The sequence below is a fragment of the Mycobacterium sp. SMC-4 genome (assembly GCF_050205565.1).
GTDB lineage: Bacteria > Actinomycetota > Actinomycetes > Mycobacteriales > Mycobacteriaceae > Mycobacterium.
Genome location: NZ_JBNMQU010000010.1, coordinates 1 through 115,343, shown reverse-complemented (window position 1 = coordinate 115,343; position 115,343 = coordinate 1). Strand labels below are relative to the sequence as shown.

At 68.1% G+C, this 115,343-nt stretch carries 102 protein-coding genes, 1 tRNA gene and 1 rRNA gene (1 of these 104 running past the window's edge); 34 read left to right on the top strand and 70 right to left on the bottom strand.

Features of this window, described 5'->3' with window-relative positions:
• The 3 genes in view from ACQI46_RS18250 to secA2 are tightly spaced (at most 10 nt apart) and all read right to left on the bottom strand, a layout consistent with a single transcriptional unit that may run on beyond the window.
• A protein-coding gene (locus tag ACQI46_RS18250) for a DUF881 domain-containing protein (protein WP_427095436.1) crosses the window boundary here: on the bottom strand, positions 1–149 show its beginning. The gene continues 751 nt to the left of window position 1, outside the view; 149 of the gene's 900 nt are visible here — the first part of the coding sequence; the start codon lies at positions 147–149; its stop codon lies off the left edge, out of view.
• Positions 146–784, bottom strand: a complete 639-nt coding sequence (locus ACQI46_RS18245; protein WP_427095435.1) for a CDP-alcohol phosphatidyltransferase family protein — start codon at positions 782–784, stop codon at positions 146–148. Before ACQI46_RS18245 ends, ACQI46_RS18250 begins: the two co-directional genes overlap by 4 nt.
• 10 nt (positions 785–794) lie before the next feature.
• Entirely contained in the window at positions 795–3,167 is a 2,373-nt protein-coding gene (gene secA2, locus ACQI46_RS18240; protein WP_427095434.1) for an accessory Sec system translocase SecA2, read from the bottom strand.
• A gap of 179 nt (positions 3,168–3,346) precedes the next feature.
• On the opposite strand from secA2, the gene ACQI46_RS18235 reads away from it, so the two are divergent.
• Together ACQI46_RS18235 and ACQI46_RS18230 are read left to right on the top strand one after the other, a co-directional pair.
• Complete coding sequence (locus ACQI46_RS18235; protein WP_427095433.1) at positions 3,347–5,251, top strand: ABC transporter ATP-binding protein/permease; 1,905 nt, start codon at positions 3,347–3,349, stop codon at positions 5,249–5,251.
• A 46-nt stretch (positions 5,252–5,297) separates the two neighbouring features.
• A complete protein-coding gene (locus ACQI46_RS18230) occupies positions 5,298–7,208 on the top strand; it encodes an ABC transporter ATP-binding protein/permease (RefSeq protein ID WP_427095432.1) in 1,911 nt (636 codons plus the stop codon).
• Here ACQI46_RS18230 and ACQI46_RS18225 read toward each other — a convergent pair.
• From ACQI46_RS18225 to ACQI46_RS18215, 3 genes are read right to left on the bottom strand one after another with little or no spacing between them, the layout of a single operon-like run.
• Entirely contained in the window at positions 7,205–8,692 is a 1,488-nt protein-coding gene (locus ACQI46_RS18225; protein WP_427095558.1) for an FAD-binding protein, read from the bottom strand. The genes ACQI46_RS18230 and ACQI46_RS18225 overlap by 4 nt on opposite strands.
• A 2-nt stretch (positions 8,693–8,694) precedes the next feature.
• Positions 8,695–9,189: a VOC family protein gene (locus ACQI46_RS18220; protein WP_427095431.1), complete on the bottom strand. Its 495-nt coding sequence runs from the start codon at positions 9,187–9,189 to the stop codon at positions 8,695–8,697.
• Between the two features lie 45 nt (positions 9,190–9,234).
• Entirely contained in the window at positions 9,235–9,921 is a 687-nt protein-coding gene (locus tag ACQI46_RS18215) for a TetR/AcrR family transcriptional regulator (RefSeq protein WP_427095430.1), read from the bottom strand.
• A gap of 122 nt (positions 9,922–10,043) precedes the next feature.
• Between ACQI46_RS18215 and ACQI46_RS18210 the strand changes: the two genes are divergently transcribed.
• Complete coding sequence (locus tag ACQI46_RS18210) at positions 10,044–10,478, top strand: nitroreductase/quinone reductase family protein (protein ID WP_427095429.1); 435 nt, start codon at positions 10,044–10,046, stop codon at positions 10,476–10,478.
• On the opposite strand, the gene ACQI46_RS18205 is transcribed toward ACQI46_RS18210, so the two are convergent.
• The 5 genes from ACQI46_RS18205 to ACQI46_RS18185 all read right to left on the bottom strand — a co-directional run bounded on the left by ACQI46_RS18205 (position 10,475) and on the right by ACQI46_RS18185 (position 16,516).
• Entirely contained in the window at positions 10,475–11,137 is a 663-nt protein-coding gene (locus ACQI46_RS18205; RefSeq protein ID WP_427095557.1) for a hypothetical protein, read from the bottom strand. The genes ACQI46_RS18210 and ACQI46_RS18205 overlap by 4 nt on opposite strands.
• Positions 11,138–11,341: 204 nt before the next feature.
• Entirely contained in the window at positions 11,342–12,748 is a 1,407-nt protein-coding gene (locus ACQI46_RS18200) for an NAD(P)/FAD-dependent oxidoreductase (protein WP_427095428.1), read from the bottom strand.
• A gap of 9 nt (positions 12,749–12,757) precedes the next feature.
• Entirely contained in the window at positions 12,758–13,693 is a 936-nt protein-coding gene (locus tag ACQI46_RS18195; RefSeq protein WP_427095427.1) for a sterol desaturase family protein, read from the bottom strand.
• Between the two features lie 12 nt (positions 13,694–13,705).
• Positions 13,706–15,277: a carboxylesterase/lipase family protein gene (locus ACQI46_RS18190; protein WP_427095426.1), complete on the bottom strand. Its 1,572-nt coding sequence runs from the start codon at positions 15,275–15,277 to the stop codon at positions 13,706–13,708.
• Between the two features lie 48 nt (positions 15,278–15,325).
• Positions 15,326–16,516, bottom strand: a complete 1,191-nt coding sequence (locus ACQI46_RS18185; protein ID WP_427095425.1) for an MFS transporter — start codon at positions 16,514–16,516, stop codon at positions 15,326–15,328.
• A gap of 91 nt (positions 16,517–16,607) precedes the next feature.
• Between ACQI46_RS18185 and malQ the strand changes: the two genes are divergently transcribed.
• From malQ to ACQI46_RS18165, 4 genes are all read left to right on the top strand, one after another.
• Positions 16,608–18,755, top strand: a complete 2,148-nt coding sequence (gene malQ, locus ACQI46_RS18180; protein ID WP_427095424.1) for a 4-alpha-glucanotransferase — start codon at positions 16,608–16,610, stop codon at positions 18,753–18,755.
• Between the two features lie 83 nt (positions 18,756–18,838).
• On the top strand, positions 18,839–19,303 hold the full coding sequence (locus ACQI46_RS18175; protein ID WP_427095423.1) for a hypothetical protein: 465 nt from the start codon (positions 18,839–18,841) through the stop codon (positions 19,301–19,303).
• A 59-nt stretch (positions 19,304–19,362) separates the two neighbouring features.
• Positions 19,363–20,262, top strand: a complete 900-nt coding sequence (locus ACQI46_RS18170; RefSeq protein WP_427095422.1) for a metal-dependent hydrolase — start codon at positions 19,363–19,365, stop codon at positions 20,260–20,262.
• Positions 20,262–21,329: a PDR/VanB family oxidoreductase gene (locus ACQI46_RS18165; protein ID WP_427095421.1), complete on the top strand. Its 1,068-nt coding sequence runs from the start codon at positions 20,262–20,264 to the stop codon at positions 21,327–21,329. The genes ACQI46_RS18170 and ACQI46_RS18165 overlap by 1 nt, the downstream gene beginning before the upstream one ends.
• A gap of 1 nt (position 21,330) precedes the next feature.
• Here the strand turns inward: ACQI46_RS18165 and ACQI46_RS18160 are convergent, their stop codons facing one another.
• Genes ACQI46_RS18160 through ACQI46_RS18145 form a run of 4 tightly spaced genes read right to left on the bottom strand, consistent with a single transcriptional unit; the run spans position 21,331 to position 24,904 of the window.
• Complete coding sequence (locus tag ACQI46_RS18160; RefSeq protein WP_427095420.1) at positions 21,331–21,795, bottom strand: NUDIX domain-containing protein; 465 nt, start codon at positions 21,793–21,795, stop codon at positions 21,331–21,333.
• 1 nt (position 21,796) lies between these two features.
• Positions 21,797–23,461, bottom strand: a complete 1,665-nt coding sequence (locus ACQI46_RS18155; RefSeq protein WP_427095419.1) for a hydroxysqualene dehydroxylase — start codon at positions 23,459–23,461, stop codon at positions 21,797–21,799.
• Positions 23,458–24,024: a hypothetical protein gene (locus tag ACQI46_RS18150; protein ID WP_427095418.1), complete on the bottom strand. Its 567-nt coding sequence runs from the start codon at positions 24,022–24,024 to the stop codon at positions 23,458–23,460. The genes ACQI46_RS18155 and ACQI46_RS18150 overlap by 4 nt, the downstream gene beginning before the upstream one ends.
• A gap of 55 nt (positions 24,025–24,079) precedes the next feature.
• Positions 24,080–24,904, bottom strand: a complete 825-nt coding sequence (locus tag ACQI46_RS18145) for a nuclear transport factor 2 family protein (protein WP_427095417.1) — start codon at positions 24,902–24,904, stop codon at positions 24,080–24,082.
• A gap of 51 nt (positions 24,905–24,955) precedes the next feature.
• Between ACQI46_RS18145 and ACQI46_RS18140 the strand changes: the two genes are divergently transcribed.
• Positions 24,956–25,357, top strand: a complete 402-nt coding sequence (locus tag ACQI46_RS18140) for a hypothetical protein (RefSeq protein WP_427095416.1) — start codon at positions 24,956–24,958, stop codon at positions 25,355–25,357.
• A gap of 5 nt (positions 25,358–25,362) precedes the next feature.
• On the opposite strand, the gene ACQI46_RS18135 is transcribed toward ACQI46_RS18140, so the two are convergent.
• Positions 25,363–26,547, bottom strand: coding sequence for a cytochrome P450 (locus ACQI46_RS18135; protein ID WP_427095415.1), 1,185 nt, complete (start codon positions 26,545–26,547; stop codon positions 25,363–25,365).
• A 257-nt stretch (positions 26,548–26,804) separates the two neighbouring features.
• Here ACQI46_RS18135 and ACQI46_RS18130 point away from each other — a divergent pair, with 257 nt between their 5' ends.
• The 3 genes from ACQI46_RS18130 to ACQI46_RS18120 are packed head-to-tail and all read left to right on the top strand — an operon-like array spanning position 26,805 to position 30,459.
• On the top strand, positions 26,805–27,233 hold the full coding sequence (locus ACQI46_RS18130) for an MmpS family transport accessory protein (RefSeq protein WP_427095556.1): 429 nt from the start codon (positions 26,805–26,807) through the stop codon (positions 27,231–27,233).
• Complete coding sequence (locus tag ACQI46_RS18125; protein WP_427095414.1) at positions 27,230–30,136, top strand: RND family transporter; 2,907 nt, start codon at positions 27,230–27,232, stop codon at positions 30,134–30,136. Before ACQI46_RS18130 ends, ACQI46_RS18125 begins: the two co-directional genes overlap by 4 nt.
• Positions 30,133–30,459: a DUF732 domain-containing protein gene (locus tag ACQI46_RS18120; RefSeq protein ID WP_427095413.1), complete on the top strand. Its 327-nt coding sequence runs from the start codon at positions 30,133–30,135 to the stop codon at positions 30,457–30,459. Before ACQI46_RS18125 ends, ACQI46_RS18120 begins: the two co-directional genes overlap by 4 nt.
• A 538-nt stretch (positions 30,460–30,997) precedes the next feature.
• Here ACQI46_RS18120 and ACQI46_RS18115 read toward each other — a convergent pair.
• Both ACQI46_RS18115 and ACQI46_RS18110 read right to left on the bottom strand, forming a co-directional pair.
• On the bottom strand, positions 30,998–31,468 hold the full coding sequence (locus ACQI46_RS18115; protein ID WP_427095412.1) for a DUF5078 domain-containing protein: 471 nt from the start codon (positions 31,466–31,468) through the stop codon (positions 30,998–31,000).
• Positions 31,469–31,533: 65 nt separating this feature from the next.
• Complete coding sequence (locus ACQI46_RS18110; RefSeq protein ID WP_427095411.1) at positions 31,534–31,812, bottom strand: hypothetical protein; 279 nt, start codon at positions 31,810–31,812, stop codon at positions 31,534–31,536.
• Positions 31,813–31,986: 174 nt separating this feature from the next.
• On the opposite strand from ACQI46_RS18110, the gene ACQI46_RS18105 reads away from it, so the two are divergent.
• Positions 31,987–33,282, top strand: a complete 1,296-nt coding sequence (locus ACQI46_RS18105) for a spinster family MFS transporter (RefSeq protein WP_427095410.1) — start codon at positions 31,987–31,989, stop codon at positions 33,280–33,282.
• On the opposite strand, the gene ACQI46_RS18100 is transcribed toward ACQI46_RS18105, so the two are convergent.
• Both ACQI46_RS18100 and ACQI46_RS18095 read right to left on the bottom strand, forming a co-directional pair.
• Positions 33,267–34,442, bottom strand: a complete 1,176-nt coding sequence (locus ACQI46_RS18100) for an acyl-CoA dehydrogenase family protein (RefSeq protein ID WP_427095555.1) — start codon at positions 34,440–34,442, stop codon at positions 33,267–33,269. The two genes, ACQI46_RS18105 and ACQI46_RS18100, sit on opposite strands and share 16 nt — an antisense overlap.
• Before the next feature lie 36 nt (positions 34,443–34,478).
• On the bottom strand, positions 34,479–35,273 hold the full coding sequence (locus ACQI46_RS18095; protein ID WP_427095409.1) for a hypothetical protein: 795 nt from the start codon (positions 35,271–35,273) through the stop codon (positions 34,479–34,481).
• 127 nt (positions 35,274–35,400) lie between these two features.
• On the opposite strand from ACQI46_RS18095, the gene eat reads away from it, so the two are divergent.
• Positions 35,401–36,846: an ethanolamine permease gene (eat, locus tag ACQI46_RS18090; protein ID WP_427095408.1), complete on the top strand. Its 1,446-nt coding sequence runs from the start codon at positions 35,401–35,403 to the stop codon at positions 36,844–36,846.
• 9 nt (positions 36,847–36,855) lie between these two features.
• On the opposite strand, the gene ACQI46_RS18085 is transcribed toward eat, so the two are convergent.
• Both ACQI46_RS18085 and ACQI46_RS18080 read right to left on the bottom strand, forming a co-directional pair.
• Positions 36,856–37,512 carry a sensor domain-containing protein gene (locus ACQI46_RS18085; protein ID WP_427095407.1) on the bottom strand — a complete coding sequence of 219 codons (657 nt, stop codon included), beginning with the start codon at positions 37,510–37,512 and terminating at the stop codon, positions 36,856–36,858.
• Entirely contained in the window at positions 37,509–39,875 is a 2,367-nt protein-coding gene (locus ACQI46_RS18080) for a Tex family protein (protein WP_427095406.1), read from the bottom strand. Before ACQI46_RS18080 ends, ACQI46_RS18085 begins: the two co-directional genes overlap by 4 nt.
• A gap of 136 nt (positions 39,876–40,011) precedes the next feature.
• Here ACQI46_RS18080 and ACQI46_RS18075 point away from each other — a divergent pair, with 136 nt between their 5' ends.
• A complete protein-coding gene (locus tag ACQI46_RS18075) occupies positions 40,012–42,156 on the top strand; it encodes a catalase (protein WP_427095405.1) in 2,145 nt (714 codons plus the stop codon).
• A gap of 9 nt (positions 42,157–42,165) precedes the next feature.
• On the opposite strand, the gene ACQI46_RS18070 is transcribed toward ACQI46_RS18075, so the two are convergent.
• A complete protein-coding gene (locus tag ACQI46_RS18070) occupies positions 42,166–42,975 on the bottom strand; it encodes a SigB/SigF/SigG family RNA polymerase sigma factor (RefSeq protein ID WP_427095404.1) in 810 nt (269 codons plus the stop codon).
• A 246-nt stretch (positions 42,976–43,221) separates the two neighbouring features.
• On the opposite strand from ACQI46_RS18070, the gene ACQI46_RS18065 reads away from it, so the two are divergent.
• Complete coding sequence (locus tag ACQI46_RS18065; RefSeq protein WP_427095403.1) at positions 43,222–43,878, top strand: UdgX family uracil-DNA binding protein; 657 nt, start codon at positions 43,222–43,224, stop codon at positions 43,876–43,878.
• Between the two features lie 72 nt (positions 43,879–43,950).
• Positions 43,951–45,057, top strand: coding sequence for a hypothetical protein (locus ACQI46_RS18060; RefSeq protein ID WP_427095402.1), 1,107 nt, complete (start codon positions 43,951–43,953; stop codon positions 45,055–45,057).
• A 13-nt stretch (positions 45,058–45,070) separates the two neighbouring features.
• Here ACQI46_RS18060 and ACQI46_RS18055 read toward each other — a convergent pair whose 3' ends face one another.
• The 10 genes from ACQI46_RS18055 to ACQI46_RS18010 form a co-directional block, all read right to left on the bottom strand.
• Positions 45,071–46,930: a CheR family methyltransferase gene (locus ACQI46_RS18055; RefSeq protein WP_427095401.1), complete on the bottom strand. Its 1,860-nt coding sequence runs from the start codon at positions 46,928–46,930 to the stop codon at positions 45,071–45,073.
• 68 nt (positions 46,931–46,998) lie between these two features.
• Entirely contained in the window at positions 46,999–48,303 is a 1,305-nt protein-coding gene (locus ACQI46_RS18050; RefSeq protein WP_427095400.1) for a UDP-glucose dehydrogenase family protein, read from the bottom strand.
• Complete coding sequence (locus ACQI46_RS18045; protein ID WP_427095399.1) at positions 48,300–49,253, bottom strand: glycosyltransferase family 9 protein; 954 nt, start codon at positions 49,251–49,253, stop codon at positions 48,300–48,302. The genes ACQI46_RS18050 and ACQI46_RS18045 overlap by 4 nt, the downstream gene beginning before the upstream one ends.
• Entirely contained in the window at positions 49,244–49,957 is a 714-nt protein-coding gene (locus ACQI46_RS18040) for an SDR family oxidoreductase (protein WP_427095398.1), read from the bottom strand. Before ACQI46_RS18040 ends, ACQI46_RS18045 begins: the two co-directional genes overlap by 10 nt.
• Before the next feature lie 4 nt (positions 49,958–49,961).
• Positions 49,962–51,362: a D-glycero-beta-D-manno-heptose 1-phosphate adenylyltransferase gene (rfaE2, locus tag ACQI46_RS18035; RefSeq protein ID WP_427095397.1), complete on the bottom strand. Its 1,401-nt coding sequence runs from the start codon at positions 51,360–51,362 to the stop codon at positions 49,962–49,964.
• Positions 51,359–51,928: a D-sedoheptulose-7-phosphate isomerase gene (locus tag ACQI46_RS18030; RefSeq protein ID WP_427095396.1), complete on the bottom strand. Its 570-nt coding sequence runs from the start codon at positions 51,926–51,928 to the stop codon at positions 51,359–51,361. Before ACQI46_RS18030 ends, rfaE2 begins: the two co-directional genes overlap by 4 nt.
• Before the next feature lie 3 nt (positions 51,929–51,931).
• On the bottom strand, positions 51,932–52,951 hold the full coding sequence (locus ACQI46_RS18025; protein ID WP_427095395.1) for a glycosyltransferase family 9 protein: 1,020 nt from the start codon (positions 52,949–52,951) through the stop codon (positions 51,932–51,934).
• Complete coding sequence (locus ACQI46_RS18020) at positions 52,948–54,447, bottom strand: HAD-IIIA family hydrolase (protein ID WP_427095394.1); 1,500 nt, start codon at positions 54,445–54,447, stop codon at positions 52,948–52,950. Before ACQI46_RS18020 ends, ACQI46_RS18025 begins: the two co-directional genes overlap by 4 nt.
• Positions 54,444–56,102 (bottom strand): carbamoyltransferase family protein, encoded by a 1,659-nt coding sequence (locus ACQI46_RS18015; protein WP_427095393.1) that lies wholly within the window; start codon positions 56,100–56,102, stop codon positions 54,444–54,446. The genes ACQI46_RS18020 and ACQI46_RS18015 overlap by 4 nt, the downstream gene beginning before the upstream one ends.
• A 12-nt stretch (positions 56,103–56,114) precedes the next feature.
• Complete coding sequence (locus tag ACQI46_RS18010; RefSeq protein WP_427095392.1) at positions 56,115–57,125, bottom strand: NAD-dependent epimerase/dehydratase family protein; 1,011 nt, start codon at positions 57,123–57,125, stop codon at positions 56,115–56,117.
• Here ACQI46_RS18010 and ACQI46_RS18005 point away from each other — a divergent pair.
• Positions 57,124–58,002 (top strand): glycosyltransferase family 2 protein, encoded by an 879-nt coding sequence (locus ACQI46_RS18005; protein ID WP_427095391.1) that lies wholly within the window; start codon positions 57,124–57,126, stop codon positions 58,000–58,002. The two genes, ACQI46_RS18010 and ACQI46_RS18005, sit on opposite strands and share 2 nt — an antisense overlap.
• Before the next feature lies 1 nt (position 58,003).
• Here ACQI46_RS18005 and ACQI46_RS18000 read toward each other — a convergent pair whose 3' ends face one another.
• The 3 genes from ACQI46_RS18000 to ACQI46_RS17990 form a co-directional block, all read right to left on the bottom strand.
• Positions 58,004–59,182 (bottom strand): glycosyltransferase, encoded by a 1,179-nt coding sequence (locus ACQI46_RS18000; RefSeq protein WP_427095554.1) that lies wholly within the window; start codon positions 59,180–59,182, stop codon positions 58,004–58,006.
• Positions 59,183–59,211: 29 nt separating this feature from the next.
• Entirely contained in the window at positions 59,212–60,186 is a 975-nt protein-coding gene (locus tag ACQI46_RS17995; protein WP_427095390.1) for a glycosyltransferase, read from the bottom strand.
• A 112-nt stretch (positions 60,187–60,298) separates the two neighbouring features.
• On the bottom strand, positions 60,299–61,444 hold the full coding sequence (locus ACQI46_RS17990; protein ID WP_427095389.1) for a glycosyltransferase family 4 protein: 1,146 nt from the start codon (positions 61,442–61,444) through the stop codon (positions 60,299–60,301).
• A gap of 176 nt (positions 61,445–61,620) precedes the next feature.
• On the opposite strand from ACQI46_RS17990, the gene ACQI46_RS17985 reads away from it, so the two are divergent.
• Both ACQI46_RS17985 and ACQI46_RS17980 read left to right on the top strand, forming a co-directional pair.
• Complete coding sequence (locus tag ACQI46_RS17985) at positions 61,621–62,631, top strand: chemotaxis protein CheB (RefSeq protein ID WP_427095388.1); 1,011 nt, start codon at positions 61,621–61,623, stop codon at positions 62,629–62,631.
• Positions 62,624–63,376, top strand: a complete 753-nt coding sequence (locus ACQI46_RS17980; protein WP_427095387.1) for an STAS domain-containing protein — start codon at positions 62,624–62,626, stop codon at positions 63,374–63,376. Before ACQI46_RS17985 ends, ACQI46_RS17980 begins: the two co-directional genes overlap by 8 nt.
• Positions 63,377–63,386: 10 nt before the next feature.
• Here the strand turns inward: ACQI46_RS17980 and katG are convergent, their stop codons facing one another.
• Together katG and ACQI46_RS17970 are read right to left on the bottom strand one after the other, a co-directional pair.
• Positions 63,387–65,630 (bottom strand): catalase/peroxidase HPI, encoded by a 2,244-nt coding sequence (gene katG, locus ACQI46_RS17975; RefSeq protein WP_427095386.1) that lies wholly within the window; start codon positions 65,628–65,630, stop codon positions 63,387–63,389.
• Positions 65,631–65,678: 48 nt separating this feature from the next.
• Positions 65,679–66,122, bottom strand: coding sequence for a Fur family transcriptional regulator (locus tag ACQI46_RS17970; protein ID WP_427095553.1), 444 nt, complete (start codon positions 66,120–66,122; stop codon positions 65,679–65,681).
• 120 nt (positions 66,123–66,242) lie between these two features.
• Here ACQI46_RS17970 and ACQI46_RS17965 point away from each other — a divergent pair, with 120 nt between their 5' ends.
• The gene (locus ACQI46_RS17965; RefSeq protein WP_427095385.1) at positions 66,243–67,028 is read left to right on the top strand and encodes an SDR family NAD(P)-dependent oxidoreductase; all 786 of its coding nucleotides are present in this window, start codon (positions 66,243–66,245) and stop codon (positions 67,026–67,028) included.
• 4 nt (positions 67,029–67,032) lie between these two features.
• Here ACQI46_RS17965 and ACQI46_RS17960 read toward each other — a convergent pair whose 3' ends face one another.
• Both ACQI46_RS17960 and ACQI46_RS17955 read right to left on the bottom strand, forming a co-directional pair.
• Complete coding sequence (locus ACQI46_RS17960) at positions 67,033–68,136, bottom strand: hypothetical protein (RefSeq protein ID WP_427095384.1); 1,104 nt, start codon at positions 68,134–68,136, stop codon at positions 67,033–67,035.
• A gap of 110 nt (positions 68,137–68,246) precedes the next feature.
• Entirely contained in the window at positions 68,247–70,484 is a 2,238-nt protein-coding gene (locus ACQI46_RS17955) for an NADP-dependent isocitrate dehydrogenase (protein ID WP_427095383.1), read from the bottom strand.
• Positions 70,485–70,717: 233 nt separating this feature from the next.
• On the opposite strand from ACQI46_RS17955, the gene ACQI46_RS17950 reads away from it, so the two are divergent.
• Positions 70,718–71,539 (top strand): hypothetical protein, encoded by an 822-nt coding sequence (locus ACQI46_RS17950; protein ID WP_427095382.1) that lies wholly within the window; start codon positions 70,718–70,720, stop codon positions 71,537–71,539.
• Between the two features lie 10 nt (positions 71,540–71,549).
• Here ACQI46_RS17950 and ACQI46_RS17945 read toward each other — a convergent pair whose 3' ends face one another.
• Complete coding sequence (locus tag ACQI46_RS17945; protein ID WP_427095381.1) at positions 71,550–72,056, bottom strand: nuclear transport factor 2 family protein; 507 nt, start codon at positions 72,054–72,056, stop codon at positions 71,550–71,552.
• A 13-nt stretch (positions 72,057–72,069) separates the two neighbouring features.
• The gene (locus ACQI46_RS17940; protein WP_427095380.1) at positions 72,070–72,921 is read right to left on the bottom strand and encodes a TIGR03619 family F420-dependent LLM class oxidoreductase; all 852 of its coding nucleotides are present in this window, start codon (positions 72,919–72,921) and stop codon (positions 72,070–72,072) included.
• Between the two features lie 89 nt (positions 72,922–73,010).
• Between ACQI46_RS17940 and ACQI46_RS17935 the strand changes: the two genes are divergently transcribed.
• The gene (locus tag ACQI46_RS17935) at positions 73,011–73,667 is read left to right on the top strand and encodes a glycoside hydrolase (RefSeq protein WP_427095379.1); all 657 of its coding nucleotides are present in this window, start codon (positions 73,011–73,013) and stop codon (positions 73,665–73,667) included.
• Between the two features lie 4 nt (positions 73,668–73,671).
• Here the strand turns inward: ACQI46_RS17935 and ACQI46_RS17930 are convergent, their stop codons facing one another.
• Positions 73,672–75,681: an alkaline phosphatase family protein gene (locus ACQI46_RS17930; RefSeq protein WP_427095378.1), complete on the bottom strand. Its 2,010-nt coding sequence runs from the start codon at positions 75,679–75,681 to the stop codon at positions 73,672–73,674.
• A gap of 213 nt (positions 75,682–75,894) precedes the next feature.
• Between ACQI46_RS17930 and ACQI46_RS17925 the strand changes: the two genes are divergently transcribed.
• Positions 75,895–76,581, top strand: a complete 687-nt coding sequence (locus tag ACQI46_RS17925; RefSeq protein WP_427095377.1) for a sensor domain-containing protein — start codon at positions 75,895–75,897, stop codon at positions 76,579–76,581.
• A gap of 75 nt (positions 76,582–76,656) precedes the next feature.
• Here the strand turns inward: ACQI46_RS17925 and ACQI46_RS17920 are convergent, their stop codons facing one another.
• Positions 76,657–78,978 (bottom strand): FdhF/YdeP family oxidoreductase, encoded by a 2,322-nt coding sequence (locus tag ACQI46_RS17920; RefSeq protein ID WP_427095376.1) that lies wholly within the window; start codon positions 78,976–78,978, stop codon positions 76,657–76,659.
• A 119-nt stretch (positions 78,979–79,097) separates the two neighbouring features.
• Here ACQI46_RS17920 and ACQI46_RS17915 point away from each other — a divergent pair, with 119 nt between their 5' ends.
• The gene (locus tag ACQI46_RS17915) at positions 79,098–80,039 is read left to right on the top strand and encodes a LysR family transcriptional regulator (protein WP_427095375.1); all 942 of its coding nucleotides are present in this window, start codon (positions 79,098–79,100) and stop codon (positions 80,037–80,039) included.
• Between the two features lie 30 nt (positions 80,040–80,069).
• Positions 80,070–80,705: a GIY-YIG nuclease family protein gene (locus tag ACQI46_RS17910; protein ID WP_427095374.1), complete on the top strand. Its 636-nt coding sequence runs from the start codon at positions 80,070–80,072 to the stop codon at positions 80,703–80,705.
• A gap of 21 nt (positions 80,706–80,726) precedes the next feature.
• Here ACQI46_RS17910 and ACQI46_RS17905 read toward each other — a convergent pair whose 3' ends face one another.
• From ACQI46_RS17905 to ACQI46_RS17885, 5 genes are all read right to left on the bottom strand, one after another.
• The gene (locus ACQI46_RS17905; RefSeq protein ID WP_427095373.1) at positions 80,727–81,185 is read right to left on the bottom strand and encodes a transglycosylase family protein; all 459 of its coding nucleotides are present in this window, start codon (positions 81,183–81,185) and stop codon (positions 80,727–80,729) included.
• Between the two features lie 118 nt (positions 81,186–81,303).
• The gene (locus ACQI46_RS17900) at positions 81,304–82,800 is read right to left on the bottom strand and encodes an amidohydrolase family protein (RefSeq protein WP_427095372.1); all 1,497 of its coding nucleotides are present in this window, start codon (positions 82,798–82,800) and stop codon (positions 81,304–81,306) included.
• A 172-nt stretch (positions 82,801–82,972) separates the two neighbouring features.
• A complete protein-coding gene (locus tag ACQI46_RS17895) occupies positions 82,973–83,575 on the bottom strand; it encodes an energy-coupling factor transporter transmembrane component T family protein (protein WP_427095371.1) in 603 nt (200 codons plus the stop codon).
• Positions 83,572–84,267 carry an energy-coupling factor ABC transporter ATP-binding protein gene (locus tag ACQI46_RS17890; RefSeq protein ID WP_427095370.1) on the bottom strand — a complete coding sequence of 232 codons (696 nt, stop codon included), beginning with the start codon at positions 84,265–84,267 and terminating at the stop codon, positions 83,572–83,574. The genes ACQI46_RS17895 and ACQI46_RS17890 overlap by 4 nt, the downstream gene beginning before the upstream one ends.
• Entirely contained in the window at positions 84,260–84,874 is a 615-nt protein-coding gene (locus ACQI46_RS17885) for a biotin transporter BioY (protein WP_427095369.1), read from the bottom strand. The genes ACQI46_RS17890 and ACQI46_RS17885 overlap by 8 nt, the downstream gene beginning before the upstream one ends.
• 82 nt (positions 84,875–84,956) lie before the next feature.
• Between ACQI46_RS17885 and ACQI46_RS17880 the strand changes: the two genes are divergently transcribed.
• From ACQI46_RS17880 to ACQI46_RS17850, 7 genes are all read left to right on the top strand, one after another.
• On the top strand, positions 84,957–85,850 hold the full coding sequence (locus ACQI46_RS17880) for a lysophospholipid acyltransferase family protein (protein ID WP_427095368.1): 894 nt from the start codon (positions 84,957–84,959) through the stop codon (positions 85,848–85,850).
• 99 nt (positions 85,851–85,949) lie between these two features.
• Positions 85,950–87,536, top strand: coding sequence for a class I adenylate-forming enzyme family protein (locus tag ACQI46_RS17875; protein ID WP_427095367.1), 1,587 nt, complete (start codon positions 85,950–85,952; stop codon positions 87,534–87,536).
• A gap of 44 nt (positions 87,537–87,580) precedes the next feature.
• Positions 87,581–88,873, top strand: a complete 1,293-nt coding sequence (locus tag ACQI46_RS17870; RefSeq protein WP_427095366.1) for an MFS transporter — start codon at positions 87,581–87,583, stop codon at positions 88,871–88,873.
• Positions 88,874–89,116: 243 nt separating this feature from the next.
• On the top strand, positions 89,117–89,731 hold the full coding sequence (locus tag ACQI46_RS17865; RefSeq protein WP_427095365.1) for a hypothetical protein: 615 nt from the start codon (positions 89,117–89,119) through the stop codon (positions 89,729–89,731).
• Positions 89,732–90,904: 1,173 nt separating this feature from the next.
• Positions 90,905–91,930 carry a DNA methyltransferase gene (locus ACQI46_RS17860; RefSeq protein WP_427095364.1) on the top strand — a complete coding sequence of 342 codons (1,026 nt, stop codon included), beginning with the start codon at positions 90,905–90,907 and terminating at the stop codon, positions 91,928–91,930.
• A gap of 14 nt (positions 91,931–91,944) precedes the next feature.
• On the top strand, positions 91,945–92,994 hold the full coding sequence (locus ACQI46_RS17855; RefSeq protein ID WP_427095363.1) for a ParA family protein: 1,050 nt from the start codon (positions 91,945–91,947) through the stop codon (positions 92,992–92,994).
• 173 nt (positions 92,995–93,167) lie between these two features.
• The gene (locus tag ACQI46_RS17850) at positions 93,168–93,866 is read left to right on the top strand and encodes an SIR2 family NAD-dependent protein deacylase (protein WP_427095362.1); all 699 of its coding nucleotides are present in this window, start codon (positions 93,168–93,170) and stop codon (positions 93,864–93,866) included.
• A 354-nt stretch (positions 93,867–94,220) separates the two neighbouring features.
• Here ACQI46_RS17850 and ACQI46_RS17845 read toward each other — a convergent pair.
• Positions 94,221–94,294, bottom strand: a tRNA-Pro gene (locus ACQI46_RS17845).
• A gap of 107 nt (positions 94,295–94,401) precedes the next feature.
• Between ACQI46_RS17845 and ACQI46_RS17840 the strand changes: the two genes are divergently transcribed.
• Positions 94,402–95,886: a cryptochrome/photolyase family protein gene (locus ACQI46_RS17840; protein WP_427095361.1), complete on the top strand. Its 1,485-nt coding sequence runs from the start codon at positions 94,402–94,404 to the stop codon at positions 95,884–95,886.
• On the opposite strand, the gene ACQI46_RS17835 is transcribed toward ACQI46_RS17840, so the two are convergent.
• From ACQI46_RS17835 to ACQI46_RS17800, 8 genes are all read right to left on the bottom strand, one after another.
• Positions 95,866–96,798: a sulfite exporter TauE/SafE family protein gene (locus ACQI46_RS17835; protein WP_427095360.1), complete on the bottom strand. Its 933-nt coding sequence runs from the start codon at positions 96,796–96,798 to the stop codon at positions 95,866–95,868. The two genes, ACQI46_RS17840 and ACQI46_RS17835, sit on opposite strands and share 21 nt — an antisense overlap.
• Positions 96,799–97,012: 214 nt before the next feature.
• Entirely contained in the window at positions 97,013–97,795 is a 783-nt protein-coding gene (locus tag ACQI46_RS17830) for a sulfite exporter TauE/SafE family protein (RefSeq protein ID WP_427095359.1), read from the bottom strand.
• Between the two features lie 25 nt (positions 97,796–97,820).
• Complete coding sequence (der, locus tag ACQI46_RS17825; protein WP_427095358.1) at positions 97,821–99,236, bottom strand: ribosome biogenesis GTPase Der; 1,416 nt, start codon at positions 99,234–99,236, stop codon at positions 97,821–97,823.
• Positions 99,233–99,919 (bottom strand): (d)CMP kinase, encoded by a 687-nt coding sequence (cmk, locus tag ACQI46_RS17820; protein ID WP_427095357.1) that lies wholly within the window; start codon positions 99,917–99,919, stop codon positions 99,233–99,235. The genes der and cmk overlap by 4 nt, the downstream gene beginning before the upstream one ends.
• Positions 99,916–100,659: a pseudouridine synthase gene (locus tag ACQI46_RS17815; RefSeq protein ID WP_427095356.1), complete on the bottom strand. Its 744-nt coding sequence runs from the start codon at positions 100,657–100,659 to the stop codon at positions 99,916–99,918. The genes cmk and ACQI46_RS17815 overlap by 4 nt, the downstream gene beginning before the upstream one ends.
• Position 100,660: 1 nt before the next feature.
• Positions 100,661–101,347: an SMC-Scp complex subunit ScpB gene (gene scpB / locus ACQI46_RS17810; protein WP_427095355.1), complete on the bottom strand. Its 687-nt coding sequence runs from the start codon at positions 101,345–101,347 to the stop codon at positions 100,661–100,663.
• An 8-nt stretch (positions 101,348–101,355) separates the two neighbouring features.
• Positions 101,356–102,144: a segregation/condensation protein A gene (locus ACQI46_RS17805; RefSeq protein ID WP_427095354.1), complete on the bottom strand. Its 789-nt coding sequence runs from the start codon at positions 102,142–102,144 to the stop codon at positions 101,356–101,358.
• Positions 102,141–103,037, bottom strand: a complete 897-nt coding sequence (locus ACQI46_RS17800) for a ParA family protein (RefSeq protein WP_427095552.1) — start codon at positions 103,035–103,037, stop codon at positions 102,141–102,143. Before ACQI46_RS17800 ends, ACQI46_RS17805 begins: the two co-directional genes overlap by 4 nt.
• Before the next feature lie 99 nt (positions 103,038–103,136).
• On the opposite strand from ACQI46_RS17800, the gene ACQI46_RS17795 reads away from it, so the two are divergent.
• Positions 103,137–103,886 (top strand): O-methyltransferase, encoded by a 750-nt coding sequence (locus tag ACQI46_RS17795; RefSeq protein WP_427095353.1) that lies wholly within the window; start codon positions 103,137–103,139, stop codon positions 103,884–103,886.
• On the opposite strand, the gene xerD is transcribed toward ACQI46_RS17795, so the two are convergent.
• The 12 genes from xerD to rrf form a co-directional block, all read right to left on the bottom strand.
• The gene (xerD, locus tag ACQI46_RS17790) at positions 103,883–104,815 is read right to left on the bottom strand and encodes a site-specific tyrosine recombinase XerD (RefSeq protein ID WP_427095551.1); all 933 of its coding nucleotides are present in this window, start codon (positions 104,813–104,815) and stop codon (positions 103,883–103,885) included. The genes ACQI46_RS17795 and xerD overlap by 4 nt on opposite strands.
• A 17-nt stretch (positions 104,816–104,832) precedes the next feature.
• Complete coding sequence (locus ACQI46_RS17785) at positions 104,833–105,504, bottom strand: NUDIX domain-containing protein (protein ID WP_427095352.1); 672 nt, start codon at positions 105,502–105,504, stop codon at positions 104,833–104,835.
• Positions 105,461–107,212, bottom strand: a complete 1,752-nt coding sequence (locus tag ACQI46_RS17780; RefSeq protein WP_427095351.1) for a CTP synthase — start codon at positions 107,210–107,212, stop codon at positions 105,461–105,463. Before ACQI46_RS17780 ends, ACQI46_RS17785 begins: the two co-directional genes overlap by 44 nt.
• A gap of 157 nt (positions 107,213–107,369) precedes the next feature.
• A complete protein-coding gene (locus ACQI46_RS17775; RefSeq protein ID WP_427095350.1) occupies positions 107,370–108,311 on the bottom strand; it encodes a copper transporter in 942 nt (313 codons plus the stop codon).
• Positions 108,312–108,321: 10 nt separating this feature from the next.
• Positions 108,322–109,506 carry a putative cytokinetic ring protein SteA gene (gene steA / locus ACQI46_RS17770; protein ID WP_427095349.1) on the bottom strand — a complete coding sequence of 395 codons (1,185 nt, stop codon included), beginning with the start codon at positions 109,504–109,506 and terminating at the stop codon, positions 108,322–108,324.
• 93 nt (positions 109,507–109,599) lie between these two features.
• Positions 109,600–111,348 carry a DNA repair protein RecN gene (gene recN, locus ACQI46_RS17765; protein WP_427095550.1) on the bottom strand — a complete coding sequence of 583 codons (1,749 nt, stop codon included), beginning with the start codon at positions 111,346–111,348 and terminating at the stop codon, positions 109,600–109,602.
• A complete protein-coding gene (locus ACQI46_RS17760) occupies positions 111,348–112,271 on the bottom strand; it encodes an NAD kinase (RefSeq protein WP_427095348.1) in 924 nt (307 codons plus the stop codon). The genes recN and ACQI46_RS17760 overlap by 1 nt, the downstream gene beginning before the upstream one ends.
• On the bottom strand, positions 112,268–113,074 hold the full coding sequence (locus ACQI46_RS17755; RefSeq protein WP_427095347.1) for a TlyA family RNA methyltransferase: 807 nt from the start codon (positions 113,072–113,074) through the stop codon (positions 112,268–112,270). The genes ACQI46_RS17760 and ACQI46_RS17755 overlap by 4 nt, the downstream gene beginning before the upstream one ends.
• 5 nt (positions 113,075–113,079) lie before the next feature.
• Positions 113,080–113,235 (bottom strand): hypothetical protein, encoded by a 156-nt coding sequence (locus ACQI46_RS17750; protein ID WP_427095346.1) that lies wholly within the window; start codon positions 113,233–113,235, stop codon positions 113,080–113,082.
• A 28-nt stretch (positions 113,236–113,263) separates the two neighbouring features.
• On the bottom strand, positions 113,264–114,262 hold the full coding sequence (locus ACQI46_RS17745; RefSeq protein WP_427095345.1) for an HAD-IIA family hydrolase: 999 nt from the start codon (positions 114,260–114,262) through the stop codon (positions 113,264–113,266).
• A 1-nt stretch (position 114,263) separates the two neighbouring features.
• Entirely contained in the window at positions 114,264–115,085 is an 822-nt protein-coding gene (locus tag ACQI46_RS17740) for a tetratricopeptide repeat protein (protein WP_427095344.1), read from the bottom strand.
• Positions 115,086–115,208: 123 nt separating this feature from the next.
• Positions 115,209–115,322 (bottom strand): 5S ribosomal RNA (rrf, locus tag ACQI46_RS17735).
• Positions 115,323–115,343 lie beyond the last annotated feature (21 nt).

The window sequence follows — 115,343 nt, the reverse complement described above, 5'->3', positions numbered from 1 at the left end:
TTCGGTTCCTGGGCCGCGGCCGCGTATCCGGGGTCGAGGTGATCGGAGAGCAGGGACCGCAACAGCGACGGCACCGGGATACGGGTCGGCGCGTCGGGGCGACGGGCGGCGCGCCCCGCCTCCGTGTCGAATCCCCCCAGTGAGCTCATCGTCGGGCGCGTTCGGGAGTTCGGGCGTGCGGCAGAGTGCGCACCACCATGCCGACCTGGATCAGGTAGAGGACACCGGACCACAGGTACATGGCCAGGCCCCAGAGCACGAAGCCCCAGCCCCACGCCAGCACCACGCGGCTCCACAGCGCGTCGTACTGGCCCAGCAAGACCAGCGGCAGCCCGGACATCAGCGCGAACGTCGCGGCCTTCCCGATGTAGGTGACCGGCAGCGCGGTCAGGCCGCGGCTGCGCAGTAGCGGCAGTGTCGCCGCCAGCACCAGGTCGCGACCCAGCAGCACGCACACCAGCCACCACGGCAGCACGCCGGCCAGTGCCAGGGCGACGGGCACGGTGACCATGTAGATGCGGTCGACGAGCGGATCGAGCAGTTCGCCCAGCCGGGAGGACTGGTTGTCGAACAGCCGGGCGATTTTGCCGTCGGCCCAGTCCGAGACGCCGCTGAACATCAGGATCGCCACCGCCCACGCGTGGGCGCCGGGCAGGTCGTCGGCGCCCAGCAGCAGGTACAGGAACACCGGGACCAGCACCAGCCGGATCGCCGACAGCACGTTGGGCACCGTGAGCACCCGGTTCCCGGGCGCCGGTTCCTGGGTCGCCGATGTCTCGGCCATGCCGATGAACCTAGCGGAACACGCCGGGAAGGCTCAGCGCCGAGATCGTGTCGTCGTTGAGCGGGTTGTCGTGCACCATGTACGTCCACGTCGAGGTGGGCCGGGCGAGCTTCGAAAGGTCCACGCCCTGTTCGTCTTCGATGGACGGCGCGGTCTCGAAGGTCTGTTGGGCGGCCTCGATCGCGTCGGCGGCCAGCGACGCGAACGCGTCGACGCCCATCCGGTGGAACTCGTCGAGGGGGTTCTGCCGGCCCAGCGCGCGCAGGTGGATGCTCTCCCGGATGTCGGAGAGGTAGGCCAGATGCTCGGCCCACCCGCGGTCCAGGTGGTACAGCATGATCAACCGGCAGATCTTCTCGAGCTTCTTCTCGCCGTCGGGGGCGAGCTGCTCGAGGAGTTCGGCGTACCGGTCGGGGGCCAGCTCGGCGAGTTCGTCGCGCGCGGTCGAAGTGCGCAGAAGCGTGTTGCGCCGCTCCACGAGGATGGCGCGCTGCTGGGCGATCAGCTGGTTGTACCGCCAGGTGTTGGCGTGCACGTCGAGCAGTCGCCCCTCGGCGATGCGCTGGGCGTGCTCGAGCAGGCCGGCGGCCTTCGGGCTGACGACGCGACCGTTCTCGTCGCACTCCAGCGGCAGCTTGTTGGGTTCGAGGTGGGCGACGACGACGTCGTCCTCCCAGCTGGAGAAGAACACCGACGACCCGGGGTCGCCCTGGCGGCCCGCGCGGCCGCGCAGCTGGTTGTCGAGGCGCTCGGTGTGGTGGCGCCCGGTGCCGATGACGTGCAGGCCGCCGAGCTCAGCGACCCGCTGCTTGGCGGTGTCGTGCTCGTCGGCGTCGGAGCCGCCGAGGCGGATGTCGGTGCCGCGCCCGGCCATCTGGGTCGACACGGTGACCGCGCCGTACTTGCCGGCCTCGGCGATCACCGCAGCCTCTTCGGCGTCGTTCTTCGCGTTGAGCACCACCGCGGGCACCCCGGCCTTGACCAGGCGGCGGTGCAGGTCCTCGGATTCGGCGACGTCGCGGGTGCCGACGAGCACCGGCTGCCCGGTTTCGTGCACCTCCTTGATGTGTTCGATGACGGCGTCGTTGCGCGCGGCGGAGGTGACGTAGACGCGGTCGGCCTCGTCTTCGCGAATGTTGGGCTTGTTCGGCGGGATCGGCGACACGCCCAGCTTGTAGAACTGGCGCAGCTGTTCACCGGCGGCCAGCGCGGTGCCGGTCATGCCGCAGACCCTCGGGTACCGGTTGATCAGCGCCTGCACCGTGATGGTGTCGAGCACCTCGCCGGTCTCGGTGGTCTCGATGCCCTCCTTGGCCTCGACGGCGGCCTGCAGCCCGTCGGGCCAGCGCTGCAGTGTGGCGATCCGGCCACGCGAGGCGTTGATCAGCTGCACGGCGTTGTCGCGGACGATGTAGTGCACGTCGCGCTGCAGCAGGACGTGGGCGTGCAGCGCCACGTTGATCTCGGTCAGCGTGGTCGAGACGTGTTCCTCGGAGTACAGGTCGATGCCCAGCTTGGCTTCGATCTTCTGGGCGCCGGTCTCGGTGAGGTGCACGTTGCGGCCCTCGTTGTCGGACGCGAAGTCCCGGCCCTCGATGAGTTCGCCGACCATGCGGATGATCTCGACGCGCGGGGTCTCGCGGTGGCTGGTGCCGGCCAGCACCAGCGGCACCAGCGCTTCGTCGACGAGCACCGAGTCGGCCTCGTCGATCAGCGCGACGTCGGGGTTCGGGGAGACCAGGTCGTCGACGTCGACTACCAGCTGGTCGCGCAGCACGTCGAAGCCGATCTCGTTTACCGAGGCGTAGGTGACGTCGCAGCGGTAGGCGGCGCGGCGCTCCTCGGCGGTGGAGTCGGCGGTGATCCAGCCGACCGTCAGGCCCATCGCCTCGATGACCGGGCCGACCCATTCGGCGTCGCGGCGGGCCAGGTAGTCGTTGATCGTGATGAGGTGCACGCTGCGCCCGGCCAGCGCGTAGCCGGCCGCGGCGATCGCGCCGGAGAGCGTCTTGCCCTCGCCGGTGGCCATCTCGATGACATCGCCGGCCAGCATCCGCAGCGCGCCGAGCAGCTGCACGTCGAAGGGGCGCAGCCCAGTGGCCCGTTCGGCGGCCTCGCGCGCGATCGCGAGGAACTGCGGGATGTCGGCGGCGTCGGCCAGCGAGCCGAGATTCAGAAGGGACGCGGCCTTGGCGAGCTGTTCGTCGTCGAGGTCGGCGGCTTTGGCGTCGAACTCGGCCGACCGGCGCACCAGCTCCAGGGAGCGGGCCTGGTCCTTGTCGACCCGGGCGCCGAGCAGCTTCCAGAACGGGTTGGTCGACCGGCCGGTCGTCGGGGACTTCTTGGACGCTTTCTTGGACGTCTTCGCGGAGGTGCGTGCCACACGATCACGGTACGCGGCCCCCTCCCCGTTTCGCCGAGCGCGCATGTCTGTCCCTCGACACGCCGTCTCGCCTCGGCAGACAGCGCACACTCGTCGCGCGGGACTCCCCACCACGGCAGGCCGGCTGCGGTAGCTTCGCCGCAGGCTGATTTGCCGTCACGGGGGGAGGTCGCACACGCGTGGACACCCAGACGTTCCAGCCGTCCCTCGACTGGAGCCGCGAAGCGTTCGCGTCGGCGGCCTGGGTGGGCACGGCGTGGGCGCTGACCGCGGTCTGCCTGTTGATCGTGCTGGTGCTGATCGGACGGTTCACCGAGTGGGGCCGCCAATTCTGGCGGGTCTCCGGCGGGTACTTCACCGGGCGTCGCAGTCTGATCGTCTGGTTGTGCCTCGGGCTGCTGCTGCTGTCGGTGATCGTCTCGGTGCGCATCAACGTGCTGCTGACCTACTACGTCAATGACCTGTTCACCGCGCTGCAGGTGGCGTTCTCGGCCGGCCCCACCGAGGCCGCCCGCGACAGCGGCATCGCCGGCTTCTGGGCGACGATGCTGGTGTTCGCGGTGCTCGCCGGCTGCTTCCTGGTGCGGCTGCTGTTCGACCTGTACCTGACGCAGCGGTTCATCATGCGCTGGCGAATCTGGTTGAGCCGTCGCCTCATCGACGGCTGGCTCGACGATCAGGCGTACTTCCGCGCCCAGTTCGCCGGACGGCCCATCGACAACCCGGATCAGCGGATCCAGCAGGACGTCGACATCTTCACCACCGGCGTCGGCGGTTATCCGAACAACCCGATCTACAACTCCAGCGACACCTTGCTGTTCGGGGCTGTGCAGGCGGTGCTGTCGGTGCTGTCGTTCGGCCCGATCCTGTGGCGCCTGTCCGAACCGCTGACACTCGGCGGCGTCACCGTTCCCCACGCCCTGTTCTGGGTGGTGCTGGTCTATGTCCTGATCGCGACGATCGTGGCGTTCGTGATCGGCCGACCCCTGATCCGGCTGAGCTATCTCAACGAGCTGCGCAACGCGGCGTTCCGCTACGGGCTGGTGCGGGTCCGTGACGCCGGTGCGGCCATCGGCCTGTACCGGGGCGAACCCGCCGAACGGTCGCTGCTGCGCGGCCGGCTCGACGAGGTGATGACGAACTACCGGCACTGGCTCAACCGCATGATGCTGTTCTTCGGATGGAACGTGTCGGTGAGTCAGGCGATCAACCCGCTGCCCTGGCTGGTGCAGGCGCAGGGATTGTTCGCGCAACGCATCTCGTTCGGCGACGTGTGGCAGTCGTCGAACGCGTTCGCGGCCATCCACGAGTCGCTGTCGTTCTTCCGCAACGCCTATGACCAGTTCGCCAGCTACCGTGCGGCCATCATCCGCCTCGACGGGCTGGCCGAGCAGAACGAGCGCGCAGGCAACTTCAGCAGCGTGCACATCGCGCCGGCCGCCGGCGGCGCACTCGAGGTCGCCGGCGTCACCGTGCGCCGCCCCGACGGGTCACCGCTGGTGCACGATCTGGACCTGACGGTCAGGCCCGGTGAGGCGGTCGTGATCACCGGCGAGTCCGGGATCGGCAAGTCGGTGCTGCTGCAGAGCATCGCCGGGCTGTGGCCGTTCGCGTCCGGTCACGTCCGGCTGCCACAGGGCCGCGACGACGTGATGTTCGTCCCGCAGCTGCCCTACCTGCCCGCCGGAGACCTGCGCACCGTGGTGTCCTACCCGCAGCAGCCCGGGACCGCCGACGACACGGCGATCCAGAAGGTTCTGCTTCAGGTGGCGTTGGGACACCTGGCGATCCGGCTCAACGAGGTCAAGGACTGGGGCAACGCGTTGTCGGTAGGCGAACAGCAGCGCATCGCGTTCGCCCGGATCCTGTTGTGCCGGCCGTCTGCCGTGTTCCTCGACGAATCCACGTCGGGTCTCGACGCAGGCCTGGAATTGTTGCTGTACGAGCTGCTGCGCTCCGAACTGCCCGACGCGATCCTCGTCAGTGTCAGCCACCGCAGCAGCGTGCATCCGTTCCACAGCAGCCACCTGGAACTGGTCGGCGAGGCGGCGTGGCGACTGGAGCGACTCGCGTCGTCGCGATAGCGCCTCCGACACGCTGCGGCGCTGACGGCGCGGTACTTTGCACCGCATGGAAACGTTCACCCCGACGCTCGACTGGGGCAACGAGCTGTGGACCTCGCTGTGGTGGATCGCCCAGGGCTGGGCCTACGCCGCGGTGGCCACGATGGTCGTGCTGGTGCTCATCGTGCGGTTCACGGTGTGGGGCAAGCAGTTCTGGCGCGTCACCCGCGGCTACTTCACCGGCGCGGACAGCCTCATCGTCTGGCTGTGGCTGGCCGGGATCCTGCTGCTGGTGATCACCAGCGTGCGCCTGTCGGTGCTGTTCAGCTACCAGGGCAACGACATGATGACCAGCTTCCAGGTGATCGCCTCGGGCGTGGGCGCCGGCGACGACGCGGTGCGTGAATCGGGTGCAGACGGATTCTGGATGTCCATGGGCGTGTTCGCGGTGCTGGCCGTGATCAACGTCGCCTCGATCATGATCGACCTGCTGGTCACCCAGCGCTTCATGCTGCGGTGGCGCACCTGGCTGACCGACCAGCTGACCGGCGACTGGCTCGACGGCAAGGCCTACTACCGGTCGCGGTTCATCGACGACACCATCGACAACCCGGATCAGCGCATCCAGACCGACATCGACATCTTCACCGCCGGCGTCGGACCGCTGCCCAACACCCCGAACAACACCTCCGGGTCCACCCTGGTGTTCGGCGCGGTGTCCTCGATCGCGGCGATGATCTCGTTCACCACGATCCTGTGGAACCTGTCCGGGCCGGTGACCCTGCCGTTCGTCGGGGTCGTGCTGCCCAAGGCGATGTTCTGGATCGGCGTCGTCTACATCCTGTTCGCGACGGTCATCGCGTTCTGGATCGGCCGGCCGATCATCACGCTGTCGTTCAACAACGAGAAGTTCAACGCCGCGTTCCGGTACGCGCTGGTGCGGTTGCGCGACGCGTCGGAGGCCGTGGCGTTCTACCGCGGTGAGATCGCCGAACGCACCGGGCTGCGGCGCAGGTTCGGGCCGATCGTCGACAACTACAAGAAGTACGTGAACCGGATGGCCGGCTTCCTCGGGTGGAACCTGTCGATCACCCAGGCCCAGGAGCTCATCCCCTACCTGGTGCAGTTCTCCCGCTTCTACAACGGCGAGATCACCCTGGGCCAGCTCTCGCAGACCGCCAGCGCGTTCCGGGAGATCCTGACCGGGCTCTCGTTCTTCCGTAACGCCTACGACAACTTCGCCGGATACCGTGCCGCCATCATCCGGCTGCACGGCCTGGTCATCGCCAACGAGGAGGGCCGCGCCCTGCCGACCCTGTCCGCCCAGGACTCCCGCGGCGGACGGGTCGAACTCGACGACGTCGAGGTCCGCACCCCGGACGGTCGCCCGCTGGTCCGGCCGCTGAACCTGACGCTCGAGCCGGGCGACGCGCTGATGGTCACCGGTCCGTCAGGCAGCGGCAAGACCACGCTGCTGCGCAGCCTCGGGCAGCTGTGGCCGTACGCGTCGGGCACCCTGCGCGCGCCCGGCGAGGACAACGCGACGATGTTCCTGTCCCAGCTGCCGTACGTTCCGCTGGGTGACCTGCGCACGGTGGTCTCCTATCCCAACAGTTCCGGCGACCTCGACGACCGGATGCTGCGCCATGCGCTGAACCAGGTCGCGCTGCCGCATCTGGCCGACCGCCTGGACGAGGAGAAGGACTGGGCCAAGGTCCTCTCACCGGGTGAGCAGCAGCGCATCGCGTTCGCGCGGATCCTGCTGACCCGGCCGAAGGCGGTGTTCCTCGACGAGTCGACCTCGGCGCTCGACGAGGGCCTGGAGCTGATGCTCTACCGGCTGGTGCGCGAGACCCTGCCCGACACGATCCTGGTCAGCGTCAGCCACCGCAGCACCGTGGAGCAGCATCACACCCGCGAGTTGAAGTTGGTCGGTGACGGCCAGTGGGAGCTGGGCGCCACCGCCGGCGCACGTTAGGAACCCGCCCGCCGCGCTGCGTGATTTCCCGCCCGCCTCCCGAAGAACGACCCTTCGCCCAACTGCGTCCCGCTCGCATAACCCTTGCCGTCCTGGGCGATGTTGGACGCGCATGCCCCGGCGGCGTACAGACCGGCGACGGGCGACCCGTCTTCGCGGAGCACCTCACCGTCGACCGACACCTTCAGTCCGCCCATGGTGAACCCGGAGTACATCGCCCGGCCCAGTGACAGGTCGAACGCGGCCCACGGGCCGTTGGTCTGTGGCGCAAGGTATTCCGGCTGCTTGTGGAAGTCGGGGTCGACGCCGGCCGCGGCGTTGGCGTTGTAGCGCTCGAGCGTGGCGGCGAGGTGGCCGGCGGGGATCTCCAGCGCAGACTCCATCTCCGCGATGGTCTCCCAGCCGTCGATGAACTTGATCAGCGGCATCTCCGGCATCTGCATGTGCGCTTCGTCGACGATCAGGTACGCGATCTGGTCGGGCTGTTCGAGCACGAACGCCGAGGTGCGCGAATGGTAGGAGTCCTCGGCGACGAACCGCTGCCCCTCGGCGTTGACGATGACGCCGGTGAGCAGGATCTCCGGCGGGTACGCGGCGGCGGTGATGAACTGCTGATCCATGTGCAGCGCCACCCCGCCGGCCGAGACGCCCAGGCGGATGCCCAGCCCGTCGTCGTTGGGGTTGCCCAGGATGTAGGGGGCGACGGTGCCGTGGTGTTTGGTCTTGCGTTCCTGGCCGAGCGCGGGTGTGTACTCGGCGACCATGTCCGGGTTCATCACGAAGCCGCCCGCGGCGATGACGACGGCGCCGGCCTTGACGTGTCCGGTCTCGGTGAAGTGCTTCCAGGTCACGCCGGTGACCGCGCCGCCGTCGTCGACCACCAGCGCGGTCGCGCCGGTCTCGTACTTGATCTGCACGCCGAGTTCGGCGGCGCGCTTGAGCAGCAGATCGATCACCATGGCCGCGCCGCCCAGCTCGCCGGGCACGGGCACGGAGTGTCCGCGCGGCGCCGGTTCGGCCTGTTCGCAGAACGGCCAGACCTTCTCGTTGCCGGTGTAGGACAGCCCTTCGGTGCCCGGCGGGACGACGACCTTGCCCGGGTAGTAGCTGCGTTCGAACTCGAATCCCAACGCTTCGAGCCAGTTGAAGTGCTCGACGCTGCCTTCGCAGTAGGCGCGGATCTTGTCGTGTTCGGGGTCGCGGGACTGCGACACCAGGTACTTGTACATCTCCTCGGCCGAGTCCTCGTGCCCGGTGGCCTTCTGCACCGCGGTGCCGCCGCCGAGGTAGAAGTGTCCGCCCGCCATCGACGTGGTGCCCCCGGCCGCGGCGGCCTTCTCCAGCACCAGGACCTTCGCTCCGGCGGCGGCCGCGCTGACCGCGGCGCACCCGCCGGCGATACCGAAGCCCACCACCACGACGTCGACGTCGTCGGACCACTCCCCGACCTCGGCGGCGGGGACGGTGTCGGGGACGTTTTTCATGCTCACTTCTGCTCCTGTTTCACATGGTCGAAGAACGCGCGGATCTGCGGTGGGAGATAAGCGATTTCGAGGTACGGCACACCGGTGTGCGCGGCTGAGACGTAGGCGAACTCCATACCGCCGGGCATCGCTCCGGTGAGCACCACCTCGGCGCCGTGGCGCGCGAAGTCGGCCACCATCGCGGCCAGTGCCTCGGGGTCGGCGGCCTCGATGCAGATGTGGTGCAGGCCGGGGCCGCTGCGGTCCAGGAACTCGGTGTAGATGCTGTCTCCGGACACCGGCGCGATCAGCTCGAGTTGGGTGTCACCGGCGTAACTCAACGAGATGTCGGCGACGAAGTCGGCGGGGGCTCCGCGGTGGACGCAGCTGTCCGGACCGAAGTGCACGCCGGGCATCCGCACCCACTTCTTGGCGCCCAGCAATGCCGTCAACGTGGACTCGGTGGCGGGGAGGTCCCGCGAGACCCACGCAATCTGGACAGGTGTCTGGTCTGACATCCGTTCGAGGATATCGCCAGGGGTCTCCGGTGGCTAGAACGTGTTCTAGTTCCGCGTCAGCATGTCGAACAGAAGGGCGAGTTGGGCCTCGAAGACGTGTGCCGGCTCGGTGAAGGTGTCGGGGCCGTAGTGTCCGAACACCTCGAGATTGATCGCGCCGATCAGCGCCGCCCACAGCAGCAGCGCCTTGGCCAGCGTCGGGTCGTCGGTGGTCAGCCCGAACTCGGCGCGCAGCCCCGCGAGGTCGTCGGCCAGCGCCGGCGCGATCGCGACCGGCGCCCGGCCGGCGACCTCACCTACGTCGGCCCCGGCGTTGACCGCCGCCAGCAGCGCGCCGACCACCCGGGTGCCCGGCCCCACGGTGCGCTCGCGCGGCGCGTGATAGTCGGGCACGGGGCTGCCGTAGAGCAGCGCCCACAGTGCGGGATTGTCCAGCGCCCAGGCCCGGACGGCGTGCGCCATCGCCGCCAGGCGGTCGCGCCAGTGCGTTCCGGCGTCACGGCCGGCCTGGTCCACGGTGTCCGCCAGTTCGGTGTAGGCGTCGACGAGCAGCAGGGTCAGCAGGTCGTCGCGGCCGGCGACGTAGCGGTACACCGCCGATGACACCATTCCCAGGTCGCGGGCGATGGCGCGCAGGGACAACCCCGCAGCGCCCACGGTGGCCAGTTGGCGCCGGCCCAGCTCGATGATGCGGCGCTCGGTCCGGTCCCGGGCGTCCTGGCGTTTCCCCACCCGGCCAGTGTCACACAAACCGAGATCAGTGCTCTTGTTTTGCGCGCACTGGCGTGGCACGCTGAAAAAGTGAGCGGTGCTCTCAAAAAGCCTCTTGAACGCCTCGGTTTGGAAGGAACACGATGACCACGCGATACGACGTCCCGAGCCGCGGCGCCCGGGTCTTCAACAACGCCATCCGTAAGCTCGCCGAACACGGCATCAGCATTCAGGGCAGCACAGCGCTGCGGGTACGTGGACGCACCAGCGGTCGTCCGCACCGCGTCGTGGTGAACCTACTGACAGTCGACGGAGGCCAGTACCTGGTCTCGCCACGCGGCAACACCCAGTGGGCGCGCAACGTCCGGACCGCCGGTGTCGTCGAGGTGGGTGCGGCGCGGCGGAGTCGCCGGGCGGTCGAGGTGCCAGACGGCGCCAAGCCACCGCTGCTGGTGGCGTACCTGCGGCGGTGGTACTGGCAGGTCAAAGGCCACACGGGCGGTCTGACGCCCGATTCGACGGAGGCGGATCTGCGCGCGGCCGCCGCGTCGATCCCGCTGTTCGAGCTGGTGGATTAAGCGGCGGGCACCGTGGCCGACGCCGCCGAGATGGTGTCCTGCTGCGCCTGCTCGCGGGCGACCTGCCACGTCACCGCGGCCGGGAACGTGCCCCACGTGCTGTTGAAGATGCCGATCAGCACGGTGCGGCCGTCAGGGGTCGGCGTGTAGACCGGTCCCCCGGAGTCGCCTTTGCGGCTCACGACGCCGTTGGTCATGGTGAACCAGCCGTTGTTGACGGCTTCGATGGTGCCGCAGCTCTCGCCCGTCACGACTCCGAAGTGGCAGACCGGCATACCCTTGGCCGGCAGCACGGCCGCATCGGTGACCAGGGCCTTCCCACCGGGCAGCACGTTGTTGACGACGACCTCGGGGGCCAGGTGGATGACCTCCCAGTCGGTGATCTGGTGGTTGGTGTCGACGGTCATGCCGTTGGGCGTGTTGTCGCGGTAGACGCCCTGCGTCCCGATCACGGCGCCCTGCTTGTCGGTCACCGTGCCCGAGGCGCGGCAGTGGCCGGCGGTGTAGGCCATGCGGGTCTGCGGATCCACCCAACCGAGGGTGCACAGCACCGAGTCCTGGTGGATTTCCATCCCGGGATGCGCCACCGCGCCCGGTTGCGCGTGCGCCGGAGCGAGCGGCGACAGCAGCGCGGCCACCGGGGCCAGGGTGATCAGCAGCGCCCGCAGCCCTGCCTGGAGCCGCTGCCGCGGTGATCGATTCGACGGCCGAACAGACACAGCGCCTCCGCTCTCCACAGGTGATGAGGTCCTCGCCACGCCGCGCGGCGCGATATCGCGGGATACCCGTGCTGCGGCTGGCGTAACTGGGTCATCGCGGTCAGATAACGATGCGTTACACCTCGGCGTGTCGCGCAGGGGCCGCTAGGAGTCGAAGCCCAGACCTGCCGCATCGAGGGTGCGCAGCAGCAGGTTTCGCCGTCCGGCGTGGTGGTCGGCGCGGTTCAGCGACCAGCGGGTGGCCTGAATACCTGCGGTGGCCAGCGGCTCCGGGGGGAACGGCAGCGGTTTGCGACGCACCATCTCCAGCCGGGTGCGGGGGGTGTCTTTCCCGTCGAGCAGGTCCAGGCAGACGTCGGCGGCGAACCGTGCCGCGCCGACGCCGAGGCCGGTGAACCCGTTGACGTAGGCGACGCGGCCCTCGCGGGCCAGTCCCCAGTGCGCGCAGAAGCGCGTGTTGGTGTCGATCGCGCCGGCCCACCGGTGGCTGAAGCGGACGTCGTCGAGCTGCGGGAAGGTCAGGAAGAAGTGGGCGGCCAACCGGCGGTAGGTCTGCCGACGATCCTCGTACGCCGCGGCGACGCGCCGGCCGTAGTGGTAGACGGCGTCATATCCGCCCCAGACGATGCGGTTGTCCGCGGTCAGCCGGTAGTAGTGGAACTGGTTGGCCGAATCACTGACCCCTTGACGGCGCCGCCAGCCGATGCACGCGAGTTGGGCGTCGGTCAGCGGTGCGGTGGCCAGCACGTAGTCATAGACCGGCACGGTGTGGAACCGGTTGCGTCGCAGCAGGCTCGGAAACACATTGGTGGCCAGCACGATCTGGCGGCACGTCACCGTCGGACCGTCGGTGTGCACCTGCAGCGCAGCACCGCCGGAGACGATGCGCTTGGCGGCGGTGTGCTCGAAGACCGTCACCCCGGCCTCGCGGCACGCGCGCGCCAACTCGACGGCCAGTTTGGCCGGATGCACCAGCGCGCAGGTGTCGGGGTCGTACAGACCCGCCAGATAGGTCGGCGAGTGCACTTCCTCGCGGACCGCGCGCAGGTCGAGCAGTTGGCCCTGACCGTTGCCGGCGGCGTCGGTGAGCCACTCGACCTGGTGGGGTTCGGTGGCCACCGACAGCATGCCGGTGCGCTGCCATTCGACGTCGAGACCCAGCTCGGTCAGCTCGGCCTGCATGCCGTCGAGATTCTGCAGCCCCATGGTTTCGAGTGTCTCGATCTCGCTGGGCCAGCGGGCTTTTCCATTCTCGTAACCGTGGGTGAGGCTCGCGTCAACGAAGCCGCCGTTGCGTCCCGAGGCCGCCCAGCCGACGCGGTCGGCCTCGACGAGCACGATGCGGCGGTCCGGGTGTCGGCGGGCGGCGTGCAGCGCGCTCCACAGCCCGGTGTATCCGCCGCCGATCACCAGCAGGTCGCAGGTGAGCGGCCCGGACGGCGCCTCGAATACCGGTCGGGGAATTTCGAGCCACATCGAGCCGAACGCGCTGTCGGCCAGCGCGCGGTCGATCAGCGTCGAGTCGACCGGGTGGTCGAAAACCGTCTGCACGGACGCAGACTACGACGCTGCGCCGGATGTCGTCGGTGTTGTCGCAGGCTCGGTGCCCGGCGAGGCCGTCGACGTGGGTTGCCAGCCGGGCGGGCCGAAGACGAAGCCCAGCCGGTCGCGCAGCCGGCGCGCGGTGCGCACGTCACGCCCGATCGCGACGTACTCGTGCGTCTGCAGCTTCCAGATGTTGAAGGTGTCGACCGGTTTGGTCAGCCCGTAACGCGGCCGGAAGATCTCGGGTTGGAACGTGCCGAACAGGCGATCCCAGATGATCAGGATGCCGCCGTAGTTCTTGTCGAGGTACTCGGCGTCCATCCCGTGGTGCACGCGGTGATGCGACGGGGTGTTGAAGATGAATTCGATTGGCCGCCACAGCTTGTCGATGTGTTCGGTGTGCACCCAGAACTGATAGACCAGGCTGATCGAGAAGGCGAAGAACACCATCCACGGCGGAACACCCAACAGCGGCAACGGAAGCCACATCACGATCTCGCCGCTGTTGTTCCACTTCTGGCGCAGCGCGGTCGCGAAGTTGAAGTACTCGCTGGAGTGGTGGGCCTGGTGGGTCGCCCACACCAGCCGCACCCGGTGGGCCGTGCGGTGGTAGAGGTAGAACAACAGGTCCACCCCGACCAGCGCGATCACCCAGGTGTACCACTGCGTCGGCGACAGCTGCCACGGCGCCACATACGTGTAGAGCGCCGCATAGCCCAACAGCGCCAGGAACTTCCACGCGCTCATCGTCAGGATCGACACCAGCCCCATCGACACACTGGTCCAGGCGTCGCGGGTCAGGTAGGACCCCTTGCCCGGCCGCTCGGCCTCGGTGAGGTGTTCGAGCTTGCGTGCTGCGGTCCATTCGATGGCCAGCAGCAGCAGGAAGAACGGGATCGCGAACAGCACCGGTTCGCGCATCGCCGGCGGGAGCGCGTCGAGCAGGTCCATCGGTGTCCTCTTCTACCGGAAGCTCAGGACGTCGTCGCCCCAGGCGCGACGGACCGGGGCGTCGAGGTCGTCGACGACGCGGTCGCACTTGTCGATCACCAGGGTCGGCCGGTCGTCGGCGTCATAGGGGCGCCACTGCGGCTCGCCGGTCGGGCCCGCGGGTTCGCCGGTGCGCGCGAAGGCCGTCCAGCGCGCGCGCAGGCGCCGGGAGACCTCTTTGCCGGCTTTGAGGCCGCCGAGGGCGAAGGTCGGGTCTTTGCGTCCGGCCTTCAGGTTGCCCCAGACGTACGGCAGCTCGGTGGCGTGGGCGGCATGCAGGCGCACCGCACGCAGCAGCGGAGTGGCGAAGTCGAAGCGGTAGAGGTAGACCGGCGCCACCGCACGGTGTCCGTCGGCGAACCAGATCGACGGCATCCGGAACCCGATGTCGCTGGACACCCGCATGCCGCTGGTCTTTCCGCGGCCTCGGTAGGTGCCACGCAGTTCGTCCTCGCTGGGCAGCGGCAGCTCGGGCTGCTCGGCCGCGATCTCGGCGAACATCGCTTTGACCGACTCCGGGGTGATCGGCATCAGAGGCTGTTTCATGTACCGGAACAGCGCGGCCTCGTTCTTGTTGGTGCCGATGATCAGCGGCACCGGGTGGGTGTTGCCGGCCTGCGCGACCCGCACGGGATAGTCCGGGATGACGTCACCGTCGACGATCGGGGCGAATGCCAGCGTGCCGGGGGTGCGTACCGGGATCTCGTCGAAGACGGTGCGCGACGCGGCGACGATGGCCTGGATCGGCAGCCGGGTCAGCTCGGCGATGTCGCCGGGTGCGACGTCGAGGACCTCGAGGAACCGTTCGGCGACTCGGCGGGCGCGCTCGGAGTCGTACGACGACGTGACCGGCGGGCTCTGCGAGATCGCGGCGTCGAAGAGCCCGGCCGCGGCGGGGCTGGCCAGCAGCGTGGTGACGATGGCGCCGCCGGCGGATTCACCGAACACGGTGACCTTGCCGGGGTCGCCGCCGAAGGCGGCGATGTTGTCGCGCACCCACTGCAGCGCGGCCAGGACGTCGCGCAGTCCGACGTTGGTGGCGAACCGGTCGGTGTCGGCGCCGACGGTGGGCAGCTCGAGGAAGCCGAGCGCGCCGAGCCGGTAGTTGAGGGTGACGACGACGACGTCGCCGTCGACGGCCAGACGGCGGCCGTGATAGAGCGGCTGGCTGGCCGCGCCGAGGACGTATGCGCCGCCGTGCACCCACACCATGACCGGTTTCGCGTCACCGGCGGTGGTGCCCGGCGGAGCCCAGACGTTGACGGTCAGGAAGTCCTGTCCCTGCGGGGCGCCGAGGTCGATCGGCAGTTGTGCGTCGGTGACCTGGGGGCACACCGGGCTGACCCGGCCGGCGTCGGCCGGTTCGGTCCACGGCGTCGGAGGCTGCGGGGCCCGCCATCGCAACTCCCCTACCGGCGCGGCGGCGTACCGGACGCCTTTGAACACTCGGACGGTGCCGTCGTCGACTCCGCGTACCGGTCCGTAGGTGGTGTCGACGACCGGACGCGTGACCACCCCGCTGCGTGTCGTGGCTTCCGCGGTCATGCCGGCTCCTTGCATCGATAACTGGTACGTAACTGTACCAGCGCGGTGTCACCGCACTGGGCGAGACGCGAGGGCGCCGCCGAGGACGACGAGCACCAGGCCGGCCACCGGCACGGTCAGCAGGCCGAAGCGCAGGCTGGTCGCGTCGGCGATCACGCCGACCACCAGCGGGGCGCCCAGCAGGCTGGCCCGCATCGCCCAGCTCAGCACGGTCAGACCGGTACCCGGCCGGAGCCCGGGCAATTCGTCGGCCGCGCGCATCGCCGCCGGCACGACGGTGGCCACGCCGAGGCCGGCGGCGGCGAAACCGATGATGGTGCCCGGCACCGACGGGAACGCCAGGGCGCATCCCATGCCGAGGGCGGTGATCAGGCCGCCGCATCGGGCCACGGCGCGTTCCCCGAACCGGTCGACGAGCCGGTCTCCGGTCAGCCGCCCGATGAACATGAAGGTCACCAGCGCGACGTAGCCCATCGGCGCGACCACCGCCGCAGCGTCCAGCGTGTCACGCAGATAGATTGTGGCCCACGTGTTTCCGGCGTCCTCGACCGACAGGCCCGCCATCGCGATGCCCACGAACGCCAGCAGGAGCAGGTAGCCCTTGACTCCCACCTTGCCGCCCGCGTTGTCCTGCGCCGAGGGATGCTGCTCGTGGTCGGGCCCGTGCAGCAGGAACCGGTACGCGACAGTGGTGACCACGCAGAACACCACTGCGGCGATGCCGAGGTGCAGGTCGCGCGCCAGCCCGAACGCGATGGCTGCCGCTCCCATCAGCCCGCCCAGGACGGCGCCCAGGGCCCACACCGCATGCAGCGAGTTGATGATCGACCGGCCGTAGTCGCGTTGCAGCCGTAGGCCGTTGACGTTCTGCGCGACGTCGGTGACGGCGTCGGAAGCTCCGGCGACGAACAGGGCGGCGGCGAACAGCGCGGGGGTGGGTGCGGCCGCGGCGGCCACCAGGAACGCCGCGAGAAGGTAGGTGGTGGCCAGGGCGACCCGGGCCGATCCGAAGCGGCGGATCAGTGCGGCCGCGGTCAGCCCGGCCAGCAGTGCGCCGGCCGAGAACGCGGCCACGGTCGCACCGAAGAGCGCGTTGGACACCGCGAGGTCGTTCTTGATCTCCGGGTAGCGCGGCAGCAGGTTGGCAAACAGTGCGCCGTTGGTGAGGAAGACCGCGGCGACGGCGATACGGGCCCGGCGATTGCGCGCCTGGTCGACCTCGAGCCGTTCAGGCACCATGGCCGTCGACCCTACCGAAGCGTCGTGGTGCTGCGCCCGACGAGGATTCGCTCGAAGTTTGCGTTCGCTTCGCACAGGGCAAGATGGCGCCATGGTTGAAGATCCGCGCTCGAGGTCTCTGTCCGAGCTCGCCCGGCGTTACGGCGTGGCCACCGAGTACGAGGACTGGCGCGGTCGGGTGGTGCCGGTGCCGGAGTCGACGTTGGTGGCGGTGCTCGCGGCGCTCGAGGTGCCGGCCGCGACCGAGGACGAGCGCGCCGCGGCGTTGACGGCGCTCGACCGTTCCCATTGGGCGCGCTCGCTGCCCCCGTCGATCGTGGGTCGGGCCGGGGAGACGACGTCGTTCTGGGTGCACGTCACACACGGGGATCCGGTGACCTTGTGGCTGGCGCTGGAGGACGGCACCACCCGCAGTGGGCTGCGTCAGCTCGAAAACCACTCCGGCCCTTATGATCTCGACGGTCGCCTGATCGGTGAGGCGTCGTTCGAACTGCCCGCGGATCTGCCACCGGGGTATCACCGGCTGCACCTGCAGGTGGAGGAGTTCGAGACCAGCACGTCGGTCATCGTGACACCCGCGCGACTGGAGTTGCCCGCCCGGTTGGGCGCCGGCCGCACCTGGGGCCTGGCCACCCAGCTCTACAGCGTGCGCTCCCGGAAGTCCTGGGGCATCGGGGATCTGACCGATCTCACCGATCTGGCGGTGTGGTCGGCGGCCCGGCACGGCGCCGGTTTCGTGCTGGTCAATCCCCTGCACGCGGCGGCACCGACGGCGCCGATGGAGCCGTCGCCGTACCTGCCCACGTCGCGGCGCTTCGTCAACCCGATCTACCTGCGGGTCGAGGCCATACCCGAATACGCCGACGTGCGTCACCGCGGCCGGATCCGCAAGTCGCGGCTGACGGTGCAGTCGCGCGCGGACCGGTCGGCGCAGATCGACCGTGACCGCGCCTGGAAGGCCAAGCGTGCGGCGCTGGAGACCGTGTATCAGGTCGAGTTCTCCGCCGGCCGCCAGATCGCCTATCAGGCGTTCTGCGCACGCGAAGGCCGAAGCCTCGACGACTTCGCGACGTGGTGTGCGCTGGCCGAGCACCACGGCGCCGACTGGCACCGGTGGCCCGCAGAGCTGCAGCACCCGCGCAGCGCGGCGGTGGCCGAGTTCGCGGCCACCCACGCCGCCGAGGTGGACTTCCACCGCTGGCTGCAATGGCAGCTCGACGAACAGCTCAGTGCGGCGCAGACCCGCGCGGTCTCGGCGGGCATGGAACTGGGCATCATGGGTGACCTTGCGGTCGGGGTGGATCCCGACGGCGCCGACTCCTGGGCACTGCAGGACGTGCTCGCGCTCGGGGTCACCGCGGGCGCCCCGCCGGACGAGTTCAACCAGCTGGGTCAGGACTGGTCCCAGCCGCCGTGGCGGCCCGACCGGCTCGCCGAGCACGCCTACGAACCGTTCCGCGCGCTGGTCAACGCGGTGCTGCGGCACGCGGGCGGCGTCCGTATCGATCACATCATCGGACTGTTCCGGCTGTGGTGGATCCCCGAGGGCGCCCCGCCGACCGACGGCACCTACGTTCGGTACGACCACGAGGCGATGATCGGCATCGTGGCGCTGGAGGCGCAGCGGGCCGCCGCGGTGGTTGTCGGCGAGGATCTCGGCACCGTGGAACCGTGGGTGCGCGACTACCTGCGCGACCGCGGCGTGCTGGGCACCTCGATCCTGTGGTTCGAGAACGATCACGACGGTGACGGCAGCCCGGTGCCGGCCGAGCGGTGGCGGGAGTTCTGCCTGTCGGCGGTCACCACCCACGATCTGCCGCCGACCGCGGGATATCTGGCCGGGGAGCACGTGCGGCTGCGGGACCGGCTGGGCCTGCTGACCCGCCCGGCCGAGGAGGAACTGGCCGACGATCGCCGCCAACAGGACGCCTGGTTGGCCGAGTTGCGCCGTGTCGGCCTGCTCGGCGACGGCGCCGGTGTCGAGGAGACCGTGCTGGCGCTGCACCGCTATCTGGGCCGCACGCCGTCGCGGCTGCTGTCGCTGTCGCTTGCCGACGCCGTCGGCGAGGTACGTACCCAGAACCAACCGGGGACCACCGACGAGTACCCGAATTGGCGTGTGCCGCTCGGTGACTCGCAGGGCCGGCAGGTGCTCCTGGAGGACGTGTTCGACGACGAGGTGGCGGCCGGATTGTGCGAGGCGATGCGCAGCGCGGCGGCCCGGACGGGTCCGATGTAACGCCGGAGACGTCTGCAGCGGTTTCACATCAGACACTGCTGCGATATGTTCGCACCGCACCAGGAACAGCGAGGAGATCAGTCGTGAGAAAGCTCGTCGTGGCTAGCGGCGGACTCGTCGCCGCGGGAACCGTCGCCCTGTTCGGCGCGGGCGTCGCGGTCTCGCAGCCCGCCGATTCGCACCCGCACAACGTGCTGGGCGAACAGTACGGGCGGGCGTTGGCCATCCTGAAGAGTCAGGGCGTCAAGGCGTACTTCGGCGGCTCCACCGGCAGCGTGCTTCCGCAGTCGGCGTGCCTGGTCAGCCAGCAGAAAATCACCGGCAAGGGCCGCATGCAGCTGATGCTGGACTGCACGCAGGAGGCCGCCGACCAGATCAAGGCCATGGGCCCGACCGGCGGTCCGCGGGTCGGCGCCAACGGTGTCACGACGGTGACGCCGACGCCGATGATCCCCATCCCGGGTGCTCCCGGCGCGGGCACGCCGGTCGCGCCCGGCGTCGCCGGCAACGTGGCTCCGATCATCGCCAACACCTCGCCGCGGCCCTGACCGAAGTATCGGGGACCGCCGTTCCCACCTAAGCGGCGCGTTCGTCGTAGACTCGGTTGATGCTGCGACCCCTCCGTTTTGACCGCGAGATCGACCCGGGTCCGGTCCAGATCCAGGCACGCCGGGTTCAGTTCGACGTCGCCGGGATCCCGTTGCACTGGATTCCCGGGCACCCGGTGGCCTCCCACATGGTCAGCATGCTCAACATCGTTCTGCCGGCTGGTGAGCGGTGGTTCGTGCAGACCTTCAACGAGGCGCTGCCCCATGTCGACGATCCCAAGCTGGCCGACGACATCCGCGGGTTCATCGGCCAGGAAGCCACCCACGCCGACGTGCACGAGCAGGTGCTGCACGACTTCCTGGAGGTGCACGGCGTGAACGCGGCGCCGCTGCTTGCGCAGGTGGATCACATCTTCGGCGGGCCGCTGGCGCCGCTGGACACCTCCGATGAGCGACGCCGGATGAACCACCTGCGGGAGCGACTGTGGTTGATCGCCGCCATCGAGCACTACACCGCGGTGATGGGCGACTTCGCGTTGAACTGCCGCTGGGACGACCACGGCGCGGACCCGACGATGGTCGACCTGTTCCGCTGGCACGGCAGCGAAGAGGTCGAGCACCGCAGCGTGGCCCACGACGTCGCGGTCTACTTCGACGACAGTTACCTCAGCCGGGTCCGGGCGATGAACGTCGCGGCGACGATGCTGTTCGTGTTCTTCCAGCGCGGCACGTGGTACCTGATCAAGACCGACCCCACCGTGGACATGAACTGGTGGACGTTCAACCGGATGCGGATGCGCGACTCGAAGCTCGGGCTGCTGCCGCACTTCCGGCATCTGTTCGGCTCCAGCACGCTGTCGTACTTCCGCCGCGACTACTCGCCGGAGGATCTGGGTTCCACCGCTCAGGCGGTGGCCTACCTGGCGGCCTCCCCCGCGGCCCGCGCCGCGCATCTGTGATGCAGCAGTACCCGACGCGCAGCGTGACGGTCCGCCTGGCCGGTGTGGCGCTGTCCGGGATGCTGGCCGCGACGTCGGCGCTGCGGCGGCCCCGCACACCGGGCCGCGCGCCGGTCGACGTCCACGCGCTGACCGTCACGGGGCGTCGGGTGGTGGCCCGCGACCAGGACGTGGTCGAGTTGACGCTGGCCGCCGCCGATGGTGCGCCGTTGCCGCGCTGGTATCCCGGGTCGCATCTGGACATCCACCTGCCCAGCGGTCGGATCCGTCAGTACTCGCTGTGCGGCGACCCGCAGACAACCGACACGTACCGGATCGCGGTGCGCCGCATCCCCGCCGGCGGCGGCGGATCGATCGAGGTGCACGATCTACCGGTGGGTGCCGTCGTGCACACGCACGGGCCACGGAACGCGTTTCCGTTGACGGTTCCCGGATTCGGCTCCCCGACGCGGCGGCTGCGGTTCATCGCCGGCGGCATCGGCATCACACCGATCCTGCCGATGCTCGCGTGCGCGCAGCAGTGGGGTGTCGACTGGTCGATGGTCTACACCGGCCGCTCGACAGACAGCCTGCCCTACGTCGAGGAGGTCGCCGCGTTCGGCGACGCCGTCACGGTGCGCACCGACGACCGTCACGGCGTTCCGAGCGCCGGCGAGTTGCTCGGCGACTGCGCGTCCGGCACCGCGGTTTACGCGTGCGGTCCGGCGCCGATGCTGACCGCGGTGCGGGCCGCGCTGGCCGGCCGCGACGACGTGGAGTTGCACTTCGAGCGCTTCGCGGCGGCGCCGGTGGTCGACGGCCACCGGTTCGACGTCACGGTCGCCTCCACCGGCCAGACCGTACCGGTGGACGCCGACGAGACGCTGCTGGCTGCGTTGCGCAAATCCGGTGTGGCCGCGCCGTATTCGTGCCAGCAAGGGTTCTGCGGAACGTGTCGGACCCGGGTGCTCGCCGGAGACGTCGACCACCGGGACACGCTGCTCTCCGATCCCGAGCGCGCTGCCGGTCAGATGCTGACGTGCGTGTCGCGTGCGGCGGAGGGTTCGGCGCTGACCCTGGACCTGTGAGCTAGCTTTCCAGCGCGCTGCGCAGACGGTCCAGCAGCGGACGTTGCCCCTTGAGCAATTTGGTCCGCGCGGTCGCCATGTCACACCACGCAACCCGGTCGATCTCCGGGAACTCGGTGAATTTCCCTGAGCCCCTGGGCCATTCGAGGGTGAACGTGTTGCTGTAGGTGCCGTCGAGATCGAGGTCGCCGCGCACCGCGAACGCGGTGATGATCTTGCCGCTGGGCTGACGCAGCGTTCCGAGATCGATCCTGGGTCCGGCCGGCGCAGGCTTGCCGAGTTCCTCTTCGAACTCGCGTTGCGCCACCGTCCACGGGTCGTCGCCCTCGTCGTACTCCCCCTTCGGGATCGACCACGCCGCCTCGTCTTTGCGGGCCCAGAACGGACCGCCGGGGTGGCCGATCAACACCTCCAGCACGCCGTCGACATCCCGGAACAGCAGCAGTCCGGCGCTGAGCTTGGGCACGTCAGGCCAACCGCAGCGCGCGTGCCAGCCGGCTGCCCCCGGGTAGCGCCGTCATCGCGGTGCGCACCGGTCGTTGCAGCTCCCAGGCCACTTTGTCCAGCGCGCGCAGCGGCGCCAACGCGGCCGGCTCGTGCAGCGGCCGCACCTCGCAGCGCGTTGCCGTCGACCCGACGCGGTCGAGAAGGGCGTTGACCGCTCGGCGGGCGGCCTCGTTGGCGGATTCCATCGTGGCCAGGTCGGTGTGGGTGCGCACGTAGTCGGCGGCCAGGACCAGGTTCGGGATCGCGGTGCGCGCGTCGGGTCGGTCGCGCCAGGAGTTCACGGTGTTGACCAGCAGCGGCTCGGAATTGGTGACCTGTCCGGGAGCCGGGAAACCGATTGCGGGATCGAGGAATCGGTGCAACACGTTCTCGGCTTTCAGCGAGCCGTCATCGATGTGGTCGGTGAGCTGATTCCACACTTCGTCGAGGATCTGCTCTTCGGTGCATTGCCGGGCCGTCAGCCCGGTGCGGCGGCTGGGGGTGTCCCAGTCGGAGATGTCCACCGACAAGATGCCGTCCACGTGGCCGTCACCGCGTTGTTCGAGGTCGACGTCGGGCCAGAACTGGGCCTGGGAGATCGCGGTCAGCGCCCATTCCGAGTCGATGAAGATCGCGTGCCCGCGTTGCAGCGGCACGTCCTTGTTCAGGTAGTAGAGCGCGCCGTTCATCCAGCCGTAGTGGAGGTTGCGCACGCCCTGCAGGCGCGGTTCGGCGCGCAGCAGCTCCGGGGTCAGCAGGCGGGCCAGCTTCTCGCCCGGAAGCGCCGACACGTACAACTCCGCGACCACGGGCTCGTCGCGTCCGAGCATCCGCACTCCGGTGACTTCGCCGTTCGCACAGAGGATCTCGGTCACCGTGCTGTACGGCACGAACTTCACGTCGAGATCGGCGAGGCGGTCCACCCAGGGGTCGATCCACACCTCGCTGGTGGGTCCGTCGAGCACCCGGTCGATGTCGCGGCTACGTCCCATGATGTCGAGGATCAGCTGCGTGACGATCAGCCCGCCGGTGCGCGCCGACATCAACCGGCCCTGGGCGGCGACCAGGGTGCGGGTCAGGCCGTCGCCGAGGAACTTCTGGAAGTCCGCCGAGCGGTTGTCGGCGTCGCAGAAGTCCCACCAGCTGTAGGTCTCCCATTGCTCGTAGCGCCGCTCGTCGCACGAGCACAGCAGGGTCAGCAGCCGCTCGGACAGCGACGCCAGTTCCCACGGCGCGATCTTGATCTGCGTGCCGAAGTCCCACAAGAACTGCAGCAGGACGGCGATGTCGCTGAGTGCGTCGGGGCGCTGGGCCGGGGCGATGAGCTCGTTGCGGCCGTCGGCGCGGGCCATCAGGATGCCGGTCGCCGGGACGAGGTGGTCGGCCACGGTGCCCTCGGGGCGCGGGATGCGTGACATCGTGTCGATGACGTGCCAGTAGAAGCCCGGGAAGAAGCGGAATCCGTGTTCGCCGGGCAGGTTCTTGCGGCCCTGCGTGCCCGATCCGGGCACATCCATCGACCGGGCCTTGCCGCCGAACTCGCCCAGGGCTTCGTACACCGTGACCGCGAACCCGCGCTCGGCGAGTTCCTGGGCGGCGGTCAGGCCGCCGATCCCGCCGCCGAGCACCGCGACCGTATGCGTCAAATCCCCGTCCAAGTCTCGTCGAGCTGCTGGGCGACGTCGATGACCTTCGCCTTCTGCGACGCCGGGCTGTCGATCTCGCCGGCGACGTGCAGGGCGATGAAGCGTTTGACCTCGGCGTCGATTCCGCCGATGACACGCACGACTTCGGCGCGCAGCGTCTTGGACGTGACGTGGATGGTGATGTCGGACGGGCGCGGCTTCTCGACGTCGAGGATCAGCAGCAGCGGCTGCGCGGCGCGTGCGGTGGCCTTGAGGTCGATTTCCCCGAAGACCATGAACTTCGGTTTGTCGATGCGCAGGTCCACCACCATGTCGATCTCCAGCGGGATGCGGATCGAGAAGGTGATCAGCTCGCCGAGGGTGCGACTGACCCGCGGCTGCTGGATGCGCACCTTGGCCGTCACCTTGGCCAACTTGCCCGGCCCCTGGGCGATGGGGCCCATTTCGAAGGCGTCTCCGGCGATCTCGCCGATGGCGTTGCCGACGCGCTCCTCGTTGACGGCGACCTCGAAGAACCGACGGCCGAATTCCTCGTAGGACACGTAGTGCGCAGAGTTGTCCATGGTGTCCTCAGCTTTGCACGGCCACTGCCCCGACCGCGACAACGCGGCCGATGGGTCACGTCTCGTCGGTGAACCAGCACAGCCGCGACAATGCGGTGCGCTCGTGGCCCACCCGGCCCCGCACGTCGCCGAAGACCACCCCGGAGTGGCCGGCGCGTTCGACGCGGGCGGCCACCGACCGTCCCGAGCTGATCTGCTTGTCCCACTGCGCTCCGGACATCTCTGCCGTGAGTTCCGACGCCGTCAGCGGCTCGGAGTCGCCGCGAACCAGCGTCGTCGAGGCGGTGGCGCGATGCACCCCGACTTCGTCGCCGGTGCACGCGGCGTCGAGGAAACCCGCGAACAGTTTCCTGCCGGCGGCGCCGAGACTGAAGAAGCCGCCGGCGAATCCGAGGCTGCCGACGACCCCCTGGTTGGCCAGCATCGTGCGGCCGAGCGCCGCCCCGACCGGCAGCGCGGCCAGTCCGGTGCGGACGAACTGCCCGACCATCGCGGGCAGTTCCCAGAATGCGCGCAGCGCCGCGATCCGCAGGGCGCCGTCGACGGCACGCAGGTCGTAGCGGATGAACACCGGCACCTGCAGGGTCAGCGCCGACGACATCGTGATCTGCAGCGTCAGGTCGCGCACCACGGTGGTGCCGGAGACGATGTCGACGTGCGGCTGGAAGTCGACCGTGCGCGGTCCGATGAACGTGTCGTAGAACCGGGCGATCGCGGTGTGGCCGCGGTGCGGTGTGGAGCCGACGGGATCCTCGACGACGCCGTCGTCGGTGAACAGGCCGATCCAGCCGTCGCGGTCGTGGGCGTGGGCGGCGGTCAGCGACCGTCGGGCTGCGGTCAGCACGTCGTCCCGGGTGAACGCCATATCGTTGCCTACCACTTGCGGCTCCGGCAGTCGACTCTGTCGGCTGCGACGGGCACACTGGAGGTCATGAGCAGCAACAACGGGCCGTTCGGATTCGACCCAGAGGATTTCGACCGTGTCGTCCGCGAGGCCGGTGAGGGGCTGCGCGAGGTTCTCGACGGTCTCGGCCGATTCATGTCCACCCCGGCCGAGCGGTCGGGATGGTCGGCGTTGTTCGACGAGTTCGCGCGCCCGTCGGGTCGGCGTGCCGAGCCGCCGACCACCGGCGACACCGGTGACGGGGTGTGGGCCATCTACACCGTCGACGACGCCGGTGGCGCGCACATCGAGCAGGTCTACCCGACCGAGCTGGATGCGTTGCGGGCCAACAAGAACAACACCGACCCGAACCGACGCGTGCGGTTCCTGCCGTACGGCATCGCCGTCAGCGTGCTGGACACGGCATCCGAGCCGGGCACCGAGGACTGAGAACCTCAGTTCACCACGATGCGCAGGTGCTCCCAGCCGCGGACGGTGGAGGTCGGTGCCAGGCGTGCGGTGTCGTAGTCGATGTCCCATTCGGGCCAGCGGTTGAGCAGTTCGTCGAGGGCTACCCGACCTTCGAGGCGGGCCAGGTTCGCGCCCAGGCAGTAATGCAGACCCTTGCCGAAGGTGAGGTGGCTGATGTTGTCGCGGTGGATGTCGAAGGTGTCCGGGTCGCGGTAGCGGCGCTCGTCGCGGTTGGCCGCGCCGAACAGTAGGAGGATGGCGCTGCCGGCCGGCACCGTCTGACCGTAGGCCTCGAAGTCGCGGGCCACCCAGCGCGCGACGTGCGGGCCGGTCGGTTCGAAGCGCAGCGTCTCGTCGATCGCACGCAGCAGCAACGACCTGTCCTCGACGACCTCGCGGCGCTGGTCGGGATGCTCGGCGAGGACTTTGGCCAGCCAGCCGATCAGCCTGCCGGTGGTCTCGTTTCCGGCGCCGGCCACCACCTGGGTGTAGTGCAGCACTTCCTTACGGGTGAGCTTGCGGTGCACCCCCTGCTCGTCGGTGAACTCGACGTTGAGCAGTGCTGTCATCAAATCGTCAGAAGGATTGGCGGCCCGCCATTCCACGTAGTCGGCGTAGATGCGGCCGTCGGCGATCTTGTCGGGATCGGCCACCTTCATCGGGGCGCCGGGTTTCGTGCGCAGGTTCGCGTCGTTGGCGTCGCGCACCGACACCTGTTCGGACTCGGGGATGCCCAGCAGCATGCCGATCACCCGCATCGGCATCATCGCGGCCAGCTCGGCGATGATGTCGAACCCGTCGGAGCCGACGAGCGGGTCCAGGCAGTTGACGCAGTACCGGCGGATCTGGTCTTCGATCTCGGCCATCCGCCGCGGGGTGAAGACCCGCGACATCAGCCCGCGGAGCAGCGTGTGTGCCGGTGGGTCCTCGAACATCATCACGCCCTTGGGCATGTCGAAGTCGGATTTGACCAGTTCCAGGATGTCGCTGCGACTGTTGGAGAAGGTGTTCCAGTCCATCAGCGCCTTCTCCACGTCGGCGTGACGCGACAGCGCCCAGAAGTCGTAGCGCTCGTTGTAATACAACGGGGCCTGGTCACGCAGCTGGGCGTAGACGGGATACGGATCGGCGACAATGCTGATGTCGTAAGGGTCGTAATAGACGGGCATCGGGTCGCACGCTCCTCCCCCGCGGCGATTTGTGCGATCGCACAGCATCAGGTTTCGTATGTCTAGCAGCGGGGTTCGTTCGCGGTCAAGGGTCGGTGAGTGATCTGGACCCCGCGTGACTGACTCGAGTTAGCAACGCCACAATGACTTGAGCTAATCTGTCGCCGAGTGAGAAGTTATACCGGCTAAGTTACGATCATTCGAACAATCGATAAGAAGCAGAGGTGGCTGCGGGGCATGTGCCGGGATCTGACGTCATGATCGCCGTCCTCAAAAAGGTGTGGCTTCCGCTGCTGATCGTGGTCGTCGTGGTGATCGCCGGTCTCACGGTCTCGCGTATCCGCACCTTCTTCGGTTCCGAGGGCATCATCGAAACGCCGCGGAACTTCGCCGACCTCCCAGAGCCGTTCGACCCGAAGGTGATCCGTTACGAGGTCTCCGGAAACGGGTCCTATGCGGACGTCAACTACCTCGACCTCGAAGCGAAACCGCAACGTATCGACGGGGTGGCCATTCCGTGGTCACTGACGCTGAGCACCACCGAACCGTCGGCCGCGCCCAACCTGGTCGCCCAAGGCGACGGCGGTTCCATCACGTGCCGCATCTTCGTCGATGACGAGTTGAAGGACGAGAGGACCAGTAACGGCGTGAACGCCCAGACCTTCTGCTTCGTGAAGAACGCATGAGCACTCACCTCAGCGACGCGCCGACCGACGCGTTCCCGCCCGGTCGGCCCCTGCACCGCCCGCTGATCCCCCGTCTGATCCGGACGTTCGCGGTCCCGATCATCCTCATCTGGATCGGCGTGATGGCGTTCCTCAACGTCAGCGTCCCGCAGCTCGAGGCGGTCGGCGAGGCGCGTGCGGTGTCGATGAGCCCCGACGACGCGCCGTCCCTGATCTCGATGAAGAAGGTCGGCGAGCTGTTCGAGGAGGGTGACTCCGACAGCTCGGTGATGATCATCTTCGAAGGCGAACAACCGCTGGGCGACGAAGCCCACGCCTGGTACGACGAGCTCGTCGATCGGCTCGAGGCCGACCCTCGCCACGTCCAGTCGGTGCAGGACTTCTGGAGCGATCCACTCACCGCCGCCGGCTCCCAGAGCAACGACGGCAAAGCCGCCTACGTGCAGGTCAAGCTCGCCGGCAACCAGGGTGAGACCCTGGCCAACGAATCGGTGGAAGCCGTCCAGGACATCGTCGGCAGCCTCGAACCACCGCCGGGCGTCAAGGCGTGGGTCACCGGGCCGGCAGCGCTGGCCGCCGACCAGCACATCGCCAGCGACCGCAGCATGCGGCTCATCGAGGCCGCGACCTTCACCGTCATCATCGTCATGCTGCTGCTGGTGTACCGATCGTTCGTGACGGTGCTGATCACGCTCGTCATGGTCGTGCTCTCCCTGCTGTCCGCGCGCGGCGTCGTCGCGTTCCTGGGCTGGCACGACATCATCGGGCTGTCACTGTTCGCGACGAACCTGTTGGTGACCTTGGCAATCGCCGCGGCGACCGACTACGCGATCTTCCTGATAGGCCGATATCAGGAAGCCCGGTCCATGGGCGAGGACAAAGAGAGCGCCTACTACACGATGTTCCACGGCACCGCGCACGTGGTGCTGGGCTCGGGTCTGACCATCGCGGGCGCGACCTTCTGTCTGAGCTTCACCAGGCTGCCGTATTTCCAGACGTTGGGTGTGCCCCTGGCCATCGGCATGTTCGTCGTGGTGATGGCCGGTGTGGTCCTGATGGTCGCCATGATCAGCGTCGCGACCCGCTTCGGGAAACTGCTGGAACCCAAGCGCGCCATGCGTATCCGCGGCTGGCGCAAGGTGGGCGCCGCCGTGGTGCGGTGGCCCGGGCCGATCCTGGTCGCCACCATCGCGTTGTCCCTGGTCGGTCTGCTGACCCTGCCGGGTTACGAGACCAACTACAACGACCGGAAGTACCTGCCTGCGGACCTGCCGGCCAACGTCGGGTACGCGGTCGCCGACGAACACTTCGACCAGGCACGCATGAACCCCGAGCTGCTGATGATCGAGAGCGACCACGATCTGCGCAACTCGGCGGACTTCCTGGTGATCGACAAGATCGCCAAGGCGCTCTTCCGCGTCGAGGGCATCGCCCGGGTGCAGGCGATCACCCGCCCCGACGGCAAGCCGATCAAACACACGTCGATCCCGTTCCAGATGAGCATGCAGAGCACCACTCAGCGGCTCAACGAGAAGTACATGCAGGACCGCATGGCCGACATGCTGGTGCAGGCCGACGAGATGGCCGAAACCATCAAGACCATGGAGAAGATGTCGCGGTTGACCACCGAGATGTCGGAGATCACCCACAGCATGGTGACCAAGATGGAGGGCATGGTCGTCGACATCGAGGACCTGCGCGACAGCATCGCCAACTTCGACGACTTCTTCCGGCCGATCCGCAACTACTTCTACTGGGAACCGCACTGCTACAACATCCCGGTGTGCTGGGCGATCCGCTCGGTGTTCGACACGCTCGACGGCATCAACGTGATGACCGATGACATCAAGGCGATCCTGCCCGACATGAAGCGGCTGGACACGTTGATGCCGCAGATGGTCGCGCTCATGCCCGAGATGATCGAGACGATGAAGACCATGCGCACGATGATGCTGACGATGTATCAGTCGCAGAAGGGCATGCAGGACCAGATGGCGGCGATGTCGGAGGATGCCGACGCCATGGGCGAGGCGTTCGACGACTCGATGAACGACGACTCGTTCTATCTGCCGCCGGAGATCTTCGACAACAAGGACTTCCAGCGCGGGCTGGAGCAGTTCCTGTCCCCCGACGGTCACGCGGTGCGGTTCATCATCTCCCATGAGGGCGATCCGCTCAGTCAGGACGGCATCGACCGCATCGACGCGGTCAAGACCGCGGCCAAGGAAGCGATCAAGGGCACTCCGCTCGAGGGCTCAAAGGTGTACATGGGCGGTTCGGCGTCGGTCTACAAGGACATGCAGGACGGCAACAACTACGACCTGTTGATCGCCGGGATCGCCGCGCTGGCACTGATTTTCATCATCATGTTGATCCTCACGCGAGCGATCGTCGCGGCCGCGGTGATCGTCGGCACGGTGGTGATCTCGCTGGGCGCGTCGTTCGGCCTGTCGGTGTTGTTCTGGCAGCACATCCTGGGCCAGCCGCTGCACTGGATGGTCTTGGCCATGGCGGTGATCATCCTGTTGGCCGTGGGTGCCGACTACAACCTGTTGTTGGTCTCTCGACTCAAAGAGGAGATACACGCCGGCATCGGCACCGGCATCATCCGCGCGATGGGCGGCAGTGGTTCGGTGGTGACGGCGGCCGGGTTGGTGTTCGCGTTCACCATGATGTCGATGGCGGTCAGTGAGCTGACCGTGATCGGACAGGTCGGCACCACGATCGGTCTGGGCCTGTTGTTCGACACCTTGGTGATCCGAGCGTTCATGACGCCCTCGATCGCCGCGCTGCTGGGCCCGTGGTTCTGGTGGCCGCAACGGGTACGCACTCGACCAGTGCCCTCGCCGTGGCCGAGACCCGGTGGGCTGCAATCTGATCCGTCAGAAGGAGTGAGAACATGAGGCGCACACTGATCGGTGTGGCGACGGTCGCGATGGGTCTGGTGTTCGCCGCGCCTGCGGCGGCCGACCCGGACACCGCGTTCACCAACGAGCTGAACACCTACGGCATCTACGGGCAGAAGGACTACAACGCCTGGATCGGCAAGATCACGTGCAAGCGGATCGCCACCGGCGTCGACGCCGATGCGTTCGAGGCAGCCGAATTCGTGCACAACCAGCTGGAGAACGGCAGCTCCACCGAGCAGGCGTGGAAGTTCCTCGCGGCGGGTCTGCGGACCTACTGCCCGGACAAGCTGCCGGTGCTCGACCAGGCACGCCGGTAGATCTCACGACCACCTGAAAGACCACCTCCCGCCGCGGCGGGAGGTGGTCTTTTCGTTCACGTGCCGAACCCGGGTTCGTGCGGGGCGCCGACACCGGCCGACGCGCGAACCCCACGTGTCACACATATCGGCCTTTTGCAGCGTCTCTCTCGCACTTTCCCTGAAAAAGTCGGATATGTGCGACGGGAGTTAACTGACGACGCCCCGGGCCCCGGCCGCGGTCCGTCCCCGGGCCGCGGTCCGTTCCCGACCCGCGGTCCGGCCCCACTTACGCCGGACCAACACCGGCCGACGCGCGAACCCCACGTGTCACACATATCGGCCTTTTGCAGCGTCTCTCTCGCACTTTCCCTGAAAAACGTGGATATGTGCGACAGGAGTTACTCGCCGATACACCACGCGCTCCGGCACCCGCGGCGCAGACCTCACGGGTAACAGAAATCCACCTTTTGCAGCGTTCTACTCGAACGTTCCCTGCAAAAGGTGGATCAGTGGGACAGAAGTTATCCGGTGACAGCAGTCATCAGTGGGACCGCAGCTACCGCGCGACGGGCCAGTGCCACACGGACATGTCTCCGCGCGGGTAGTTCATGCAGACGTCGGTGGCGTGGGCGACGACGCCCTTGTTGTTGAAGAAGAGCTTGGCCCAGTTGCCCCAGCGCGTTGCGACCTGCTCGTAGAAGACGTTGGTAGCGGTGTTCTCCGAATACTGGCGGCGGCCAACGGGATCCAGCGAGAAGAACCAGTGGATCCGGTCGAACGCCATCTGCTGCACATCGGCGGGCCGGTTGCTGCGGTCGATCATGTACCGCTCGAAGTACACCGGGCTGGTGTCGCGCGCTGCGGCCATGTACTGCTCGACGTCGCAGGTGGTGTGGATGATCCGGCGCGGGATCGGATAGTCGTCGGTGGAGTCGGCCATGGCCGGACCGGCCAGCGTCAGGCTGACGGCGGTGGCGCCGAGAATCCCCAGACCCGCCCGTGCGACGCGACTGATCAGTCCGGTCATCGTTACTCCTGCTTCATCGTGCGGTTGGGTCCGCAGAGATTGTATAGCCCAGCTAGACACGTGATCTAGCCGCCGCCGGTGACAGGGTTCGAGGTCAGCGAGATCCAACCGCCGTTGATCCACACGCCCCACCGTCCACCCCAGGCAGAGTTCCACACCACGGGCTGGCCGATCCAGGTCTCGGCCGGCTTCGGCGGCGCCCACGCCGGCGGCGGTTCGCCGTGGACGGGTGGCGGCGGCGGAGCAGGCTGTGCGCTCGCGATCGCGCCGGCGCCGAACAGCATGGCCGCCGCCAGTCCCCCTGCGGCGGCAGCGGCAGACAGCACGGTCTTGGTCGAGGTCATCAGGTCACCTTCGGTCGATACGGCGTCAGGATGATTAGCATAGTTAACCACCAGCGCTTGCGCTGAAACCGGGTTCGTCGTGCCGACGCCACGACATGTCGGTTCACCGCCACATCCGCACGCCTCCATGACATTCTGAGTGCCGTCTGTAACGCCGGATCACGAGGAGCAGCGATGGTGGCACCGCCCCCGGTACTGGCCGACGAGACCCATCCGCCGCGCCGGGCCTGGGCGGCGGTGTCGGTGCTCGCCGTCGTCGGCACGCTGAACTACGCCGACCGCTTTCTGCCCGCCGTACTCGCCGAGCCGATCCGCCAGGACCTCGACCTGTCGGACACCGCGCTGGGCATCATCAACGGGTTCGGCTTCCTCGCCGTGTACGCGCTGGTCGGCATCCCGATCGCGCGGATCTCCGATCGGGGCGCGTACGGGCTGGTGGTGTCGGGCTGCCTGTCGCTGTGGGGTGTGATGACGATGCTCGGCGGGGCGGTGCAATCGGGCTTCCAGCTGGCGCTGACCCGGGTGGGTGTGGCGATCGGCGAGGCGGGCTCCACCCCGGCCGCCCACGCCTACGTCGCGCGCAACTTCGCACCCGAGCGGCGCGCCGCGCCGCTGGCAGTGATCACCCTGTCCATTCCGCTGGCCAGCGCGGCGAGCCTCATCGGCGGTGGCCTGCTGGCTCAGGCCCTGGGGTGGCGGACGGCGTTCGTCGTCATGGGCGCGATCAGCGTCGCCGTCGTGCCGATCGTGCTGGCCGTGGTCGGGCGCCGCCAGACGCCGCGGGTCGACGCCGCGGCGGGCGCCCCGGCGGGCGGTGGCTGGTGGCATGTCCTGCGTAAGCCGAGCTACCTGGCGATCGTGTCGGGTGCGGCGTGCATCTCGGTCGCCGGGTACGCGTTGACGACGTTCGCGCCGGCGTTCCTGATGCGCGGCCGCGGCATGTCCCTCGGCGACGTCGGGCTGTACTACGGGCTGGCCAGCGGCATCACCGGAATCTTGGGTCTGCTGATCGTCGGCCGCGTCGCCGACCGGCTCAGTGCGCGCGACCCCCGCTGGCTGCTGTGGTTGGTGGCGCTGATGACCGCCGTCCTTCTACCGTTTTCGACGTTGGGGTTGCTGGTCGGCAACAGCGCCGCGGCGGTGACGTTCATCGCGTTGAGCTACGTGGTCGGCACCGCCTATATGGCGCCGTCGATCGCGGCGATCCAGCGGCTCGTGCCGCCCGAGCAGCGGGCCACGGCGTCGGCGGTGTTCCTGTTCTTCAGCGCCGTCCTGGGCTCGCTGGGACCGTTGGTCACCGGGATGATCAGCGACGCGCTGCGCGACAGCGTGGGCGTCATGTCGCTGGGCCGGGCGCTGCTGTGCGTGGTCCCGGTGATGCACCTGGCGGCGGTCGGCTGCTATCTGCTGGCCAGCCGCCGCTTCCTCGGCGAGGTCGTCGAAGCCGAGGCGTCTCAGAGACCGAACTGATCGTCGACGATCCCGAGCCACACCTGCGCCGCGTCGATAGCCACCTTCTCGCTGATGAACGCGTGCTGGGTGCCGGTGTAGAGGTCGCGGAACGCCCGCTCGAGGCGGCTGCCCTCGCGGATCGCGCTCGTGCCGGCGACCAGGTGCGCCCACTCGGCGCACGCCCGCGCGGTGTCGGTGGCGAACACCGCAGCCACGCGCATGTCGGCCCGCATGGTCGGCGTCAGCTCGGCGCCGCCGGCCACCGTGGTCTCCGCGGCGCCGAACGTGTCCAGCACCAGCAGGCGCGCCGCCCGCCACGCCGCGACGTGGTGCGCCAGCCCCTTCTGGAAGGTGGGACGGGTGGCCAGTGCGGCCATGTCGCTCATCCGGTATTTGGTCGCGGCGAGCTCGCTGACGTCGTCGAGCATGCTCTTGGCGACCCCCAACGCCCACGCCGCGTGTCCGGCGGCGGTGACCGGCATCATGCCCATCCGGGTGGCGGCCGAACTCCCCCGGTACGGCCGGCGGGTGAACAGCGGGAACGTGCGACGGTGTGGCACGAACACGTCCTCGATCGCGTAGTCGTAGGATCCCGTGCCCTTCAGGCCCTGCACGTGCCAGCCGTCCCGGAACCCGACCTCGGTCCGCGGCACCACCGCGACCTGCATGTCCGGCACGCCCTCGGCGACCCAGCGCATCTGGCCGTCGTCCATCGGAAAGAAGCCCGCCGCAACGTATTCCGCGTGCCCGGTCCCGGAGCCGAAGCTCCATGACCCGGTCAGCCGATATCCGCCGTCGACGGCGACGCCCTGGCCGTTGGGGAAGAACTGGCCGCCCATCGTGACGCGGTTGTCGTTCGCGGTGAAGACCTCGGCGAATCCGTCGTCGGGCAGATAGCTGGCGGCGGCGAACGAGGACGGCATGTTGGCGATGCCGATCCACCCGAAAGAGCCGTCCTGCCAAGCCATCTCGATCCAGGTTTCGATCATCTCGGCGAACGACGGCTCGACACCGCCCGCGGCGACCGGATTGAACGCCGTCATCAATCCCGTCGACCACATCGCGTCGACGACGGCCGCTGTCAGCGTTCGGTCGTGCTCCGATTCGGATGCCTGCGCGGCGACCAGCGGACGCAGCCGACGGGCGGATTCGACGACGTCACGGGCCGACGCGGCCACCTCGGGTGCGGCGCTCACCCCACGACGGTAAGCGTTTCAGGGCAGCGCAGTGAACATGTTCGACAGATCTGTCATCGGCAGTCCCGGCAGCGGCCCGGCCAGCGTCGGCGTACCGCTCAGATGCTGCTCGGCCACCGGCGCCACCGGCGCCACCGGCGCCACCGCAGCCACCGGCGCCACCGGAACAGCGACCGGCGCGGGCGCGGGCGCGGCCGCGGTGTACACCGGCGGCGAGGCGACCTTGCGCGGCGTCGCCGGTGTCACGAATTTGCGCGTCACCGTGGCCGCCTGCGGCGACGGGGCGGGCACGCTCACCCATCCCGAGTCGGCCACCGTGGCGGGCGCGGCAGCGACCGCGCGGGCGTCTTGCGGGACCGAGCCGGTCACCAGGAAGAGCACCGAAAGCACCGCCGCGGCAACGGCACCCGCCAGTGTCGCCATGACGCGGCGGCCTCGACCGCCGCTGCCGGACGCCTGCGCGCAGTCCGGGGCGGGCCGGCACAGTGCGGCGCCGGCCGCGGCCCGCAGGCTTGGGGGGAAGGACTCCCCCGCGGTGAGCGCGTCGGCCTGATCGATCCGTTCCACGCAGCGGAATCCCGCGCGCTGCAACCGGGCGACGACGTCGTCGGTCACCTGGCCGGTCACCCTGACCGCGTCGATGGCCACCCCGTCGGCGGCGGCGATGGACTGGGCGCTGCGCGCGGCGGCGACGGGGCTCGCTGAGGTTCGCGCGAGCAGTGCGTCGTGGTCGAGCAGAGCCTGCTCGCCCTCGTCGACGAGCGCCCACACCACCTCATCGGAGGTCAGGTGAAGCCCCAGCACCACGCCCACGGCAGCTCCTTCCGTCGTCCGAACGGTGTGTGCGATCTATCGGACCGCCGACACGGGCCGTTACAACCCGCGACCCGATGCCGGTTCCGTAGTGTGCTGCTCACACCGTCGAACGGAGTCGTATGTCATGAGTACCGACCGTCGCACAGACCATAAGGCCCGCGGGTTCGAAGCGCATCGCGAGTCGGAGGCATACCTCGAAAAGCGGCAACTCAAGACCGGAAGCGCCGGGTGGGTGCTGCTGGCCGCGCTCGGCGTCGGCTACGTCATCTCCGGCGACTACTCGGGCTGGAACTTCGGGTTGGCCGAAGGCGGCTTCGGCGGGTTGGCCATCGCGGCGGTGGTGATCGCCTGCATGTATCTGGCGCTGGTGTTGGGCATGGCCGAACTGTCCTCGGCGTTGCCCGCCGCCGGCGGTGGCTACACGTTCGCGCGTCGCGCGCTGGGTCCGTGGGGCGGTTTCGCGACCGGCACCGCGATCCTGATCGAGTACGCGATCGCGCCGGCCGCCATCGCGACCTTCATCGGCGCCTACGTGGAATCGTTGGGGCTCTTCGGGATCAAAGACGGCTGGTGGGTGTACCTGGTCGCGTACGCCATCTTCATCGGCATCCACCTGTCCGGCGTCGGTGAGGCGCTGAAGGTGATGTTCGTGATCACCGCGATCGCGTTGGTCGGTCTGGTGATCTTCGCGATCGCCGCGGTCGGCGAGTTCGACGCGGCCAACTTGACCGACATCGCCGTCACGGACGCCGCGGGCGCGTCGTCGCTGTTGCCGTTCGGTGTCCTCGGGGTGTGGGCGGCCCTGCCGTTCGCGATCTGGTTCTTTCTGGCGGTCGAGGGTGTGCCGCTGGCCGCCGAAGAGGCCGACGATCCGAAGCGCAATGTCCCGCGCGGCATCATCGCCGCGATGGCGGTGCTGCTCGTCACGTGTGTGACGGTGCTGGTGTTGACCACGGGCGCCGGTGGGGCGGCGGCGATGTCGGAGTCGGGCAACCCGCTCGTCGAGGCGCTCGGCGACGGAACCTGGGCCAAGGTGGTCAACTACATCGGTCTGGCCGGGCTGATCGCCAGCTTCTTCTCGATCATCTACGCGTATTCGCGGCAGTTGTTCGCGCTGTCGCGGGCCGGCTATCTGCCGACCGCGCTGTCGGTGACCAACCGGCGTAAGGCGCCGACGCTGGCACTGATCATCCCGGGCATCATCGGTTTCGCGCTGTCGCTGACCGGGCAGGGCGACCTGCTGCTGAACATGGCGGTGTTCGGCGCGGCGCTGAGCTACGTGTTGATGATGGTCAGCCACATCGTGCTGCGAGTGCGGGAACCGGAGATGCCGCGGCCCTACCGCACCCCGGGGGGTGTCGCCACGACCGGTTTCGCGCTGGTGGTCGCCGTGCTGGCGGTGATCGCGACGTTCTTGGTCAATCCGATCGCCGCGGGCATGTGCCTGGCCGTGTTCGCCGCGTTCATGCTGTATTTCGGCGTCTACAGCCGGCACCACCTGGTCGCGAACTCCCCCGACGAGGAGTTCGCGGCGCTGGCGGCCGCGGAGGAAGATCTGCGCCGAAGCTAGGCCTTGACGCTAGGCCGTGGTGTTGGCCAGCGCCTCGATGCGCCGGCGGGCCTCCTCGGCAAGCGACGCGATGTCGAAGCCGCCGGCCGCTCCGCACGTGGTGATCTCGATGGCCGCGTTGTGGGCGGCGACCAACGCGTTGTCGCAGTTCCAATCAACGGCCCGCAACGTCCACAGCAGCCTGTCCTCGGGTGAGGGGTCCGGGCCGGGGGCGGCGGTGAACTCGTAGGTGCGGCCCCGCATCGTGGTCACGGTCAGCGGCGTGCCCGCGCAGGCGGTCAGCACTTCGCGAGTCGCGGCCAGGGCGGCGTTCGGGTCGTATTCGGAGCGGTAGACCGCGACCATCTCTTCGACGTACACCGTACCGTCGGGCGTGGTCCAGTGACCGCCGTCGGTGGCCATGGGCCGATGGTCGTGCAGGAACGGCGGGTCAACTTCGCGGGCCAGGCCGGCGCAGTGCGGCGGCTCCACGGTGACGAACAGGTTGCCGTCGCCCTCTTCGACTTTCGGTCCCAGAAGGTCGGCGACCTGCAGCGTGGAGATCGGGGCGGCCAGCGTTTCGGGGCGCGGCGACGGATTGTCCGCGGTGCGGGTGCAGGCGGCGAGCAGCGCCACCGTGCCGACCGCGGCCATCACCGCGGTCCGCCGGCGCGCTGTCGCCGTCACCGTCCGAAGCCTGCGTCCCGCAGTGCCTGCGCCATGGCGCCGGTCGGCTTGCTGGTTTCGCGGCCGCGACCCTGGCCGCCCCGGGTGGGTTGCTTGCCTTGTCGCTGCGGACCGGGACGTTGCTGTTGCTTCGGTCGTCGCGAACCGCCGCCCGCTGGTTCGTCGCCCAGCCGCAGACTCAGCCCGATGCGTTGGCGCTCGACGTCGACGTCGACGACCTTGACCCGCACCACCTGTCCGGACCGCACCACCTCGTGCGGATCCGAGACGAACCGGTCGGACATCGCCGAGACGTGGACCAGCCCGTCCTGGTGGACGCCGATGTCGACGAACGCGCCGAACGCGGCCACGTTGGTGACCACTCCTTCCAGCACCATGCCCGGCTTCAGGTCGGACACCTTCTCCACGCCCGCGGCGAACGTGGCGGTGGTGAACGCCGGGCGCGGGTCGCGGCCGGGTTTCTCGAGTTCGGCCAGGATGTCGGTCACGGTGGGGACGCCGAACCGCTCGTCGGCGAACTCGCCGGGCTTGAGGCCCCTCAGCAGTCGCTGGTTGCCGATGATCTCGGCGAGCGTGACCCCGGCGCGGTCGAGGATCCGCCGCACCACGGGATAGGCCTCTGGATGCACCCCGGAGCCGTCGAGCGGGTCCTCGCCGTCACGGATCCGCAGGAAGCCGGCGCACTGCTCGAACGCTTTGGGCCCCAGGCGTGGGACGTCGAGCAGCGCGCGCCGGCTGGTGAACCGGCCTGTCTTGTCCCGGTGCGCCACGATGGCCTCGGCCAACGATTCGCTGATGCCGGAGACCCGGGCCAGCAGCGGCACCGACGCGGTGTTGAGGTCGACGCCCACGGCGTTCACCGCGTCCTCGACCACCGCGCCCAGGCTGCGGGTCAGCAGTGTCGGGGCCACGTCGTGCTGGTACTGGCCGACGCCGATGGACTTGGGTTCGATCTTGACCAGCTCGGCGAGCGGGTCCTGTAGGCGCCGGGCGATCGAGACCGCGCCGCGCAGCGTCACGTCGAGGTCGGGCAGTTCGTGGGCGGCGTAGGCCGACGCCGAGTACACCGAGGCGCCGGCTTCGCTGACCATCGCCTTGGTGGGGGCGCGGCCGCCGGCGGTGCGGATGTCGGTGATCAGTTCGGTGGCCAGCGCGTCGGTTTCCCGCGACGCGGTGCCGTTCCCGACCGCGATCAGCTCGACGCCGTGGCGGGCCACCAGCGCGGCGAGCACCGCCTTGGCGGCGTCCCACTGCTTCTGGGGTTGGTGCGGGTAGATGGTGGCGGTGTCGACCACCTTGCCGGTGCCGTCGACGACGGCCACCTTCACACCGGTGCGGAAGCCGGGGTCCAGACCCAGCGTCGTGCGGTTGCCCGCCGGCGACGCCAGCAGCAGGTCTTTGAGGTTGCGGGCGAACACCGTCACCGCGTCCTGCTCGGCGCGCATCTTCAGGCGCACCCGGGCGTCCACCGACGCCGACACCGACAGCCGGGTGCGCCACGCGAACCCGACGGTGGCCGCCAACCACGGGGTCGCCGCGCCGTGGGCTGTCAGGTCGACGCCGAGCGCGTCGGCGATCATGGCCTGGTAGCGGGCGTCGTCGCCGGGGTCGATGGACAGCGCGAGCACCTGCTCCTTCTCCCCGCGCAGGACCGCCAGCACCCGGTGCGACGGCATGCTCGCCAGCGGCTCGGAGAAGTCGAAGTAGTCGCGGAACTTCTGTGCGGCGGCACTGGCCGCAACGGCTTCGGTCGCCGGACGCGTGCGCACCTCGCCCTGCTCCCAGAGCCGTTCGCGCAGCGCGCCGACGAGCTCCGCGTCCTCGGCGGCGCGTTCGACCAGGATGTGCCGGGCGCCGTCCAGAGCGGCGGCGGTGTCCGGGACGTCCTCGGTGACGAAGGTGGCCGCGGCGGTTTCGGGCGTCACCGTCGGGTCGGTGAGCAGCTGTTCGGCCAGCGGCTCGAGCCCGGCTTCCTTGGCGATCTGGGCCTTGGTCCGGCGCTTCGGTTTGTAGGGCAGGTAGATGTCCTCGACGCGGGCCTTGGTGTCGGCGGCGGCCAGCGCGGCGGCCAGTTCCTCGGTGAGCTTGCCCTGCTCCTTGATCGAGGCCAGCACCGCGGCGCGGCGGTCGTCGAGTTCGCGCAGATAGCCCAGCCGCTCCTCGAGCAGACGCAGCTGGCCGTCGTCGAGGCTGCCGGTGACCTCTTTGCGGTAGCGCGCGATGAACGGCACGGTGGCCCCCTCGTCGAGCAACCGCACAGCAGCGGCGACCTGGCGTTCGGCTACGTCCAGTTCCTCAGCGAGACGGGCGTTTACGCTCTTGACGACGATGGGCCCGGGGGCCGTGGCAGCGCTCGAATTCACGCGCAGGACCCTACCGAACCGGTCGGACAGTTCCGGGTCGGACACGGCGCGATCTGTCGCCGACGTTTACCGCGCGCCGTACCGGGGGTACGGACAGGCACCCCCGAAACCGAGACGTCCCAGCCTGGAGGCCCCTATGCCCGCCGCCCGTCGACCGAAGCAGTCCGCGCCCGCCGCCGTAAGCGCCACCGGATCGGTGAAAGGCGCTGTGGCGCAGGACGATCCACGTAGTCAGCAGGGGCGGTACCTGACCACCGCGCAGGGTGTGCGCATCCCTGACACCGACCACTCGCTCAAGGCGGGTCTGCGGGGCCCGACGCTGATGGAGGACTTCCATCTGCGCGAGAAGATCACCCACTTCGACCACGAACGTATCCCCGAGCGGGTGGTGCACGCGCGCGGCGCGGCCGCGCACGGCGTCTTCGAGGCCTACGGCAACGCCTCGAAGTTCACCAAGGCCGCGTTCCTGGCGACCAAGGGCAAGCAGACCGACGTGTTCTGCCGGTTCTCCACCGTCCTGGGTTCGCGCGGTTCGGCCGACACGGTGCGCGACACCCGTGGGTTCGCCGTGAAGTTCTACACCGACGAGGGCAACTTCGACCTGGTCGGCAACAACATCCCGGTGTTCTTCATCCAGGACGGCATCAAGTTCCCCGATGTCGTACACGCCGCCAAGCCGCACCCGGACCTCGAGATCCCGCAGGCCCAGTCCGCCCATGACACCTTCTGGGACTTCGTGTCGCTGCACACCGAAGCCACCCACCACGTCATGTGGAACATGAGCGATCGCGGCATTCCCCGGTCGTACCGCACCATGGAGGGGTTCGGGGTCCACACGTTCCGGCTGGTCAATGCCAAGGGTCAGACCAGCTTGGTGAAGTTCCACTGGAAGCCGGTGGCCGGTGTGCACTCGCAGGTCTGGGAGGAAGCCCAGATCACCGCGGGTTGTGATCCGGACTTCCATCGCCGGGACATGGCCGACGGCATCGAGTCCGGTGCGCCGCTGGAGTACGAGCTCGGCGTGCAGGTCATGCCCGACGACGGCACCGAGTCCTACCAGGGCATCGACCTGCTGGACCCGACGAAGATCGTTCCCGAGGAAATGGTGCCGGTGCAGCTGATCGGCAAGCTGACCCTCGACCGCAACCCGACCAACTTCTTCGCCGAGACCGAGCAGGTGGCGTTCCACACCGGCAACCTGGTCCCGGGTATCGAGGTCACCAACGACCCGCTGATGCAGGTGCGGTTGTTCTCCTACCTCGACACCCAGTTGCTGCGCCTGGGTGGACCGAACTTCACCCAGCTGCCGATCAACCGTCCGCACTGCCCGGTCAACGACATGTTCCGCGACGGCATGCACCAGACCGCGGTGCACGCGGGGCAGGCCCCGTACCGGCCCAACAGCATCGACGGTGGGGAACCCGTGGTCGCCGACGAGGACGAGGGCGCCTACGTGCCGACGCCGCGACCGGTGCAGGGCGAGGTGCAACGGGGCAAGCCCGCGTCGTTCGACGATCATTTCACGCAGCCGGCGATGTTCTACCGGTCGTTGACCGAGGTCGAGAAGGCCCACATCGTCGAGGCGTTCACCTTCGAGCTCGGGAAGTGCTACGAGCAGGGCATCAAGGAACGCCAGTTGCGGGTGCTCGCCAACGTCGACTCCGACCTGTGCGAAAAGGTCGCCGCCGGCCTGGGCCTGCCCGCGCCGAAGGGCAACCCGCCGGCCGACGTGTTCGTCTCCCCCGCGTTGTCTCAGGTGGTGACCACACCGGGTCCGGTCGCGGGCCGGAAGGTGGCCGTGGTCGCCGACGACTCGGCCGACCTGGCCGGGCTCGCGAAGCTGGCCAAGGCGCTCGACAAGCTGGGCGCCAAGGCCATGGTGCTGGCGCCGGTCGGTGGGCAGCTGAAGTCCGGGCGGCGCACGGTCACGGTGGATCGCACGTTCACCACGGCCCGCTCCATCGAGTTCGACGCGGTCGTCATCGCCGACGGAGCCCTCGGTGACAAGGTCGACGTGAAGCTCGCGGTGCTGCTGCACGAGATGTACCGGCACTGCAAGCCGATCGGCGCCTGGGGCGACGGCCGCAAGGTGCTCGAGAGCGTCGACATCCCGATCGACGGACCGGGTGTGCTGACCGCGGGTGACGCGTCGAGCGCCTTCAGCGCCGAGCTGGTGGCTGCGTTGGGTCTGCACCGGGTGTGGGACCGCACCGACGAGGTGGTGGCCTCGGAGGTGCCGCCGGTGCGTCCGGCCCCGCGGCGGAGGGGGAAGCGCAAGTAGCGGCCGGTCTCAGGCGACGCGGGCGCGGGGGCGATCGAGCATGCCGTCGCGCAGCCGCTGCAGCGACTGGGTCAACAGCCGCGACACATGCATCTGGGAGATGCCCATGCGCTGGGCGATCTCCGACTGGGTCAGCGACTCGAAGAAGCGCATGATCACGATGCGGTACTCGCGTTCGGGCAGCGACTCCATCTGCACTCGCAGCGCGTCCCGGTCCTCGATGAAATCGATGTCCGGGTCGCAGCACCCGAGCCGGTCGACCAGCGTCGGCGCGCTGTCGTCGTCGCGGGAGGAACTCTCGTCGATGGATTTCGCCTTGAATCCTGCTGCGGCGGTGAGCGTTTCGACCACGTCGTTGCGGTCGACGCCGAGCGCCTCGGCCAGTTCGCTGGCGGTGGGCGCGCGGCCCAGCTCGTGCGTCAACTCGTTGGTCAGCGGTCCGAGCGACGGGTAGAGGTCCTTGAGCCGGCGCGGCACGTTCACCGACCAGCTGAAGTCCCGGAAGTAGCGTTTGACCTCACCGAGCATGGTGGGGATCGCGAACGACAGGAACTCGGTGCCGGCGCACGGGTCGAAGCGGTTCACCGCGTTCACCAGACCGACGCGGGCCACCTGGACCAGGTCGTCGTGCGCCTCTCCGCGCCTGTCGTAACGACGTGCGATGCGTTCGGCCAGCGGGAGGCACTCCTCGATGATCCGATTGCGTAGTCGCGCTCGTTCGGCGGAGCACTCCCGAAGGGTGTGCAATTGGACGAACGCCGTCCGTAACCACGCCAGATCGGGATCGTTGGCGCCGGTCGGGGCTTTGACGAGATCCATGGCGGCCTCCTGACCCGCCCGCCGAGAAGCGGGCGACATGAAGCGGGTACCTGGTTCGCAGCGAGGCGGCATCAGTGCTGTACTGCCCACGCCGGAGGGCGATGGAAAACCCTTGTCCCTCCAGTATGTCGAGCCGGCTCTGTGGCGCTCGCCAGACGGGGAACTCTTCGCAAAACGGCTCTTGCGGCACCGACTTTTCGTTATCCGGCTGTGGTGCCAGCGCCCGCGGCGGGGTAACCCCGGTGTGTGCCGACCACCACGACCACCGCCGCCGACTTCCTCCCGCCCAGCCTCGATATCGGCGACCTGGCGGCAGCGGCGCAGGCATGCCGGGGCTGCTCTCTGTACGAGAACGCCACGCAGGCGGTGTTCGGCTCCGGCTCGTCCGCCGCACGAATGATGTTCGTCGGGGAACAGCCCGGCGACAGCGAGGACCGCGCCGGCGAACCGTTCGTGGGTCCCGCGGGCCGGCTGCTGGACAAAGCCCTCGCCGATGCCGATGTGCAGCGCGCGCCGATCTACGTCACCAACGCGGTCAAGCACTTCAAGTTCGTTCCGGCCGAGCGCGGGTCACGCCGGATCCACAAGACCCCGAGTCGCACCGAGGTGGTTTCGTGTCGGCCGTGGTTGTTCGCGGAGCTGAGGGCCGTCGGGCCGGAGGTGGTCGTCCTGCTCGGCGCCACCGCGGCCAAATCGCTGCTCGGCAGCTCGTTCAAGCTGACCGCCCACCGCGGCGAGGTGCTGCAGTTGCCGGCGCAGGACCGTCCCGACGGTGTCGACCCGCAGGTGGTGGCCACCATCCATCCGTCCGCGGTGCTGCGTGGTCCCAGCGATGCACGCCACGACGCGTACGTCTCGCTGGTCGACGATCTGCGGTTCGCGGCCGCGCTGCTGCAGAACTGAGCAACGTTTCGGTCGGGCTGGTACGGGCACTCCGTGACCAGACAGCAGAACCCGCACCCGTGAAGGATGGTCATGCAGCCGACGCGTTTTCGTCCCCTCGTAGAGGTCGAGGGGCCGTTCGTCTCCGTGTACGTCGACGACTCACAGAACACCGCCGACGCCGACAAACAGACCGAGTTGCGGTGGCGCGCCGTCGCCGACGAGTTGAGTGCGCAGGGCGTCGATGAGTCGCTCGTCGAGGTGGTGCGGCAAGGCTTGTCCGAGGGCCCCCAGACCGTCGGGCGGGGCGGTAAGGCCGTGGTTGCCACGCCCCAGGGCGTCCATCTGGTCGAACGCCTGATCCGCGCACCGGAAACCCCGACGGCGAGGGTGTCGGCCTTCCCGTATCTGGTGCCGTTGGTGATCCACGGAGTCGACGACCCGCCGTTTTTGACGGTGGTCGTCGACCATGCCGGTGTCGATGTCGGGGTGCACCGCAACGGCACGGTCACCAACGTCACCGTCGACGGTGACGCCTACCCGATCCACAAGGCGACCGGTGCCGAAGATCCCGGTTACGGCGACCCGCAGCGAACCGCCGACGGCGCGCGCATGAAGAACATCCAGGAAGCCGCCGATGCGGTCACCAAGATGTTCGACGACGAGCGACCTCAGCTGGTCTTCGTCGTCGGCGAGGTCCGCTCCCGCGCCGACCTGCTGGGCCAACTTCCCGAGCGGGTGACCGAGTGCGTCGTGGAGATCAACGCCGGGGCGCGCGGAAGCGTCGACGACGAGGCCTTGAGCCACGACATCGACACCCATCTGCGGCTGCGCCGGGTCGACGTGATGGACGAAGCCGTGCAGCGGTTCCAGGCCGAACTGCAGCGGGAATCCGGGTTGGCCACCGAGGGGTTGGCCGGCGTATGTGCCGCACTGCGCGAGGGGGCGGTCGAGACGTTGCTGATCGGCGAGATCGGGGACGCCACGGTGCTGGTCGCGGAGTCCCCGGTGACGGTGGCGCCCACCCCGGAGGTGATGTCCGAGTTGGGCGGCGGGCAAGCCCGCACCGTGCGCGCCGACGAGGCGCTGCCGCTGGCGGCGATCAGCATCGACGCGAACCTGGTGGCGGTGGACGATCGCTTGTCGCCCCGTGACGGTGTCGCTGCGATCCTGCGCTACGCGCCGCGGCAGCCCGCCTGAGTGCCCGATCCGCTCAGGCGAGCACCTCCATCAACAGCAGCGCACCGTTGACCGACCCGTCGGCGGCCCGAAAAGCCGTGCAGATCAGTCTGATTCGCGCAGTGCGCCCCCGCCGGTTGACCGCTTCGATGACCGCCTCGTCGGTCATGTCCGCGTCGACGAACACCCGGCCGATCAGCGGCTTGACCGCCTCGGTGGGCAGCCCGATGTCCAGACTGGTCAGCGTGGAGCCGACCACCTCCGCAGACCGCAGGCCCCACAGTTCTTCACATCCGCGATTCCACACGACCACGCGCATCTGACGATCCACCACCATCAGGCCCAGCCGGATCGAGCTGGTCATCGACTGCATGAACGCGGTGGCCTCGTCCAGCTCGAGGCTGCGCTCCCGCAGCGCGTCGTTGATGGTGTGCAGCTCGTCGTTGGTGGACTGCAGCTCCTCGTTCATCGTTTCGAGTTCTTCGTTGGTGGACTGCAGTTCCTCATTGGTGGTTTCGAGTTCCTCCACCGTGGATTGCAGTTCTTCGTTCGTCGTCTCGAGTTCTTCGTTGGTGGACTGCAGCTCTTCGTAGGCGGATTCGAGTTGGCTGTTGGTGTGCACGATCTTGTCGATCAGTGCGCGGGTCGAGGTGACGTCGAAGAACACCACCGAGGTGCCGAGCAACGCGTTGTCGCCGTCGACAAGAGGGTTCACATGGACCTCGAACCAGATCGGGTCGAACCCGGGCCGCTGCCATTGCACATCCTGGATGCGCGCTGAGCGTCGTTCGACCCGGGCTTGCTCGAGGTAGCTCCGCAGCTCGACGGGCCGGTAGGACACGTCGAGGTCGCGCAGCAGCCGCCCGATGTCGCGGGCGGACAACCCGAATGTGGCCTCGGCCTGCTCGTTGATCAGCGTCACGGTGTCCTCGCCGGTGACCACGATCTGGGCCACCGGACTGGCGCGGAAGGCGAGATCGCGAATGGAGTTCACGCCCGAGACGTCGCTGAGCCGTTCTCCCAGGGGGGCGGTCACGGGCCGTTCGGGGGTTTCGACCGCACCGCTGACCTTGCGAAAGATGCGGTACTTCAGATTCATCGGCGTGAACCGATCGCTGTGACTCAGCAGCATTTCGGCATGCCCGAGGAACAACACTCCGCGCGGCGCCAACGCGAAGTGCAGCCGGCCCAACACGCTGCGCTGGGTATCGGCGTTGAGGTACATGAGCGTGTTGCGGCAGACCAGCAGATCCACCCGCGAGATCGGCGCATCCTTGACCAGGTCGTTGCGCCCGAAGATGACGGCCCGGCGGAGATCTTTGCGGAACACGTATCTGCCGTTGACCGGATCGAAGTAGCGGTCCGCCAGTTCCGCGGGCATCGATTCGATCGCCTTGGGGTCGTAGGAGGCCGCGCGTGCCTCGCTGAGCGCATCTTCGTCCACGTCGGTGGCGTAGATCTTGACCCGCTGACGGAATTCCTCGGCACCGAGTGCTTCGGCGAGGATCATCGCGAGCGTGAAAGGTTCCTGACCGGAGGCGCAGCCGGCGCTCCACACCCGGATCGGGTCGGTCGGGCTGCGCTCGGCCAGCAGCGCGGGAACCACTTCTTCGCGGATGTGATCCCACGCCTCGGCGTCCCGGAAGAAGCTCGTGACGTTGATCAGGATGGTGTTGAACAGCGTCGAGAACTCGTCGGCGGACGCCTGCAGAGTGTCGAGATACTCCTCGAACGTCGCATGGTCCAGCTGGTCCATGCGGTGGCGCACCCGCCGCATCAGCGAGGCGCGCTTGTATCCCGTGAAATCGAAGCCGCGGGAGTCGCGGACATACCGCAAGAGCGCCTCGAAGGCTTGCGCCTCCCTGTCGGTGTTGTCGTTCACGCGATCGCCCATCCGCTGATGATTTTCAAAAGCACCCTGAACCTACAAGGCGACGCAGGGTGGCGGGCGGGACCGCGCTGCTAGTAGCCGTCGACGCGGCCGTTGCCCAGATAGTGCAGGCCCGCGGCGGTCACCGAACGGGAGTCCAGCACGTTGCGGGTGTCGGCGACGACGGCGCTGGGCGCCTGCTCGGCGATCAGGGACCAGTCGAGGCCGGCGAACTGTGGCCACTCGGTGAGCACGACGATGGCGTCGGCGGACTTGGCGGCCCGGTACGGGTCGTCCACGGCGGTGACCCGGGCGTCGTGCAACACCTGGGCGTCGATGGCCGGCAGCTGGGGGTCGTAGCCACACACCTGGGCGCCCTGCGCGGCCAGGTGTGCACACACTGTCAACGCCGGTGAGTCCCGGGTGTCGCTGGTGGCGGCCTTGAACGTCAGCCCGAAAACGGTGATGCGCGCGTCGCGCAGATCGCAGGTCATCGCCCGGGTCAGCGCCGCGGTCAGTCGCGGTGCCTGCGTGGCGTTGGTGGCGCGCGCGGCCTGCACCTCGGCCAGCTCGACGCCGCAGGATCGTGCCGAATAAAGAAGCGCAGCAGTGTCTTTCGGTAGGCACGACCCGCCCCAGCCCGGTCCGGGCTTCAGGAAGCCGTCGCCGATCCGTTGATCGGCGCCCATACATGCGGTCACATCTCCGATGTCGGCGCCCAGCCGCTGACACAGCTGCGCCAGCGAGTTGACGTAGGACAGCTTGACGGCCAGGAACGCGTTGCTGGCGTATTTGGCCATCTCCGCGCTTTCGGGGGTCATCCGAAGCACGGGCCCGACGGCGCCGCCGTACGCGGCGCACACCAGGTCGGCGTCCGCGTCGCGGTCGGCGCCGATGACGACGCGGTCGGGATGGTTGAAGTCGGCGATCGCCCGGCCCTCACGCAGGAACTCCGGGCTCGACACCACGCCGATTCCGAAGGGGCGCAACGCTTCGGCCACCCGCCGCGTGGTGCCGACCGGCACTGTCGATTTCACCGCCACCACGGCTCCCGGGCGAAGCACCGCGGCCAGAGTGGTGACAACAGCATCGAGAGCGCGCAGGTCCGCCGCGCCGTCCGGCCCGCTGGGCGTCGATACGCACACGAAGACCACGTCCCGGTCGGCCAGCGTGCGGTGATCGGCCGAGAACCGCAGTCCCCCTCGGTCGACCGCGTCGGCGAGAAGTTCGGGCAGGCCGGCCTCGTCGATGATGGGCACGCCCGCCTGCAGCCGGGCGACTTTGTGCTCGTCGACGTCGACGGCGACGGTGTCGTGTCCGCGGGCGGCCAGACAGACGGCGGTCGTCAGGCCGACGTAGCCGACTCCGACCACCCCGACACGCATCGCCGCGCTCATGCGCACCACGCCAACGCATGGTCGGCCGCGCTGAGCACGTCGCTCACCGTGATCTGCAGCAGTCCCGGGTCGGGCTGCTGCGCGTGCGGGTCGCCGCGGTCACCGGCCCACAGCGCGACGTGGCGACCGTCGCCGCGCGGACCCCACAGCTGCGGCGGGGTCGGACCGAACAGCACCACCGACGGTGTCCCGGTCGCGGTGGCGACGTGCCCGACCCCGGTGTCACCACAGACGACCAGCCGGCTGTCGGCGATCAGCGCCACCAGAGCGAGCAGGTCCGATGACGGCGGCCAGACCGCCGATTCCGGTAGCCCGGCCTGTTGCACCACCGCGCGCACCAGGTCCGCTTCGTCGGCCGCCCCGGTCACGACCACCCGGGCGCCGTGCCGCGCCAGCGTCGCCGCGACTTTCGCGTAGCGGGGCGCGGGCCACCGGCGCGCGGGCGCGGCTGCACCGGGATGGATCACGACGACATCCGAGTGGTCCGGGTAACCCGCGGGCCGATCCACCCGCAGATCATCTGCGCGGCAGGAAATCCCGGCCCAGTGCAGCAGTGCGCACCACCGGTCGACCTCGTGGGCGTCGCTGCGCCACTGCGGTCCGGCCAGCTCGGGGTACGCGTCGTGGCGGTGGGTCAGCAAGCGGTGCGGGCGCAGACCCAGCAGCGCGGCGATGCTCTGCGGGCCGCGACCGTGGAGGTTGACCGCGACCGCCGGTGGTTCCGGCAGGCCGCGGATCTGAACCAGTCCGGGGGTGTCGACGACGTCGTCGACGACACCGGTGTGCAGGGCGAGGTCACGGTAGCGGCATGGGGCGGCGAGCAGCAGCCGCGACGACGGGAAGTGCCGTCGCAGCCCGCGCAACGCCGGCACCGCGGTGAGCAGGTCGCCGAGACCCAGCGCCCGCAGCACGACCACCGACGCCGGATCGCCGGCATCCCTTACGGCCATGACGATTCCGTGGAAGCGCACACCACGAGCTCCCGGATCTCGCAGCCGGGAGGCTGGGACAGCGCGAACAACACAGTGGCGGCGACGTCGGCGGGCTGGTTGAGCTTGGCGTCCGGCGGCGGCTTGTACTGCTCGGTGCGGCCGTCGAAGAACGCGGTGTGCATGCCGCCCGGGATCAGCAACGTCACGCCGATGTCCCCGGCGAGTTCGGCGGCCAACGCGCGCGTGAAGCCGACGACGCCGAACTTCGAGGCGCAGTAGGCCGTGGCGTCGCTGACGGCTTTGATGCCGAGGGTCGATGCCACGGTCACGATCCGGCTGCGTCCGCGCTGCAGGAACGGCAGCGCAGACCTGACGACCGCGGCGGTGCCGAGCAGGTTGACCACGATCACCTGCTCCCATTCCTTGGCGGGCACGTCCTGCAGGGTGCCGCACGAATCGATGCCGGCCGCGGTGAACACCCCGTCGATGCGACCGCCGACCTGCTCGGCCAGGGCTCCGACGGCGGCGTCGACGGCCTCGGTGTCGGCGAGGTCGACGCGGACGTGGGCGACGCCGTCCGCGGGGGCGGCACGGTCGAGGACCAGCGGCGTGCCCCCTTGGGCGCGAACGGCTTCCACGACGGCCGCGCCGAGTCCGGATGCGCCGCCGCTGATCAGGACGGCACCGGCTCCGGAGTTCGTGGTGGTGGACGTTTCGGTCATGAGGTCACCTTTCCGTGGTGGGGTGGGATCGCGCCGCGGCGATCAGGGCGGAGGTGGAATAGCCGGCGACGGTGGGCACGATGACGACCTCGCCCCCGTGGCGTCTGACCACCGCGGCTTCGGGCAGGTCGTCGGCGCGGTAGTCGCCGCCCTTGACCCAGATGTCCGGCCGCAGGTCCTCCAGCAGCCGTTCCGGGGTCGCGTCGTCGAAGATCGCGACCGCGTCGACGCATGCCAGTGCGGCCAGAACCCGGGCTCGGTCGGGCGCGGCCATCACCGGCCGTCCGGAACCCTTCAGAGCGCGCACCGAATCGTCGGAGTTGATGCAGACGATCAGTGCGTCACCCAATTGGCGGGCGGTCCGCAACAATCGGATGTGCCCGGTGTGCAGGAGGTCGAAACAGCCACCGGTGGCCACGACGGTACGGCCGGCCGCGCGCAGCCGCTCGGCCAGGGCGGCGGCATCGGTGGCTGATGCCCCGATGGGATCGACTGTCGCGGAGTCGGTTTCGACATCGACCACAGGTGTCGACACCCCGGCCGCGCCGCCGGCTGCGACGAATCGGGCGGCGGCGTCGACCGCGGCGGTCACGGCGGCTGCCGGCTCTGCACCCGCACCGAGCGCTGCGGCCACCGCGACGGCGAACCGGTCGCCGGCGCCGCACGCGTCGTCGCGCGTGGATCCGCGCACCGCGAGTTCCGGTGTGCCGACATGGATCCGGCGGCCGTCGGCGGAGAAGATCCGCGCGCCGCGGGCACCCATGGTGACGCACACGTGGCGCGCCTGCCAGAGTCCGGGCAGCTCCTCTGCGGGGCCGCCTCCGCAGAACTGTTGGGCCTCGGCCTCGTTCGGTGTCACCACGGTGGCGCCGGGGACCGGTGCCGCACCGCGCGGATGCGGATCCCATACGATCGGCACCCGGTCGACCAGCCCGCTCAGTGTCTCGCGGACCGCTGGCAGCGCGGTCACTCCCCCGCCGTAGTCGGCGACGCAGATGGCGCGCGCGCGACTCAGTTCCCGCTGCGCCTCGACGGGCAGCGGCCCGGCGGTGGGCACGGCGGCTCCGCGGTCGATGCGCAGCACCGACTGTCCGCGCGCCCGCACCCGGGTCTTGGTGACGGTGGCGCCGCGCATCGGCAGCGGCACCAGGTGCACACCGGCCGACCGGAGGAGCTCGCCGAGCTGCCGGCCGGCCGTGTCGTCGACGATTCCACAGATCAGCACCACCGACTCGTCGGTGCGTGCGGCCAGCAGTGCGGCCAGTCCCGCGCCGCCGGGGCGGTGCCAGGTGCGCTCGACGTCGACCACCGGGACGGGCGCCTCCGGGCTCAGCCGGGTGGCGGTGCCTTCGATGTCGACGTCGAGGATCGCGTCGCCGACGATCACCAGGGGTGCGGCGCTCACGAGGCCACCGGTCCCAGCACGCGCTGGTCGAGCGCCATGCACAGGGCATGCACCAGGAGCAGGTGCACCTCCTGCACCGTGGCCGTGGTGGGTGCGTCGACACAGACCGCGTCGTCGCACATGGCGGCCAGCGGATTGGGCGCCGGACCGGTCAGGGCCCAGGTCGTCAGACCGATCTCGTGGGCGGCCTTGACCGCGGTCAGCACGTTGTGGCTGCTGCCGCTGGTCGACAAAGCCACCAGCACATCGTCTTTGCGTCCGTGGGCCCGCACGCCGCGGGAGAAGATCTCGTCACCGCCGTAGTCGTTGACCACCGCGGTCAGTGCCGAGGTGTCGGCGTGCAGCGCGATGGCCGACAGCGGTTGCCGTTCGTCTCTGAACCGGCCGACCAGCTCGGCGGTGAGATGCTGGGCTTCTGCGGCGCTGCCGCCGTTGCCGCACGCCAGCAACCGCCCACCACCGGTCAGCACGCCGGCCAGGTGCCGGCCCCAGGCGTCGATCCGGTCGATGTGGCCGCGGGTCCGGCCCACGGCACCGATGAGGTCGTCGAAGTGCGCGGCGATCATGAGCTACCTCTTCTGTCGATACGCATGCACTGCGGACAGCAGCGCGGTGTCGGTGATGTCGTCCAGGCAGGTGTGGCGGTTCAGCGGGCACACCCGTGCTCGCGTGGCACGGCAGGGCGCGTCCTGGTCGCCGAGGATGGTCGTCGGTACGCCGTAGGGCGCCCATTGGGACGCCGGCACCACGGGGGCGAACAGTGACACCACCGGGGCGCCGACGGCGGCCGCCAGGTGCGCGGTGCCGGTGTTGGGTGCGATCACGACCTGCGCGGCAGCCAGGACCGCGGCGAGTTCGGCCAAGGTGGTGCGTCCGCCGAGGTCCACCGCTGCGTCACCGGCCACCATGCGCGTCAACTCCAGCTCCCCCGGACCGCCGGTCACGACGACCCGGAACCCGTTGTGCGCCAACATCTCCACCATCGCCGTGCTGCGTTGCGGGCTGGGTTGACGGGCCGGTACCGCGGCGCCGGGATGGAAGACGACGTAGGCGGGGTCATCGATCAGCTCGCCGATTCGGGCCGGCAGCGCGGGGATGCCGGTGACCTGCAGGGTGCCGGTGTCATGGTCCGGGAGCGCGCAGCCGGCGGCCTCGGCCAGGGACAGCGCGCGCTCCGGTTCCGGTACGCCGTCGGCGACATGGTGGCGCAGATCCAGCAGGCTGCCCGGGTAGTCGACGCTGATCGCGCCGACCCAGCCGATGTCGGCCATGCGGCACAACAGCGCCAGCGGCAGTGGCGACTGGTGGAACGAGGTGAAGATGTACGCCCGCTCCGGTGCGGTGTCGCGCAGCTGCTTGATCAGTCCTTCGGCGTGCGCGGCGGTCAGGTCCGGGGAGTCGAAATCGACCCAGGGCGCCTGCCATTCGATGATCTCGTCGACACCGGGCAGCAGCTCGGCCGCCGCCCGTCCCCGCGGCCCGGCCAACATGACGACGCGGTCGTGCCGGTGGGCGACCGCGCGGACGGCCGGTCCGGTGATCAGCACATCCCCGGCACTGTCGAGGCGGGCGACGAGCGCGGTGCTCATCGGCTGTCCTCGAGCACGACGTCGACGGCTGCGGTCAAGGTCGGCGCGACCGCGGCGCGCGGGTGAGCGTGGGCGTCGGTGATCTCTTCGACTCGGGTGCGGGCGGTGGGCACCAGGATTGCCCTCGCCCCGGCGGCCAGTGCCGCGGCCACGTCGCCTCCGGTGTCACCGATCAGCACGCACCGGTGCGGCGGCACTCCGAGTTCGGCCGCGGCGGCCAGCACCATTCCCGGCGCGGGTTTGCGGCAGGAGCAGCCGTCGTCCTCGCCGTGCAGGCAGATCTGCCAGCTGTGGAACGGGCCGAGCTGACCGGTCACCTCGGCATTGACCTCGCTGAGTTGTTCGGGACTGATCAGACCGCGCGCGACACCGGACTGGTTGGTCACCACGGCCAGCAGCAGGCCGCGTTCCCGGAGTCGGTCCAGTGCGTGGCGGGCGCCGGGCATCGGGACCACGCCGCGCGGATCGTTCAGGTAGGGACCGTCGACGATCAGGGTGTCGTCGCGGTCGAGGAGCACTGCCAGCAGGGGTTCGGCGTGCGCGTGCCGGTGCTGCCATTCGCCGGCGATCCGGTGCGCCACGGCCACGGGCGGGATGGCGATGCTGGTGGCGGTCATCCGCGCGGCCTCGGGCAGAGTGCGCGGACCGGCGAGGAACCGCTGCACCGCGAACTGGGTGGTCAATCCCGCCCAGAGCAGTCCCGCGAGGAGCGCTGGGCGGCGCCGCCGGCCGAGGGCCGCGCCGATCGCCACGGCCGCGGCGGCTGTGGCGGCAGCGTGTGCGGGCAGGCGGCCGCGGCCTTCGCCGATGCGGTGGCGCCACTGCGGGCCGAACTTGCGTCGCATCAGCGCGTTGTCGCGGTTGCCCACCTGCACGCGGATCGATGTGCGCCAGGTCGCCGGCGCGACCGGGTGCATGCTGGTGCGGGTGCCGTCGACGATCCGGCGCCCGGTGGACACTATGCGCAGCGCGATGTCGCTGTCTTCCCGGTAGGCACGGGGAAATCGTTCGTCGAAGCCACCGACGGCCACCAGCACGTCGCGCCGGTAGGCCATGTCGGCGGTGATCCACTTCGCGTCGGCGAGCCGCATCGTCCGCCGCTCGTCGTCGGTGGCGGCCCGATCCGCGTCGTCGCGCGGCACCTGCAGCCGGCCTTGTGAGCCGGCGGCCTCGGCGAGGTCGGCGGCCTGGAGATCGGTGTGCAGCGCGGCCAGCCAGCCGGGGCCGGGGAGGACGTCGTCGTCGAGGAAGCAGATCCACCGCGTGTCGGCGGCCCGCCAGCCGGTGTTGCGCGCCGCCGCTGGTCCGCGGCCGCCGCTTTCGAGCACTTTGACCGGCAGCCCGGACGGCAACGTCAGCGGTGCGGGCTCGGCACGGTCGTCGACGACGATGACCTGCGCCGGGCGGGGACCTTCCTGTGTCTGCAGTGCGATCAGCAAGTGCTGCAGGGATTTTCGTCCGACCGTCGGGATCACGATGGTGGCGTCGGTGGTCATCGGCGCCTCCGCAGGACATACGGGCCCAGCACGAGCATGTCGATCGGGGCGCTGCCGAAACACTCCAGCGCGTCGGCGGGGCTGTCGACCATCGGCCGGCCCGCGGTGTTGAAGCTGGTGTTGACCAGTACCGGCACCCCGGTGCGGGCCGCGAAGTGTTCGATCGTCGCGTGCAGCAGCGGCTGGTCGGGGCCGACGGTCTGCACGCGCGCGGTGCCGTCGACGTGGGTGACGGCGGGAATCCGGTCCCGCCACGCGTCTGCGACATCGTGAACGAACAGCATGTAGGGGCTGGGCAGCGGTCCGCGTTCGAAGATCTCGGCGGCCCGCTCGGCCAGCACCATGGGTGCGACGGGCCGGAACTGCTCGCGGCCTTTGACGTCGTTGAGCCGTTCCAGGTTCTCGGTGCGCCGCGGATCGGCCAGCAGTGAGCGTCCCCCCAGCGCGCGGGGACCGAATTCCGACCGACCCTGGAACCATCCGATGAGCTGGTTGTCGGCCAGCGCATCGCCGACGGTGCGGGCCAGGTCGTCGGGACGCTCGTAGCGCAGTGCGGCCCGGTCGAGGGTCGCGGCGATCTGCTCGTCGGTGAACCCGCGGCCCAGCTGAGCCGACGGCATCGGCGCGATCGGCTCGCCTTCGTCGGCGGCGATGGCCAGCGCGGCGCCCAACGCCGTTCCCGAGTCTCCGGCGGCGGGCTGCACCCAGATGCGGTCGAAGCCGCTCTCGGCGTGCAGCCGGGTGTTGGCCACACAGTTGAGCGCCACTCCCCCGGCCAGACACAGATTGGGGCCGTCGACCCGCTCGCGCAGCCATGCCACCAGGTCGAGCAGCACTTCCTCGACGACCTGCTGGACGCTGCACGCAAGGTCGGCGTGCACGGGTTCGGGCCGGGCCAGGGCGCCGGCCTGGTCCGAGCGCGCGGGCTCGCGCACCGGCGCGAAGTCGGTCCAGATGATCGGTTCGGTGCGGAACCCGCCGTCGGAGGTGGCGTGGACCCGCTCCCTGAGCGCCTCGATGAAGCGAGGTTGTCCGTAGGAGCCCATCGCCATCACCTTGTACTCGTCGCTGGACCGGGTGAACCCCAGGTGTTCGGTCAGACTCTCGTAGAGCAAGCCGAGTGAGTGCGGAAGTGCCTGGCTGGCAAGGACATCCAGCTTGTGGTCGCGATAGGCACCGGACAGCATCGACGTGCGCTCACCTCGGCCGTCGACGACCAGCACAGCGGTGTCGGGGTGCGGTGAGGCCAGCGCGGTCGATGCGGCGTGGGCCACGTGGTGCCGCACATGGCGCACCACCGCGGGGTCCAGCCCGGGCAACGCGGTGGCCAGGAAGTGCGGGGCCCGCTGCGCGTACAGCGTGCGCAGGTACTCCCAGTTGCGGTCCAGCCCCTCGGTCTGCCCGGTGTCGTCTTCCATCACCGTCGGGTCGTAGGAGTAACCGACGGCGTCGAGCTCGGCCGGGGAGATCCCGGCTTCCGACAGACACCACTTCGCCGCGGCCACCGGGAGTTCCCAGGTGGAGAACGGCACCGCCTGCTTGCCGTGTTTGCGCCGGGAGAACCGTTCCTCTTCGGCGGCGGCGACGGTCTGACCGTCGATCACCAGAGCGGCCGCGGGGTCATGGAAAACTGCGTTGATACCAAGGATTTTCATGCTGTTCCCCGTTCAGGTGGCTCGGGCGCTCGACACGGGCGCGGCGACGGCGGACACAGTGCGGAACCAGTCGAGGGTGGTGGACAGCCCGTCGAGGTAACCGACCTGGGGTGCCCACCCCAAGGCGTCGCGCGCCGTGGTGATGTCGGGGCACCTGCGTTTCGGGTCGTCGGTGACCGCGGGCTCGTGGTGGATCGGAACATCGGAGCCGCTGAGGTTACGGATGGTCTCGGCGATGGTCAGCACGGGCAGTTCCACGGGGTTGCCGATGTTCACCGGCCCGGCGAAATCGCTTCGCGCCAGCGCGATCAGCCCGGCCACGGTGTCGTCGACGTAACACAGCGAGCGGGTCTGACGGCCGTCGCCGGCCACGGTCAGCGCCCGCCCGGTCAGCGCCTGCAGGCAGAACGTCGGGACCGCCCGTCCGTCGTCCGGACGCATTCCGGGACCGTAGGTGTTGAAGATCCGCGCTACCCCGATGTTGGTGCCACGTTCCCGATGGTAGGCGAACGCGAGAGCTTCGGCGTAGCGCTTCGCCTCGTCGTAGACACTGCGGGGTCCGATGGGATTGACGTTGCCCCAATAGGTTTCGCGCTGCGGATGTTCGAGGGGGTCGCCGTAGACCTCGCTGGTGGAGGCCAGCACGATCCGGGCGTTGCAGCGCTGGGCGACGTCCAGGGCGACCGCTGTGCCGAGAGCCCCGGCGCGCAGCGTGGCCAACGGCAGCCGCAGGTAGTCCACCGGAGAGGCCGGTGACGCCAGATGGAAGACGGTGTCGAAATCCACGTCGCGCCACGCCGCCGGGAGCGGCTCGGTGATGTCGTGGTTCACGAAATGCACACTGGGCAGCGGATCGGTGAGCCGCACCGCGCTGGTCGACAGGTTGTCCACACACACCACATCGGCGCCGGATTCGGCCAACCGGGCACACAGGTGCCGGCCGATGAACCCTTCCCCGCCGGTCACCAGGACTCGTCGGAGACGCGTTTGGTCGCCGGGAACGCGGGTAGCTTCGCTTCCCATGATCCCGGGCTCACGCACATCGTTCGTCATCGCCAGCCGTAACCGGTCGACAGAACTGGCCGAGGTGCTGCGGCGGTTGCTCGACACGACGGATTCTCCGATCATCCTGGTGGACAACAATTCCGACGACGACTCGGTGGCCATGGCCAAGAAGGTGGCGGCGGACGACGGGGCTCGGCTGACAGTGGTCGAGCTGGACGACAATCTGGGCGCTGTCGGCCGCAATGTCGGCGTGGCACAGGCGCAGACACCGTACGTGGCGTTCTGTGACGACGACTCGTGGTGGGAATCCGGCGCGATCACAGCCGCCGAGGAGATCTTCGACGCATATCCCTCGGTGGCGGTGCTGTCCGGTCGAACGGTGGTGTATCCCGACATGCGTGACGATCCGATCGTCGAGCAACTCGCCGATTCGTCCTTGGGCTGGGATCCGGCGCTGCCGGGCCCGTCCATCCTCGGCTTCCTGGCGTGCTCGGCGATGGTCCGCAAGTCGGCGTTCGAGGCCGTCGGCGGCTTCAGCCCGATCCTGCACTTCCGCGGAGAAGAAGCACTGCTGGCCTGGGATCTGGCCGCCGACAATTGGGACCTGTGCTTCTGCGAGCGATTGGTGGCATACCACCGGCCCTCGACCCGGCGCGGCACCACCGCAGCCCAGGATGCCCGGTCGCTGCGGAACGCGGTGCTCAGCACCTGGTTGCGGCGCCCCCTGGGCCACTGCGCCCGGGCCGCCAGGGACTTGGTGCGCGCCGCGGTGCGCGACCGCGAGCACGCCGCGGCGCTCGGCCAAGCGCTGCGCGCACTTCCCGCGGTGATCGCCGAGCGACGCCGGCTACCCGCCGAGACGGAACGTGCGCTGCGGGCCCTCGAGACTGGTTGAGTCACAACGCATCCCCCGACACGCGGCGGTAGACGGCGATGGTGTCCTCGGCCACCCGCTGCCAGGAATAGCGGTCCTGCACCCGGCGGCGGCCGGCGCGGCCCCACACGGCACGCAGATGGGTGTTCGCCAGGATGGGTCTGATCGCCTCGGCGCACCTGCGTGGATCGCGCGGCGGGATCAGCCGTCCGGTTACTTCGTCGACGACGGTGTCGAGCATGCCGCCGACGGCCGATGCGACGACGGGCACGCCGCAGGACATGGCTTCCAACGGGACGATGCCGAAAGGCTCGTACCAGGGCATCGCGGCGACCACGTCGGCCGAGCGCAGCAGCATCGGCATCTCGTCGCGCGCGATCGCGCCATAGAGGTGTACCCGGTCGGCAACGCCACACTCGGCGGCCACGCGCTGCAGGCGCTGGGCTTCGGGCTCGGCGTCCAGCTCGGACTTGTCTGGCCCGCCGACGATCACCAGTTCGGCACCGGGCAGATGCGGCATCGCGCCGATGACGGTGTCGAATCCCTTGCGGCGCACCAGTCGTCCCACGGAGACGATGCGCTGCGGCGTGCCGCGGGTGGCGGCCGGACCGCGGTCGCAGAACTCGTCGGGGTCGACGCCACAGGGCACCACCGACATCGACGATTCGCGCCGCCCCATGCGGGTGAGTTCGGCGATCTCGTCGGTGCAGGTGGCGGCCACCCAGTCGACGCTGCGGGCCAGGTGCGTCTCCAACCGGATGCGTTCGTCAGGGCTGGTGTCGTCACGTCCTTGATGACGGCGTTTGACCACGCCGAGCGCATGGAATGTCTGCACGGTCGGGATGCCGTGGCGGCGCGCGGCGGTCAGGGTCGCCAGACCGGACATCCAGAAATGCGCGTGCGCCACGTCCGGTCGCCATTGCTGCCACTGCGCGGCCAGGAAGGTGCCGAATGCGTCCATGTACTGCAGGAGTTCGTCTTTGGGCAGCGGCTCGGGTGGGCCGGCCGGTACGTGCACCACCGCGTAGCCGTGCTCGGTGTCCACCCGGTCGAGCAGGTCGACGTCGTCGCGCCGGGTGTAGACCACCACCTCGTGCCCGGCGGCTGCGAGCGCGGCCGACAGTTCGGCCACCGCCACGTTCTGCCCGCCGGCGTCCACACCGCCGAGATGAGCCAGCGGGCTTGCGTGTTCCGACACCATCGCGACCTTGAGCTGCGGGTATGTGGAGCTCACTGGCACACCTCCTCGAGGAACTCATCCCAATCACCGAGGAATCGCTCCAGCCCGTAGTGCGCCAGAACGAATTCCCGTGCTGCCTTTCCTGCGATCTCGGCGGCCCCGGGGTCTCTGACGAATCGTTCGAGCGCCTCGCCCAACTCGGCGATGTCCGCGCTGACGACACCGGCGTCCGGTGGCACCGCCAGCGGGGCCATGGTCGAGGCCACCGCCACAGCAGGCATGCCGGCGCCCATCGCCTCGAGCAGCGACAGGCCCAGCGAGGTCCAGCGGGGGGTGTGCAGATAGACGCGTCGGCGGGTGACCTCCTCGAGCACTGCCGCGCCGGACACGTCCCCGTGGCCCCGGACCCGGTCGCCGAATCTGGGATCCTCCCCGAGGCGATCGGTGCCCATGCCCCACACGTCGATCGGGGCGTATCGGCTCAGCGGCGCCAGCAGGTCTGCGCCGACGGTGCGCCATCGCCGCACCGGCTCATTGATCATGGTGGCGGCCGCGGGCACTTCGGGCCGGTAGCGCATACCGCGATCAGGCACCCCGTGGTCGATGACCCGGTTCGGGGCCGATCCGTTGTCCCACATCAGGGCGTTGAACGCGGTGACATGTACCAGCGGGATGTCGTCCCGCCCGGCGAGTGGGTGGACGCTGTCGACCGCGGACGGCCGGGGTGCGTTGTGCTCGACGTAGACCGCGAGAACGTCCGATCCAGGACGGGCCAAGTGTTTGCTGACGAGGTCGATCTCATGCGGGCGCTGGAGGACGACCACGTCGACGTCCTCGCCGCCCAACGCGTCGAGCGGCACTTCACGCGCATTTGGCCAGTGCCGTCCGGCCAAGCCGCGGCCGTCGGCGTCGCGGGCGCCGTTGACCGGCACAAGATAGTCGTTCTCACCGGCGACGAACGACTCGGTCCACGAGCCGTGGACGTGCCAGATGAGGATCGACCGACGCTTCCCGGGTGAGGGCATGCGGCGCGAAATACCCTTAAGAGAATTCGACAAACACTTCTCGGGAGAAATCTTCAGATACTCAACGACGCAGGTGGCAGCCTTTTCTGAAGTGTTTGCCAGACCGTCGGTATCAGTGAGTCAGTGCGCTGCCGGAACGCTGCCGGGCCGACTGATAGACCACTTCGGCGTCGGTGGCGATGCGATCCCAGCAGTAGCGTGATCGCACCCTGGCGCGACCGGCCAGACCCATCCCCTGGCGCAGAACAGCCTGCCCGAGCAGGGAACGTACGGCTCTGCCCAGCGCCTCGGTGCTGCCCGGCGGGACCAGCACACCGGTCACATCGGCGACGACCGCGTCTCGGGCCCCGCCACTCTCGACGGCGACCACCGCCGTACCCGCCGCCATTCCCCGCAGCGCCAAGGTTGCGTGCGGATCGTGCGCGGTCGGGCAGACGACGACATCGGCCGACCGCAGGTGAGCCGACAGCTCCGGCCCGGCGCCCGAGGTGACGACCCGGATACGGGAACTGATCCCGAGTCGTTCGGCGACTCCATGGAGTCGTCGCAAATCTGTGGGGTCGGCCCCCGTCATGCTGACCATGACCAGCTCGGCGGTCGGCAGGGACCGTAGGGCGGTGATGACGCGGTCGACGCTGCTGCGGCTCGAGAAATCCTCTGTCAGGGACACCACCTGTTGGCGGGCGCCGGCTGAGGTAGGCCGCATCTCGACGACGCCGGCCTCGTCGATGTCGATGCCCGGGGGCAGCACCGAGGCTCGCGGCCGTGGGCATCCCATCCGGATCACCTCGAGCATGTCGTCGGTGCACGAGGTGGTCACCACCGTGGCGCTCTTGGCCAACAGCGCTTCGATGTTCCTGCGGCTGTCGGATGCGGGGGTAGACGCTGACTGTGCAGCGGTGTCGGCCAATCCGTGGTAGCTCTGCACGATCGGGATGTGCGTTCGACGGGCAGCCAGGAGTGCTGCCATTCCATAGGTCCAGCCGTGGCAGTGCACGATGTCCGGTGTCGCCCGCTGCCATCTGTCCGCCAGAAAGCGGCCGATTTCGCTGATCGTCGGGCCGATCATCTCGGGTTCCTGGGGAACGGCGCCCTCGCCGAAGATCGGGACGACGTCGAAACCACCTGCAGCGCTCGGGCATGAGGGTGCAGAAGCGGTGATCACCTCGACGTCGTGCCCTCGATCGGCCAGGACAGCCGCCAACCTGGAGAGGTCGAAGCGGCCGTCGAACAAGTTGCCGATGAGAGCCAGTTTCATTGCATCCCTTCAAGACCGAAAATATCGTGACGCCAGTTGTTGGGAGTCCAAAAGTGCAACTTGCGAAACGGAATACGGAACACCGTTCGTTTGAGGGGCCACATCATTCGTTTTCTGGCTCGATGGCGGCCTGCTCGCCGGCATAAGTCGTCATAATTGCGGGTAGTTTGGGTCCGATGAGTAGTACGGTGAGTCGTCGCGCCCTCGGCGTGGTGGCGGTCGGCGGTTCGGCCGGTGGCGTGGAGGCGCTGTCGAAGGTTGCGGCCGGGCTGCCCGAGGATCTCCCCTATGCCGTGTTGATGGCTCTGCATCTGCCTTCGGCAGGGCCCAGTGTGCTCGCCCAGATCATCGACCGGCGCGGCCCGCTGCGGGCGGTCGCGGCCGAGGACGGCACCGCCCTGGAACCAGGCCACATCTACGTGGCGGTGCCGGGCCGTCATTTGTTGACGCAGGACCATCAGATCGTGCTGTCGCAGGGCCCCACCGAGAACGGGCACAGGCCGGCTCTCAATGCGATGTTCCGTTCTGTCGCAGTCGCTTTCGGGTCCCGCGCGATCGGGGTGCTGTTGTCCGGTGTTCTCGACGACGGTGTGCTGGGATTGGCTGCCATCCGTGCACGAGGTGGCATCACGTTGTGCCAAACCCCTTCAGACGCCGCGTTTCCGGCGATGCCCCGTCATGCACTCCAAGCAGGCGTGGTGGATCACACCGCCACCGCGGACGAAATGGGCGCGCTGGTGGCAAAACTGTGCGAACGCGACCACGACGTCCTGGGTCACCCGCCTGACCACTACATGGAGTTGGAAAACCGGATCGCGATGGCCGACCAGCTCACCACCGACATCGATACCGAAAACCTCGGACCCGCCGCGGGGTTCACCTGCCCCGACTGCAACGGATCACTGCATGAGGTCGCTGACGGACGCTATCGCTGCCAGGTAGGTCATGCGTGGAGCGCCGACGCGCTGCTCTCGTCGTGCGACAGTGAGGTGCAACGCGCCCTGTGGGTGGCCGTTCGCAGTCTGCACGAGAAGTCGCGACTCGCGCATCTCCTTGCCTCCAAGGCTGCTTCCGCCCCGGTGCGGGACCGCTACATCGCCCTGGCCGAAGAAACCGACAAGGCCGTGGTGGTACTGCGGGAACGGCTTGCGGTGTCGGAAGACCAATCCTCTCCCAGCGATGCGTGACGGCGGCATTGTCAGCGTCGAGGCGCGACACGAACACGAACGAATCTTGTTGGAGATCAGCGGAACGCTGGACAGTACGACCTACCGCCACGTCCGCGACAGCGTCATCAAGGCGGCGTTGGAGGAGCCGGACGTCGTGATGGTCGACGTCACCGGTCTCGACGCGCCCAGCACGTCGGCCTGGACCGTCTTCGCCAGCGCACGGTGGCATGTCAGCACGTGGCCCGATGTTCCGGTGCTGTTGATCTGCCGGGACGCCGACCGACGGGCGAGCATCGCGCGCAGCGCGGTCACGCGGTACGTCCCGATCTATGCAGCCACGCCGTCACGGTCCGAGATCGCCGTCAGCCGGCGAGACCTCCGTCGGCGGGCCCGCGCCGAACTGCCGGCCGATTTCGCGAGTCTGCGGCAGGCGCGGCAACTGATCTCGGACTGGTTGGCGGCCTGGGACCGGTCGGAGATGGCGCTCACCGCGTCCACCGTGGCGACCATTCTCATCGAGAACGTCCTCGACCACACGACCAGTGACCCGGCGCTGGCCGTGGAAGCCAAAGGCGACACCATCACCGTCGCCGTCAGAGACGACAACCCTCTTCCGGCGGTACGGCACGAGGACCCAGGGTCCGGCGCCCACACCGTTTCCGGCCTGGCCATCATCACGGCGCTGAGCCGCGCGTGGGGTAACACCCCGACAGCAGACGGGAAAACGGTGTGGGCGCTCCTAGGATCTGAGAATCACCTGTAGGAGCAGGTGATTACCGCAGGTCGAACCGGTCGTTGTTCATCACCTTCACCCAGGCAGCGACGAAGTCCTCGATGAACTTGCCCTTGCTGTCGTCCTGGGCGTAGACCTCGGCGATGCCACGCAGCACCGAGTTGGAGCCGAACACCAGGTCGTTGGCCGTGGCCGTCCACCGAATCTCACCGGTGACGCGGTCGCGACCCTCGTACACGTTCTCCTGGTTCTCCGACGGCTTCCACTGCGTCCGCATGTCGAGCAGGTTGACGAAGAAGTCGTTGCTCAACACGCCCGGATTGGCCGTGAAGACGCCGTGCTTGCTGCTGCCGTGGTTGACGTTGAGCACCCGCAGACCGCCGAGCAGCGCCGTCATCTCCGGAGCGGTGAGGTCGAGCAGGTAGGCCCGCTCCACCAGCTGCTGCTCCAGCGGATTCTTCTCGCCGGGGCGGAAGAAGTTGCGGAAGCCGTCCACCCGCGGTTCGAGCACCGCGAACGACTCGACGTCGGTCTGCTCCTGCGAAGCATCGGTGCGCCCCGGGACGAAGTGCACGTCGATCTCGTAACCCGCGTCGCGGGCAGCCTTCTCGACGGCGGCCGAACCACCCAGCACGATGATGTCGGCCAGCGACACCTTCTTGCCACCGGTGGCCGAGGCGTTGAACTCCTGCTGAACGCGCTCGAGCACGGGCAGCACCTTGTCCAGCTCGGCCGGCTCGTTGGCCTCCCAGCTCTTCTGCGGCTCCAGCCGGACGCGGGCACCGTTGGCGCCACCGCGCTTGTCGGTGCCGCGGTAGCTGCCGGCCGACGCCCATGCCGTCTTGATCAGCTGCTGCAGCGTCAGACCCGAGTCGAGCAGCGTGCTCTTGAGCGAGGCGATGTCGGACTCGTCGATGAGCTCGTGGTCCACCGGCGGCACCGGGTCCTGCCACAGCTGCGGCTCGGCGATCCACGGACCGAGGTAGCGGCTGATCGGCCCCATGTCGCGGTGCATCAGCTTGTACCACGCCTTCGCGAAGGCCTGGTCCATCTCCTCGGGATGATCCAGCCAGCGCCGGGTGATCTGACCGTAGATCGGATCCTCACGCAGGGCCACGTCGGTGACCAGCATGGTGGGCTTGCGCGGCGGGCCGCCGAAGGGATCCGGGATGGTCGCCTCGGCGTCCTTGGCCTCGAACTGCCAGGCGCCGGCGGGGCTCTTGGTCAGCTCCCACTCGTTGCCGTACAGGTTCTGCAGGAAGGCGTTGCTCCACTCCGAGTTCGTGCCGGTCCAGATGACCTCCAGACCACTGGTGACGGTGTCGTTGCCGTTGCCGGAACCGAACGGGCACTTCCAGCCGAGGCCCTGGTCCTCGATCGGGGCCCCTTCGGGCTCGGGTCCGACGTTCACGTCGGCGGCGCCGTGGGTCTTGCCCAGGGTGTGCCCACCGACGATCAGAGCAGCGGTCTCCTCGTCGTTCATCGCCATGCGGCCGAAGGTCTCGCGGATGTCGCGGGCCGCGGCCAACGGATCCGGCTTGCCTTCGGGGCCTTCGGGATTGACGTAGATCAGACCCATCGTGGTGGCACCGAAGGGCTCGGCGAGCTGGCGCTCACCTTCGTTGGTGCCGCCGTAGCGCTTGTCGGTGCCCAGCCAGGTGTCCTCCTGGCCCCACAGCATCTCCTCGGGCTCCCAGATGTCCTCGCGGCCGAACGCGAAGCCCATGGTCTGGAAGCCGGACTGCTCGAGCGCGGCGTTGCCGGCGTAAGCGATCAGGTCGGCCCAGGAGATCTTGTTGCCGTACTTCTGCTTGATCGGCCACAACAGGCGGCGGGCCTTGTCGAGGTTGGCGTTGTCGGGCCAGCTGTTCAGCGGGGCGAAGCGCTGCGAGCCCTGCCCGGCGCCGCCGCGACCGTCGAAGATGCGGTAGGTGCCGGCGGCGTGCCAGCTCATCCGGACGAACAGGCCGGCGTAGTTGCCGTAGTCGGCCGGCCACCAGTCCTGCGAGGTCCGGATGAGTTCGATGACGTCGCGCTTGAACGCCTCGACGTCGAGCTTGGCGAACTCTTCGGCGTAGTTGAAGTCCGGGCCGAGCGGATTGCCCTTCTCGTTCTGCTTGTGCAGCACCGACACGTCGACCTGCTCGGGCCACCAGTCCCGGTTGGTCAGCGGCGCATGCGACTTCGGCTTCGGCGAATCGATCGCCGGGTTCTCGCTCTCGCTGTTGCTGGCAGTCTTGCTGTCAGCGTGCGGCGGGCGAGCATCGGACGTATCAGATGACACAGTGTTCCCTTCCTGATCCATACATTCGGTAAATGATGGGGCTGTTGATCACGGATGTGATCGGGACAATCGAGTTGCCGTGCAAGTGGGGCAGAACCCCCAGTAGATGACCTCTGCTTCGTCCACGTCGAAACCGAGGTCATCCGATGCCGTCAGGCAGGGGGCATCACCGATCGCGCAGTCCACGTCGGCGATGACCCCACAGGACCGACACACCATGTGGTGGTGGTTGTCCCCGACCCGGGTCTCATACCGGGCCACCGAACCTGCCGGTTGTATCCGTCGAACCAAACCCGTTGCGGCCAATGCATTGAGCGCGTCGTAGACCGTTTGACGGGAGATGTCGGGCTGCACCTCGCGGGCAGCCCGGATGATGAGCTCGGTGTCAGCGTGCGGATGCGTTTCGACCGCCTGCAGTACCGCCATCCTCGGGCGGGTGACGCGCAGAGCAGCCGAGCGCAGAGCGTCCGCGTAGTTGGAATCTTCGGCCATCTTCTCGATCTTGGCCTCTTTTCTGGATGGGATCAAGTTTTTCCCGAAAATCGGTTGCATGTCGTCGAACACATGCAGGTCGCGTCGTTTCCGACCGGCGTGCGGGGGTATGCGCCCGGCATGACTGACGCACAGCTCGCCCTCGTGACGGGTGCCTCCAGCGGCATCGGCCTCGAGCTGGCGCGACTTCTTGCCCGCAACGGTTACGACGTGGTGGTGGCCGCCGAGGACGACGGGATCCACCAGGTGCCCGATCTGCTGGCCGAATTTGGACGCGACGTCCAGCCCGTTCAGGTCGATCTGCGCACCGCGGTCGGCGTCGAGAAGCTGTTCCACCACGCCACCGAGAGCGGTCGGCCGCTGGCCGTTGCCGCGTTGAACGCCGGGGTCGGTCGTGGCGACATGTTCCTCAAGTCAGAACTGCAGGACGACCTCGACATCATCGATCTCAACGTGCGCTCGACGATGCACCTGGCCAAGCTCGTCCTCCGCGACATGGCCAACCGGGGCACCGGCAAGGTGCTGTTCACCTCGTCGGTCGCGTCGATGATGCCGGGGTCCTATCAGACCGTCTACAACGCGTCGAAGTCGTTCGTGCAGTCGTTCGCGAAGGCGCTGCAGGACGAGCTGCGCAACAGTGCGATCACGGTGACCCTGCTACTGCCGGGGCCCACCGACACCGACTTTTTCGCGCGCGCGAAAATGCTCAACACACCCGTCGGGAAGATGAGCAAGGACGACCCGGCCGAGGTGGCGCGTCAGGGCTTCGATGCGCTGATGCGCGGTGACAAGCAGGTGGTCGCCGGTTCGCTCAGCTCGAAGATGATCGGGACCGTGTCGCGGGTGCTGCCCGACTCGGTCAAAGCCGCGGGCAGCCGGCTGATCTCGGCGCCGCTGGGACGCTGAGCCGTCAGGGCAGCGCGCCCAGGAATCCGCTCAGGGGACCTGGCGCGGGCGCCGGCACCGCGGGTGCCACCGGAGCCACCGGGGCGGGTACGACCGCCGGTCCCGGCACGGGTCCGGGGCCGCTCAGATGCGTCTGCCCGGTGTGCACACCGGCGGTGACGGGCGCCGCTTCGGCCGGGGCCAACGGCGCGATTGCTGCGGGCAGGGTCTCCTCCGAGACCGCGGCGACGTGCGGCGTGTTCACCGGTACCGACCAGGTCTGGGCCGGGGACGCTTCGACCACCGAATCGTCGAGCGACGCCGACTCGGCCACCGACTCCTCGAGCGACGCCGACTCAGCCACCGGTACGGATTCCGCGACCGGGACCGACTCCGGGATCGGCGCCACCTCGGGCTGCACGGCGGCCGCCACCGTGTCCGGGAGGACCGCCACCGGGGGCGGAACCGGAACGGGCGCCGCTTCGGGTGGGGACTGAGCCGGATGTGCCGACTCGGCGGCGGCCCCGACAGGGTCGGGTCCGGGAGCCATCGACGGCGTCGTGCCCACCAGTGCGTAGGCGACCAACCCGACGACCGCGGCGGCGGCCACACCGCCGGCGATCCGCACCGGGAGGCGGGAAGCCGCCGACGAGAGGGACATTCGGGCGTCGTCGACGAAACGCGACCACCGCATGCCCAAGCCGCCCGGCTCCGGAGCCGGATGAGGCACCAGCGCGGCAAGCTTCTGCAGCGGGGAATTGGTCTCGTCGGTGTACTCTGCGCGAGCCGCGCCGTAGGCCATCGCGAGGTGCGGGGCAATGTGGCGGGCCGTACGGTTGCGACCTTCGCGGGCCTGGTCCTGGGTCAATGTCTCGATCGCATCGAACCCGAACAGCCGTAGCTTGGTCCGAAGGCGGACACCGTGGTGCTGGCCGTCCGGAGTCCATGTCAGGTGCACGCGGTCGATTCGGTGCTCAGTGTGCGCGGTGAACTCCTGGACGCTGAGCGCGGCCGCCTTGGCGACCTCGTCCACCGATACGACCGGCACGACCTCCTCGGCCAGGATGACCCCGCTCGAGGTGTCCAGAAGCACCCACACCGCACTCGTTGCGGTGAGCGACAAGCCCATTACGTGCATAGCTACCCCTAGTCCACTACCAGTGATGGCTACTTATCGAAACGGTTGAGACAGATGTTACGCACGTCACCCCCTGTGACCAGCAGACTGCCGGCGGCCGGCTAACTACCCGCCCTTTCGAGCGTCTCGTTGAACGTCTTGCTGGGCCGCATGACCGCCGTGGTCTTCTCCCGGTCCGGGTAGTAGTAGCCCCCGATGTCGACCGCGTTGCCCTGCACCTCGTTGAGCTCGGCGACGATCGTCTCCTCGTTGTCGGCCAGCGATTTGGCCAGCGGCGTGAAGTACTCCGCGAGCTCGCTGTCCTCGCTCTGCTGGGCCAGCTCCTGCGCCCAGTACAGGCTCAGGTAGAACTGGCTGCCGCGGTTGTCGAGCTCTCCGGCCTTGCGCGACGGGCTCTTGTTGTTGTCGAGCAACTTGCCGATCGCCGAGTCGAGTGTCTTGCCCAGCAGCTCGGCCTTCTTGTTGCCCGACTTGCGGCCCATGTCTTCGAAGCTGGCCCCCAGCGCCAGGAACTCGCCGAGCGAATCCCACCGCAGATGGTTCTCCTCGAGCAGCTGGTGGACGTGCTTGGGCGCCGACCCGCCGGCGCCGGTCTCGTACATGCCACCGCCGGCCATCAACGGCACGATCGACAGCATCTTGGCGCTGGTGCCCAGCTCCAGGATCGGGAAGAGGTCGGTCAGATAGTCGCGCAGGATGTTGCCGGTCACCGCGATGGTGTCCTGGCCGCGGATGACCCGCTCCAGCGTGTATCGCATCGCCCACACCTGCGGCAGGATCGTGATCTCCAGGCCGTCGGTGTCCTCTTCCTTGAGGTACTGCTTGACCTTCTTGCGCAACTCGTTCTCGTGCGGACGCTCGTCGTCCAGCCAGAACACCGCGGTCATCCCCGAGGCGCGGGCGCGGGTGACCGCCAGCTTCACCCAGTCCCGGATCGCGGCGTCCTTGACGATCGGCATGCGCCAGATGTCGCCGGTCTCGACGTTCTGGCTCAGCAGCACCTCACCGCTGTCGATGTCGACGATGTCGGCGACGCCGTCCTCGGGGATCTCGAAGGTCTTGTCGTGGCTGCCGTACTCCTCGGCCTTCATCGCCATCAGCCCGACGTTGGGAACGGTGCCCATGGTCGTCGGGTCGAACTGGCCGTGGGTCTTACAGAAGTTGATGATCTCCTGATAGATGCGCGAGAACGTGGACTCCGGGTTGACCGCCTTGGTGTCCTTGGTGCGTCCGTCGGCGCCGTACATCTTGCCGCCCAGGCGGATCATCGCCGGCATCGACGCATCGACGATCACGTCGGACGGCGAGTGGAAGTTGGTGATGCCGCGGGCCGAATCGACCATCGCCAGCTCCGGGCGGGTCTCGTGGCAGCGGTGGATGTCCTCGATGATCTCGTCACGCTGCGAGGCGGGCAGCTTCTCGATCTTGTCGTAGAGGTCGCTCATGCCGTTGTTGACGTTGACGCCGAGCTCGTCGAACAGCTTCTGGTGCTTGGCGAAGGCGTCCTTGTAGAAGACCTTCACGGCGTGACCGAACACGATCGGATGGCTGACCTTCATCATGGTCGCCTTCACGTGCAGCGAGAACATCACGCCGGTCTCGTAGGCGTCCTGCATCTGCTGTTCGTAGAACTCGCACAGCGCCTTCTTGCTCATGAACATGCTGTCGATGACGTCGCCGTTCTCGAGCTTGACCTCGGGCTTGAGCACCAGCGTCTCGCCACTCTTGGTGGTCAATACCATCTTGACCTTGCGGTCCTTGTCCAGCGTCATCGACTTCTCGCCGTGGTAGAAGTCGCCTTCCTTCATCGTCGCGACGTGGGTGCGCGACGCCTGCGACCACTCCCCCATGCTGTGCGGATGCTTGCGCGCGTACTCCTTGACCGCCTTGGGTGCCCGGCGGTCCGAGTTGCCCTGGCGCAGAACGGGGTTGACCGCGCTACCGAGAACTCGGGCGTACCGGTCCTTGATTTCCTTCTCTTCGTCGGTCTTCGGATCGCCCGGGTAGTCGGGAAGGTCGTAGCCCTTGGCCCTGAGTTCCTTGATGGCCGCCAGCAGCTGCGGGACCGAGGCGCTGATGTTGGGCAGCTTGATGATGTTGGTCTCGGGCAGCTGCGTGAGCTCACCGAGCTCGGCGAGGTTGTCGGGCACCTTCTGCTCGTCGGTGAGCCGGTCGCTGAACTCGGCGAGGATGCGTGCGGCCACCGAGATGTCGGTGGACTTGACGTCGATACCGGCGGCGGAGGCGAAGGTGCGGACCACCGGAAGGAAGGCGAAGGTCGCGAGCAGCGGTGCCTCGTCGGTCAGCGTGTAGATGATGGTCGGCTGCTCATCGCTCATGTGTGCTGTCTCCCGGCTTTGGTCTGCTGGTCTGCGTCAGTTGGAAGAGCTGTGACCCTTCTGGCGCAGACTACCGAACGTGCCTTGCCCCACGGAGGGTCAGCCAGGGCTTCGAGGCCGTCACGGTGCTGTCACGGTTGGGCCAGTTTCGGCCGCATCGGCCGTTCCGGCGCTGCTGCGCGGTTACATTCACGCCGGTCGAGCGCTCGGCCCCCGGCGTAAAGGACACCGACATGCACCCCTGGAGATCGTTGACGTACTGCGCTGTGTCCGCGGCGCTGGGGCTGTCGGTCGCGGGTTGCGCCTCGCCGCCGGGCCCCGAGGCACCGGCTCGGGCCGCCGAGGTGACGGTGACGGGCTCGCCGACCGATTGGCAGGCCGCCGTGTGCCGCGACGGCTCCGATGCGCACTCCGGTACCCGGCACACGGTGCAGGGCAACTCCTGTGTGCCCGTCGACGGCGACGGGATCGTGCACTTCGATCACTTCGAGTCGGCGTCGTCGATGGACTCGGTGTTGTCGTGGACGCCGTCGCCGTACGTCGCGAAGACGATCGTCGACGGGCGCCCGATGGCCATCTGGACTCCGTCGGGTGAGGAGGCCGATCTCACGCCGCTGCAGCAGTTCGGTTTCCAGGTGGCGTCCTACCGATCGGCTGCGCTGCCGCGCCAGGTCGACGACGCACCGGCCACGGTGCCGCCGGGGCAGGTCGTCGATCTGCCGCCCAACGAGTTTGGTTATGCCGTGGTCCAGACCGTGTCCGGTGACATCCAGTGCATCGTCGAGCCCGCGTTCGTCGGATGCCAGAGCGACGGCACCGGATGGCCGCAGCACGCCGACGGCAGCGGGCCGTACCACGGGGTGCGCGTCAACGCCGACGGCACGGGTTCCTACGTCGACGGCAACCTGGGCGCTGCGGAGGCAACGACGCTGACGGCCCAGGCTTATCGGACGTTGGGTTGGACGGTCACGACGACACCTACGGGTCTGCGGTTCGTCAACGACCGGACCGGGCACGGCGCTGTCGTTGGCACCGATCGGGTCACCCCGTTCTGATTGCGTGCGGTCAGACCGGGCGGCCCGCGATGCCGGCCCGCAACAGGTCGTGGGCTGCGGCGGTGCCGTCGAGCAGACGGCTGGTGCGTGCCGCGATCTGCCAGGTCCCGTCGATGCGACGCAGCCGGAAGTGGTTGGCCGCGGCACGCCACACCACGAACTCCGACGGCGCACCGTCGGTGCCCGCGCGTCGCACCACCAGTGACTCGCACAAGGCCACCGCCTCGTCGCCGTCGACCGTCACCACGGCGGGCCCGAGGAAATGGCTGCACCCGGCGGCGACCAGTCCGCGGTGACTCTCCGAGGCGACCATCGCGCGGACGTCGTCACGGCTCGACATTCGCCACCCTTCGACGTCGTAGGTGCCGTCTTCGGCCCACAACCCGGCAGCGTTCGCCGCGTCGGCGGCGTCCACGCAGGGACCGTAGCTGGCGATCAGACGCTGGATGTCCCGTTCGGCTTCCAGTCGAGACAGCCGTTGCTCGAGAGCGGCCAGCCTGTCGTCGGTCGCGGTCATGTGGCCCTTTCGGTCAGGTGGCGTCGGCAAGCTCGCGGAGCAGGTGCAGTTGCTCGGTGTAGTGCTCGGCAGAGCGGGCGGTGACCGTGCAGGAGACCGCGGTGGCGCCGGCGTCGCGCAGTGATCTCAGCCGTCGTCGGACTGCGGCGGCCTCGGTTGCGGGGTCCAGGGGTCCGGTGGACAGGACGACGTCGAAGCCGTCGGGGATCTCGACGGCTGCCAGCATTTCGGCGACCTCGGCGGCCCGCAGCGCGAAGGGCAGCCATCCGTCGCCGAATGTCACCGCGCGGCGCAGGGATTGCATGCTTCGGCCGCCCACCCAGATCGGTACGGGGTCCGAGGTTGCGTGCGGCTGCACGGACATTCCGCCGTAGGAGTAGAACGGGCCGCGATATTCGGGAGTGGGCACCGACAGAGAGGCCCGCAGGGCACGAAGGGCATCGTCGGCGCGCGCCGCGCGCTGCTTCCAGTCTGCGCCGATCGCATCGAATTCCTCGGTCAGCGAGCCGATGCCGACACCGAGGATCAGGCGACCGCCGCTGAGCCGGTCCAACGTCCCGTAGCGTTTCGCGATCTCCAACGGGTGGTGGTACCCGAGTACCAGTACCGCCGTGGCGAGTTTGATCCGGTGGGTGTGTGCTGCCAGAAATCCGAGTGTGGACAACGGATCCCAGTACACGTCACCGCGAATAGCCGCGTCCTCGGCGGGGATGGCGACGTGCTCGGAGCAGGTCAGGAACTCATAGCCCAGCGCGTCGGCGGCTGCGGCGACGGTGCGGAGTTCGTCGGGACCGGCGTCGGCTTCCCATGGCGAGGCGACACCGGGAACCTGCACCACCACGGGTGTCGACAGCCCTAGGCGCACCGACACAGCTTAGGCGGTTCGAGACGCGCCGAAGTGACGGGTGTGGCGAAAGCCGCCATGGTCTCGAGGTCGCCGTTTATGGTGCTCTGGTGGGCACCAAATTGTTAGCCAACGGCCGAGGCCGATGGTTGGCTGTTGCGGTGTCGTTGGTGGCGTCTGCGGGCATGGTGTACGCGCAGACCGCGGTGCCGCCGCCCACTCCCGAACAGTCCACCGCGTCGAGCGCTGCACCGCCGGCGGCGGCCCCGAGTGTGGCTGCCCCGCCCACGGCAACCGAGGCCGAGTTGCTCGCTGCCAGCGCCCCGGTCGACGCCCGGGTGTTCGACTTCGCCTTGCCGACCGGCGTGACGCCGGAGGGCGGACTCCAGGTGAAGACCATCTGGGCCGCACGCGCGATCAGCATGATGTTCCCGGAGATCAAGACGATCGGCGGCTATCGGCAGGATCCGCTCAAGTGGCATCCCAACGGCCTGGCCATCGACGTGATGATCCCGAACCACAACAGCGACGAAGGCATCGAGCTCGGCAACCAGATCGCCGGTTTCGCGCTGGCCAACGCGAAGCGTTGGGGCGTCCTGCACGTGATCTGGCGCCAGGGGTTCTACCCCGGAATCGGCGCTCCGAGTTGGACCGCCGACTACGGCTCCGAGACGCTGAACCACTTCGACCACGTGCACATCGCCACCGACGGTGGCGGCTACCCCTCCGGCAAGGAGACCTACTACATCGGTTCGATGCAGAAGTAGCTGCTCACACCGCGACGCCAGCGGGACCGCACACCAGCAGTGTCGTCGATCGGTCACCGCACAGCGCACCGATGCGGGCATCCGACGGCGCGTCCGGGGTGAACTCTGTCTCCGGCGGAGGCGGCGGCAACAGCGGGAAGATGCTCGCGCCGGTCACCCCGGTCAGCCGCGCGACGATCTGCGCGACGATGTTGGTGGCGACGTACAGGACGTCGCCGAGCAGCTGCACCGGTGCGATCGCCACCTTGGCGATCAAGCTGACCAGGAAGATCTCCATGTCGGCGATCGCCTGCAGGCCCGAGGTGAGCGACTCGGTCAGCCCGTCCACGTAGTACGGAATCGCACCGAAGATGGTGCGCGCCCCCAACGCGATCTGTGTCCCGATGTCCGGATAGTCGTTTTCGTCGATGGCGTCCTGCAGGGCGTCGCGCAGCGCCTCGGCGGGGTCGTCACCTTCGGGGACGACGGTGCCGCCCTGATCCAGCAGCGACTCGCCGTCGAAGTCGCCGTCGGTGTCGAGACCGAACAGCGCCAGGACGGTCGGGGTCACGTCAACGATGTCGTACTGCAGGTTCATCGCGCCGCGGGTGAACAGCAGCGGATTGTTCGCGAGCACGAAAGTCGAAGTCTCGTCCGGTGATTGGAATCCGTGCCCGAGCCCTTGCTGCGGTTGGTGGCCGTGGTCGGTGACCATCAGGATGGTCCATTCCTCCCCGGAGTCGGCGATGGCCTGCAGGATGGCGCCGAGGTTCTCGTCGAAGTTCTCCAGCGCCTCCCGGTATTCGTCGGACGCGCCGCCGTACAGGTGCCCGTTCTCGTCGACGCCGACGAAGTAACTGAACATGAAGTTCGGAACGGCCAGGTCGGCGCCGGCGATGGCCGCCACCGTGGCCTGGCCGACGGCGTCGTCGGTGGCCAGCCAGTTGGTGTCGCCGGGCACCTGGTCGACGTTGACGATGACGTCGGCCCCGATGTCACCGGCGCCCGCGATCGCCGAGATGACGTTCCAGTTGGCGATGGACGTCGTCTGCACCGCCGGGTTCTGTGTCTCGATCAGGTCGAAGACCGTCGGGAACCTGTCGTAGGTCCACGGCGTGTAGACGTTGTTGAAGACACCGGTGCGCTCTCCCCACACGCCGGTCAGCACCGCCGTCCACGACGGGTTGGACAGGGTGGTGTGGCCGACGATGCTCGCCGGGGCGGTGGTGCTGTCGTCGATCAGGTTCCAGAAGTTGGTCATGGCCGGGTTGGCCAGCACCCTGCTGAGGTTGACCCCGTCGACGCCGATCACCAACACATTGGGCGAATCATCGATCGCCAGCGCATTGGATTGTTGCGCAACAACATTGGCCAGCTGCCGTTGGCTGTTGCGTTCCAGTTCATCGCGGACGGCGCCCAGGGCGGCCAGCATCGCCGCGCCCTGGAGCGGCGCTTGCCTGCCCGGTGCGGCCGTCGGACCGAACAGCGCGGACGCAAATCTGGCCAGGGTGGTGCGTTCGCGTGTCGGCGCCGATTTCGGTGGACGCCGTTGGGTGAGCGTCGTCGTCCTGGCTTGCTCCTTGCCGACCGTCGGTGTGGGGGCGGTCGGTTCCGGCTTCTCCTGAGATGGCGGCGGTTCGGACTCGTCGGAGGGTTCCGACGCGGCGGGCGGTTCGGTTGCCGGAGGTTCGGGTTCGTCCGAGGCGTCGGTCGGCGCCGCGGCGCTGCGGCTCTGCGGGCGTGTCGGTGTGTCGACCTCGAGTGCCTCGTCTTCATCCTTCGCCGTGCGCTGCTGGTCACGACGGGAACTCGCGCGCTCCTCGGCGCGGTGGTCCCGGCGGTCGCCGCGACGCTCGGCGTTGTCGCTGCCGACGGTGCGTTTGCCGGGCGACGCCGCGTCGCGTTGCTGCGACGTGTCCGAGGAAGCAGCACCCGGCTCGGCGAAGGCGACCGCTGGACTGCTCCCCAGCGCGACACCGACCCCAAGCATCACCGCAAGGGCGCCGACTCGACCGATGTGCTTGGCGTGACCCATGGGACTCCCCTTCGGATGGCAGGTATCTGCTCAGGCGCAAATTACGCCGCCCGGTGGGACGACACGCCGGGTTTGACCCGGTTCGCCGGCGTCGTCATCTTTCGTTACCAAACGCCCGATTCATCGTTATCGTGAAACACGGCGTCGTTGCCGCGGTCTTCGTCGACGGTGCCCCACCATGGCTGCACACGGTGTCTCTATGGGAGGACGACAATGGGCCAGCCGGAAACCGTTCTGGGGTTTGCGTTGATCTGCGCCCTGGTTGCGGGCTGTGGCAGTTCCATCGGCAACGCGGAGTCGACGACGCCGACGCGCACGGTGATCCCGCGTCCGCTGGTGGAGCGGGAACTGCCCGAATTGCTGCTCACCCCTGCTGAGATCGACCAGGAGATGGGCACGGCCGGGATGGCGCTGACCGGCTCGGCGACGACGCTGTCGGATACCAGCGCGTCCATGGCGCCGCGCGAGTGCCTGGCCGTCGACGCCGCCGGCGAGGCGCTCGTGTACGCCGACAGTGGTTACCGCGCATCACACGACGAGAGCTTCAACAACGGCGACGACTTCACCCATTATCTGAAGCAGACAGTGGTGCTCTTCCCGCTCGTGGAGAAGGCTCAGGAGTTCTTCGACGCCTCGGCGCAGCAGTGGCCCGCGTGCCGGCAGTACACCCATTTGCAGAGCGGCACCGAGTGGACGCCCGGGCCGGTCGCGAACGCCGACGGCATGCTCAGCGTCGTGGCGATGCAGCAGGACGCGCGCGCCGGCGGGTGGGGTTGTGGACGCGCGCTGGCCGTGCGCAACAACGTCATCGTCGACGTCAACGCCTGCGCGGCCAAGCCGGCGGACTCGGCGGTGCGCATCGCGAAGCGAATCGCCGACAATGTGTCCGCGCAATGGTGAACTGATCCTCGCGGTCGGCCCGTCCTGCCGCACGCCTGGGGGCTGCAGCTGACCGTGGCGTTTTGCCCGTTCGAGCTACCCCCGCGCGGTCGCCGCGCGCAGACGGATGGTGACGGCTTTCGACACCGGGGTGTTGGAGCCGCGCGCCACGTGGTCGAGCGGAATCAGCGGGTTGGTCTCCGGGTAGTACGCCGCTGCGTTGCCGCGCGGTGTCGGATAGGCCACCAGTCGGAAGTTCTCGGCGGTGCGCATTTCGGTCGTGCCGTCCGGACCCGTCCATTCCGACACCAGATCCACGCGGTCACCGGCCGCGAATCCCGCGGCGGCGATGTCGTCGGGATGGCAGAACACGACACGACGCCCGCCTTTGACTCCGCGGTAGCGGTCGTCGAGGCCGTAGATCGTGGTGTTGTACTGGTCGTGGCTGCGCAGTGTCTGCAGGATCAGGCAGCCCTCGGGCACCGGTTCCCAGTGCAGGTCGTTGACCACGAAGTTCGCCTTACCGGTTCGGGTGGCGAATCGGCGTTCGTCGCGCGGCGGGTGCGGCAGCACGAACCCGTCGGGCTGACGAACCCGGGTATTGAAGTCGGTGAAACCTGGGACCACCCGGGCGATCGCATCGCGGATCCTGTCGTAGTCGGTGGCGAAGTCATCCCACGGCACTGGGTGTGCTGAGCCGAACAGGGCCTGCGCCAGACCGCACACGATCGCCACTTCGCTTCGCACCTGCGGGCCGGGCGGTGTCAGGCCGCCGCGGGACAGGTGCACCACCGACATCGAATCCTCTACGGTGACAACCTGTTTACGCCCGCCGGTCATGTCCTTGTCGGTGCGTCCCAGCGACGGCAGGATCAGGGCGGTGCGCCCGGTCACTACATGTGAGCGGTTGAGCTTGGTCGACACCTGCACCGTCAGCGCGCACCGGCGCAGCGCCGCCTCGGTGACCTCGGTGTCCGGTGTGGCGGAGACGAAGTTGCCGCCCATGGCCATGAACACCCGGACCTGCCCGTCGCGCATCGCGCGGATGGCTTCCACGGAGTCGTAGCCGTGGTGGCGGGGACTGCGGATGCCGAACTCGGTGTCCAGCGCGTCGAGGAACGACGCCGGCGGCTTCTCCCAGATGCCCATCGTCCGGTCGCCCTGGACGTTGGAATGCCCGCGTACGGGGCACACCCCGGCGCCGGGCTTGCCCATCATGCCGCGCATCAACAGCAGGCTGGTGGCGTCCTGGATGGTGGCGACACCGTGGGTCTGTTGGGTCAAGCCCATGGCCCAGCACATGATGGTCCGTTTTGAGGCCATCAACGCCCGCGCGGTGTCCTCGATCTGCCGAACGGACAGCCCGGTGGCGGCAACGACGGTGTCGAGGTCCACGTTGCGGATGTGGGCGGCGTAGTCCTCGAAACCTGCGCAATGCCGTTGGAGGAACTCGTGATCGAGCACCGAGCCGGGTTCGCGATCCTCGGCTTCGAGCAGCAGCTTGGCCAAGCCTTGGAACAGTGCCTGGTCGCCGCCGATGCGGATCTGGAGAAACTCGTCGGCCAGTGCGACTCCGGCGCCGATCACCCCGTGCAGCTTCTGCGGGTCCTTGAACCGCAGCAGACCTGCTTCGGGCAACGGATTGATGGCGATGATCTTCGCGCCGTTGCCTTTTGCCTTTTCCAGCACCGACAGCATCCGTGGGTGGTTGGTGCCCGGGTTCTGACCGGCGATGAGGATGAGGTCGGCGTGCTCGAGGTCGGGCACCGACACCGAGCCCTTACCGATGCCGATGCTCTCGGTCAGGGCGGTGCCGGATGATTCGTGGCACATGTTGGAGCAGTCCGGCATGTTGTTGGTGCCGAAGCTTCGGATCAGCAGCTGATACAGGAAGGCTGCCTCGTTGGAGGTACGGCCGGAGGTGTAGAACGCCGCCTCGTCCGGGGTGTCGAGGGCGCGCAACTCGGTCGCGATGAGCTCGAAGGCCGACTCCCAGTCGATGGGCTCGTAATGCGTTGCACCGGAACGCAAGACCATGGGATGGGTGAGGCGACCCTGCTGGCCCAGCCAGTATTCGGTGCGGCCGGCCAGGTCGGCCACGGAGTGCCGGGCGAAGAAGTCGGGGTCGACGCGTCGTCGGGTGGCTTCCTCGGCCACCGCTTTGGCGCCGTTCTCGCAGAATTCGGCGTGCTTGCGGTGCCCGGGCGTCTCCGGCCATGCGCAACCGGGACAGTCGAAACCGTGACGCTGGTTGAGGCGCAGCAGGGCCCGTGCCGTCCGTAGGGCACCCATCTGCTCCACGCTGCGCTGCATCGACACCAGGACGGCTGGGACCCCGGCGGCATGGTCTTTGTGCGGGGTGACGACGACGTCGTTCTCGTCGAACTCATATCTGGTCTGGTCGTGGGCGCGCGGCACTGTGGGCTTCTTTCGGATCGGTGTGCTGTGACGGTAGTGGCCTGCGTCGGGGCCGACAACGGTTTGCTGATGACGATTCGACATGCTTCGATAGCCGCTGACTATCAAGGCGGTGAGCAATGTCGACAGAGGTGCACCTGGTGCAGCTGGAATACCTGGTCGCACTGGCCCGGGAACGCCACTTCGGCCGCGCCGCGGCAGCCTGCCATGTCAGCCAGCCCACCCTGTCGGTCGCCATCCGCAAGCTCGAGCATGAACTCGGGGTGCCGATAGTGCTGCGTGGTCGGCGGTTTGAGGATTTCACCGTCGAAGGCAAGCGGGTTCTGAGCTGGGCGCACCGCATGCTCGCCGAGCGTGACGAGTTGCTGGCCGACGTGGAGCGCATGCGCGGTGGGCTGACGCTGACCGCGCGCATCGCGGCGATCCCCACCTCGATACCGGCCAGTCCCCTGCTCAGCGGCCGGCTTCTGCAGCGCCACCAGTCGGCTTCGGTACGGGTGGAGGCGCTGTCGTCGCGTGAGATCGCGCGCCGGCTCGCCGATTTCGAGATCGACGCCGGTCTGACCTATCTCGACGACGAGGCGCCACCGGGCTGCCGTCAGACCGCGCTGTACCGGGAGCGGTATGTCCTGCTGGCACCCGAGAGCAACCCGGTGATGACGCATTCCGAGGTTTCGTGGGGGCAGGCCGCCACACTGCCGCTGTGCGCGTTGACCTCCGAGATGCGGAATCGGCGGATCATCAACGCGCACATGGCCGCAGCGGCTGTCGACTTCACGCCGGTGGTGGAGGCCGACACGGTGGGCGCCATCTTCGCCCACCTGACCGGCGGCGGGTTCGCGACCATCGCGTCGCACGCGTGGCTGCACGCCTTCGGGGTGCCGGCCGGGATGGCGGTACGCCCGATGACCGACAACCGGGACGGGCCGACGGTCGGGGTGATCACACTGGCGCGGGAGCCCGAGTCCCCGGTGTCGGCGGCCGTACATGCCGCGGCCGCAGAGTCCGACATGGCGGCAGTCCTCGAGCAGGGGTTGCAGCGGTGGCTGGCTGGGTGCTGACCACCGATCCCGGCGACTACGCTGGGGTCCATGGCTGAGTCGATGTCTGCGAAGCGCAATGCAGATGCTGTTGCGAAGTTCCTTGCGGCTCAGCGGTATACGCGCGAAGAGATCTTCGCGGATCCGTGCCCGGTACCCGCCGAGGCCGGTGCTCACGGGTGGTGGTTCCGAGAGATCCCCGGAGATATCGACGTCTCCGGTTGTCAGCAGCGCGACGGGTGGACGCTGCTCTACGTCGGCATCAGTCCGAGCCCGCCGCGCGGCGACGGCAAGCCGCAGAACCCCGGCGATCTCCGCAAACGAATCCGCTACCACTTCGGCGCCGGGCATGCCAGCGCCGACGGTTCCACCCTGCGCAAGTCGCTCGGTGTGCTCCTGGGCGAGCGACTCGGCTTCGCGTTGCGCCGCGTCGGCTCGGGTAAGCGCCAGAGCTTCGCCGGCGGTGAAGCGATCTTGACGCAGTGGATGGCCGAGAACGCCGCGGTGTCGTGGGTGCTCCACCCCGAGCCGTGGCATTTGGAAGCCAAGCTGATCAAGGCGTTGGATCTGCCGCTGAATTTTCAGGACAACGAGCGCAATGCGTTCGCCCCGACGTTGAAGAAGCTGCGCCGTGATGCCGCGGTGAAGGCCGGCAAGATGCGCGTGCTCGCGGAGTGGTCGTCCTAGCCGACGATCGGAAATCGGCCGTCAGCGCATCAGTGCGCTGGCGACCGTGCGCGCCTGATGGGCCAGCGCGGCGCACATCCTGTTGAGGTTCACGACACCCATCACCGTCCCGGAGACGAACCGGCATGCGCTGCCGGTGCCGGCAGGAGCCGCCGATCTCGGTGCGAGCGCATAGGCGCCGCAGACCGGCCAGGCGCCGATGCCCTGTGTGCGCAGGACACGCTCGGCGATCGCGATCTGATATTCGCGCGACGTCTTCTCAGGTGAGCCGACGCCACCGTGCTCACGCCACGTCGCCGGCAGGAACTGGAGGCCGCCGTAGAACCCGTTGCCGGTGTTGATCGCCCAGTTGCCGCTGGACTCGCAGTGGGCGATCGCATCCCAATTCACCGAGCTGGCGTGAGCCTGCGGAGTGCCGACCGCCATTGGCGTCACCGACAGGGCGGCGGCCGCCACGACCACACGCCATCGCTTGACCATGTGCACCGAGATCCCCTTCAGTCACCAGATGGTGACCGCCATTGTTACTGCTGATATCGCAGTGAACCCTGAGGAAACTGTGATGGTTGTTCATAAGTTTGGGCGGGCGGGTGGTCGGTCAGACTCCGTATCGCTGGATGAACCACTCACGGACTGCGCTCTCCAGCATCGTGGCGAACTCCCGCTGCACTCGATGCTGAGCACGGTCGACGGCGGCGCACTTCTGGACCACCTCGTCGAGGACGGCGGCCTCGTCGATGCTGGTCAGGACACTTTCCCTCATGACCCACCGACCGCCGATCATCACGTCGGTGATGGTGTCGGGGCGTGACCGTGCGATCAGCAGCTCGACCTCGGAGACGCCCTCGAGCTGGAAGGGATGACGCAGCCGGGTCTCGTCGAACAGGACCAGATCGGCCGGCGCGCCGGCGGTGATGGTGCCGTGTCCGTTGCCGAATCCGGTGGTGCGTGCGCCACCGACGGTGGCCATCGCGAAGACCTGCTCGGCGGAAACCCTGCGTCGGGACATACCTGGTTCCCGGTTGACGGTGTAGATCAGTCGCATTTCCTGGATCATGTCGCGGTCGTCGTTGATTCCGGCTTCGTCGATGCCGATGCCGACGTTGATGCCGGCGTCGAGCACGTCGAGCAGTGGCAGACGGCCACTGGACAGTCGGAAGTTCGAGCTGCAGTTGTTGCAGACGCTGGCCCCGGAATCGGCGAGCACCCCGATGTCGTCGTCCTGCAGCCACGTCCCGTGTCCGAGGGTGAGCCGGTCGCTGAGCAGGCCGGAGTCGGAGAGGAATTCCAGGCGCCGTGCACCTGCCCTGACGTCGAGATATCGGGACTGGTAGATGGTTTCCAGGAAATGCAGGTGGACCGGTGCGCCGGTCTGGGCCGACACCTCCCCGATGCGTCCCAGGCCGTCATCGCTGAGCCAATGAAAGTTGCAGGGACCGAGCTGGATTGCGGTCAACGCTTCGTCGGCGTACTTCTCGGACAAGGCGTGGAAGTCGGCGATCTTGTCCTCCAGCGGTGTGCGGAAGAACTCGACGAGATCGGTGAACCATTGCCGGGCGCTCTCGGGTAGCGCGGGAAGAAGCTCGAGGTCGTCGTCGTGGATGAAGAAGTTCTGGTCGCGGACGAGTTTGGCGTAGGAGGTCCGCATACCGATCTGCAGATAGGTGTCGAGCACCGCCCGCGCCGACGCCAGCGGATCGGTGGCGTCGGTGTCGTACCAGCCTTGCAGGTGCGCGACGGTGGTGACTCCGCTACGGATCATCTGGATCGCTGAGTATGCGGTGTCGACGCCGAGGTCGATCTGCGGGTTGGCCGAACGCGCCGCGATCCACGTTTCCAGCGGGGAATCCGGCGACCCGAGTTGCACCGGCGTCACGCCGAGATGGTGGTGCCCGTTGACGAAACCCGGTGTCAGGAGGGAGTTCTGGAACCGCAGCGGCGTCACCTCGGGGTATTTTTCGCATACCGCACGGGCCGGCCCCACTTCAGCGATGATTCCGCCGTCGACCACCACCGCCTGCTCGGAGATACAGGACACGTCCCGGGTCGCGGGATCAGCGGTGATCACCGCACGCGGAATGAGAATTGTAGGCATGACCAACTTCCGTGGGATCGGGGGCGGTACCGATGCTAGACCGGCATCGCCGCAGCGATCCGCGCGGGGTAACGAATTCAACGGTGCGACAAGGGTTTTGAGGCGTCCGAATTTCAGTTGATGGAACACCCACGTAACGAATCCGAAACCGGACGGGTGTATCGAGGGCGCCTCAGTCGATGCCCCGGGCGATCAACGCCTCGCTGAAGTTGTCGGCAGCACGCAGCGCTCCCACGATGACGGGCACAAAGACCACCCGCGGGGATATCCGCAGTCCGCGTGCCCGGCGGGCTTCGTCGACCTGCCGGATGATCTCCACCAGCAGCGGGATGGATCTGATGGTCAGAGCCAGCGCGATGGCCACCTGCCGGACCGGGAAGCCGAACCGCGCGAGCGGCGCCATCGCCCTGTTCGCGGCGTCGAGCATGTCGGCTGTTCTGGTGGTCAGCGTGACGAGCGCGGCCAGACAGACCGCGAGCAGCAGCACCCCGCACACCACCAGCGCCCGGCTCCAGTCGGTGAGCAGCACCTGCAGCACGAAGATCACCCCGACCACCCACAACACCGGGCGCAGCTGCCCGATCAGCACTCGCGGGGACAGCCGCGCCGAAGCAACCGCGGCCGACACCGCGGCGGCCGCGACGCCGAGTCGCGTCGGGGAGTCCACCAGCACCGTCATCAAGATGATCAACGCGCCCAGTGCGATCAGCTTCGCCCCGGCCGGCATCCGGTGCAGCCACGACCGTCCCGGCCGGTACTCCCCCAAAACCGTCATGACATCAGCCGCCGGTAGGCGGGCAGCGCGACCGCCGGCACGTCGTCGGCGACCAGCTGACCCTCGTCGAGCACGATCACCCGGTCCGCGTCACTGGCCAGGTCCAGGTCGTGCGTGACGAGCACGAGTTGGGTGTCCAGTGACGCGAACGCGGCGCGCAGCATTCGCGCATTGCGGAGATCCAGCAGCGTGGTCGGTTCGTCGGCCACGACGATCGACGGTTCGGTGACCAGCACGGTCGCCAGGGCGAGCAGCTGCTTCTGGCCGCCGGAGAGCAGATGAGCCGGCTGATCCGCGTGCCCGGCCAGGCCGAACCGTTCGAGCACCGCAGCGACCCGCTCGGCGCGGGCCTGCCGGTCCAGCTTCAGGCGGGACAGCGACAGTTCGACGTCCTCGGCGACGGTCGGCATCAGGATCTGCCGGTCCGGGTCGGTGAACACGAACCCGACCAGGCGCCGGACCTGTTTGGCCGCCCGCTTCGTGTCCAGTCCGTGTACGCGTACCGCGCCACCGTCAGGGATGACCAGGCCGTTGAACATGCGCGCCAGGGTCGACTTGCCGCTGCCGTTGGCGCCGACGATCGCGATCCGGCGCTGTGTGAGCGTCAGCGAGACGTCGTGCAGGACGCGGCGGTCACCGAATGCGTGCGAGACGTGGTCGACGACGATCGCTTCGGGGGGATCGTCACTCATGGTTGCGGGCGCTGCGCCACGGCGTGATGAGACCGGGCCGGGCTCGGTGGACTTGGGCGGCGACGTAGGCGCATATGACGGCTTTGACGATGTCGCCGGGGACGTAGATTCCGTTGGTGGACAAGGCCGCCCACCACGTCAAGTCGGTGCGCAGCATCAAACCGATCGTGCCGAAGAGGTAGATCACCGCCATGCCGCCGACGATGTTGATGAGGATGCCCCAGAGCACGCGGTAGCGCGGCATCATGATCGCGGTCAGCGCACCGATCACGGCGACGGCCGGTAACCAGCCGACGAAGAAGCCGGCCGTCGGTGAGGACAGCGACACCAGGCCGGTCCGGCCGCCCGCCAGGATCGGCAGGCCGGCGATGGCCAGGATCGCGAACAGCGCAATCGCGAGTGCGCCCTTGCGGGGCCCGAGGATGGAGCCGGCCAGCATCACGCCCAGGGTCTGCAAGGTGATCGGGACGCCGGTGGGCCCGAGCGTCAGGGTTCCGGGCAGGCCGAGGGCGGCCAGCAGCCCGGCGAACACGGCCGCCTGCGTCAGGTCGCGCCACTCGAAGCGGCCACGGATGGTGGCGGACTGCTCGGACGTCTCACGATTCACCCGGGAATTATCGGCGACGGCCAGACGTGCCGGGAAATCGGCGCCGCCTCGGCGGCCGCCTCGCGCGGAGGAGGATGGTGAAATGAGCGCCGACACGAAGCCACCACCTCCGGGCAGCGACGTCATCGTCGTCCCTCCGGCCGAGCGAATGTGGCGCAGTCTGCTCACCGTCGCCGCGGACAACCTCGAACCACTGATGAACGTGTACCGCCCCTACGTCGACGGCCTGGACAATCTGCCGGCCGACGGCCGCTTCCTGATCGTCGGCAATCACACCCAGATGTCGTTGGCCGAGATCGTCATGATCCCGTACTACGTGCGCCACACCATCGGCAAGCAGGTCAGGCCGCTGGCCGACCGGCAGTTCGGGAAGGCCAGGGGGTTGCAGGCCGATCTGATCGCCGCCTACGGCGCTGTGGTCGGCTCCCCTGAGACGGCAGGTGCGCTCATGCGTCAGGATCAGACCATCCTGGTTTTTCCCGGTGGTGGCCGCGAGATCGCCAAGTTCAAGGGCGAGGAGTACCGGTTGCGGTGGGACAACCGCTCCGGTTTCGCCCGTCTGGCCACCGACCACGACTATCCGATCGTGACCGCCGCGCTGGTCGGCGCCGACGACGTCTACACCAGCCTGGTGACCCGCGACGGCGTGTTCGGGCGGTTCAGCAACTGGCTCGGTCGGCGCACCGGTGCACCCCCGGATATGGCGATGCCGCTGTTGCGCGGTGTGGGCCCCACCCTCATCCCCCGCCCGCAACGCATGTACCTGCGGTTCGGCCCGCCGATCAGCACCACCCAACCCGCGGACACCGAGCGGGAGGAGTGGGTCGCGAAGATCAAGACCGAGGTGCAGGCGCAGTTGGAGGCCGAACTGGCTGACCTGCAACGGATTCGGAGCGCCGACCCCTACCGGGAGCTCAATCCGCTCGCCTGGCGATCAGCGATCATGCCGTCGCACGCATCCGCCGCTCCGGTTTGACAACGGGAACCGAGGGTATGCGCGGCAAGTGGTGGCGGGTTCCTGGTCACATGTCGGTGCTGACATCGGACCGAGTCGTGCGCGGCGAACGGTGTCCAGATGCCGTCGCTGAAATCCGACCAGACCGTCGTGGATGCTTGGCGAGCCCGCGTCGACCGCTTTCCCGACCATCCCGCCATCGCGTACTTCGACACGGTGCTCACCGCCCGCGAGGTCGACGATGCGTCCGATGCCCTCGCGGCTGCGTTTTCCGATCTCGGCGTTTCCCGCGGTGACCGGGTCGGGATCTATCTGCAGAACATCCCCCAGTACGCGCTGAGTTTCCTGGCGCTCTGGAAGATCGGTGCGGCCGCGTTGCTCCTCAACCCGATGTACCGCGGGCGTGAGCTGCGCGCCATCGTCGACGACGCGCAGCCGGTGGGCGTCGTCTGCGATGAGCACGACGTCGAAGCCGTCACCGAGACACTGCGCAGCAGCACCGTCCGGTTCACGGTCGGCACCAGCGGCCTCGATTTCCAATCCCGAAACGACCCACGGGTGTTCCGGTCCACGTCGCGGCCGACGACACCCGCCGACGATCTGGTCGATCTCATCCGACGCAACCGTGGACGCAAGCCTGTCGTAGACCCGCCCGTCGGGGAGGACTTGGCGCTACTCACCTACACCTCGGGGACCACCGGACCGCCGAAGGGCGCGATGAACTCCCACGCGAACGTTCTGGCCACGGCGGTCGACTTCGGCGATCATGCTGGGCTCGCCGACGGCGACGTGGTGTTCGCGGTCGCTCCGCTGTTCCACATCACCGGCGCCGTGCTCAATGCCGCGGTGGCTCTGGTGCGCGATTGCCTTCTGGTGTTCGCGAACAGGTTTGACCCGGCAGTGACTCTGGATGTGTTCACCGAGCATCGCGTGACGTACACCATCGGTTCCATCACGGTGTTCAACGCGATCTCGGCGCTGCCGCAGGCCGGCGCCGAGCACTTCGCATCGGTCAAGTCGTTGTACTCCGGTGGTGCGCCCATCCCCCCGGCCACGGTCAAGGCCTTCGCCTCGCGCTTCGGGCATTACATCCACAACGCCTACGGCATGACCGAGACCACCGCCGGCATCGTTGCCGTGCCCCCGGGCACCGAGGCTCCGGTCGACGCGGCCAGTGGGTCGCTGTCGGTCGGACTGCCCCTCCCCCGGGTGCGCCTGCGCACCGTCGATGCCGCTGGGAATCCGACACCCGCCGGGGTCGCCGGTGAGCTCGAAGTCACTGGGCCGCAGGTGGTTTCCGGATATTGGCGCAACCCCGACGCATCCGCCTCGACGATGCCCGAGGGCCGGCTGCGCACCGGCGACGTCGCGATCATCGACGAGCAGGGCTGGGTGTACATCGTGGATCGGCTCAAAGACCAGATCAACGTGTCCGGCTACAAGGTGTGGCCACGCGAGGTCGAGGACACCCTCTACGAGCATCCGGCAGTGTTCGAAGTCGCGGTGGTCAGTCACCCCGACGATTACCAGGGGGAGGCCGTCGTCGCCTACGTCGCGCTGCAACCCGGTGCGACCGCAACCGAAGCCGAGCTAATCGAGTTCGCCCGTGACCGGCTCGCCGCCTACAAGCGGCCGCGGACCGTGCACCTCGTCGCCGAACTTCCCAAGACCCCCACCGGAAAGATCAAGAGAGCCGAACTCCGGTGATGAGCCCCGCAGTGCCGCGGTATCTCGCGAGAAAGTGACCCACGATGACTGGCAGGATCACCGGCGAGACACGGACCGGGCCGACCATGGCCTCCCGCAGGAAGTCCCTGATCGCCAGTTCGGTGGGCAACGTCCTGGAATGGTACGAGTGGAGCGCGTACGCGGTCTTCGCGCCGTTCATCGCCGCCGCGATGTTCAGCCAGGACAATCCGGTGTCGGCCCTGCTGTCGACGCTGGCCGTGTTCGCCGTCGGCTTCCTGATGCGCCCGCTGGGCGGCATCGTGTTCGGCCGGATCGCCGACAAACGCGGCCGCAAGTTCGTGCTTGTCACGACCATGCTGATGATGGCCACCGGCAGTTTGGTCATCGGGCTCTTGCCCACCTACGCCGCGATCGGCACGTGGGCCTCAGCGATCCTGTTGCTGGCCCGAATGATGCAGGGTTTCGCCCACGGCGGGGAGTCGGCGACCGCGTATTCGTATGTGGGCGAGATCGCCCCGCCGAATCGCCGCGGGATGTGGGGCAGCGTCGCTTTCATCGCCATCTTCGGCGGATCGGTGCTGGCGTACACCGTCGGTGGGGTCATCACCAGTACCCTCACCGAATCTGCTGTCGGAGAATGGGGTTGGCGTATCCCGTTCCTGCTGGGCGCGGTCTTGGCCCTCGTCGCGCTGTACCTGCGCCGCAGCATGGACGAGAGTGACGTCTTCGATGCCGATCAGCAGACCCCGGAGCCCCCCTCGGTACCGCGCAAGACGGTGACGCGGGCCATCCTGCTGATGATCGCCATGACGTCGGGAGTCACTGCCGCGCACTACACCTGGACGTCGTACGTCTCGACCTATGCGATCACTGAGCAGGACATGGATCCCGACATCGCCTACTGGATGTTGGTGATCGCGCAGCTGGTCGCGTTGGTGTCGCTGCCGTTCCTCGGCCGGTTGTCCGATTCGATCGGCCGACGGCCCATGCTGGCCGCGTTCGCGGTGTTGATGTTCGTCCTGCAGATTCCGTTGACGATGCTCATCTCGTCGGAAGGATGGACGCTGCTGGTCGCGGCGACGGTGGCGCTGCTGGTGGTCGCGATCCCGGGAGGCATCCTGTCCTCGACGCTGTCCGAGAGCTTTCCCACCCACCTGCGCACGCAGTCCATCGGGTTCGCCTACTCGTTCTCGGTGGCGGTATTCGGCGGCACCGCACCGTATTTGAACCAGCTGCTGCTCAGCTGGGACCTCGGCTGGGTCTTCGGCGTCTACATCATGGTCCTGTCCGCGCTCACGGGTGTCGCATGCTTTTTCATGAAGGAGACCAAGGGCATCCGACTGGAGGATGTCTGACACCGACAACGATGTCGGTGCCCCCTGCCACACTGCGCCTGATGAAAGTGCTCGACAACGGTGAGCAGATGGCTGCCGTGCCAATGCCCGGACTGCGCTTGCGCAAAACCGACGCCATGCACGACTCGTTTTGTCAGGGACGGTGATCAGGCATGACGAAGGTCCGCACTGTGCGGTTCCATATCGAGCGGCCCGGCTCCCCTGTTCGACACGGCACGCGAGTACCTGAAGGGGCTCGCCGGGTTGAGTCTGGAGATACCGCACGCGAAGACGCGCCTCGACGAACGCGAGATCCCGCTCGAGTATCTGAGCGACTTCCGCCCCGAGCAGTGGGAGCTGATCACGGTCGAAACCGCTTTGCGGACGGGCGGGATCGCCTATATGTCGCTGCGCCGGGAACTCGAACCGAAGCGGTACCTCTGGATCGTGCTCGCCCTGGAGCATCTGATCACCGCGTGGATCACCGACCGCGCGAGAAACCGCGCAACGAGTCCATTGATCGTCAAAGACGGGCCGGCGTGGGACGCCGCCGCAGAAGGCTCGGAACCGAAGAGGACGAAGGCCATGCTCGAGTGGGAGCAGACGTATATCCGGCTAGCTCGCGCACACCAGATACTGGTCGCACTCGCCGCTCTGCCTCCCCGACCCAACGGTGATCGACTCGCCCACGCCGCACAACTCGCGATCTCGGGCAGCACCTGGACCGAGGCGGCGGCCGCCGCCGGGTTCGCCAGTCGAAAGAGCCTGGATGCCACCGCCGCGCGCGTGCTGCGCTCGGCCAAGCGCAGTCGTCCCGCAGCGGAGGATCCCGAGTCTGTCGAGGGCCGGCATCCGACGATGCTGACGGTCAGCGACTGACGGCGCGGTAGTCCGGGCGCACTGCTGCGGCCGTAACGAGCCGGTAAGCGCTCGACTTTCGGCGGGACTCGTCGATGGGGTCGAAGCCGCCGCAGCCGTCGCGACCTGCCGATGCCAGCCGAACTCGTTGAAATGCAACGCACCCTTCAGACCCGTCAGCGCGCCGAGGCGCTGGCACTCGGGGTCGCGTGGTACGAGGACCGCCTGGTGGCCGCGCACAGGGGCACTTGCGGCCCACTTGGACACCACACCGCTTCGGCGAGCACTCTGTTAGACGCAGAAACCCGCTCCGTTGCTGGTCGGAGCGGGTTTTCTTGGTCGGGCTGACAGGATTTGAACCTGCGGCCACTTGACCCCCACCTTTTTCCGACTCAATCGCCGACGCTCGCAGACGCCCGCCGCGGCCGTCAGAAGCGCTGGCGTTCAAAGACTTTCGACCCAGCACGGGCTTCGGCGGGTCTGTGTGTACCCACACGGAGTTTCGGCGCTGGTTTGGCCCGCGTTTGGCCAGCGCTCCGGCGCGTCGCGCAAACGCCTCTTGGGGAACAACGCCTAAACACAGCAGGGAGCAGCTCGGCTCTGTTGGTCATGGTCACAGCAAGAACGCGTTGCGCTCGAGACCGCGATGTCCCGGGCCACACAAATTGACGAATGCGTCGGCAGGCATCCAGATGGCTCCAACGCCACGAGCTCCATTGGCAAATGGGCTAATCGAAGGTGGCCCGAATGCTCCGCCGGTTGCGATGCTCGCAGGTATGCCGCGCTCGTTGATCACGCTGAGGGTCTCCCCCCGAAGACGTCCCCCGTTCGAGCACTTACCGGGTCAGCAGAACGCTGCGTACAACACTGTCGCGACACCGGCGGCCTGAGTTGTCTCAAGCGCCCAAACGTCTACCGATAGAGCGTCCGTGGACCGGACTTAACGTTTCAGGTCGAGCTTTGCATGGGGCGGCCCGACGGGCCCCTGTCTTCATCACTCGCAAAGTAGTGCGGCGGCAGTTGCCATAGGCGGAAGAGTGCCGCCACCTTCGGCGTGTTTGATCCATGTCGCGCTGCTAAACGGAAACAACCGGGTAAGGTCCGAGCGTGGACCGGCGGGCAGGGAACCGAGCGCTTATTCACGCGAACAACAGACCGTCATCGCTGCACGAGCTGTCACCTTACCTCGGGAAGATGAGACCAGAGCTTGCAGCTTGGGCGGTCGATGCGTGTACAAATCCAGGGGACCGCGTTTACGATCCTTTTTGCGGATCGGGGACCGTGCTTCTGGAGGCACAGTCACAGGGACGAATTGCGACCGGCACCGACCTCAATCCGTATGCTGTCCTCTTGTCGGAGGCCAAAGTAGCTGCATTGAATGGTGCCCTTCCTTCAAGCGGAGACGATCTCGTAGAAAAGTACCTCCCCCGCGTCGATCAACTACGGTCGGAGGTGTCTTCCGCGGAAGTAAGCGAAGAACTTCGCAGCATGTACCATCCCGATACCCTGATTAGTTTGCTGGCTTGGGTGAAGGTCCTAAAGGACGAGAACGACAGCTTCGGTCTCGCCTGCTTGATGGGAATAGCGCATCACCAGCGTCCCGGCTTCTTGTCGTTTCCAGCCAGTCATACCGTGCCGTATCTCCGCAGCAAGTCTTTCCCCAAGGAGTTGTTCCCAGAACTGTACGAGTATCGTGACGTGGAGTCCCGACTTGCGCGGAAAATCGACCGCGCGATCAGTCGCTTGCCCGCTCTAGGTAAAGTGCAGGAAGAGGGCATAGTGCTGCATGGCGATTCCGGCGCGATAGACGGAGAGTCGCTCTTTGACGCCATTATCACGAGTCCTCCGTACATGGGCCAACTCCACTATGGCCGAGATAATCGGATCCGCCTGGAACTACTTGGGTACCCCAATTGGCAATACTTAGATAGCCTCGTTTCCCCTCGTCTGAACGTCTTCCTCGATCGGTCCATCAAATGGCTAGCCGATTGGTCGCGCCTCTTGAAGCCGGGAGGGACGCTGTGCATTCTTGCCGGCGACAAGACCAACACAACGCGGCGGCCGTTTGCGGGACTTGTCGACTCTCTCGTGTTAGACAGCGGCGAATCATACAAAGAAGTCGGAAGCTTCGTAAGCCCGATCCCTAGCCGGAGGCGCGTACGCAAAGGCTGCGAAGGAAGCACCTCCGAACTGCTACTGCAGTACCAGATCATCAAATAGGGGTTGGAGACCGCGTGCAGAGCATCGCCATGTTTAATAATAAAGGTGGCGTCGGGAAAACAACGCTCACCTGCAATCTTGCGTCGTTTTTAGCGACTGAGCGAGGAAAAAAGGTCATCGTCGTGGACTGTGACCCTCAGTGCAATTCTACCCAATTGTTGCTGGGGGTGGACGCCGCAGCCGATCTATACATGGAATCTACCTCTGAATTCTCGACTATATCGAAAATACTTGCCCCAATCGACAATGGCGAATCCGACATCGACGCGAATGTTAGCGTTTTCAGAGCGTCCGATAACCGCTTCGGCGTGGATCTGATCGCTGGCGACCCGCAATTTGCCATCACTGAGGATCGGCTGGCGGACGCCTGGAAGTCACTTACCGCTAGGGACATCGAGGGATTCCGCCGCACCTCATGGAACTCCGCACTTCGGACGGTGTTGAGCGAGCATGGTTACGACTTCGCGTTCTACGACATAGGCCCAAGCCTCGGATCAATTAATAGATCAGTCCTGGTCGGGTGCGATAACTTTCTCACCCCGCTAAGCTCCGATATCTTCAGCATTATTGGCATCCGAAACATCTCGAACTGGCTGAAGAAATGGATCGACGATTTCCAACATTCGTGGGATGGTGTCGATGGAGACAAACGAACCCAATGGCAAACGCATTTCCCGCATATAAAGCCGCCTAGGATTGGTGGCGGCTACATCGGCTATATCGTTCAGCAGTACATTACCAAGTCCTACGGGGGTAACCGGCGAGCGACGAAAGCGTATGAAGACATTCGCACTCTTGTACCGGAGCAGGTAGAGCAGTCGTTAACCCCGTTTATCCCCGCTCCACTCCGCAACAAACAAGATCAGCTTAATCTCGGCGATATCCCCCACTTGTACAGTTTAGTTCCCTTGGCTCAAAAGAATGCCGTCCCCATCTCAGGCCTTTCTTCGAAGGATGGCCTGGTAGGCTCCCAGTATCGACAGCAGGAATCGTATAAGGCCATGATCTCCGACGTCGCCGACGCTTTTCTGAAGAACATCGAACTGGCGAGTGCGTCAGCATGACTATTACATGGGACCAGGCGTTAGTCGACGAACTCTGCGGCCGCCGTGTCATTCCGTTTCTGGGCGCCGGCGCCACGATGGCTTGTAGGCGAGAATTGTCGCCTGATGCTTTCGACACAACTCCATCTTGGAAGAGGTTATTGGAGCTACTTGCCAGTGCAGCCACATGTTCAGTGGAAGATGAAGAGCGAATTGCTTATCTGGTCGAGCGTGAACGCTACCTTGATGCAGCCCAAATAATCCGGTCTAAACTCACAAGCCAGGAGTATGCGCGAATTCTACGGCAGGAGTTCAGAAACCTCCGGACAGGTGTGCTCCACGACGCCGTTCTTCGCCTTGACCAGCGTATTGTTATGACAACGAACTACGACTCTGCATACGAGGACCTATGTGTTCGGGGCGCTGCAAGCGACGGATACACGGTACTTAATTATTACGATAAAGGATTGATCAATAACTTACGATCTCCCATGCGGCTCATACTTAAACTGCATGGTTCAGTTAAGAGTCCCGAGCACACCGTATTAACTAGGTCGGAGTACTTCAAGGCTAGGGCCGACAACCCTCGTTTCTTCACGCTCATTCAAAGTCTTTTCGCGACCAATACTCTGCTTTTTATCGGCTATAGTCTCTCCGATCCGGATATTCAACTGCTCCTCGAGACGAGCAACTTCGGCGGCGACGAGTCGTTCCGGCACTATGCCGTGGTTCCTTCTGGCACACATCACGAAGCTGTCGGCAGAGCGATGTCAGAAGCATACGGAATTAATCTGGTTGAATACGATGCCTCCGCTGGCCATGAAGTGGTTGCAGATAGCCTGTCAGAACTGGCCGAGACGGTTGAGGAACAGCGCGTCACTGGCTCCGTATAGCTTTCGTTGCCCCAGCGGAAGCGACGGGCTGCCGCCGGTGCCGGATTGGCCTCTCTTGTCCGCTGAGCACGCACCACGTGGCGACGAGCGGTCTGACGGCCTCGCGCCGGTCCCGCTCGCCGAAGTATCGCGAGTGAGGGGTGTCCGGCGGGGACTGCCAGCGCCGACTGAAGCCGGCTGCGAGGCGTACCGCCGATACTTCGATGCCGTATCCGCCGGAGGCAAATTGCTGGCTACGCGACCGCGCCAGCTTCGAGATTGCGTTTGGCCCGCGTTTGGCCCGCGCCGGTTTGAGACAGCAAAGAGGCACTTCCTCGCGATTGAGAAAGTGCCTCTGACCTGCAACTTCGCCTGTCGGGCTGACAGGATTTGAACCTGCGACCACTTGACCCCCAGTCAAGTGCGCTACCAAGCTGCGCCACAGCCCGCGGTGCCTCCGGGATCGCCGGTAGGCGGTCGAAAGCTTACATCAGCGTGACAACGGAATCCCAACCGCCACGTCAGGGGCGGCGGCGGCCCACCTACTGTCGGCACAGTGCCAACCGACGACACCCCGCTGTGGCTGTTCGCCGACCAGCTCGGTCCGGCGGTGCACGGCGGCGCACACGCCCATCGCGAGGTGCTGCTCATCGAGTCGACCTCGGCATTGGCGAAAAGGCGCTATCACCGCCAGAAGCTGCACCTCGTGCTGTCGGCCCTCAGGCACGCCGCCCACGATCTCGGCGACCGGGCGACCCTCCTCAAGGCCGACAGCTACACCGAAGCGCTGCACCGGTTCGGCAGGCCGGTGCTGGTCCACCAGCCCACGTCCCACGCCGCGGAGCGCTTCGTGCACCGCCTCGAAAACCAAGGCCTGGTCGCCGAGGTGCTGCCCACGCCCACATTCGCGATGTCGCGCAGCGACTTCGAGCAGTGGGCCGGCAACCGCACCCGATTCCGGATGGAGGACTTCTACCGCGACCAGCGCCGCCGCTTCGACGTGCTGATGAACGGTGCCGAGCCGGTCGGCAACCGTTGGAACTTCGACGAGGACAACCGCGAAGCCCCGCCGAAGAAGCAGTCCACGCTCGACCTGCCTCCCCCGTACCGACCGCGCGAAGACGCCATCGACGCCGGGGTCCGCAGAGACCTCGACGCGATGGACCTCGACACGGTCGGTGCCGACGGACCGCGCCTGTTCGCCGTCACCCCGGCCGAAGCCAGACGTGCACTCGACCGCTTCATCGAGCACCGGTTGCCCGCCTTCGGGCGCTACGAGGACGCGATGATGAACCAGGACTGGGCGATGGCCCACTCGCTGCTGTCGGTGCCGCTCAACCTCGGCGTGCTGCACCCGCTCGACGCCGTCGAGGCCGCCGAACGCGCCTACCGCGACGGAAAGGCACCACTACAAGCCGTGGAGGGCTTCATCCGCCAGATCCTCGGCTGGCGCGAATACATGTGGCATCTCTACTGGCACTTCGGGCCGGACTACACCGACCACAACGAACTGGACGCCCGCACCCCGCTACCGACTTGGTGGGCCGACCTGGACGCCGACGCGGTCACCGCGCAATGCCTGCGCCACGCGCTCACAGGCGTCCACGACCGCGGCTGGACCCACCACATCCAGCGGCTGATGATCCTCGGCAACCATGCACTGCAGCGCGGCTACCGACCCGATGAACTCACCGAGTGGTTCGCCACCGCCTACGTCGACGGATTCCGTTGGGTGATGCCGACGAACGTGGTCGGCATGAGCCAGCACGCCGACGGTGGACTCCTGGCCACCAAGCCGTACACCTCCGGCGGCGCCTACATCAACAAGATGAGCGATCACTGCGGCGACTGCGCATTTGATCCGAAGAAGCGCCTCGGCGACGACGCGTGCCCGTTCACCGCGGGCTACTGGGCTTTTACCCACCGCCATCGCGACCGGCTGGCCCGCAACAACCGCACCCGCCGGGCAGTGTCGTCGATGGAGCGGCTCAGCGATCTCGACGCGGTGCTGGAGCAGGAGTCAGCGCGTGAGCGGTTCTGATTCGGGCTCCGCTGGCGCAGGAGCAATCTCAGCGGCCACCGGAACCGACTGCGGTGCCCGCGACACCCGCCACGCGTAGACCACCAGCGACGCCCACGCCACCACGATCAGCGTGTAGATCGCCGTCGACCACGGCCAGTGGATGTCGAAGAAATGCACGAGCTTCTGGCTGTTGGTCAACACGATCACGCCACCGACCGCGGTCCCCAGCAGCGCGGGGCTGACCCGGCTCACCAGCCAGGCCGCGAACGGCGCGGCGACCACGCCGCCGATCATCAGCCCGACCACTACCGGCCAGTTCTCCAGGAATTCCTGACGGAGCCCGACCAGGAAGCCCAGCGACGCCGACACCGCGACCAGGAACTCCGAGGCGCTGACCGAGCCGATGACGGTGCGCGGCGCCGTCTTGCCTTGGGACAACAGGGTGCTCGTCGTCACCGGACCCCAGCCCCCACCGCCGGAGGCGTCGATGAAGCCACCGAAGAGTCCCAGGGGGGCAAGGAATTTCGCGCTGTGACTGGTGCCGCGCGCGCCCAACGTCAGCGGGGTACGCAGCGAGAACCGCAACAGCACGTAGGTACCGATCGCCACCAGGATGGCCGCCATCAGCGGCGCGGCGTGCTCGGTGGACAGCGACGACAACACCGTCGCACCCAGGAACGCGCCGACCGCGCCCGGCCCGCCCAGCTTGAGCACCAGGCGCCAGTCGATGTTCTTGAACTTCCAGTGCGACAGCCCCGAGGCGAACGTGGTGCCCACCTCGGCGAGATGCACCGCCGCGCTGGCCTGGGCGGCGCCCACGCCGGACAGCACCAGCAGGGTCGTCGCGGTGACGCCGAAGGCCATGCCCAATGCACCGTCGACAAGCTGGGCGCCGGCACCGACAAGCGTGAAGATCAGAAGCGAACGCATGGCTGCTTTCGGGGAGCTTGGTCACCGTGAGGCGGCGACGCAACGGACGGATGGCTGCGCGTCAGGGACGCGGACAACACCATTCGTCGAAGGCCATGAGCCGCCGAGACGGCCAGAACGGCTCGAGCGCGGACACGTCGGACGGCGCCGGTGCCAGCAGCACACGATCAGCCATCGACAGTCCCTACTACTCGAGTCGTAAACCTCGGTCAGACTACACGGTCAACAATCGGTACAGCCCAATGAGTCCCACCACCACGATCACCGCGCGCAACGCGTTCGGCGACAGCCGCCGACCGTAGTGCGCGCCGAGGAACCCGCCGATCAGCGAACCGACGGCAATCAGCCCCGCCGCGCCCCAGCTGATGCGGTCGAAGGCCACCAGCGTGTAGGCCACCGCGGCGACCACGTTGACCACCAGGGACAGCAGGTTCTTGGCGGCGTTCATGCGCTGCATGTCCTCGGGAAGCAGCGCGCCCATCACGGCGATCAGCAGGATCCCCTGCGCGGCGGTGAAGTAACCGCCGTACACCCCGACTGCGAATGTGCCCGCGACCAGCGCTGTCATCCGGGCCGCGGAGACATGATCGGCCGAGCGCCCGGCGGCTTCGGCGCGCCGGCGCGCCCACGTCTGGATGCGCGGGCCGACGACCACCAGCGCGAGCGCGAGGATCAGCAGGACCGGGACGACCTGGGCGAACACCGTTTCGGGCAGATGCAGCAGCAGCCAGGCACCGCCGCACGCACCGATGAAAGAGCCCGGCAGCTGCCAGCGCAGTCGTCGCCACTGACCGCGCAGTTCCCGTCGATAGCCCCACGTCCCCGACACCCCGCCGGCCACCAGGCCGATCGCGTTCGACATCGTCGCGGTCACCGGTGGGAAGCCGAGCGTGACCAGGGTCGGAAACGTGATCAGGGTTCCGGAGCCGACCAGTGCGTTGATCGCTCCTGCCCCGACACCCGCCAGCGCTATGAGCAGCATGTCGAGGACGGGCATTTCGCTCACCCTAGCGGGAGACGGGTCAACGCGTCCGCTTGCGCTTCTCCCGCATCCGGACGTTGATCCTGATGGGGCTGCCTTCGAACCCGAACGTCTCCCGGAGCCGACGCTCGAGGAAGCGGCGGTAGCCCGCCTCCAGGAAGCCGGTGGTGAACAGCACGAACGTCGGCGGCCGCGACGCGGCCTGGGTCGCGAACAGGATTCGCGGCTGCTTGCCGCCGCGCACCGGCGGCGGCGTCGCGGCCACCACTTCCTTGAAGAAGGTGTTGAGCTGCCCGGTCGAAATCCGGGTGTCCCACGATCGCAGCGAGGTCTCCAGGGCCGGCACCAGCTTCTGCACCGCGCGGCCGGTCTTGGCCGAGATGTTCACCCGCGGGGCCCACTGCACCTGCGCAAGCTGCAGGTCGATCTCCCGGTCGAGCAGGTACCGCCGATCCTCGTCGACCAGGTCCCACTTGTTGAAGGCCAGCACCAGCGCGCGGCCGGCTTCGATGACCATGCCCAGCACCCGCTGGTCCTGCTCGGTCAGCGGCTGCGAGGCGTCGACGAGCACGATCACGACCTCGGCGGAATCGATCGCCCCGTGGGTGCGCACCGACGCGTAGAACTCGTGGCCGCTGGCCTGACCGACTTTGCGGCGCAGCCCCGCCGTGTCGACGAACCGCCACAGCTTGCCGTCCATCTCGATCAGCGAGTCCACCGGGTCCACGGTGGTGCCGGCGACGTCGTGCACCACCGAACGCTCGTCGCCCGACAACCGGTTGAGCAGCGACGACTTGCCGACGTTCGGCTTGCCGACCAGCGCCACGCGGCGCGGGCCGCCGGTACCGGCGGAAACCTCCGACTGCGTCGGCAACGCGTCGATGACGACGTCGAGCAGATCGGCCACGCCGCGGCCGTGCATCGCGCTGATCGTGTGCGGCTCGCCCAACCCGAGCGACCACAGCGCCGCGGCGTCGGCTTCCCCACGGTCGTTGTCAACCTTGTTGGCGGCCAAGAACACTGGCTTGCCGGAGCGCTGCAGGATCTTGGCTGCGGCTTCGTCGGCAGTGGTGGCGCCCACGACGTTGTCGACGACGAAGATGATCGCGTCGGCGGTGCGCATGGCCACCGAGGCCTGCTCGGCGACCAGCTGCTGCAGGCCTTTGGCGTCCGGTTCCCAACCGCCGGTGTCCTGCACGACGAACCGCCGGCCCGCCCAGGACGCGTCGTAGGACACCCGGTCGCGGGTCACGCCGGGCACGTCCTGCACGACCGCCTCACGCCGCCCCAGGATCCGGTTGACGAGCGTGGACTTGCCGACGTTGGGCCGGCCGACGACCGCGACCACCGGCGGCGGTGCCGAGACCTCTTCGACGGCCTCGGCGATCTCGTCCGAACCGAGCTCCCAGTCGCGTTCATCGACCCAGGTGCCGTCCGAACCGTCCTCGATCGTCATTGCGTTGCACCCGCTCTCTGCTCGACCAGCCCGGTCAGATGGGCGATCACCTCGGTCTGGTTCATGTCGCTGGTGTCCACGATCACCGCATCGTCGGCGGCGCGCAGCGGAGACACCGCGCGAGTGGAATCCAGGTGGTCGCGCCGCTTCACATCGGCCAGCACCGCGTCGTAGTTGTCGGGCAGACCGTTGGCGACGTTCTGGGTGTTGCGTCGCTGCGCCCGCACCTCCGGCGACGCGGTGAGGAAGATCTTCACGTCGGCATCGGGCAGGACGACCGTGCCGATGTCGCGTCCTTCGACGACGACACACCCTGCCGCTGCGGCCAATTCCCGCTGCAGAGCGACCAGCCGGCTGCGCACCTCGGGGACCGCCGACACCGCCGACACGGCCGCGGTGACGGCGTCGCCACGGATCTCGGCCGAGACGTCCTCACCGGCCAGGTAGCAGCGGTCCTGTTGCGGATCGTCGCCGACGGCAACGTCGACGTCGCGGGCCGCTGCCGCGATGGCCTGGGGGTCGGTGAGGTCGACGCCGCGACGCAGCACGCCGAGGGTCACGATGCGATACATGGCACCGGTATCGAGATAGCTGGCATCCAATGCTGTGGCCAAACCCCTTGCCACCGTGGACTTTCCGGTTCCAGCGGGGCCGTCCATGGCCACCACCAATGTGCGTTTCACAGCCCGACCGCCTTGTACAGGTCGCCGATTTCCTTCTGAGTCAGCGCGCGGATACTGCCCGGGCGCTGCTCCCCCAGTGTCACCGAACCGATGTCGGTGCGAACCAGTTCCTGCACCGGGAACCCGACCTGCGCCAGCAGGCGACGCACGATGTGCTTGCGCCCCTCGTGCAGGGTCACCTTCACCAGCGACTTACCGGGCAGGGTGTCGACGACGGCGAATTCGTCGAGCTGGACCGGGCCGTCGTCGAGTTCCACGCCGGCGCGCAGCTTCCGGCCGAGCCCGCGCGGCACCGCACCGACGACGGTGGCCAGGTAGGTCTTGGGCACCTCGTAGGAGGGATGCATCAGACGGTGGGCCAGCTCACCGTCGTTGGTCAGCAGCAACAACCCTTCGGTGTCGGCGTCGAGGCGGCCGACGTGAAAGAGGTTCTTGTTGCCGCGAACCCGGTGTTCGACCAGGTCTCCGACACACGGGCGGCCGCGGTCGTCGGACATCGTCGAGTGCATGCCACGCGGCTTGTTGATCGCCAGATAGACCAGCGTCTCGTCGTGGGCGATCCTGGTGCCGTCGACGCGGATCACCGACTTGGCCGGGTCCACCCGGGTGCCCAGTTCGGTGACCAGCTCACCGTCGACTTCGACCCGGCCGTCGAGGATCATCTTCTCCGCGACGCGCCGAGACGCAATCCCGGCCTGCGACAACACTTTCTGCAGGCGTACACCTTCACCGTCGGTCATGTCAGTCCTGGTCCACATCGATGGAGGCGGGTGTCTCGGCCGTGGCCGCCCCGTTGAGTTTCATGAAACGCGGTTCCTCGTCCAAGGTTTCGCTCAGATCGTCGATCACATCGACGTCGGGCAGTAGCGGCGCGATGTCGGGGAGATCGGTCAGCGACGACAGTCCGAGCCGCTCCAGGAACAGTTCGGTGGTGGCGAATGTCACCGCCCCCGAGTCGGGGTCGGTGCCGGCTTCGGTGATCAACCCGCGGGCCACCAGGGTGCGCATCACCGCGTCGACGTTCACGCCGCGCACGGCGCTGACGCGGGCCCGGGTGACCGGTTGGCGGTAGGCCACCACCGCGAGGGTCTCCAGTGCGGCGCGGGTGAGCTTCGAGCGGGCGCCGTCGAGCAACAACTTCTCGACGTACGGCGCGTACTTGGCGCGGGTGTACATGCGCCACCCGCCGCCGGCTTCGCGCAATTCGATCCCGCTGTCGCGCGCGGCCAGCTCGCCGGCCAGGGCGTGCAGCCGGTCGCTCACGCGCTCGGGTGATTGGCCGGTGGCACTGGCCAGCGCGTCGACGGTGGCCGGTGTGTCCACCACGAGCAGCAGCGCCTCGAGCACGTTGTCCAGCTCGGTGTCGTCGAGCTCGGGCATGGTTTCGACCGCACCACTATCGGCCGGTTCAGGAAATTCGTCGGTCATGGTCTTTTCTATTCCGCGTCCGCGGTCGCCAACTGTTGGCTGGTGGGCCGCTCGCCGGTCCACGAAATCTGGAGAACTCCAAGCGGTTCTGGTTGCTCGAATGCTACCGCCCGGGCACGGAACAATTCGAGCAGCGCCAGGAAGCGGCCGACGATCTCCATCGGAACCTCGCAGTCGGCGACCAACTCGGAGAACGACGCCCAGTGTCCCACGCCGCGCTCTTCGAGCAGCCCGATCAGTTTGGCGGCCTGCTCGGGAACCGACACGGCCACCTGGTGTAGGTGGTCGGTCCCGACGGTCGGAACCGGGCGCGGCGTGAATGCGGCCGCGGCGATCTGGGCGAACCGGTCGGCGTCGACGCCCAACATCACCTCGGGCAGCAGCTGCGAATAGCGCTCCTCCAGCGACACCGCCCGCGGATAGCTGCGCAGCGCCGCGGCCTCGAGTTCGGCGAACATCTGCGCGACGTGCTTGAACGCGCGGTACTGCAGCAGCCGCGCGAACAGCAGATCACGCACCTCGAGCAGCGCGAGGTCCTCTTCGTCGTGCACCTCGCCGGCGGGCAGCAGCCGCGCTGCCTTGAGATCCAGCAGCGTGGCGGCGACCACCAGGAACGAGGTGGTCTCGTCGAGACCCAGCTGCGAGCCGATGCTCTTGGTGTACGCGATGAACTCGTCGGTGACCTGATGCAGCGCGACCTCGGTCACGTCGAGCCGGTGCGCGAAGATCAGCTGCAACAGCAGATCGAACGGACCCTCGAAGTTGCTCAGCCGGACCTGGAAGCCGGTCTCGCTCACGCGCCGAACCGGTGGATGACCTCGCGCGCCAGTGCTCGATAGGCCTCTGCGCCAGTGGATTTGGGCGCCCACGTGGTGATCGGCTCGCCGGCCACGCTGGTTTCGGGGAAACGCACCGTGCGGGTGACGACGGTGTCGAACACCAGATCCCCGAAGCGTTCCACAACGCGCGCCATCACTTCGCGGGAGTTGACGGTGCGCGGGTCGTAGCGGGTGATCAGGATGCCGCTGATCTCGAGCTTCGGGTTCAACCGGTCGTGCACTTTGTCGACGGTGTCGGTCAGCAGCGCCAGACCGCGCAGCGAGAAGTACTCGCACTCGGTCGGGATGATCACACCGTCGCTGCATGCCAGGCCGTTGACCGTGAGCAGGCCCAGCGACGGCTGGCAGTCGATCAGCACATAGTCATAGCGGTCCAGCACCGGATACAAGGCGCGGGCCAGGGACTGTTCCCGGCCGACCTCGTTGACCAGCTGGATCTCCGCCGCCGACAGATCGATGTTGCTGGGCACCAGATCCAGGCCCGGCACCCGGGTGGTCAACAGCACCTGGTCGATGGACACCCGCGGTTCGACCAGCAGGTTGTAGACCGTGCTGTCCAGCTCGTAGTGCGGGACCCCCAGCCCGGCCGACAGCGCTCCCTGCGGGTCCAGGTCGACCAGCAGCACCCGCCGGCCGTACTCCGCCAGGCTGGCGCCGAGGTTGATCGTCGAGGTGGTCTTGCCGACGCCGCCCTTCTGGTTGCACATCGCGATGACCTTGGCCGGTCCGTGCGTGGTGCGCACCGGGGGCTCGGGAATGTCGCGCGGAATGCGGCCGGTGTGGCCGGGGGTCGGGGGCGTGTCGCTGCGACCGGTGTCGTCGGTCGTGCGCGACCCTTGCTGGTCAGGCATCCCCTCGGGCGTCGCGGACATCCGGGCAAGTCTAATGGCCGATATCGCGCTGGTCAGGAAGACCCGCAGACAGGCGCCAACCTGCTTAGGCTGAGCCGCATGAGTCTGGCTCGACACTTGCCGTTCTGGCGGTGGTTGCGGCTGGCCGCTGGCATGCCGTCGTTCGTCCGGACCGGTCAGGTCGGCGACGGTCGAGAAGCCGCGTGCGCAGCGTACGTCGAGATGCACGCCCGCCGCGGCGACGCCGACGACGTGCTGGCCACCATCGACCGGTTCGCCCGCCAGGAAGCCATGCTGGTCAACATCGGCGACGAGAAGGGCCGGCTGCTCGACGCCGCGGTGGTGCGCGCGCAGCCGTCGCTGGCGTTGGAGTTGGGCACCTACTGCGGTTACAGCGCGCTGCGGATCGCCCGCAACGCACCATCCGCGCGTGTGGTGTCGGTCGAGTTGTCCGCGGCCAACGCCGAGGTCGCCCGCCGTATCTGGACCCACGCCGGCGTCGAGGACCGGGTCACCTGCGTGGTGGGCACGATCGGCGACGGCGGCACCACCCTCGACGCACTCGCCCGCGACCAGGGCCTGGCCTCCGGCGGCGTGGACTTCCTGTTCATCGACCACAGCAAGGACGCCTACCTGTCGGACCTGCGCAGCATCCTGGACCGCGGCTGGCTGCACCGGGGTTCGATCGTCGTCGCCGACAACGTGCGTGTGCCGGGTGCCCCGGCCTACCGGGCGTTCATGCGCGAGCAGCAGGGCGTGCTGTTCGACACCACCGAACACAAGACGCACGTCGAGTACCAGTCACTGTTGCCGGACCTGGTGCTGGAGTCGGAGTATCTGGGGTCTTAGCGGGCGCGGGGATGCGCACCGGCCCACACCTCGCGCAGCGCGCTGACCGTGACCATCGTGTAGATCTGCGTGGTGGTCACCGAGGCGTGGCCGAGCAGTTCCTGCACGACGCGCACGTCGGCGCCGCCGTCGAGCAGATGCGTCGCGAACGAGTGGCGCAGCACGTGCGGTGACACCGTCGCGGTGATCCCGGCACGTTCGGCGGCGTCCTGCAACACCTGCCAGGCGCTCTGCCGCGACAAGCGGCCCCCGCGCGCGTTGAGGAAAATTGCGGGCGTGCCGCGACCGCGTCGCGCCAAGTCGGGACGCCCCCGCACCAGGTACGCATCGAGCGCGGCGACGGCGGGGCGACCGATCGGGATGAGCCGCTGCTTGCCGCCTTTGCCGCGCAGCAACACCGACCGGGCTTGGGTGTCGACGTCGTCGACATCGAGACCCACGGCCTCGGAGATCCGGGCGCCGGTCGAATACAGCAGTTCCAGCAGCGCGCGGTTGCGCAGCGTCAGCGGTCCGTCGGTCTCGCTGTCCCCACCCGCGGCGTCGAGCAGGGCGAGCACTTCGTCGATGCTCAGGCTCTTGGGGAGTCGCCGGCTCGGGGTCGGCGGCTTGACGTCGCGGGCCACATCCAGCGTGGCGATGCCTTCGGCCGCCGCGAAGCGGTGCAGTCCGCGGACCGCGATCAACGCCCGCGCCGCCGACACCGCCGACAGCGGGACGACGCCGTTGTCGGGGTCCCCCTGCCGCAACGCCACCAGGAAGTCGCTGACGTCGTCTTCGGCCACCACCGCCAGATCATCGATGCCCCGCGCCGACAGATGCTCGGCATAGCGACGCAGGTCGCGTCGATATGAACTCAGGGTGTTCGCGGCCACGCCCCGCTCGATCGCGAGGTGGTCGAGGTAACCCTGCAGCTGACCGTCGAGGGCCATCGGCACCGACGTCGACGTCACAGGTGCCCCTTGCGACGCGCCAACGCCGTGGGCCGATCGGTCCACGGCGCGTCGACGGCGCGCAGCTTCTCCAGCTCGGGCATCGCGTAGGCGGCCAGGACTCCGGCCACGGTGATCGAGTTGACGATCTCTCCGGCGTACACCTTCTTCACCGCATCGGTGAGCGGCATGCGCCGCACCTCGAGGTCGGCTTCCTCGTGCTCGGCGTGCGGCCGGTCCACGTCGCGTAGGTCGGTGGCCAGGAACACACGCACGCTCTCGTCGCTGAAACCGGGCGCGGAATCCAGGTCGACCAGGGTGTGCCAGGACGACGCGGCCAGGCCCGCTTCCTCTTCCAGCTCGCGGGCGGCGGTGACGTGGGGCGGCTCGCCATCCATATCGAGCAGACCGGCGGGAAGTTCCACCAGCCGTCGGCCGAACGCGTGCCGGTACTGGTGGATCAGCACGACGTTGGCGTCGTCGTCGATCGCGACGACGGCGACGGCCCCGAAGTGTTCGACGATCTCGCGGCGGGCGGTGCCGCCGCCGGGCATGCGGACCTCGTCGGCACGCAGCGCCAGGATGTTGCCGACGTGGAGGGTCTCGGACGCCTCGACGGTGAAGTCGTGACTGCCGGGGCCGGTGTCAGCCACGGACCGGCAGCTCTTCGAGAGCGTGCTCGGCGCCATTGGCGGAGATGTCGGCGTGCTCGGGGATCTCCACCGGCAGGCGTTCGGCGTTCTTGTAGTCCAGTGAAGCGCCGACGAACGCGACGAACAACGGATGCGGACGGGTGGGCCGGCTCTTGAGTTCGGGGTGCGCCTGGGTGCCCACGATGAACGGGTGCACGTCGGCGGGGTACTCGACGAACTCGACGAGGTGACCGTCCGGGGAGGTTCCGGAGAACTGCAGCCCGCTCTCGGCGATGCGCTCGCGGTAGGCGTTGTTCACCTCGTAGCGGTGCCGGTGCCGCTCCGACACCTCGGTGGCACCGTACGCCTGGGCGACGATCGAATCCTCTTGCAACACAGCGGGATAGGCGCCGAGGCGCATGGTGCCGCCGAGGTCGGCCTCACCGGCGACCGCGTCGCGCTGATCGGCCATCGTCGAGATCACCGGATCGGGCGTGGCCGGGTCGAACTCCGCGGAGTTCGCCTCGGCGATCCCGACCGATCGGGCCGCCTCGATCACGATGCACTGCAGCCCCAGGCACAGGCCCAGCACCGGCAGGCCACGGCGGCGGGCGTAACGGATCGCGCCGATCTTGCCCTCGATGCCGCGGATCCCGAAACCGCCCGGGATCAGCACGCCGTCGATGTCGGCCAGCGCGGAGGCCGCGCCCGCGTCGGTCTCGCAATCGTCCGAGGCCACCCAGTGCATCTCGACCCTGACGTGATGGCCGAAACCGCCGGCGCGCAGCGCCTCGGCCACCGACAGATACGCGTCTGAGAGATCGATGTACTTGCCCACCAACGCGATCCGCACGGTGTCGCGCGGTTCGTGCACGCGGTGCAGCAGATCGTTCCACTGCGTCCAGTCGACGTCCCGGAACGGCAGATTCAGCCGGCGCACCACATACGCGTCGAGTTCCTCGCGGTGCAGCACCTTGGGGATGTCGTAGATCGACGGCGCGTCGGGCGTGGAGATCACACCGTCGACGTCCACGTCACACATCAGCGCGATCTTGTTCTTCAACGGTTCGGGCACGTCGCGGTCACAGCGCAGGATCAGCGCGTCCGGCTGGATACCGATGCTGCGCAGCGCCGCCACCGAGTGCTGCGTCGGCTTTGTCTTCAGCTCACCGGACGGTGCCATGAACGGCACCAGCGAACAGTGCAGGAAGAAGCAGTTCTCGCGGCCCACCTCGTGGCGCACCTGGCGGGCGGCCTCGAGGAACGGCAGCGACTCGATGTCGCCGACCGTGCCGCCGACTTCGGTGATCACCACGTCCGGACGGCTGCCGCTGCTGTCGGCCTCGGCCATCTCGAGAATGCGGCGCTTGATCTCGTCGGTGATGTGCGGGATCACCTGCACGGTGTCGCCGAGGTACTCGCCGCGCCGCTCCTTGGCGATCACCGTCGAGTACACCTGACCGGTGGTGACGTTGGCCGACCCGGACAGGTCGCGGTCCAGGAAGCGTTCGTAGTGCCCGACGTCGAGGTCGGTCTCGGCGCCGTCCTCGGTGACGAACACCTCACCGTGCTGGAACGGGTTCATGGTCCCCGGATCGACGTTCAGATACGGGTCGAGCTTCTGCATGGTGACCTGCAGTCCGCGAGCGGTCAGCAACTGACCGAGGCTCGAAGCCGTGAGTCCCTTGCCGAGCGATGACACCACGCCACCGGTGACGAAGAGATGCTTCGTGGCGGTCTGCGGGTGCTTGCGTAGCGCGGGCAAGAGCAACCTCCGTGACGACGGGCAGGGCTTCTAATTGCTGGTTTCGGCTCGTGTCCGAATCCGTGTCGGGGCCTGCCGACCCACGGAACCCCACCCTAACACCGTCTCCGACAAGTCGTCGCTGACACGCGGGCGCCGCACGCCGCGCACAGCCGCGTCACTGCGGGACGGTGACCGCCGTCGCACCCCGGCCGACGCCGAACTGCCCCGGTTTGCCGCCGGCGAGCAGATCGCCGAGTGCCAGCACCGCGGTGATGCGCCCCGGCTCGCGGTTGATGTCGTCGACCGTGCTGTACGCGTTGTTCAGGGCCGAGTCCGAGCGCGCGACCGCGACGGCCGCGGTGCCCGACGCGGAGCCGTCGCGGCCCACCAGTGCCGTGCCGGACCCGTGCTGCGCCAAGCCCGCGGTGAACCGGGCGACGGTGGCGCCCTGGTTGCCGGCGTCGTCACCGAGCGCGCCGCCGGTCACGACGAGCGCGGTGTCTGCGGCGCCGATGCGTTCGGCGCCGAAGGTGATGAACCCGGCGTCGCGCAGAGTGTTCAGGACGGTGTCGCGGGCGGCGTCGTCGACCGGCCGCGCCCGGGGATCCTTGTTGATCAACAGGCTGATGCCGAGCAGGTCCCCCGCCTGGGAACCCTGGTCGACGGTCGCGGTGTTCAGCTGGGCACCGGCCGGAACGATCGGCGAGTTGACCACCGACAGCAACTTCTCCGCAGCGTGCGCCTCGACGAATTGCGTTGTCAGGCCGATGGTCCCGCTCACCCTTCCGCCGGCCTGCCCGACCAGGCGGACCAGCGCTTCGACGTCGTCGTCGTCGGCCTCCGGGGTGCGGAACAGCACCACCGACTTGTCGCGCAGATTGCCCGCGAGAATCCGCGGGGCCATCTGGGCGTCGAAATCCGCTGCAGCGGCCAACTTCTCGTTGAGTGCGTTGCGTTCACCCGTCAGCGTGTCGATCTGTTCCTGCAGTTCGTGTTTGTCGTCCTGCAGACCCGACAGCACGGTGTTGGACAGCAGACCGGAACCGAGGGCGACGCCGATGGCCAGGGCCAGGAAGACCGCGGCGAGTGAGATGGCGTGCGTGCGCAGCGAAATCACTGGAGGATCCTTACGAGATCAGGCCCTGCGCCCACAGCAGGAACTGGTTCCAGTACTCGCTGATCCATTCCAGCACTGCTGCATCGGCGCGCGACACCCACAGTGCCGCGATGACCGCGATCAGCATCGCCAGCACGAGCAGCGCGATCGCGCCGCCCGACACGCGGCTGCGGTACAGCGTGGCAACGGCTTTCGCGTCGACGAGCTTCTCCCCCACCCTCAGCCGGGTCAGGAACGTCGACGGATTGCTCTGCTGGCGGCTGCGGTCGAAGAACTCCTCGATGCTCGCGCTGTGTCCCACGGTGACGATCAGCGAAGCGCCGTGATGGTCGCACAGCAGCAAGGCCAGATCGGCCGCCGAACCCGCGGCCGGGAACGTCATGGCCCCGACGCCGAGATCCTGGATGCGTTCCAGACCGGCGGCATGCCCGTCGGCGTCGGCCGGCAGCACCACCTGGGCGCCCGACCGCAACGCCTCGGTGCTGATCTTGTCGGGGTCTCCGACGATCAGGGCGGGCCGGTAACCGGCCTTGCGCAGGATGTCGGCGCCGGTGCCCACGCCGACGAGCACCGGCTGGTACTCCTTGATGAACGGCTTGAGCGCTTTGAGATCGGCTGCGGCATGGGGCTCTTCGGCCACGATCACGACGTGGCGGCGGTTGAGGTCGACGTCGATGTCGGGGATGCCGATGCCGTCGATGAGCAGCGGGCTCTCGCTGCGGATGAACTCGATGGTGTTGCCCGCGAATGCCTCGAGGTGAGCGACCAGCCCGCTCTTGGCGTCCTGCATCAGTTCATGGATGTCGGCGTCGGTGCGTTCGGTGCCCAGAACCAGTCGGCGGTCCCCGGAGTACACGCCGCCCTCGTTGAGGCGGATGCGGGCGCCGTCCTTGACCTTCTTGAAGACCTCTGGCCCGGTGTCGTCGATGAGCGTGATGCCGTTGGCGACCAGTACCTCGGGACCGAGGTTGGGGTAGCGCCCGGAGATCGACGACGACGCGTTGACCACCCCGGCGACGTTGGCTTCGACGAGGGCGTCGGCGGTGATGCGGTCCAGATCCAGGGCGTCGATGACGACGATGTCGCCCGGCGTCAGGCGTCGCAGCAGCCGATCGATGTCGCGATCCACTCGGGCGGTGCCGGTGATACCCGGCCGTGTGCTGGCGTTACGGGATAGCAGCGCTGACATCTTCATGCCCGAGATTCTGACCAGACCGGGCGCCGATCAGCCGGAGGCGCGCCGTAACACCAGCCTCATTAGTTCATTCTTTTCACACCAGTCACACGATCAGGGGGTGCTCTCCCGGTCCGATCGCGCGGCGTCGAGCAACTCTCGGGCATGTGCGCGACCACTGTCGGACTCGCCGAGTCCGGCCAACATGCGCGCCAGTTCAGCCACCCGCTGGTCTTCGTCGAGACGCACCACTCGACTCGACTTGGCCCCGCTCTCGACCACCAGGTGCACATCGGCGTACGCAGCCACCTGCGGCAGATGGGTCACGACGATGACCTGGTGGGTGCGGGCCAGCCGCGCCAAGCGACGGCCGATCTGTACCGCCGCGCGTCCACCCACGCCGGCGTCGACCTCGTCGAACACCATCGTCGTGCCCTCTGTGGACGCCGCCAGCACGACTTCGAGTGCGAGCATCACCCTCGACAGCTCGCCGCCGGAGGCGCTCTTGTGCAGCGGAAGGATGTCGGTGCCCCGATGGGCGGCGAAACCGAACTCGACGGCGTCGGTACCGTCGCGCCCCGCGTGCACGGTGTCACCCGACGGCAACAGCAGCGGCGCGGTGTCCTCGACTCGGGCGAGCAGCGGACTGACCGCGATGGTGAACTCGGCCCCGGACATCGCCAGACCCGACAGTTCGGCGGTGACGGCCTTCGACAGTCCGCGCGCTGCCTTCACCCGCGCCTTGGTGACCTCGAGTGCGGCGGCGACGACCTTGGCCTGCAGTTCCTCGACCTGTCGCTCCAGCGCGCCCAGCGTCTCCTCGGAGACGTCGAGCTGGCCGAGGCGTTCGCGGGCTTCGCCGGCCCACTGCAGCACGCCGTCGATGTCGGCGGCGTACTTGCGGGTCAGCGTGCGCAACTCGGCCTGACGCGTCAGCTTGGTTTCCAGATCGCTGGCGTCGCTGGGCAATTCGGAAAGGAAACGACCCAGCTCGCCGGACACGTCGACCAGAGCCGCCAGCGCGGAGTCCAACTGCTCGGCCAGGGCCTTGAGGAACGAGTCGTCGGTGCCTTCGAGCGCGGCGCGCGCCAACCCGACGGCGCTGGCCGCCGACTGCGCCTCGACCGTGTCGTCCCCGGCCAGCGACGTGCGTGCGGTCTGGACCGCGTCGCGCAGCGCGTCGAGCTCGGAGAGCCGGCGGATGTCGTCGACCAGGTCGGCGTCCTCACCGGGGCGCGGGTCGAGCACGTCGATCTCGTTGAGCGCGAAGTGCAGTCGGTCGGCTTCCTGCGCGAGCTCGCGGGTGCGGCGGCGACGGTCCTCGAGGTCGCGTTTGGCCTGCAGCCAGGCGTCCCGGGCGGCGCGGTAGCGCTTGAGCGGGCCGTCGACCGCGGCGAACTGGTCCAGGGCCGCGCGCTGATGGTCGGGGCGGATCAGCCGCAGCTGGTCGTTCTGTCCGTGCAGGGTCAGCAGCTCGCCGGTGAACTCGCTCAGCGATTTCGCCGGAACGCTGCGGCCGCCGAGGTAGGCGCGCGACGGTCCGTCGCGGCTGACCGAGCGGGCGGCGATGACCGTCCCATCGTCGTCGCGTTCGGCTCCCGAGGATTCCAAGAGTTCGTCGACGCGTCCGGTTGCGGTGGTACCGAGGTCGGAGGTGTCGAAGCGTCCTTCGACCACCGCCCGCGGCGCGCCTGACCGCACCTTGCTCGCGTCCGCGCGGGCGCCGCCGAGCAGGTGCAGTCCGGTGACCACCATCGTCTTGCCCGCGCCGGTCTCGCCGGTCAGCACGGTGAACCCGCGGTCGAACTCCGCGGTCGCGGCGCTGATGGCGCCCAGCGACTCGATTCGTATTTCGTTGAGCACTACTGTCCGCGCCACCCTGTGACCGGCAACCGGAACTTGCGCACCAGTCGGTCGGCGAACGGTGCGCTGTCCAGCCGCACCCATTTCAGCGGTGTGGCGCACCGGGTCACTTCCACGCGCCCGCCGGCCGGCACGATCATCTCGCGACGCCCGTCGCAGAACACCACGGCGTCGTGGCCGCCGGCTTCCACCTCGATCGCGATGATCGCGTCGGGGCTGGTGACCATCGGCCGCGCGAACAGTGCGTGAGCGTTGTTGGGCACCACGATGATCGCCTCCAGATCGGGCCACAGCACGGGGCCGCCCGCGGAGAACGCATACGCCGTGGATCCGGTCGGGCTGGACACCAGCACTCCGTCGCAGCCGAACTCCGACACCGGGCGGCCGTCGACTTCGAGGACCACTCCCATCACCCCGAGGCGCGGCGCTTTCTCCAGGCTGGCTTCGTTGAGCGCCCAGCCGCGGTCGAGCAGTTGGCCCTGCGCCCGGACGGCCACGTCGAGCGTCATCCGTTCTTCGATGCGGTAGTCGCGGTTGATGACATGGTCGAGCACCGCATCGATGGCTTCGGCTTCGGCTTCGGCCAGGAACCCGATGCGGCCCAGGTTCACGCCCAGCACCGGGATCTCGACGTTGCGGGCCAGTTCGGCCGCGCGCAAGAAGGTGCCGTCGCCGCCGAGGACGAGCACCAACTCGCAGCCGCCGGCAGCGCGCTGATCGGCGTCGACGACCTCGATGCCTGGGCCCAGGACGCGGGTGTCGTCCGGGGACAACGGGACCGGTCCGCGGTCGACGGCTTCGGCCGAGAGCACCCGCAGCGTTATTCCGTTGTCGCCGAGCACTTTCTTGACCCGTCGGGCCACTTCGGTGGCTTCCTCGCGGCCGGTGTGTACGACCAGGAGGATGGTCCGCTCGTCGCTCATTGAGGGCCCTCCTCGACCGCTTTGCCGATCGCGGCGTCCAGGTCGGCGCCCGTCAGCGCTGCGGCGGTGTCGGCGCGCAGGTGCAGGAAGTACTCGACGTTGCCTGCGGGGCCGGGCAGCGGACTGGCCGTCACCGCGACGGTGTGCCATCCGAGCCCCCCGGCCCGTCGGGCCACGGTGCCCACCGCATCGGCGCGCAACGCGGGGTCGGTGACCACACCGCCCGCACCGACGCGTTCCTTGCCCACCTCGAACTGCGGTTTCACCATCGGAACGATATCGGCGGTCGGCGACGCGCAGGAAGTCAGCGCCGGCAGGACGGTCGACAGCGAGATGAACGACAGGTCGGCGACGACGAGATCGACCGGGCCGCCGATCGTGTCGCTGGTCAGCTCGCGGACGTTGGTCCGCTCCATGACCGTCACTCGCGCGTCGGTGCGCAGTGACCAGGCCAGCTGTCCGTATCCGACGTCGACGGCAACCACCTCCCGGGCGTCGCGGTGTAACAGGACCTCGGTGAAGCCGCCGGTCGAGGCCCCGGCGTCCAGGCAGCGCCGGCCCGCGACGCTGACGTCGAAGGTGTCGAGGGCACCGATCAGCTTGTGCGCGCCGCGGGACACCCAGGTGCTCTCGCCCGGCGCGACGGTCAGACGCGCGTCGACCGAGATGGCGGTGGCCGGCTTGGCGGCCGGCATGCCGTCGATGCTGACGCGACCGGCTCCGATCAGTTCTGCCGCCTGCTGGCGGGAGCGGGCCAGCCCGCGTCGCACCAGCTCGGCGTCCACACGCGCGCGCCGCGTCACGTGGATCAGCCCTTCTCGACCGATTCCAGCGCCTGCACCAACACGTCGTGGGCTTGCTCCAGGCGGGCGGCCACGTCATCGAGTTCACTCACCGACGGTTCGGTCTGCTCGCCGAGCAACTCAGCGATCTGGGCACGGATCTGGTCGGGGTCAGTACTCATGTCGGTGCTCACGCTAGCCGATCCGGGTTTATCCGAGCGACCACCGGGCCATGGCTTCGCGAGCCGTGTCATCTCCTGCGGCCAGCGTCGTCGGGCGCTGCTCGGCGGCCCAGACCGCCGCCGCGATCGCGCGGACCACCGAGAGCGGATCCGCAGGGACATCTGCTGCGGCCGCGTGAACGGTGACCGTGGTGTCGGCGATCTCGACCCGCCACGCCGGTTGCGGGCCGACGCGCAGGACGTCGGCCTCAGCGGTGAGGGCGCGTAGATCCTCGGCCAGGAAGTCCGGACGCTGGTCGGGATCGGCCCACACCGCGTCGACGGCGGTGTGCACGCCGCAGAGCACCATCAGGCTCGGTAGCCGCGCGGCCCGCGCGCCGGCGATGTCGGTGTCCAGCCGGTCACCGACCACCAGCGGGGTCCGGAACTCGCCGCGGGACAGGGCATCGGTCATCAGTGCGGGTGCGGGCTTGCCGGCGACCTGGGGCTCGCGATCGGTGGCTGTGCGCAGTGCCGCGACCATGGAACCGTTGCCGGGAAGCAGACCGCGCTCGGAGGGCAGCGTCTTGTCGACGTTGGCCGCGACCCACAGCGCCCCGTTGCGGATCGCCAGTGCTGCTTCGGCAAGGTCGGGCCAGCCCGTGGACGGCGAGTGGCCCTGAACCACCGCGACGGGCTCGTCGACCCATTCGCGAACGGGGTCCAGACCCACGCCGCGCACTTCGTCGGCCAGCGCCTCGGTGCCCACGACCAGCACCTTGGCGCCGGCCGGCAATTGTTCACAGAGCAGTCGAGCGGCGCTCTGCGCGCTGGTGACGACGTCGTCGGGCGCGGCTGTGAAGCCGAGCTCGCCGAGGTGGCCGGCGACCTGAGCCGCGGAGCGGGATGCGTTGTTGGTGACGTAGAGGACCCGCGCAGGCACCGTCGCCAACGTCTCCACCGCCCCGGGGGTCGGTGCGTGGCCACGGAACACGGTGCCGTCGAGGTCGAGCAGCAAGCAATCATGCTGCTGCGCAAGTGAAGTCACGTCAGGACAGCTCCGTGACCCGATCTTCGGCGTCGGTGACGCCTTCGACGTCCGCGGCGGCGGCGCGCAGGAACCACTGCAGTGCTTCGTCGGTCCGCTCCAGAGCCAGCAAGGTGTCGGCGTATGCGTAGAACAGCCGCGCCGCGGTCTGCCCGGTGCGCGAGGGATCGAGTTCCGGTGTGGCCAACACGGCCAGCGCGGCTTGATGCTGACCGAGATCTGAACGCGCACCGGCGATCACGATCTTCAGTTCGTCGGCGTCGTCACCGGTGAGCGCGGCAGCCTCTGGGCTACGGCCGAGTTCGATGGCACGTTCCGGTCGTCCGATACCGCGTTCGCAGTCCGCGATCAGCGGCAAAAGCGGTGAGCGACTACCCATTCGGCGCGCGGCCCGGAACTCGGCGAGCGCCTGCGCCCAGTCGCCGCAGTGATAGGCGGCGATGCCGACGGCTTCCCGGACGGCCGCGATGCGACCGGAGCGGGCCCGAGCCGCCTGGGCGTGGGCCAGCGCGGCTTCGGGATCCTCGTCCAGCAGGTCGCCGGCCGCGACCAGGTGACGCGCCACGAGGTCGGCGGTATGCCGGTCCAAGGTGGTGAGTTCACCGCGGATGTCGGGGGCGAGCTGCTTGGCCTCGACGTCGTCGGGGATGCGAGGCCCCCGCGCCGCGTCGTCGGCGTCGGATCTCGGCTGCGCCGGACGGGCTCGTCGAGGACCGGAGAAGCGCGGCGCCGACCGTTGATCACCGCGGGGCCGTTGCCGGCCGGCTTCCGGTCCGCGACGCGGTTGCCGGTCGCCTCGTCCGCGCTGATCGTCTTGTCCCACGCAGAAAGGATACGGGCTTTCTGGGGAGCCTCACAATCAATGTGAATTGCAGTGAGTCACACGGAATTGCACTGAAAAGAAAATCGCCCCCCGCGTATTCGCGGGGGGCGATTTCTAATTTGTGTTCGGCGGTGTCCTACTTTTCCGCCCGGGTGGGCAGTATCATCGGCGCTGGCAGGCTTAGCTTCCGGGTTCGGGATGGGACCGGGCGTTTCCCTGCCGCTATGGACCGCCGTAACTTTATTCACTCGTTTTCGA

Excerpts from the sequence above, each read along its gene's own strand:
- ACQI46_RS18245 (WP_427095435.1), bottom strand. The coding sequence starts at position 784 with ATGGCCGAGACATCGGCGACCCAGGAACCGGCGCCCGGGAACCGGGTG.
- ACQI46_RS18230 (WP_427095432.1), top strand. The coding sequence starts at position 5,298 with ATGGAAACGTTCACCCCGACGCTCGACTGGGGCAACGAGCTGTGGACC.
- ACQI46_RS18225 (WP_427095558.1), bottom strand. The coding sequence starts at position 8,692 with ATGAAAAACGTCCCCGACACCGTCCCCGCCGCCGAGGTCGGGGAGTGG.
- ACQI46_RS18220 (WP_427095431.1), bottom strand. The coding sequence starts at position 9,189 with ATGTCAGACCAGACACCTGTCCAGATTGCGTGGGTCTCGCGGGACCTC.
- ACQI46_RS18210 (WP_427095429.1), top strand. The coding sequence starts at position 10,044 with ATGACCACGCGATACGACGTCCCGAGCCGCGGCGCCCGGGTCTTCAAC.
- ACQI46_RS18195 (WP_427095427.1), bottom strand. The coding sequence starts at position 13,693 with ATGGACCTGCTCGACGCGCTCCCGCCGGCGATGCGCGAACCGGTGCTG.
- ACQI46_RS18190 (WP_427095426.1), bottom strand. The coding sequence starts at position 15,277 with ATGACCGCGGAAGCCACGACACGCAGCGGGGTGGTCACGCGTCCGGTC.
- ACQI46_RS18185 (WP_427095425.1), bottom strand. The coding sequence starts at position 16,516 with ATGGTGCCTGAACGGCTCGAGGTCGACCAGGCGCGCAATCGCCGGGCC.
- malQ (WP_427095424.1), top strand. The coding sequence starts at position 16,608 with ATGGTTGAAGATCCGCGCTCGAGGTCTCTGTCCGAGCTCGCCCGGCGT.
- ACQI46_RS18170 (WP_427095422.1), top strand. The coding sequence starts at position 19,363 with ATGCTGCGACCCCTCCGTTTTGACCGCGAGATCGACCCGGGTCCGGTC.
- ACQI46_RS18165 (WP_427095421.1), top strand. The coding sequence starts at position 20,262 with ATGCAGCAGTACCCGACGCGCAGCGTGACGGTCCGCCTGGCCGGTGTG.
- ACQI46_RS18150 (WP_427095418.1), bottom strand. The coding sequence starts at position 24,024 with ATGGACAACTCTGCGCACTACGTGTCCTACGAGGAATTCGGCCGTCGG.
- ACQI46_RS18140 (WP_427095416.1), top strand. The coding sequence starts at position 24,956 with ATGAGCAGCAACAACGGGCCGTTCGGATTCGACCCAGAGGATTTCGAC.
- ACQI46_RS18135 (WP_427095415.1), bottom strand. The coding sequence starts at position 26,547 with ATGCCCGTCTATTACGACCCTTACGACATCAGCATTGTCGCCGATCCG.
- ACQI46_RS18130 (WP_427095556.1), top strand. The coding sequence starts at position 26,805 with ATGATCGCCGTCCTCAAAAAGGTGTGGCTTCCGCTGCTGATCGTGGTC.
- ACQI46_RS18125 (WP_427095414.1), top strand. The coding sequence starts at position 27,230 with ATGAGCACTCACCTCAGCGACGCGCCGACCGACGCGTTCCCGCCCGGT.
- ACQI46_RS18120 (WP_427095413.1), top strand. The coding sequence starts at position 30,133 with ATGAGGCGCACACTGATCGGTGTGGCGACGGTCGCGATGGGTCTGGTG.
- ACQI46_RS18115 (WP_427095412.1), bottom strand. The coding sequence starts at position 31,468 with ATGACCGGACTGATCAGTCGCGTCGCACGGGCGGGTCTGGGGATTCTC.
- ACQI46_RS18110 (WP_427095411.1), bottom strand. The coding sequence starts at position 31,812 with ATGACCTCGACCAAGACCGTGCTGTCTGCCGCTGCCGCCGCAGGGGGA.
- ACQI46_RS18105 (WP_427095410.1), top strand. The coding sequence starts at position 31,987 with ATGGTGGCACCGCCCCCGGTACTGGCCGACGAGACCCATCCGCCGCGC.
- eat (WP_427095408.1), top strand. The coding sequence starts at position 35,401 with ATGAGTACCGACCGTCGCACAGACCATAAGGCCCGCGGGTTCGAAGCG.
- ACQI46_RS18075 (WP_427095405.1), top strand. The coding sequence starts at position 40,012 with ATGCCCGCCGCCCGTCGACCGAAGCAGTCCGCGCCCGCCGCCGTAAGC.
- ACQI46_RS18070 (WP_427095404.1), bottom strand. The coding sequence starts at position 42,975 with ATGGATCTCGTCAAAGCCCCGACCGGCGCCAACGATCCCGATCTGGCG.
- ACQI46_RS18060 (WP_427095402.1), top strand. The coding sequence starts at position 43,951 with ATGCAGCCGACGCGTTTTCGTCCCCTCGTAGAGGTCGAGGGGCCGTTC.
- ACQI46_RS18055 (WP_427095401.1), bottom strand. The coding sequence starts at position 46,930 with ATGGGCGATCGCGTGAACGACAACACCGACAGGGAGGCGCAAGCCTTC.
- ACQI46_RS18050 (WP_427095400.1), bottom strand. The coding sequence starts at position 48,303 with ATGAGCGCGGCGATGCGTGTCGGGGTGGTCGGAGTCGGCTACGTCGGC.
- ACQI46_RS18045 (WP_427095399.1), bottom strand. The coding sequence starts at position 49,253 with ATGGCCGTAAGGGATGCCGGCGATCCGGCGTCGGTGGTCGTGCTGCGG.
- ACQI46_RS18040 (WP_427095398.1), bottom strand. The coding sequence starts at position 49,957 with ATGACCGAAACGTCCACCACCACGAACTCCGGAGCCGGTGCCGTCCTG.
- ACQI46_RS18030 (WP_427095396.1), bottom strand. The coding sequence starts at position 51,928 with ATGATCGCCGCGCACTTCGACGACCTCATCGGTGCCGTGGGCCGGACC.
- ACQI46_RS18025 (WP_427095395.1), bottom strand. The coding sequence starts at position 52,951 with ATGAGCACCGCGCTCGTCGCCCGCCTCGACAGTGCCGGGGATGTGCTG.
- ACQI46_RS18020 (WP_427095394.1), bottom strand. The coding sequence starts at position 54,447 with ATGACCACCGACGCCACCATCGTGATCCCGACGGTCGGACGAAAATCC.
- ACQI46_RS18015 (WP_427095393.1), bottom strand. The coding sequence starts at position 56,102 with ATGAAAATCCTTGGTATCAACGCAGTTTTCCATGACCCCGCGGCCGCT.
- ACQI46_RS18005 (WP_427095391.1), top strand. The coding sequence starts at position 57,124 with ATGATCCCGGGCTCACGCACATCGTTCGTCATCGCCAGCCGTAACCGG.
- ACQI46_RS18010 (WP_427095392.1), bottom strand. The coding sequence starts at position 57,125 with ATGGGAAGCGAAGCTACCCGCGTTCCCGGCGACCAAACGCGTCTCCGA.
- ACQI46_RS18000 (WP_427095554.1), bottom strand. The coding sequence starts at position 59,182 with ATGGTGTCGGAACACGCAAGCCCGCTGGCTCATCTCGGCGGTGTGGAC.
- ACQI46_RS17995 (WP_427095390.1), bottom strand. The coding sequence starts at position 60,186 with ATGCCCTCACCCGGGAAGCGTCGGTCGATCCTCATCTGGCACGTCCAC.
- ACQI46_RS17990 (WP_427095389.1), bottom strand. The coding sequence starts at position 61,444 with ATGAAACTGGCTCTCATCGGCAACTTGTTCGACGGCCGCTTCGACCTC.
- ACQI46_RS17985 (WP_427095388.1), top strand. The coding sequence starts at position 61,621 with ATGAGTAGTACGGTGAGTCGTCGCGCCCTCGGCGTGGTGGCGGTCGGC.
- ACQI46_RS17980 (WP_427095387.1), top strand. The coding sequence starts at position 62,624 with ATGCGTGACGGCGGCATTGTCAGCGTCGAGGCGCGACACGAACACGAA.
- ACQI46_RS17970 (WP_427095553.1), bottom strand. The coding sequence starts at position 66,122 with ATGGCCGAAGATTCCAACTACGCGGACGCTCTGCGCTCGGCTGCTCTG.
- ACQI46_RS17965 (WP_427095385.1), top strand. The coding sequence starts at position 66,243 with ATGACTGACGCACAGCTCGCCCTCGTGACGGGTGCCTCCAGCGGCATC.
- ACQI46_RS17960 (WP_427095384.1), bottom strand. The coding sequence starts at position 68,136 with ATGGGCTTGTCGCTCACCGCAACGAGTGCGGTGTGGGTGCTTCTGGAC.
- ACQI46_RS17955 (WP_427095383.1), bottom strand. The coding sequence starts at position 70,484 with ATGAGCGATGAGCAGCCGACCATCATCTACACGCTGACCGACGAGGCA.
- ACQI46_RS17950 (WP_427095382.1), top strand. The coding sequence starts at position 70,718 with ATGCACCCCTGGAGATCGTTGACGTACTGCGCTGTGTCCGCGGCGCTG.
- ACQI46_RS17945 (WP_427095381.1), bottom strand. The coding sequence starts at position 72,056 with ATGACCGCGACCGACGACAGGCTGGCCGCTCTCGAGCAACGGCTGTCT.
- ACQI46_RS17930 (WP_427095378.1), bottom strand. The coding sequence starts at position 75,681 with ATGGGTCACGCCAAGCACATCGGTCGAGTCGGCGCCCTTGCGGTGATG.
- ACQI46_RS17925 (WP_427095377.1), top strand. The coding sequence starts at position 75,895 with ATGGGCCAGCCGGAAACCGTTCTGGGGTTTGCGTTGATCTGCGCCCTG.
- ACQI46_RS17915 (WP_427095375.1), top strand. The coding sequence starts at position 79,098 with ATGTCGACAGAGGTGCACCTGGTGCAGCTGGAATACCTGGTCGCACTG.
- ACQI46_RS17910 (WP_427095374.1), top strand. The coding sequence starts at position 80,070 with ATGGCTGAGTCGATGTCTGCGAAGCGCAATGCAGATGCTGTTGCGAAG.
- ACQI46_RS17905 (WP_427095373.1), bottom strand. The coding sequence starts at position 81,185 with ATGGTCAAGCGATGGCGTGTGGTCGTGGCGGCCGCCGCCCTGTCGGTG.
- ACQI46_RS17900 (WP_427095372.1), bottom strand. The coding sequence starts at position 82,800 with ATGCCTACAATTCTCATTCCGCGTGCGGTGATCACCGCTGATCCCGCG.
- ACQI46_RS17895 (WP_427095371.1), bottom strand. The coding sequence starts at position 83,575 with ATGACGGTTTTGGGGGAGTACCGGCCGGGACGGTCGTGGCTGCACCGG.
- ACQI46_RS17890 (WP_427095370.1), bottom strand. The coding sequence starts at position 84,267 with ATGAGTGACGATCCCCCCGAAGCGATCGTCGTCGACCACGTCTCGCAC.
- ACQI46_RS17880 (WP_427095368.1), top strand. The coding sequence starts at position 84,957 with ATGAGCGCCGACACGAAGCCACCACCTCCGGGCAGCGACGTCATCGTC.
- ACQI46_RS17875 (WP_427095367.1), top strand. The coding sequence starts at position 85,950 with ATGCCGTCGCTGAAATCCGACCAGACCGTCGTGGATGCTTGGCGAGCC.
- ACQI46_RS17870 (WP_427095366.1), top strand. The coding sequence starts at position 87,581 with ATGACTGGCAGGATCACCGGCGAGACACGGACCGGGCCGACCATGGCC.
- ACQI46_RS17860 (WP_427095364.1), top strand. The coding sequence starts at position 90,905 with ATGAGACCAGAGCTTGCAGCTTGGGCGGTCGATGCGTGTACAAATCCA.
- ACQI46_RS17835 (WP_427095360.1), bottom strand. The coding sequence starts at position 96,798 with ATGCGTTCGCTTCTGATCTTCACGCTTGTCGGTGCCGGCGCCCAGCTT.
- ACQI46_RS17830 (WP_427095359.1), bottom strand. The coding sequence starts at position 97,795 with ATGCCCGTCCTCGACATGCTGCTCATAGCGCTGGCGGGTGTCGGGGCA.
- der (WP_427095358.1), bottom strand. The coding sequence starts at position 99,236 with ATGACGATCGAGGACGGTTCGGACGGCACCTGGGTCGATGAACGCGAC.
- ACQI46_RS17815 (WP_427095356.1), bottom strand. The coding sequence starts at position 100,659 with ATGACCGACGGTGAAGGTGTACGCCTGCAGAAAGTGTTGTCGCAGGCC.
- scpB (WP_427095355.1), bottom strand. The coding sequence starts at position 101,347 with ATGACCGACGAATTTCCTGAACCGGCCGATAGTGGTGCGGTCGAAACC.
- ACQI46_RS17800 (WP_427095552.1), bottom strand. The coding sequence starts at position 103,037 with ATGCCTGACCAGCAAGGGTCGCGCACGACCGACGACACCGGTCGCAGC.
- ACQI46_RS17795 (WP_427095353.1), top strand. The coding sequence starts at position 103,137 with ATGAGTCTGGCTCGACACTTGCCGTTCTGGCGGTGGTTGCGGCTGGCC.
- xerD (WP_427095551.1), bottom strand. The coding sequence starts at position 104,815 with ATGGCCCTCGACGGTCAGCTGCAGGGTTACCTCGACCACCTCGCGATC.
- ACQI46_RS17785 (WP_427095352.1), bottom strand. The coding sequence starts at position 105,504 with ATGGCGCCGAGCACGCTCTCGAAGAGCTGCCGGTCCGTGGCTGACACC.
- steA (WP_427095349.1), bottom strand. The coding sequence starts at position 109,506 with ATGAAGATGTCAGCGCTGCTATCCCGTAACGCCAGCACACGGCCGGGT.
- ACQI46_RS17760 (WP_427095348.1), bottom strand. The coding sequence starts at position 112,271 with ATGAGCGACGAGCGGACCATCCTCCTGGTCGTACACACCGGCCGCGAG.
- ACQI46_RS17750 (WP_427095346.1), bottom strand. The coding sequence starts at position 113,235 with ATGAGTACTGACCCCGACCAGATCCGTGCCCAGATCGCTGAGTTGCTC.